At 69.7% G+C, this 82,267-nt stretch carries 77 protein-coding genes, 2 tRNA genes and 4 pseudogenes; 43 read left to right on the top strand and 40 right to left on the bottom strand.

Annotation, left to right across the window (positions count from 1 at the left end; translation table 11 throughout):
* Positions 1-205, top strand: a 205-nt coding sequence (locus tag ACFY9S_RS16905) for a hypothetical protein (protein ID WP_391128578.1), incomplete at its 5' end; no start/stop codon positions are given.
* Between the two features lie 6 nt (positions 206-211).
* Here the strand turns inward: ACFY9S_RS16905 and ACFY9S_RS16910 are convergent.
* Positions 212-1,780, bottom strand: coding sequence for a SagB family peptide dehydrogenase (locus ACFY9S_RS16910; protein WP_391128581.1), 1,569 nt, complete (start codon positions 1,778-1,780; stop codon positions 212-214).
* Positions 1,781-2,032: 252 nt separating this feature from the next.
* Between ACFY9S_RS16910 and ACFY9S_RS16915 the strand changes: the two genes are divergently transcribed.
* From ACFY9S_RS16915 to ACFY9S_RS16930, 4 genes are read left to right on the top strand one after another with little or no spacing between them, the layout of a single operon-like run.
* On the top strand, positions 2,033-3,520 hold the full coding sequence (locus ACFY9S_RS16915) for a multicopper oxidase domain-containing protein (protein ID WP_391128584.1): 1,488 nt from the start codon (positions 2,033-2,035) through the stop codon (positions 3,518-3,520).
* A 35-nt stretch (positions 3,521-3,555) separates the two neighbouring features.
* Complete coding sequence (locus tag ACFY9S_RS16920; protein WP_391128587.1) at positions 3,556-5,823, top strand: AMP-binding protein; 2,268 nt, start codon at positions 3,556-3,558, stop codon at positions 5,821-5,823.
* Positions 5,820-6,809 (top strand): 2-amino-3,7-dideoxy-D-threo-hept-6-ulosonate synthase, encoded by a 990-nt coding sequence (locus tag ACFY9S_RS16925; protein ID WP_391128589.1) that lies wholly within the window; start codon positions 5,820-5,822, stop codon positions 6,807-6,809. The genes ACFY9S_RS16920 and ACFY9S_RS16925 overlap by 4 nt, the downstream gene beginning before the upstream one ends.
* The gene (locus ACFY9S_RS16930) at positions 6,781-7,896 is read left to right on the top strand and encodes a 3-dehydroquinate synthase II family protein (protein ID WP_391128592.1); all 1,116 of its coding nucleotides are present in this window, start codon (positions 6,781-6,783) and stop codon (positions 7,894-7,896) included. Before ACFY9S_RS16925 ends, ACFY9S_RS16930 begins: the two co-directional genes overlap by 29 nt.
* A gap of 224 nt (positions 7,897-8,120) precedes the next feature.
* On the opposite strand, the gene ACFY9S_RS16935 is transcribed toward ACFY9S_RS16930, so the two are convergent.
* Together ACFY9S_RS16935 and ACFY9S_RS16940 are read right to left on the bottom strand one after the other, a co-directional pair.
* Positions 8,121-8,726: a LuxR C-terminal-related transcriptional regulator gene (locus tag ACFY9S_RS16935; RefSeq protein ID WP_391128595.1), complete on the bottom strand. Its 606-nt coding sequence runs from the start codon at positions 8,724-8,726 to the stop codon at positions 8,121-8,123.
* A gap of 62 nt (positions 8,727-8,788) precedes the next feature.
* The gene (locus ACFY9S_RS16940; protein WP_391128598.1) at positions 8,789-9,307 is read right to left on the bottom strand and encodes a hypothetical protein; all 519 of its coding nucleotides are present in this window, start codon (positions 9,305-9,307) and stop codon (positions 8,789-8,791) included.
* A 160-nt stretch (positions 9,308-9,467) separates the two neighbouring features.
* On the opposite strand from ACFY9S_RS16940, the gene ACFY9S_RS16945 reads away from it, so the two are divergent.
* Positions 9,468-10,454 (top strand): LuxR C-terminal-related transcriptional regulator, encoded by a 987-nt coding sequence (locus tag ACFY9S_RS16945; protein WP_391128600.1) that lies wholly within the window; start codon positions 9,468-9,470, stop codon positions 10,452-10,454.
* 19 nt (positions 10,455-10,473) lie between these two features.
* On the opposite strand, the gene ACFY9S_RS16950 is transcribed toward ACFY9S_RS16945, so the two are convergent.
* The 8 genes from ACFY9S_RS16950 to ACFY9S_RS16985 form a co-directional block, all read right to left on the bottom strand.
* Positions 10,474-10,818, bottom strand: coding sequence for a hypothetical protein (locus tag ACFY9S_RS16950; protein WP_391128603.1), 345 nt, complete (start codon positions 10,816-10,818; stop codon positions 10,474-10,476).
* A gap of 285 nt (positions 10,819-11,103) precedes the next feature.
* Positions 11,104-11,475, bottom strand: a complete 372-nt coding sequence (locus ACFY9S_RS16955; protein WP_391128606.1) for a hypothetical protein — start codon at positions 11,473-11,475, stop codon at positions 11,104-11,106.
* Between the two features lie 222 nt (positions 11,476-11,697).
* A complete protein-coding gene (locus ACFY9S_RS16960; RefSeq protein ID WP_391128609.1) occupies positions 11,698-12,216 on the bottom strand; it encodes a GNAT family N-acetyltransferase in 519 nt (172 codons plus the stop codon).
* Complete coding sequence (locus ACFY9S_RS16965; RefSeq protein WP_391128611.1) at positions 12,213-12,461, bottom strand: hypothetical protein; 249 nt, start codon at positions 12,459-12,461, stop codon at positions 12,213-12,215. The genes ACFY9S_RS16960 and ACFY9S_RS16965 overlap by 4 nt, the downstream gene beginning before the upstream one ends.
* A gap of 90 nt (positions 12,462-12,551) precedes the next feature.
* A complete protein-coding gene (locus ACFY9S_RS16970; protein ID WP_391128614.1) occupies positions 12,552-13,574 on the bottom strand; it encodes a substrate-binding domain-containing protein in 1,023 nt (340 codons plus the stop codon).
* Positions 13,575-13,653: 79 nt separating this feature from the next.
* Entirely contained in the window at positions 13,654-14,487 is an 834-nt protein-coding gene (locus ACFY9S_RS16975; RefSeq protein ID WP_391128617.1) for an ATP-binding cassette domain-containing protein, read from the bottom strand.
* Positions 14,484-15,497 carry an ABC transporter permease gene (locus ACFY9S_RS16980; RefSeq protein WP_391128620.1) on the bottom strand — a complete coding sequence of 338 codons (1,014 nt, stop codon included), beginning with the start codon at positions 15,495-15,497 and terminating at the stop codon, positions 14,484-14,486. Before ACFY9S_RS16980 ends, ACFY9S_RS16975 begins: the two co-directional genes overlap by 4 nt.
* A gap of 156 nt (positions 15,498-15,653) precedes the next feature.
* A complete protein-coding gene (locus ACFY9S_RS16985) occupies positions 15,654-16,670 on the bottom strand; it encodes a substrate-binding domain-containing protein (RefSeq protein ID WP_391128623.1) in 1,017 nt (338 codons plus the stop codon).
* 262 nt (positions 16,671-16,932) lie between these two features.
* Between ACFY9S_RS16985 and ACFY9S_RS16990 the strand changes: the two genes are divergently transcribed.
* Complete coding sequence (locus ACFY9S_RS16990; protein ID WP_391128626.1) at positions 16,933-17,925, top strand: PfkB family carbohydrate kinase; 993 nt, start codon at positions 16,933-16,935, stop codon at positions 17,923-17,925.
* A 308-nt stretch (positions 17,926-18,233) separates the two neighbouring features.
* Positions 18,234-18,527 carry an antibiotic biosynthesis monooxygenase gene (locus tag ACFY9S_RS16995; protein WP_391128629.1) on the top strand — a complete coding sequence of 98 codons (294 nt, stop codon included), beginning with the start codon at positions 18,234-18,236 and terminating at the stop codon, positions 18,525-18,527.
* Between the two features lie 193 nt (positions 18,528-18,720).
* On the opposite strand, the gene ACFY9S_RS17000 is transcribed toward ACFY9S_RS16995, so the two are convergent.
* Both ACFY9S_RS17000 and ACFY9S_RS17005 read right to left on the bottom strand, forming a co-directional pair.
* Positions 18,721-19,248 (bottom strand): hypothetical protein, encoded by a 528-nt coding sequence (locus ACFY9S_RS17000; protein ID WP_391128632.1) that lies wholly within the window; start codon positions 19,246-19,248, stop codon positions 18,721-18,723.
* Between the two features lie 108 nt (positions 19,249-19,356).
* Complete coding sequence (locus tag ACFY9S_RS17005) at positions 19,357-19,572, bottom strand: hypothetical protein (RefSeq protein WP_391128635.1); 216 nt, start codon at positions 19,570-19,572, stop codon at positions 19,357-19,359.
* 1,578 nt (positions 19,573-21,150) lie between these two features.
* On the opposite strand from ACFY9S_RS17005, the gene ACFY9S_RS17010 reads away from it, so the two are divergent.
* The 5 genes from ACFY9S_RS17010 (at position 21,151) to ACFY9S_RS17030 (ending at position 27,436) form a co-directional block, all read left to right on the top strand.
* On the top strand, positions 21,151-22,155 hold the full coding sequence (locus ACFY9S_RS17010) for a substrate-binding domain-containing protein (protein ID WP_391128638.1): 1,005 nt from the start codon (positions 21,151-21,153) through the stop codon (positions 22,153-22,155).
* A gap of 96 nt (positions 22,156-22,251) precedes the next feature.
* Complete coding sequence (locus ACFY9S_RS17015; RefSeq protein WP_391128640.1) at positions 22,252-23,790, top strand: ATP-binding cassette domain-containing protein; 1,539 nt, start codon at positions 22,252-22,254, stop codon at positions 23,788-23,790.
* On the top strand, positions 23,787-24,881 hold the full coding sequence (locus ACFY9S_RS17020) for an ABC transporter permease (protein ID WP_391128643.1): 1,095 nt from the start codon (positions 23,787-23,789) through the stop codon (positions 24,879-24,881). The genes ACFY9S_RS17015 and ACFY9S_RS17020 overlap by 4 nt, the downstream gene beginning before the upstream one ends.
* Positions 24,878-25,909: a galactofuranose ABC transporter, permease protein YjfF gene (gene yjfF / locus ACFY9S_RS17025; RefSeq protein ID WP_391128646.1), complete on the top strand. Its 1,032-nt coding sequence runs from the start codon at positions 24,878-24,880 to the stop codon at positions 25,907-25,909. Before ACFY9S_RS17020 ends, yjfF begins: the two co-directional genes overlap by 4 nt.
* A 96-nt stretch (positions 25,910-26,005) precedes the next feature.
* Positions 26,006-27,436 (top strand): AbfB domain-containing protein, encoded by a 1,431-nt coding sequence (locus tag ACFY9S_RS17030; RefSeq protein WP_391128649.1) that lies wholly within the window; start codon positions 26,006-26,008, stop codon positions 27,434-27,436.
* A gap of 139 nt (positions 27,437-27,575) precedes the next feature.
* Here ACFY9S_RS17030 and ACFY9S_RS17035 read toward each other — a convergent pair whose 3' ends face one another.
* Together ACFY9S_RS17035 and ACFY9S_RS17040 are read right to left on the bottom strand one after the other, a co-directional pair.
* On the bottom strand, positions 27,576-27,911 hold the full coding sequence (locus ACFY9S_RS17035; RefSeq protein ID WP_391128652.1) for a deoxyxylulose-5-phosphate synthase: 336 nt from the start codon (positions 27,909-27,911) through the stop codon (positions 27,576-27,578).
* A 64-nt stretch (positions 27,912-27,975) separates the two neighbouring features.
* Positions 27,976-28,944, bottom strand: a complete 969-nt coding sequence (locus ACFY9S_RS17040) for a helix-turn-helix domain-containing protein (RefSeq protein WP_391128655.1) — start codon at positions 28,942-28,944, stop codon at positions 27,976-27,978.
* Between the two features lie 77 nt (positions 28,945-29,021).
* Between ACFY9S_RS17040 and ACFY9S_RS17045 the strand changes: the two genes are divergently transcribed.
* Both ACFY9S_RS17045 and ACFY9S_RS17050 read left to right on the top strand, forming a co-directional pair.
* A complete protein-coding gene (locus tag ACFY9S_RS17045) occupies positions 29,022-30,908 on the top strand; it encodes an ATP-binding cassette domain-containing protein (protein ID WP_391128658.1) in 1,887 nt (628 codons plus the stop codon).
* Positions 30,905-32,620 carry an ATP-binding cassette domain-containing protein gene (locus tag ACFY9S_RS17050; RefSeq protein WP_391128661.1) on the top strand — a complete coding sequence of 572 codons (1,716 nt, stop codon included), beginning with the start codon at positions 30,905-30,907 and terminating at the stop codon, positions 32,618-32,620. The genes ACFY9S_RS17045 and ACFY9S_RS17050 overlap by 4 nt, the downstream gene beginning before the upstream one ends.
* 229 nt (positions 32,621-32,849) lie before the next feature.
* On the opposite strand, the pseudogene ACFY9S_RS17055 reads toward ACFY9S_RS17050, so the two are convergent.
* From ACFY9S_RS17055 to ACFY9S_RS17095, 9 genes and pseudogenes are all read right to left on the bottom strand, one after another.
* Positions 32,850-33,044, bottom strand: a pseudogene (locus ACFY9S_RS17055) (TetR family transcriptional regulator); the annotation flags it as partial.
* 61 nt (positions 33,045-33,105) lie between these two features.
* Complete coding sequence (locus ACFY9S_RS17060; RefSeq protein WP_391128664.1) at positions 33,106-33,642, bottom strand: hypothetical protein; 537 nt, start codon at positions 33,640-33,642, stop codon at positions 33,106-33,108.
* A gap of 243 nt (positions 33,643-33,885) precedes the next feature.
* Entirely contained in the window at positions 33,886-34,206 is a 321-nt protein-coding gene (locus ACFY9S_RS17065; RefSeq protein WP_391128667.1) for a hypothetical protein, read from the bottom strand.
* Between the two features lie 233 nt (positions 34,207-34,439).
* Positions 34,440-34,512 (bottom strand) — tRNA-Gly (locus ACFY9S_RS17070).
* Between the two features lie 87 nt (positions 34,513-34,599).
* Entirely contained in the window at positions 34,600-34,866 is a 267-nt protein-coding gene (locus tag ACFY9S_RS17075; RefSeq protein ID WP_391128670.1) for a hypothetical protein, read from the bottom strand.
* 95 nt (positions 34,867-34,961) lie between these two features.
* Positions 34,962-35,315 carry a hypothetical protein gene (locus ACFY9S_RS17080; RefSeq protein ID WP_391128673.1) on the bottom strand — a complete coding sequence of 118 codons (354 nt, stop codon included), beginning with the start codon at positions 35,313-35,315 and terminating at the stop codon, positions 34,962-34,964.
* An 89-nt stretch (positions 35,316-35,404) separates the two neighbouring features.
* Entirely contained in the window at positions 35,405-40,558 is a 5,154-nt protein-coding gene (locus ACFY9S_RS17085) for a DUF6531 domain-containing protein (RefSeq protein ID WP_391128824.1), read from the bottom strand.
* Positions 40,559-41,495: 937 nt separating this feature from the next.
* A complete protein-coding gene (locus ACFY9S_RS17090) occupies positions 41,496-41,939 on the bottom strand; it encodes a cytidine deaminase (RefSeq protein ID WP_391128676.1) in 444 nt (147 codons plus the stop codon).
* A gap of 391 nt (positions 41,940-42,330) precedes the next feature.
* A pseudogene (locus tag ACFY9S_RS17095) lies at positions 42,331-43,331 on the bottom strand (serine/threonine protein kinase); the annotation flags it as partial.
* Positions 43,332-43,550: 219 nt separating this feature from the next.
* Here ACFY9S_RS17095 and ACFY9S_RS17100 point away from each other — a divergent pair.
* The 5 genes from ACFY9S_RS17100 (at position 43,551) to ACFY9S_RS17120 (ending at position 48,012) form a co-directional block, all read left to right on the top strand.
* Positions 43,551-43,865 (top strand): hypothetical protein, encoded by a 315-nt coding sequence (locus ACFY9S_RS17100; RefSeq protein ID WP_391128679.1) that lies wholly within the window; start codon positions 43,551-43,553, stop codon positions 43,863-43,865.
* Between the two features lie 1,593 nt (positions 43,866-45,458).
* Entirely contained in the window at positions 45,459-45,812 is a 354-nt protein-coding gene (locus ACFY9S_RS17105; protein WP_391128682.1) for an STAS domain-containing protein, read from the top strand.
* Positions 45,813-45,907: 95 nt separating this feature from the next.
* Positions 45,908-46,480: a hypothetical protein gene (locus ACFY9S_RS17110; protein WP_391128684.1), complete on the top strand. Its 573-nt coding sequence runs from the start codon at positions 45,908-45,910 to the stop codon at positions 46,478-46,480.
* A gap of 91 nt (positions 46,481-46,571) precedes the next feature.
* Entirely contained in the window at positions 46,572-47,216 is a 645-nt protein-coding gene (locus ACFY9S_RS17115; RefSeq protein ID WP_391128687.1) for an ANTAR domain-containing protein, read from the top strand.
* Positions 47,217-47,295: 79 nt separating this feature from the next.
* Positions 47,296-48,012 (top strand): ANTAR domain-containing protein, encoded by a 717-nt coding sequence (locus ACFY9S_RS17120; protein ID WP_391128690.1) that lies wholly within the window; start codon positions 47,296-47,298, stop codon positions 48,010-48,012.
* A 248-nt stretch (positions 48,013-48,260) separates the two neighbouring features.
* On the opposite strand, the gene ACFY9S_RS17125 is transcribed toward ACFY9S_RS17120, so the two are convergent.
* The 4 genes from ACFY9S_RS17125 to ACFY9S_RS17140 form a co-directional block, all read right to left on the bottom strand.
* Positions 48,261-48,491 carry a sigma-70 domain-containing protein gene (locus ACFY9S_RS17125; RefSeq protein WP_391128827.1) on the bottom strand — a complete coding sequence of 77 codons (231 nt, stop codon included), beginning with the start codon at positions 48,489-48,491 and terminating at the stop codon, positions 48,261-48,263.
* 202 nt (positions 48,492-48,693) lie between these two features.
* Positions 48,694-49,053 carry an ANTAR domain-containing protein gene (locus tag ACFY9S_RS17130; protein WP_391128693.1) on the bottom strand — a complete coding sequence of 120 codons (360 nt, stop codon included), beginning with the start codon at positions 49,051-49,053 and terminating at the stop codon, positions 48,694-48,696.
* A gap of 40 nt (positions 49,054-49,093) precedes the next feature.
* Positions 49,094-49,450: a PRC-barrel domain-containing protein gene (locus ACFY9S_RS17135; protein WP_391128696.1), complete on the bottom strand. Its 357-nt coding sequence runs from the start codon at positions 49,448-49,450 to the stop codon at positions 49,094-49,096.
* 314 nt (positions 49,451-49,764) lie between these two features.
* Positions 49,765-50,043: a hypothetical protein gene (locus ACFY9S_RS17140; protein WP_391128698.1), complete on the bottom strand. Its 279-nt coding sequence runs from the start codon at positions 50,041-50,043 to the stop codon at positions 49,765-49,767.
* A gap of 534 nt (positions 50,044-50,577) precedes the next feature.
* Here ACFY9S_RS17140 and ACFY9S_RS17145 point away from each other — a divergent pair.
* A complete protein-coding gene (locus ACFY9S_RS17145) occupies positions 50,578-51,057 on the top strand; it encodes a tyrosine-type recombinase/integrase (RefSeq protein ID WP_391128701.1) in 480 nt (159 codons plus the stop codon).
* Between the two features lie 417 nt (positions 51,058-51,474).
* Here ACFY9S_RS17145 and ACFY9S_RS17150 read toward each other — a convergent pair.
* A pseudogene (locus ACFY9S_RS17150) lies at positions 51,475-51,645 on the bottom strand (IS5/IS1182 family transposase); the annotation flags it as partial.
* A gap of 594 nt (positions 51,646-52,239) precedes the next feature.
* Between ACFY9S_RS17150 and ACFY9S_RS17155 the strand changes: the two are divergent.
* Positions 52,240-52,734, top strand: a complete 495-nt coding sequence (locus tag ACFY9S_RS17155) for a lactococcin 972 family bacteriocin (RefSeq protein WP_358286646.1) — start codon at positions 52,240-52,242, stop codon at positions 52,732-52,734.
* Between the two features lie 1,889 nt (positions 52,735-54,623).
* Here ACFY9S_RS17155 and ACFY9S_RS17160 read toward each other — a convergent pair.
* From ACFY9S_RS17160 to ACFY9S_RS17175, 4 genes are all read right to left on the bottom strand, one after another.
* Positions 54,624-55,241, bottom strand: a complete 618-nt coding sequence (locus tag ACFY9S_RS17160) for a hypothetical protein (protein WP_391128705.1) — start codon at positions 55,239-55,241, stop codon at positions 54,624-54,626.
* Between the two features lie 92 nt (positions 55,242-55,333).
* Positions 55,334-55,714 carry a hypothetical protein gene (locus ACFY9S_RS17165; protein ID WP_391128830.1) on the bottom strand — a complete coding sequence of 127 codons (381 nt, stop codon included), beginning with the start codon at positions 55,712-55,714 and terminating at the stop codon, positions 55,334-55,336.
* A complete protein-coding gene (locus ACFY9S_RS17170; protein ID WP_391128708.1) occupies positions 55,714-56,139 on the bottom strand; it encodes an ATP-binding protein in 426 nt (141 codons plus the stop codon). The genes ACFY9S_RS17165 and ACFY9S_RS17170 overlap by 1 nt, the downstream gene beginning before the upstream one ends.
* A 46-nt stretch (positions 56,140-56,185) precedes the next feature.
* Positions 56,186-56,593 carry an NUDIX hydrolase gene (locus ACFY9S_RS17175; RefSeq protein ID WP_062931480.1) on the bottom strand — a complete coding sequence of 136 codons (408 nt, stop codon included), beginning with the start codon at positions 56,591-56,593 and terminating at the stop codon, positions 56,186-56,188.
* A gap of 107 nt (positions 56,594-56,700) precedes the next feature.
* On the opposite strand from ACFY9S_RS17175, the gene ACFY9S_RS17180 reads away from it, so the two are divergent.
* The 11 genes from ACFY9S_RS17180 (at position 56,701) to ACFY9S_RS17230 (ending at position 63,788) form a co-directional block, all read left to right on the top strand.
* Entirely contained in the window at positions 56,701-57,489 is a 789-nt protein-coding gene (locus ACFY9S_RS17180) for a GntR family transcriptional regulator (RefSeq protein WP_020274970.1), read from the top strand.
* A gap of 165 nt (positions 57,490-57,654) precedes the next feature.
* Positions 57,655-58,011 carry a hypothetical protein gene (locus tag ACFY9S_RS17185; RefSeq protein ID WP_391128711.1) on the top strand — a complete coding sequence of 119 codons (357 nt, stop codon included), beginning with the start codon at positions 57,655-57,657 and terminating at the stop codon, positions 58,009-58,011.
* Positions 58,011-59,387: an FtsK/SpoIIIE domain-containing protein gene (locus ACFY9S_RS17190; RefSeq protein ID WP_391128714.1), complete on the top strand. Its 1,377-nt coding sequence runs from the start codon at positions 58,011-58,013 to the stop codon at positions 59,385-59,387. Before ACFY9S_RS17185 ends, ACFY9S_RS17190 begins: the two co-directional genes overlap by 1 nt.
* Before the next feature lie 88 nt (positions 59,388-59,475).
* Positions 59,476-60,138, top strand: a complete 663-nt coding sequence (locus ACFY9S_RS17195) for a DUF2637 domain-containing protein (RefSeq protein ID WP_391128717.1) — start codon at positions 59,476-59,478, stop codon at positions 60,136-60,138.
* A gap of 16 nt (positions 60,139-60,154) precedes the next feature.
* Positions 60,155-60,340, top strand: coding sequence for a hypothetical protein (locus ACFY9S_RS17200; protein ID WP_391128720.1), 186 nt, complete (start codon positions 60,155-60,157; stop codon positions 60,338-60,340).
* Positions 60,341-60,342: 2 nt separating this feature from the next.
* Positions 60,343-60,534 (top strand): mobile element transfer protein, encoded by a 192-nt coding sequence (locus tag ACFY9S_RS17205; RefSeq protein ID WP_102910782.1) that lies wholly within the window; start codon positions 60,343-60,345, stop codon positions 60,532-60,534.
* 16 nt (positions 60,535-60,550) lie between these two features.
* Positions 60,551-60,745: a hypothetical protein gene (locus tag ACFY9S_RS17210; RefSeq protein ID WP_053670608.1), complete on the top strand. Its 195-nt coding sequence runs from the start codon at positions 60,551-60,553 to the stop codon at positions 60,743-60,745.
* A gap of 25 nt (positions 60,746-60,770) precedes the next feature.
* Entirely contained in the window at positions 60,771-61,016 is a 246-nt protein-coding gene (locus ACFY9S_RS17215; protein ID WP_062927390.1) for a hypothetical protein, read from the top strand.
* 144 nt (positions 61,017-61,160) lie between these two features.
* Complete coding sequence (locus ACFY9S_RS17220; RefSeq protein ID WP_391128834.1) at positions 61,161-62,462, top strand: replication initiator; 1,302 nt, start codon at positions 61,161-61,163, stop codon at positions 62,460-62,462.
* Positions 62,455-62,637, top strand: coding sequence for a helix-turn-helix domain-containing protein (locus tag ACFY9S_RS17225; protein ID WP_391128725.1), 183 nt, complete (start codon positions 62,455-62,457; stop codon positions 62,635-62,637). The genes ACFY9S_RS17220 and ACFY9S_RS17225 overlap by 8 nt, the downstream gene beginning before the upstream one ends.
* Complete coding sequence (locus ACFY9S_RS17230) at positions 62,637-63,788, top strand: tyrosine-type recombinase/integrase (protein ID WP_391128728.1); 1,152 nt, start codon at positions 62,637-62,639, stop codon at positions 63,786-63,788. The genes ACFY9S_RS17225 and ACFY9S_RS17230 overlap by 1 nt, the downstream gene beginning before the upstream one ends.
* A 68-nt stretch (positions 63,789-63,856) precedes the next feature.
* Here ACFY9S_RS17230 and ACFY9S_RS17235 read toward each other — a convergent pair.
* The 3 genes from ACFY9S_RS17235 to ACFY9S_RS17245 form a co-directional block, all read right to left on the bottom strand.
* Positions 63,857-63,932, bottom strand: a tRNA-Arg gene (locus ACFY9S_RS17235).
* 219 nt (positions 63,933-64,151) lie between these two features.
* Positions 64,152-65,969, bottom strand: a complete 1,818-nt coding sequence (locus tag ACFY9S_RS17240; RefSeq protein WP_391128731.1) for an IclR family transcriptional regulator C-terminal domain-containing protein — start codon at positions 65,967-65,969, stop codon at positions 64,152-64,154.
* A 230-nt stretch (positions 65,970-66,199) separates the two neighbouring features.
* On the bottom strand, positions 66,200-67,447 hold the full coding sequence (locus ACFY9S_RS17245; RefSeq protein WP_391128734.1) for a M6 family metalloprotease domain-containing protein: 1,248 nt from the start codon (positions 67,445-67,447) through the stop codon (positions 66,200-66,202).
* A 372-nt stretch (positions 67,448-67,819) separates the two neighbouring features.
* Here ACFY9S_RS17245 and ACFY9S_RS17250 point away from each other — a divergent pair, with 372 nt between their 5' ends.
* Together ACFY9S_RS17250 and ACFY9S_RS17255 are read left to right on the top strand one after the other, a co-directional pair.
* Positions 67,820-68,464, top strand: a complete 645-nt coding sequence (locus ACFY9S_RS17250; RefSeq protein WP_391128737.1) for a TetR family transcriptional regulator — start codon at positions 67,820-67,822, stop codon at positions 68,462-68,464.
* Positions 68,465-68,705: 241 nt separating this feature from the next.
* Complete coding sequence (locus ACFY9S_RS17255; RefSeq protein ID WP_391128740.1) at positions 68,706-70,247, top strand: DHA2 family efflux MFS transporter permease subunit; 1,542 nt, start codon at positions 68,706-68,708, stop codon at positions 70,245-70,247.
* Positions 70,248-70,339: 92 nt separating this feature from the next.
* On the opposite strand, the gene ACFY9S_RS17260 is transcribed toward ACFY9S_RS17255, so the two are convergent.
* Positions 70,340-70,867, bottom strand: a complete 528-nt coding sequence (locus tag ACFY9S_RS17260; RefSeq protein WP_391128743.1) for a MarR family transcriptional regulator — start codon at positions 70,865-70,867, stop codon at positions 70,340-70,342.
* An 89-nt stretch (positions 70,868-70,956) separates the two neighbouring features.
* On the opposite strand from ACFY9S_RS17260, the gene ACFY9S_RS17265 reads away from it, so the two are divergent.
* The gene (locus ACFY9S_RS17265) at positions 70,957-71,742 is read left to right on the top strand and encodes a dioxygenase (RefSeq protein WP_391128746.1); all 786 of its coding nucleotides are present in this window, start codon (positions 70,957-70,959) and stop codon (positions 71,740-71,742) included.
* A 160-nt stretch (positions 71,743-71,902) separates the two neighbouring features.
* Here the strand turns inward: ACFY9S_RS17265 and ACFY9S_RS17270 are convergent, their stop codons facing one another.
* Positions 71,903-72,421 (bottom strand): GNAT family N-acetyltransferase, encoded by a 519-nt coding sequence (locus ACFY9S_RS17270; protein ID WP_391128749.1) that lies wholly within the window; start codon positions 72,419-72,421, stop codon positions 71,903-71,905.
* Between the two features lie 195 nt (positions 72,422-72,616).
* Between ACFY9S_RS17270 and ACFY9S_RS17275 the strand changes: the two genes are divergently transcribed.
* Positions 72,617-73,615 (top strand): RNA polymerase sigma factor RpoD/SigA, encoded by a 999-nt coding sequence (locus ACFY9S_RS17275; RefSeq protein WP_102911381.1) that lies wholly within the window; start codon positions 72,617-72,619, stop codon positions 73,613-73,615.
* Between the two features lie 435 nt (positions 73,616-74,050).
* On the top strand, positions 74,051-74,806 hold the full coding sequence (locus ACFY9S_RS17280; protein ID WP_391128753.1) for a TetR family transcriptional regulator: 756 nt from the start codon (positions 74,051-74,053) through the stop codon (positions 74,804-74,806).
* Between the two features lie 164 nt (positions 74,807-74,970).
* Here the strand turns inward: ACFY9S_RS17280 and ACFY9S_RS17285 are convergent, their stop codons facing one another.
* Positions 74,971-75,954: a WYL domain-containing protein gene (locus tag ACFY9S_RS17285; RefSeq protein ID WP_391128756.1), complete on the bottom strand. Its 984-nt coding sequence runs from the start codon at positions 75,952-75,954 to the stop codon at positions 74,971-74,973.
* Positions 75,955-76,016: 62 nt separating this feature from the next.
* Between ACFY9S_RS17285 and ACFY9S_RS17290 the strand changes: the two genes are divergently transcribed.
* From ACFY9S_RS17290 to ACFY9S_RS17310, 5 genes are all read left to right on the top strand, one after another.
* On the top strand, positions 76,017-77,534 hold the full coding sequence (locus ACFY9S_RS17290) for a DHA2 family efflux MFS transporter permease subunit (RefSeq protein ID WP_391128760.1): 1,518 nt from the start codon (positions 76,017-76,019) through the stop codon (positions 77,532-77,534).
* A 235-nt stretch (positions 77,535-77,769) separates the two neighbouring features.
* Entirely contained in the window at positions 77,770-78,531 is a 762-nt protein-coding gene (locus ACFY9S_RS17295; RefSeq protein WP_102911384.1) for a DeoR/GlpR family DNA-binding transcription regulator, read from the top strand.
* Positions 78,528-79,475: a 1-phosphofructokinase gene (gene pfkB / locus ACFY9S_RS17300; protein ID WP_391128763.1), complete on the top strand. Its 948-nt coding sequence runs from the start codon at positions 78,528-78,530 to the stop codon at positions 79,473-79,475. The genes ACFY9S_RS17295 and pfkB overlap by 4 nt, the downstream gene beginning before the upstream one ends.
* A 154-nt stretch (positions 79,476-79,629) precedes the next feature.
* Positions 79,630-81,675 carry a fructose-specific PTS transporter subunit EIIC gene (locus tag ACFY9S_RS17305; protein WP_391128766.1) on the top strand — a complete coding sequence of 682 codons (2,046 nt, stop codon included), beginning with the start codon at positions 79,630-79,632 and terminating at the stop codon, positions 81,673-81,675.
* Positions 81,676-81,792: 117 nt separating this feature from the next.
* Positions 81,793-81,951, top strand: coding sequence for a hypothetical protein (locus tag ACFY9S_RS17310; protein ID WP_391128769.1), 159 nt, complete (start codon positions 81,793-81,795; stop codon positions 81,949-81,951).
* Positions 81,952-82,051: 100 nt separating this feature from the next.
* On the opposite strand, the pseudogene ACFY9S_RS17315 reads toward ACFY9S_RS17310, so the two are convergent.
* A pseudogene (locus tag ACFY9S_RS17315) lies at positions 82,052-82,267 on the bottom strand (IS701 family transposase); the annotation flags it as partial.

Below are 82,267 nucleotides of genomic sequence, written 5' to 3' on the forward strand. Positions count from 1 at the left end.
CGAACGCCTTGTCCGCGTCCTGGTTCTTGATGTCCTTGGCGGTCATGTCGCATTCCTTTCGTCGAGGCCGGGTATTTCCGTCGCCGGAAATTCCGGCCATGCATTCCTGGTCGCCTTCCGGGATTCTTTTTCCTTCCCGTCCGGCTCTGACATCAATATTGCTCGGGCCGTCATCCCGGCGCCAGGGTTCGCGGTCGCCGGCTGACATTTATCACGGGGCGAGTGACTTTTCGCCGCCGCCCGGCTTTCCGGGGCCGTCGAGCGGAATTGCCCAGTCGGGGCTGTTCACCATGTGCCATTCCTCGCCCGGGTCGGCGGGCGGTGCCGTGCCGCCGGCCGGCGTACCCAGCAGGAAGTCGCCCACCGAGGACTCCCGGAGGTAGTCCAGGCCCAGCACCCTCGCCGACAGGTCGGCGTCGCCGTTGCCCAGCCCGCAGGGCGCCAGGCCCATCGCCGTGGCCACCAGGTACATGGTCTGGTAGAGCACCCCGGTGTGCCGCAGCGTCGTCGCGTAGGCCATCGCCCGGTACTTCCACGCCATGCGCTGGAACCGCGAGGTCACGGTGAACAGCACGTCGGGATGGACGTCGAAGCCCACCGAGCGGGACGCCACCCCCAGCAGCGCCCGCCGGGCCTCCTCCTCGGAGCTGACGAGGACCAGGCGGTGCGCATAGGAGTCGTAGTGGTAGATGCCCGGCTCCAGCCCCTCGCAGCGCACCACCGTGACGTACAGCTCCAGTTCGTACAGGGAGCCGCCGCTCGGGTACGGCCGCGAGACGACCTCGTCCTCGCCGGGGGAGCCCGGGCCCGGGGTGCGGTGCACGCGCACGCGCTGCACCCGGTACAGGAACTCGCCCAGCTCACGTGCCGTCAACGCCCGTTCCCCGAAGGTGCGGTGGGAGCGGCGGGACTCGATCGCTGAGGTCAGTGACGGGTCGGCGGCGTCGAGGTCGGCGCGCCGCGGGCGGTGCAGCTCGGTCACCGGGCCGGGCGGTACGGGCTTCACGGCGGGCTCCGGGCCGATCTCGCCCCGGTACGGGTAGACGGCACCGAAGGCACCGTCGTAGCGCCCCGAGCGGACACGCGAGTGGAACAGCAGGTCGTGGAAGTCCCACTGCCGCAGCACCGGTTCGGTGTCGGAGGCGAACGTGCCGTCCGGGCCCGCGACCTCGGCGAAACCGAGACCGACGAGGTGGGACAGCACGTCGAGGGTCTCCGTCTCGCTCAGCCCGGTGACCTCCCCGGCGCCGCCCGCCCGCCCCGGCTGCCCCAGAGCCGCGGCGAGTTCGCGCGCGGCCCGGTCGGCCAGCACCGCACGGAACTTCACCAGCGGTGACTCCAGGACCAGCACGCCGTCACGGCTACGGCAGAACGCGAACCGGGAGAGTCGGACACGGTCGCCGGCGCCCACGTCCGCGACCCGGTGCGCGGCGTCCCGCGCGGTCGGCTCCAGCCGGACCAACTCCCGCCGCAGCGGGGGCTCGTCGTGCGTCAGCACGCTGTACGCCAGCAGCTGCCCGGCCCGCTCCAGCAAGGCGTCGGCCCGCTTCCGCCCGGCGGCGTCGAGGCCCTCGTACAACTCCTCGCGCGGCAGCGGGCCCTCGGCCAGCCGGAGGAGGACCGTACGCAGCGGGCCGCGCACCGGGCGCAGGGCGAGAGAGGTGACGGGACCCCGCAGCAGCGCCGTGTCCGTGCCGTCGTCGAACGTCACCCGCACGCCGCCGCGCAGCGCCCGGACGGCGGACTCGGGGGGTTTCTCGGTGATCGCTCTCGTGGTCACGGGATTCATGGGGCCTCCGGTACGGACTCGCTGGTACGGAACCTGTCGAAATCCACTGTGCGGCCCGCTACACCCGCTCCTCCCGAACCGGCCGCACCGAATGACAGTCACCATTCCCGCTCGTGACCGAGGTCATGGAATGCGTGACAGATGACAGGGGCGGACGGCATTCCCTCGGACATTCGGCGCCCGAAGCGCATGCTCGGAACACGAATTCACCCTCCACCACCACCGACAGCGAAGGAAAACCTCGTGTTCAGTCGTCGACATGCGATACGTCTCGGTCTCACCACCGGCGCCGTCGGCGCGGTCGGCGCGGCGGGCGGGGTCTTCCGGACGCTCACCGCCGCGGGGCAGGGCGCGGCGGCCGGGAAGGCCGCCCCGGCGGGCACGGCGGCCACCCCCGTCGAACCCTTCTCACTGCCCCTGACGATCCCACCGGTCCTCGCCCCGTACCGCCGCACCAAGACCGCCGACCACTACCGGATCACGATGCGCCGCACCGGCGTGGAGATCCTGCCGGGCACCCGCACCGACGCCCTGACGTACAACGGCTCGTTCACGGGCCCCACCATCCGCGCCCGCACCGGCCGGACCACCGTCGTCCAGCAGATCAACGCACTGGACATGCCGACCTCGGTGCACCTGCACGGCGGCAACAACCCGGTGGCGCACGACGGCGGGATGATGGACACCATCGCGCCGGGCCGCAGACGGACCTACGTGTACGAGAACAGGCAGCCCGGCGCCACCCTGTGGACGCACGACCACGCGCACCACATGGAGTCCGAGCACGTCTACCGGGGCCTGTCCGGCCTCTACCTGCTGCGCGACCCCGCAGAGGACCGGCTGGGCCTGCCGTCCGGGAAGTACGACATCCCGCTGGTCCTGCGCGACGCGCACTTCGACGACAACGCCCAGCTGGTCTACACGATGGACGACGCGGAGAACCGCACGACCATCCTGGTCAACGGCCGCCCCTGGCCCCGTCTGAAGGTCGCGGCCCGCAAGTACCGCTTCCGGCTGGTCAACTCCTGCAACCTGCGCATTTTCATTCTCGCGCTGTCCGACGGGTCCGCCACCCAGCACCCCGTGCAGCAGATCGGCACCGACGGCGGCCTGCTCGCCGCCCCCGCCGAGACACCCGTGCTGGTCCTGTCCCCGGGCGAACGCATCGACTTCGTCGTCGACTTCTCGAAGTACGCGCCCGGCACCGAGCTCACCCTCGCCAACATGCTCGGGCCGGGCCCGACCGAACTCGTCGGCCAGGTCATGCGCTTCGACGTCGGCGAACGCACCGCCGACACCAGCAGGGTCCCCGGCACCCTCGCCGTGCTGCCGGCCCTGGCGAAACCGACCGTGGAACGCAGCTTCGACCTCTCCATGGACGAGCCCGGCTCCGGCGGCCACCAGGCCTACATCAACGGCAGGACCTTCGACCCCGCTCGCATCGACACACACATCGAGTGGGGCAGCACCGAGGTGTGGACGGTCACCAACAAGAGCGCCACCGTCCCGCACAACTTCCATACCCATCTGGTGCAGTTCCGCATTCTCGAACGGGACGGGCAGCCGCCGTATCCCGCGGAGACCGGATGGAAGGACACCGTGCTGCTCTTTCCCGGCCAGACCGCGAAACTCCAGCTCACCTTCGATTCACACCGCGGTGTTTATCCGTACCACTGTCACATGATCGACCACAGCGCCATGGGAATGATGGCGCAAATGAAGATCTCCTGACTCCGTATCGACTTCTTCTTCTGGAAAGGAGGACCATGGACACCGAGGCAACAACGCGGCCTTATGCCCGCCGCGTTCTCGCGGCACTGGGCCGCGATCCGACCCGGATCGTCCTGCACCGGCCGGACATCACGGTGACGGCGGGCGAGTTGCGCGCGTCCGTCCTGGGCAGCGCGGCGCTCCTGCACTCCCACGGCGTCCGCCCCGGCACCACCGTCGCCATTCTGACCGGCCCCAACCACCCGCTGATGCTCAGCGCCCGCTGGGCCGTCCATCTCCTCGGCGCCACCTCCGTCTACGTCCGCTCGATGAACCCGCGCACGGACACCGAGACGTTCTCGGTCGCCACCCAGACCGGGCTGCTGCGTGACCTCGGGGTGGCGCTGCTGCTCGTGGACGACACGGACGAGGAGAGCGCGGCCCGCGGCCGATGGCTGGCGCGGCGGCGGCCCGGCCTGACCGTGCGGGCGATCCCGCGCACGGCGGAGGGGCACGACACCGTGCCGCCGGCCCCGCCGCCGCAACCCGGCGACCTGGCCGTCGTCGACTTCACCAGCGGCAGCACCGGCCGCCCCAAGATGGTCGCCCAGCGCTACGGCACCCGCGAGCACCTCGTCGGCCGGCTGGCCTCCGGACTCGACCCCCGGGGCCCGGCGACCCTGCTGTCCGTCACGCCGGTCAGCCACACGACGGCACCCATGGCCGACGCCGTGCTGTGCGGAGGCGGCACGGTCGTCCTGCACGACGAGTTCGACGCGGGCGCGACCCTGACGGCCATCGCCGAACTGGGCGTGACCGACGTCTACCTGGCCGTGCCCCACCTGTACCGCCTGCTCGACCATCCCCTGGTCACGTCGTACGACCTGTCGTCGCTGCGCCGCATCACCTACAGCGGCACCCCGGCCGCCCCCGAGCGGGTCCGGCAGGCGGTCCGCGTCTTCGGCGACGTACTGATCCAGGTGTACGGCACCACCGAAGCAGGCGGCATCAGCAGCCTCACCCCGCTCGACCACCGCGAGCCCGAACTGCTGGGCTCGGCCGGCCGGCCCTTCCCCTGGGTACGCGTCGAGATCCGGGCAGCCGACTCGGGCACCCCGCTGGGCCGCGGCCGGACCGGCGAGATCTGGGTCGACTCGCCGACGGTGTCCGCCGGTTACCTCGACGACGCGGAGCTCACCGGGACGACCTACCGGGACGGCTGGCTGCGCACCGGCGACCTGGGGCACTGGGACCGCTACGGCTACCTCCGCCTGGACGGCCGGGTCGGCGACGTCATCAAGCACGGCGGCCTCAAGCTCGACCCCGCCGCCATCGAGGCGGCCCTGCTGCGGCACCCGCAGGTGCGGCAGGCGGCGGTGTTCGGCGTCCGCGACGAGGACCTGGTGGAGCAGGTCCACGCCGCCGTCGAACTCCACTCGGGCGCCGGCCACACCTCGTGCGACCTGCGCGGCTACGTCGCCGCGACCCTCACCCCGGAACACGCCCCGGTCAGCGTCTCGGTCTGGCCCGAACTGCCGCTGACACCGTCCGGCAAGCCGGACCGGGCCAGACTACGAGAGGCCACCGCCCCGGTACGGACCCGCCCAGCGGGAAACACCCCGCCGACGAGGACCACCAACTCCGCGACGGGGCCGGTGTCCAGTACGCGGCCGGTGTCCGCGACGGGGCCGGTGTCTGGCACGGCGACGCCGTCTGGCACGGGGCGGGTGTCTGCGACTGGGTCGGTGTCCGGCACGGGGCCGGTGTCTGCGACGGGGCCGGTGCCCGCGACGGAGCCCATCCCCCCGGCGGGAGGCCGCCCGGCGGGACACCCTCCGGCCGAAGACCCGCCGCCGCCGGGCCCGGCAGGCGGCCCCGCACGGCAGCCCGCGTCAGGCGGCCCCGCACGGCAGCCCGCGTCAGGCGGCCCCGCACGGCAGTCCGCGTCAGGCGGCCCCGCACGGCAGTCCGCGTCAGGCAGCCGCGCACGGCAGCCCGCGTCAGGCAGCCGCGCACCGCAGCCCGCGGAGCGACGCGGCACCGGTCCGCCCGACCCCGGCGGTACCGCCGGACCAGACGCCCGCCGGGCCACCGACCGGCGTACCACCGAAGGCCCGCCGCCGGGCCCGGCAGGCGGCTCCGCACGACAGCCCGCGGCAGGCGGCCCCGCACCGCAGCGCGCGGCAGGCGCCCCCGCACCGCCACCCGCGGAGCGACGCGGCACCGGTCCGCCCGACCCCGGCGGCACCGCCGGACCAGACGCCCGCCGGGCCACCGACCGGCGTACGCGTACCGATCCGCGCAACAGAAAGGGCATCCCATGACCGCATTCGGCCACTTCGCCAGGTCACTGAGGCTGCGGCGGCTCTACCGTCACAGCACCGCCGGCCTGATGATCACCCCTCTCGACCACTCGATCAGCGACGGTCCCGTCGCACCCAAGGGCACCAGCCTCGACCACCTCGCCGGGCAGCTCGCCGCCGGCGGCGCGGACGCGGTCGTCGTGCACAAGGGCAGCGTCCGCCACATCAGCCCGGAGCGGTTCGCAGCGATGTCGCTGATCATCCATCTCAACGCGTCCACCAGCCAGGCGCTCGACCCCGACGCGAAGTACGTGGTGACACAGGTCGAGGAGGCCCTCCGGCTCGGCGCGGACGCGGTGAGCGTCCACGTCAACGTCGGCTCCGACGACGAGCGGCAGCAGATCGGCGACCTCGGACGGATCGCCGACGCCTGCGACCGGTGGAACCTGCCGCTGCTCGCCATGGTGTACCCGCGTGGCCCCCGGGTCACCGACCCGCGCGACCCGGACCTGGTGGCGCACGCCGTCACCGTCGCCTCCGACCTGGGCGCCGACCTGGTCAAGACCGTCTTCCTCGGCTCGACCGCGGAGATGCTCGACCTGACCGCCGCCTGCCCGGTGCCCGTACTCGTCGCGGGCGGCCCCGCGATGCCCACCGAGGAGGACGTCCTGGCCTACGTCCGGGACGCCCTGGCCGGCGGCGCAGGCGGGGTGGCGATGGGCCGCAACATCTTCCAGGCCGCCGACCCGCGGCAGCTCGCCGCCAAGGTCGCCCGGCTGATCCACCACTTCCCGGAGCAGCACTTCGCCCCGCTCGCCTTCCCGGCCGACGCACACCGGACCGAGCGGCTGACCCCCGATCACCTGGACGCCCCGGCCCACCCCGGCGCGCCCGGCTCCCCGTTCGACGGCGAAACCCGCACCGCCCGCGACACCCACCACCTCTCCGACCTTTCACACCCGACAGGAGGTCCGCATCATGACGGACGTAAAACTGTGCTGGCTTGACATCCGCCGCGCCGGCACCGCCATCCAGGCCGTTCTCGAAGAGGCCCTGCACCAGCGCATCGACGGCATCGTCGCCGCCGACCCGGCCGCCTTCGCCGGCCTGCCGCCCACCGTCCGCAAGGTCCTGCTCTTCGAGGACGGCCTCGACGCCGTCCCCGCCGACCTCGGCGCGGCCGACCTGGTGGTCGTCCCGGGCCCCCGCGAGGCCCGGACCGCTCTCCAGGAGGCCCACCCGGACGTCGAGTTCGGCCGCTACGTGGAGATCGTCGATGCCGACACGCTGGAGGACGCCTGCCTCGCGGCCCGCCTGGAGCCGTGGAGCGTGCTGGACTTCCGCGACCCCACCAAGATCCCGCTGGAGATCGTGATCGCCGCCGCCACCGGCGCCCCCGGCTCCATCATCACCACCGCCTCCAACACCGAGGAGGCCGAGATCATCTACGGCGTCCTGGAACTGGGCTCGGACGGCGTCCTGATGCGGGCCAACACCGTCGGCGACGCCACGGCCCTGCGGACCGCCGCCAGCGCCCGGGGCGGCGAGATCGACCTGGTCGAACTCACCGTCACCCGGACCACGCACATCGGCATGGGGGAGCGGGCCTGTGTCGACACCACGACCCACTTCCGCAAGGACGAGGGCATCCTCGTCGGCTCGCACTCCAAGGGCATGGTGCTGTGCGTCAGCGAGACCCACCCGCTGCCGTACATGCCGACCCGTCCGTTCCGGGTCAACGCCGGTGCCCTGCACTCGTACACCGTCTCGCAGGCCGGCCGCACCCACTACCTGAGCGAACTCCACGCCGGTAGCAAGGTGCTGGCCGTCGACGTCAAGGGCCGCACCCGGCCCGTCAGCGTCGGCCGCGTCAAGATCGAGACCCGTCCGCTGATCTCCATCGACGCGGTCGCCCCGAGCGGTCAGACGGTCAACCTGATCCTCCAGGACGACTGGCACGTGCGCGTCCTCGGCCCGAACGCCGCGGTCCTCAACTCCACGGAGCTGAAGGAGGGCGACACCATCCTCGGGCACCTGCCCACCGCCGACCGCCATGTCGGCTACCCCATCGACGAGTTCTGCCTGGAGAAGTGAGCCCGGCACCGCACCGCACACCCGTCGCCGTAGCGACCGCACGAGCCTGAGCAGCGACCGCACGGCCCCGACGCCCCGCCCCGGCACCCTCTGTGCCGGGGCCGGCGCACGTCCCGCACCGCCCACACTGCCTGCACCGCGCGTACTGCCAGCACCGCCAGCACCGCATACACCGCCAGCACTGTCGGCACCCCCAGCACGGCCCCGCACCACCCGTACCGCCCTCACAGCAGCCCGTGTTCCCCGGCGATCCGCGCCGCGTCGAACCGGTTGCGCCCGCCGAGCTTCTTGATCGCGGCGGACGTCAGATTCCGTACCGTGCCCGCCGCCAGGTACAGCTCGCCCGCGATCTCCTTCACCGTCGCCCCACCGGCCGTCAGCCGCAGCACGTCCATCTCCCTGATGCTCAGCGACAGTTCACCGACGGCGACCGGCCGCAGCAGCGACGGGTCGACGGTCAGGCAGCCACCCGCGACGCCCATCAGCGTCGTGACCAGCTGAGGCAGCCGGGCGTTCTTCGGCACCACACCCAGGGCGCCGGCCGCCACGGCCCGGTCAACCACCGACGACGTCGCCGCCCCGACCATCAGCGCCACCCCGCACCGGGGATGCCGGCTGCGCACGTCGGTCGCGACGCGCAGCGCCCTCCCGCCCATCGTGGACTCGCCGAGCAGCAGCACCGTCGGCCGGTGCCGCTCCACGGCCGGCTGGACGGAGTCGTACGACGTGGCCAGGCCGACGACCTCCAGCCCGTCGACGCCGTTGAGCGTCTCGGCGAAGGCCTCCAGCACGAGTTGGTGATCACCAGCGAGGACTATGCGTATCGACATGCTCGACCCCCGTACGGCAGGACTAAGGCAAAGACTCGGGAAAACATGACAGGCGCCGGCCGTCACCCGGAGGGGGTGCGCCACCGCTCGTGCCGTCGCACCAGCCGCTCCACCACCGCCTGGGCCGCCTCTTCCAGGCTGAAGCCCGCGCGGCTCACGTCGACCTCGATGTGCTCGGCGCCGGCCGGCAGAGAGGCCGCGACCACACCCGACAGGACGCGGAAAGCCTGGACCGGCCCCTCGCCTCCGCTTGCGGACGGCACGACCACGACACTGGCGGTGACCGGACCGAGGTCGGCGGCGATCTGACCGGTCAGCGCGCGAAAGGTCTCGGGCCGTTCCACATCGGCCTGATACGGCAGCGCGACCAACCCGATTCCGGCCAGTTCCTTGCACAGGAACGCGGCGTTGGTGGCGGCGTCGTCACCACGCCCCGGATGCCCGGCACCGACCACGGCGACCGCGGCGCCCAGGGCGCACAGCTGACTCGTGACCCGCCGACCGACGCCGGTGGTGGCGTCGACGACGAGGACGACACAGCCGTGCAACGGCGGTAGTACATGTGCGACTGTGTGCGACACCGGAACTCCTGAGCGGGTAACGTGGCCAATATGTGAACGATCTACGGGGGTTCTTCGCACACCCGGCGACACTCCCCTGTGCCGCGCCGCCGTTCGCGAGCCGGCGCGGCGGTCCGGTCCAGACATGTGGTTCACATGTGGTTCAAGGGGGAGACGCCACATGGACGACGTATCGCCGCTCGACCAGCAGACCCTCGCGGTGTACCGCGCGATCCTGTTCCACAAGCAACATGATCCGGACAAGCTCGCCGAGCTCCTCGACATCGGCCGCGACGACGTACACATGGCACTCACACGCCTGTCGGACCTGTCGCTGCTCGCTCCCTCGGGAGACTCACCCGGCACGCTGCGCGCGGTGAACCCCTCGCTCGGACTGAAGGTCCTGCTCCAGCGGGAACAGGACGAACTGGCCTGGCGGCAACAGCGCATCGAACAGAACCGGGCCGCTCTCGCCGCGCTCGCCGCCGAGTACACGGCCTCGGCCGGGTCCGGCTCGGACGGCACCGAGCAGCTCGACAACGTGGACGAGATCCGCATCCGGCTGGAGGCCCTCGCCGAGTCGTGCCAGCAGGAGTCCCTCGTCTTCCACCCCGTGGGCGGCCTGACCAAGGAGGCCATCGAGGCGTCCCGTCCGCTGAACGAGCGGGCGCTCGCCCGGGGCGTCCGGTTCCGCTCGATCTACCTCGACAGCGCCGTCAACGACCGGGTGACCAGAACCCACGCGCAGTGGATGGCGGAGCACAACAGCGAGATCCGCACCTCGCCGACCCTGCCGATGCGCCTGCTCATCATCGACACGACCGCGGCCATCGTGGCCAACCTGCCCGGCCAGACGGGCCCCGCGGCCCTGATGTTCCACAGCCGGCCGGTGGTGCTCGCCATGCGGGCCCTGTTCGAGGCGTACTGGGAACACGCGACGCCGTTCCATCAGCAGTCCTCACCCGACGAGAAGCCGCAGGGCCTCACCCCGCAGGAGCGCAAACTCCTGCAACTCCTCGCCACCGGCCTCACCGACGAGGCGGTGGCCCGGGCCCTCGGCATCGGGGTCCGCACCGAACGCCGCATCATGGCCGAGCTGATGGAGCGCCTGGGCGCCTCCAGCCGCTTCGAGGCGGGGGTCCAGGCGGCCCGCCGCCAGTGGATCTGACGGCCGGTCACCGACGGGATCACCGCTCGCCCACCGGACCGGGCTGCCAGGTGAAGTCGTCGGGGCCCTCGGCCGGCGACCCCTGCCGGCCGAAGTCGTCCCCGCTGTGCAGCGGACCCGGCGTCCAGGTGAAGTCGTCGCCGCCCAGCGGCAGCGGGGTCCAGGTGAAGTCGTCGGGCGTGCCCGGCAGGTGCGGCAGTACGACGTCGACCGGGATCTCGCCCTGCGCGGCGACGGCCGAGCCGGCGCCCTGCGACCCGGCCTGCTGCCCGGCGGCCTGAGCGGGCGCCGCCCAGGCGAGGGTGGCGAGCACGGCCGAGCCGAGGACGACGGCGGCGGAACAACGCTTGGTGATGCGGATCATTTCTGGTCTCCGTTTCCCTGCGTGAGTCAGGACCTTCGCGACGCTGCGCATGGAGCCAGTGGTGCTTCAGCTCCCCCGGACCGTTCCGCGTTCCCCGCGCTTCCCGGCCGCTGAGAAGAGACAACCACCCCGCCGGTCCCCCTGTCCGCATCCGGCCACGCCAGGAAGCTGCCTGGCAGGGAGTTGCACACCGGGAGCCGCGGAACATGTCGCTGTCGTCGGCGGCCCGGTCCCGCATCGCAGCACGTTGAACGGAGCGGTCCGTCGGCGCCGTAGCCGTGGCGGCTACTCCAAGTGGTCGCGCACGACATCGAGGAACGCCCTCCGGCTGGGGCGAATGCAGGCCCAGACCTTCTCGTCCTGCGGGGCTTCCGGGTCGTCGGGACCCTTTCTGATCACGTCCTGGACGTCGTACGCCAGACGACGTGCCGCCTCGTTCACCTCGGACGCGCACAGCATGTGGATCGTCTTCTGCGCCACCCACATCCTGTCGATGGACTGTTTGGCCCGTGCCTCCCACTGCTCGTCGGCGAGACCGTGGTGGTAGCGGTCCACGGCGACCCGTTCGGCCTCCTGGACCGCGGACAGGAAGTCGACGAGATGGTCGACGCGTTCGTTGCGACGTGCCTCGGCGCGTTCACGAGAGCTCCGCCGCACTTCGGCCCGCTTCGACGCGCGACCCAACGAGTACTGGGCCAAGGTCGATACGAGGCCGCCGAGCACAACGCCGACGAACGGCAGGAACGTTGTCGAGGTCGCACCTCACCGTGGCACTCGCACGGCCGCTGTCATGGTTCTTCCGGACATGTCACGCGCAGCGCCTTCGCATGGTGTAGCGCCCGTGACTTGGTCACTCGGCACGACCTGAACGCCGTCGAGTCATCGGCCGACGATCCGGTGCCACCGGATCTCACCGTCCTGCCATGCGTCCGTGGGTGTGAGCCCGGCGGCGGTGGCGACGGCGGCGGATGCCCGATGCGCGGGGTGGATGTGGGCGACGACGGCGTGCACCGGCTGCCGGCCGAGCCAGTCGACGAGCCCTCGGGCCGCTTCGGTGGCGATGCCCCTCCCCTGCCACGGCGCCCCCACCACCCAGGCGACCTCGGCGACGGCTCCGTGGCCGGAGGGGCTGACCGTCGCCTGGACGGTGCCCGTCAGGCAGGCCTCGTCCCGCAGACGGATCACCCAGTTCAGCCAGGAGACGGCCGGATCGGGAGAGCCCGCGCTGATGCGCCGGTAGCGCGAGCGCAGGGCCTGCGGGGTGTCCGGAGTACCGCCGATGAAGGTGTGCAGGGCGGGATCGGACAGCACGGCGGCCATCTCCTCGGCGTGCTCGATCCGCAGCGGCAGCAGGTCCAGGCGCCTGGTGCCGATGGCCTGGGCCGCGAGGGGGCTCATGCCGCGACCGCCTCGGGGCGTTCGACGAACCGGCCGGGTTCGAACCGGCCTCCGGCGGGGACGAGGGCGACGAGGCGGGGCGCGTTCACGGCCCGCCGTCGTCGCGGGACGGACCCGTCGGCCAACTCCGCTGCTACTGCGCCTGGTTCGGCCTCCAGCGAGGCGACCGGCATCCGTCGTGCGCCCTCCCGGACGATCTCATCGAGCAGCGAACCGCCGCCTGGCGTGGTGCTGTCGTCGTCCACCGCAAGCACGGGCGTGCCTTCCCGGCCGACGTGGCCACGTCGGCCCCTTCGCGACTGTCACTGCCCCGGAGACGGCGGCCGGCAATCCGCCTACGGCTTGGGCGCGGGTTGTTCCCCCGAGCCGCGGACGATCAGGCGGGTGGGAACGGTGATGGTGCGTGCCCTGGAGCGGTCGCCGTCGAGCCGGGCCAGGGAGGTGGCCGCGGCCCTGCGGCCGACTTCCTCGGGGTCCTGGGCGACGACCGTCAGGGCCGGTTCCAGGGCTTCGGCGAGGGACACGTCGTCGAAGGCCACGACGGCCACCTCCTTGCGTTTGCTGCGGGCGAGTTCGGCGACGATGCCGAGCGCCATGATGTTGTTCCCGGCGAACAGGGCCGTGGGGGGATCGGCCAGGTCGAGCAGCCGGGAGGTCGCGGCCTCGGCCCCCCGCTGGTCGTGCGCACTGGCGACCAGCGAGCGGTCGTAGGGGAGGTCGGCCTCCTGCAGGGCCGCCCGGTATCCGGCGAGGCGCTCACGACGGGTGTACAGCTTGACCGGCAGGTCGCCGACGAAGCCGATGCGGCGGTGCCCGTGGGCGATGAGGTGGGCCACGCCCTCGTGCGCCCCGGCGCGGTTGGAGCTGACGATGCTGTCCGTGGACAGGCCGACGCCCGGCCGGTCGAGGAAGAGGATGGGCAGCCCCGCCGTACGGTGCGACTTGAGGTCGGAGTGGTCGGCGCCGACGGACGGTACGACGATCAGGATGCTGACGCGCCGGGCGAGGAACTGGGCCGTCAGGGCGCGCTCACGCTCCGGGTCGTCGGCGGACGAGCCCATGAGCAGGGTCAGTCCGCGGTCCCGGACCGTTTCCTCGATGCCGCGGGCCACCGCTCCGAAGAAGGGGTTGGCCAGGTCGGGGACGACCAGCCCTATGGTCGTGTCCGGCCCGCCGACGCGGATGTTGCGGGCCATGAGGTTCGGCTGGAAGCCCAACTTGGCCACCGCGGTGAGTACGTGTTCCCGCGTCCGCGCCGAGACGGGCCCGTCCTCGTTGAGGACTCGGGAGACCGTCTTGGCGCTGACGCCTACTTCTTTGGCGACATCGGCCAGGGTGGGGCGGCGGCTCGCTGCCATGGAGGAAACCGTCTCCTGAGTGCTCCCGGGTTCCGGGCCGCGGCCTCGGCCGGAACATGCGAGAGCGGGGTTTGCGCTGTCAGGTGGCCTGTACTCCGGCGGCCTTCGCGGCCTCGGAATCCGCTACGACAGTATCTCCAGCCTCGTCGACGGTGAGCGCGCCGGTCATGATGGCGACGACCTCCGCCATGGAGTAGTCGGACGGCTTGATCACGGCGGCGCGCCGGCCCAGCCGGTGGACGTGGATCCGGTCGGCGATCTCGAAGACGTGCGGCATGTTGTGGCTGATCAGGACGACCGGCATGCCCTTGTCGCGGACTCGGCGGATGAGGTCGAGGACCTGGCCGGACTCCTTGACGCCGAGGGCGGCGGTGGGTTCGTCCATGACGACGACGCTGCGGGCCCAGGCGACGGCGCGGGCGACCGCGACGGCCTGCCGCTGTCCGCCGGAGAGCGTCTCGACCGACTGGGTCAGTGAGCGCAAACCGATCTTCAGGTCGGCCATGTGCTCGGCGGCCTCCTGACGCATGCGCTTCTTGTCGAGCATGCGGAAGGCGCTGCCGAGGATGCCCGGGCGGCGCAGCTCGCGGCCGAGGAACATGTTCGAGGCGATGTCCATGGAGGCCGCCACGGCGAGGTCCTGGTAGACCGTCTCGATGCCGTGGGCGCGTGCGCTCTGCGGGCCGGAGAACTGGATCGGCTTGCCGGCCAGGCGTATCTCGCCCTCGTCCGGCACCACCGCGCCCGTGAGGGCCTTGATGAGGCTGGTCTTGCCGGCGCCGTTGTCGCCGATGACGGCGAGGACCTCGCCGGGCAGCAGGTCGAAGTCGGCGCCGTCGATGGCGGTGACCTGGCCGTAGCGCTTGACCAGACCGCGCGCCTGCAGAACGGGGGTCTCGGTGGTGGTGGTCATCGGGCCTTCCTCCGGGAGATCTGGTCGACGGTCACCGCGAGGATCACCAGGACACCGGTGATCAGGGTCTGGTAGATCGACGCGACGCCCATCAGCTGCAGCCCGTTGCGGAACACACCGACGATCAGGACGCCGATGAACGTGCCCAGGACCGACCCGCGTCCGCCGAAGAGGCTGGTGCCGCCGAGCACCACGGCGGTGATGCTGTCGAGGTTGTCGGTCTGCCCGGCCTGCGGGTCACCGACTCCCGTGCGGGAGATGAGCAGCAGTGCGGCGATGCCGTAGAGGACGCCGGCCGCGGTGTAGACGCCGATGGTCAGCCGGGAGGTGCGGATGCCGTTCAGCCGTGCCGCTTCCGGGCTGTTGCCCAGGGCGTAGACGTGCCGGCCCCAGCCGGTGCTGCTCAGCGCGTAGGCGAGGAGGAGGAACAGGCCGATGGTGACCAGCGAGCCGTACGTGATGTCGGTATTGCCGAGCGGGAAGGTCTGCCCGAGGGCCGTCAGCGGGCCGGGCAGGTTGGTGACCGTCTGCTCCTCGGAGTAGATGTGGGTCAGCGCGAACGCCACGTTGAGCATGCCCAGGGTGACGATGAACGGCGGCAGCGGGATCTTCTGCACCAGCGCCCCGTTGAGCAGACCGAAGCCGCCGCAGACCGCCAGGCCCAGCGCGATGGCGGCGAGCGGCGGCAGGGAGCCCTCGGCGGCCATCTTGGCGATCACGATGCTGCCGAACGCCATCACGGCACCGCAGGACAGGTCGATGCCCGCGGTGAGGATGATCAGGGTCTGGCCGATGGCGAGGGTGCCGACCACCATGACCTGCTGCACGATGAGCGAGAAGTTCCCGCCCGTGAGGAACTGGTCGGTCGAGACGGAGAAGAAGACACAGGCGAGAAGCAGGGCGACCAGCGGGCCCGTGGTCGGTTGCGTGAGCAGTCTGCGGACCGTGGTCGGCGCTTTCAGCTCCGCGTACGGCTTTGACGTGGAGGGTGGCGTGGACGTGGCAGTCATGCGAGGTCCTTGTCGGAAGGCAGAAGTCCTTGTCCGGCCTTGTCGGGCGGCAGGAGGACGAGGGGGCGGCCCGTCCCGGGCCGGAGCGGTGGGTCCGGCCGCCCCGCTTCAGGGGTGTCGAACGACGGCAGCCGCGAGGCGGCCGGGGGCGGCGGCTCAGCCCCAGCAGTTCTCCAGGCCGTAGGCGGTGTCCTTGGAAGCGACCCCGTCCTGCGCCTTGTCGGTGACCAGGGTGACGCCGGTGTCGGTGTAACCCGACACCTTCTTGCCGTCCTTCGCGTACGTCACGACGGCCTTGACGCCCTCGGCGGCCATCTTCAGCGGGTACTGCTGCGAAGTCGCGGCGATCTTGCCGTCCTTGACGGCCCGGGTGCCGGTGCAGCCGCCGTCGACGGAGACGATCAGGACGTCCTTCTCCCGGCCCTTGGCCTTCAGCGCCGTGTACGCGCCCAGCGCGGCGGGCTCGTTGATGGTGTAGACGACGTTGATGCCCGGTTCCTTCTGGAGGCAGTTCTCCATCGCGGTCTGGCCCTTGGACTGGTCGCCGCCGGTGTCCTGAGCACAGGCGACGTCCTTGTCGGTGACGCCGAAGCCCTTCAGGAAGCCGTTGTGCCGCTGAACGCCGACGGAGACGCCCGGCGCGAGGTCGAGGGCGGCTATCTTCGCGGTCTTGCCCTTCATCGCGGCCTTGGCGTACTCGCCGATCAGCTCGCCGGCCTTGAGGTTGTCCGTGGCGAAGAGGGCGTCCACCGCGCTCTGCGGCTCGGTCGGGGTGTCCAGGGCGATGACCAGCACACCCTTGGCCTTGGCCTTCTCGATCGCGGGCACGATCGCCTTGGAGTCGCTGGGGGTGATCAGGATGCCCTTCACGCCGGAGGCGACCATGTTCTCGATGGCGGTGACCTGACCGGCGTTGTCACCGTCGAACTTGCCGGCCGCCGTCATGAGCTTGACGCCCTCGGCCTTCGCGGTCTTCTCCGCGCCCTCCTTCATCTTGACGAAGAAGGGGTTGGTGTCGGTCTTGGTGATGAGGCCGACCTTGACCTCGCCCGAGCCGGTGCTGCCCGATCCCGATCCGGATCCGGATCCACAGGCGGTCAGGGCGAGCGCTGCGACACCCGTGCACGCGGCGGCTCTGAGCAAGGAGGAGGGCAGACGAGAGGTGCGTGACATGAACGACTCCTGCGGGATGTCGGGCGGGTGGTCGACAGCGGGGCCTGCCGTCCTGCGATGTCAACGTTGACCGATGTCATCGTTGACACTGCTTGGCGAGGATGATGGACTCCGTTCCCCGGCAACGTCAATGCCTTGCACTCGTCACAAATCGGCAACGCCCCTCGGTGGCCGCCCCGCTCCGAAGTCCTTCGTCGGCATGCCCGGGTCATGCCCGATCGCGATCCTTTCCGCTCCGCGCGTTCCCAGAGAAGAGCAGCCCATGAACCCGCGCCAGATCACCGTCCTCGGAGAATGCGTCGCCGACGCGTTCACCGAACCCGCACGCGCCCGGAACGAACTCGCTCTGCGCGTGCTCCCGGGCGGCGGACCCGCCAACACGGCGGTCTCCCTGGCCAGGCTCGGCACTCCGGCCCGCTTCCTCGCCCGGCTGTCCGGCGACGTGTTCGGCCGCCTCTTCCGGGCCCACCTCGCGGAATCCGGCGTGGACCTCTCGTGCGCCGTCGAGGCCCCCGAGCCCAGCACGCTCGCCGTGGCCGAACTGGACGCCCGGGGTCAGGCCGCGTTCTCCTTCCACGCCCAGGCCACCGCCGACTGGCAGTGGACCGGCGCGGAACTGGCCGGGGTCGACCTGGCCGGCACCGCCTGTGTGCACACCGGGTCGCTGGCCCTGGTCAAGGAACCCGGGGCGGCGGTGGTGGAGGAGTTCCTGGCGGCGGCCGCCCCCGGGGCCACGATCAGCATCGACCCCAACGTCCGCCCGCTCCTGGTACGGCCCGAGGTCTACCGCGCCCGGCTTGCGCACTGGTGCGGCCTCGCGGACGTCCTGCGGCTGAGCGAGGACGACCTGGAGCTCCTCCTGCCCGGGACACCGCCCGAGCAGGCGTGCGACACCTGGCATGCGGCGGGGGCGCGGCTCGTCGTGATCACGCGCGGCGCCGACGGCGCCCTGGCCTCACTCGACGGGCAGCGGGTCCAGGTGCCCGCGGTGGCGACACCGGTCGTCGACACGGTCGGCGCGGGGGACTCCTTCACCGCAGGCCTGCTGCACCACCTCGGCACCCAGGGACTCCTCGGCGGCAGGCTGACGGACCTGCGTCTCGCCGATGTCGAGGCGGCCTGCCTGTTCGCCGTGAAGGTCGCCGCCCTGACCTGCTCGGTGGCCGGACCCAACCCGCCCTGGCAGGACCGGCTGTCGCCACTGCCGCTCACGACGGACGCGTCCGCCGTCCGGCACCTCGACTCCACCCGCTGATCCGACGGGACCTGCTGGAGTCCAGGGAGCCTGCTGAACGCCACGGGACTGCTGAATCCCACGGAAGCCTGCTGATCCGCCGGAACCCGCTGGATCTCACGGGACCCCGTGATCCGCCGGAGTCGGCTGAAGCCCGCTGAACCCCGTGGTCCACCGGAGCCTGCTGAACGCCACGGAACCCCGTGGTCCGCCGGAGACGGCTGAATCTGACCGGAACCCGCTGACCCGCCCGGAAACCCCCGCTCATCCCACGAGAACTCGCTCATCCCACCAGAATCCGATCACCCGACCGACAAGGACGGAAGACCATGACGAAGACCCTGCTCGCCGAATTCACCGCCCGCGAGGGAGCGGAGGACGAGGTCACCCGCCTGATCCGGGACTACGCCCTGAAGGTGCGCGAAGAGGAAGGCAACCTGGCCTTCGACGTCTACACCAAAACGGCTGCCCCTCGCGCCTACTGGATCTTCGAGGTCTACCGGGACGAGGACGCCTTCCAGGCCCATCTGAAGGCCCCGTACGGCGCCCCGTTCAACGCGGCCCTCATGCCGCTGATCGAGGAGGACGCCTCCGTCCTGACATTCCTCGAGCCCCTGGCCTGAAGCGCGTTCGGCACCAGGCCGGTCGTGCACGACCTCCGCCCGGAAGAGCCGCCGGGCCGGCGGGAGACGGCGATCATCCCGGGTTCGGTCATGCTGGTCGTCTCCCACGTACCGCCTGCCGTGGACGATCCGGTCGCCCCGTCCGTCACCTGCCGGCGAGGATCATCCCCCTGAGCGCCGGCTGAAATGGCGCCTACAGTCGGTCCCCCACGCCGGCCGGTTCCGGAGGATGCCGTCCGCCACCGTCCTTGCTGTCCTGCTCGCAGGTTCGTCTGTCGTAGGCCTGGTCATTGGGGATCAACAGCACTCCGGCAACCCGCTCAGGGTGCTCGACGGCGAGCCACTCGTCGCCCGTGCGGTCACCGCCCGGCCCGAACGCCTCGGACGAATGGACCGTCCGACACCCCAACGCCACGCGCTCCTCATCGACCGCGCAGGCGTCCACCGCGGGGCCGGATGTGTCGTCAGCGCCGTCGAAGCGGTAGTGGAAGTAGACCCGGTCACCTTCGGCGGGCAGCTGCGGGTGGGGCTCAAGCCGCCAGTCGACGACCTCGGCGGTGACGCCGAGAGACCGCCCGGACGTGTCCTCGACCCGCACCCTGACACCCGCCTCACCGCGCTCCGCCGTCGTGTCGGTGCAGGCCCACAGGGACGAGCAACCGGACAGGGCGAGAGCCACCAGAGCCGACGGCACAGCGGCGAGTACTCGTGCGGGAACCAACTCAGGTGACCTCCAGTCGGGGTGGAGCCGGCACACGCCCACCCCGCGGCACCATTACGCCGGCCGCGCCGCCGGGAGATGACCTGACAGTGATAACCACCAGGACCCTCAGCGACGGTAGGGATCGCGCGTGGTCGGCATGTAGCCGTTCCCCATCCCCCTTCCGTAGGTCACTCGATCGTTCTGCGCCTGTATCCGCCGTGTTTGCTCGATGAGGAGTCCGTCGGCGTTTTCTGTCCTGCTGTTCTGCCGTCGCAGGAGCACGAAGATCAAAGCCAGCGCTGTCATCAGGAACAGGCCGAACAGTATGCCCAGCTCGATCACCAGAGTCCCCCTATGTGTCATGTGTGCGCATGGGTGCGCTGCCGGTGCGGGTCCGGTCAGGTCGTGATCGACCCGATGACTGCGCAGGTGCATCCTTCCCCCCAGGCCCGGCCATCACGCAACGTGACCCGGAGTCGGCCGAATGATCGACGGAGCGGCTCCGGCCGCAGCTGCTTCGGGCGAGTGATCAGGTACCCCGCCCGGGAAGTCGTCCGCTTCGGGTGTCTCCGCCGGTTGTCGGTGGTGGCCGGTGCGGCCCGTCGGAACGGTCGGCTGGCGCATGGCCCCATCGTGCCGGGAGGCGCGGCACATGGTCCACCCACGCCATGTCTGCCGTCGCGACGAGCGACTGGCCGGCCACGGTCGCGGGGGTCACACCGGTGAACGCCACGATGTCCCGGTGCAGATGCGACTGGTCGGCGTAGCCGCAGTCGGCCGCGACCCCGGCCGCCTCCTGGCCCCCGGCCGGGCGGGTGGCGGCCCGGCCTGCGCCCGATGCCCAGCTCCTCAGGTGCGCACCGTGCGATGAGGGGGCGCCGCCCCAAGCCGAGTCGTGCCGTGGTCCGGCCGCGAGGCGTCCGGGGTTCGCGATCCCGTCCCGTGGGCGGTAGCGGGCAGGGACGGGTCGCACGGATCGCGGCGCTGCCGGACCTGTCGCCGTCATGACGGTGCCCTCGTTTCGTGGCTCCGACCCGGACAGCGCGCAAGGAGGAATCGTTAGCGGGGTCGATCGTCCGGGATGTCGTACGGAGTTCGATACTTCGTTCAGCGATCGAAAGTATGGGCATGTCTGCCGAGCGTCAATATCTCTGCCGAAAGAAGGCACTCTCGCGCCGGGTGGCAGGCGGGCAGTCCGCTTCGCCCGCTGCCCCGCGTTACCCAAACGTGATGGCCTGCTTCTCGCGCAACCTCTTGACCAGGGGGGATGGTGAGCGCTCATATGACCTCCTCATCACTGACACACTTGAGGGAGGTACGGTCGTGGCATATCCGGCGCGCAGCAATACCTCCCTGGCAGGTTGCGGCCAACGATTAGACCGCGCTTCTCCTTGCGAAAACCGGGCGAAGTGAGCGCCCGTACTCCCTGCGACGCCGCCGGGTCCGGGTTCTCGCCCCGGAGCCGGAGTTCTCGGCACCTCTGCTGAGCGGGGTCTGCCAGGGCCTCTTCGCAGTGGCGGAGTGAAGCCGCGCCCTGCTCCTGGAGCCGTCGAGGAGTGGAACGAGGGAGCGGCCCGACCGGAACACCTCCGGTCGTCATCGAGCCCGGACCCATCGCCCGCGTCGGCCGGGCGGCATCAGTGTCACGACCACTTCGCCGACCCCCACCCTGATCCCGCCCTGCCCGCCGATCCGATCCTCCGGTGCCGAGCACCTCGCCGGCTCCCCGCCCTCTGTATCCGGTTGTTCCCAGCCGCACTCCACCCCGGCCACCCTCTGACGGCACGCGCCACGCATGTTCAATATTTCGAACGTTGGTCGGCCCGCAGAACGGCATTACTTCCCCGGTTTCCGACGGAACGTCAGAAGCCGCAGTGACCGAGTCCCATCCCCGGGCCGGCTCAACGAAGGAGATCAAGCATGCTCAGCAGAAGGAACTTCCTCACCGCGGCGGTCGGTGTCGCGGCTGCGACCGGACTCACGGCCTGCGCCAAGGAGGACGGCGCCTCTGCCGCTGCCGCCGGCAGCGGCAGCAAGGCGATCACCCTCGGCTTCTCCCAGGTCGGCTCGGAGAGCGGCTGGCGCACCGCCAACAGCGACTCGGTGAAGTCGGCGGCGAAGGAGGCGGGTTACACCCTCAAGTTCTCCGACGCCCAGCAGAAGCAGGAGAACCAGATCTCCGCGATCCGCAACTACATCGCGCAGAAGGTCGACGTCATCGCCTTCTCGCCGGTGGTCGTCACGGGCTGGGACGCGGTGCTCAAGGAGGCCAAGGCCGCGAAGATCCCGGTGGTCCTCACCGACCGCTCCGTCGAGACCTCCGACGACTCCCTGTACGTGACCCTGGTGGGCTCCGACTTCACGGACGAGGGCCGCCGCGCCGCCAAGATCCTGGAGAAGGTCCTGGAGAAGGCGGGCCACAAGGGCGCCGTGAAGATCGCACAGTTGGAGGGCACCACCGGCGCCGCCCCCGCGATCGAGCGCGCCAAGGGCTTCAAGGAGGTCATGGACGCCGACCACGCGGACGACTGGAAGATCGTCGTCAGCCAGACCGGTGACTTCACCCGCGCCGGCGGCAAACAGGTCATGGCGGCCTTCCTGCAGTCCAACCCGGACATCGACGTGCTCTTCGCGCACAACGACGACATGGGCATCGGCGCCATCCAGGCCATCGAGGCGGCCGGCAAGAAGCCCGGCAAGGACATCCTGATCGTCACGGTCGACGGCGTGAAGGACGGCTTCGTCGCCATGTCCGAGGGCAAGATCAACGCCATCGTCGAGTGCAACCCGCTGCTCGGCCCCCAGCTGATGGAGGTCGTGAAGAAGGTCAAGGACGGCGAGACGGTCGAGCGCTGGATCAAGACCAAGGAGAGCGACTTCATGCAGGACCAGGCCAAGGACGCGCTCCCCACCCGCAAGTACTGACCGACCGTCCCCACCGGCGGGGAGCCTCCGGCCGGCCGGCATCCCCCGGCCGGGAGGCTCCCCGCGGACCTGGACCCATTCATGAGGAGCGCTGCCATGGCAGAGCCGCGGCCCGTCCTGGAGATGACGGGCATAGTCAAGGAATTTCCGGGGGTCAGGGCTCTGTCGGGCGTCGACTTCCGGCTCTTCCCGGGTGAGATCCACGCCCTGATGGGCGAGAACGGCGCCGGAAAATCCACCCTCATCAAGGTGCTGACGGGCGTCTACTCCCTGGACGGCGGCACCATCAGCCTCGACGGCGAGTCCGTGCGGTTCGGCGGCCCGCTGCAGGCGCAGCAGGCCGGCATCAGCACGGTCTACCAGGAGGTCAACCTCTGCCCCAACCTGTCGGTGGCGGAGAACATCTTCATCGGACGCGAACCCACCCGCGCCGGCCGCATCCAGTGGAAGCGGCTGCGCAAGGAGGCGGCGGAACTGGTCGACCGGCTCGGACTCGACATCGACGTCGCCGCGCCGCTGTCCTCGTACCCGCTGGCCGTGCAGCAACTGGTCGCGATCGTACGGTCGGTGGGCACCGGGGACCGCGACGCCGCGGGATCCGGCACCAAGGTGCTGGTCCTCGACGAGCCGACCTCCAGCCTCGACCGCGACGAGGTCCTCGAACTGTTCCGCCTGATGCGGCAGTTGAGGGACGAGGGCGTCGCGATCCTGTTCGTGTCGCACTTCCTCGACCAGATCTACGAGGTCTGCGACCGGATGACCGTCCTGCGCAACGGCACCCTGGTCGGCGAGCACCTGGTCCGCGACCTCGACCAGGTCGGGCTGATCGAGCTGATGATCGGCAAGGCCCTGGACCAGCTCGACGAACTGGCCGAGCACCAGATGCACACCGACGTCGGCGAGACCCTGGTCAAGGCCGAGGGACTCGGCCGTACCGGCGGGATCGCCCCCTTCGACCTGCAGATCAACAAGGGCGAGGTGCTCGGACTCGCCGGCCTGCTGGGATCGGGCCGCACCGAACTCGCCCGGCTGCTGTTCGGAGCCGACCAGCCCGACAGCGGCAAGGTGACCATCGGCGGCAAGCAGGTCTCCATGAGCGCCCCGAACGACGCCATCGCGGCCGGTGTGGCGTTCTGCTCGGAGAACCGCAAGAGCGAGGGCCTGGTCCCCGACCTGACGGTGCGCGAGAACATCATCCTCGCCCTCCAGGCGTCCCGCGGCTGGACCCGGCCCATCCCGGCCTCCCAGCGCGACGAACTCGTCGCCAAGTACATCAGGGCGCTGGACATCCGCCCCGCCGACCCGGAAGCCCGCGTGGGCCGGCTCAGCGGCGGCAACCAGCAGAAGGTACTGCTCGCCCGCTGGCTGATCACCCAGCCGAAGCTGCTGATCCTGGACGAGCCGACGCGCGGCATCGACATCGGCGCCAAGACGGAGATCCAGAAACTGGTGGTGTCCCTCTCCGAGGACGGCATGTCGGTGCTGTACATCGCGGCCGAACTGGAGGAGGTGCTCCGGCTCAGCCACACCATCGGAGTGCTGCGCGACCGCCGGCTCGTGGCACGGCTGACCAACGGGCCCGAGATCACCACCAGCAGGATCCTCGAGACCATCGCGAGCGGAGAACACCAGTGACCACCACCTCCCGCTGGCGAGCACTGACGCATCACCACCTGTTCTGGCCGGTCGCCGTGCTGATCGCCCTGCTGCTCGTCAACGTCCCCTTCACGCCCGGCTTCTTCTCGGTCGACATGACGGACGGCCACCTCTACGGCAGCCTCGTCTCCATCGTGCTGTTCGGCTCACCGCTGATCCTGGTCGCGGTCGGCATGACCCTGGTCATCGCCACCGGCGGCATCGACCTCTCCGTCGGTGCCGTGGTCGCCATCACCGGAGCCCTGACCTGTTCGTACATCAGCGACCAGACCGACCAGAACACCCTGTCCGCGGTGTTCCTGGCGATGGGCATCGGGCTGGTGGCCGCGGTCGTCTGCGGTCTGTGGAACGGCTTCCTGGTGGCCAGGATGGGAATCCAGCCCATCATCGCGACCCTCATCATCATGGTCGCGGGCCGAGGTGTCGCCCAGCTGATCACCGACGGCCAGATCATCACCGTCAACAGCGAGCCGTACAAGCTGATCGGCGGCGGCTACTGGCTGACCCTGCCCTTCTCCATCTTCGTGGTGGCGGCGGTGGTGGCCGTCACCGTGGCGCTGACCCGCCGCACGGCGCTCGGCCTGCTGGTCGAATCGGTCGGCGGCAACGCCGAGGCCAGCCGCCTGGTCGGCATCAGATCCACCCGCATCAAGATCATGGTCTACATGTTCTGCGCCCTGTGCGCGGGCATCGCGGGCCTGATGATCAGCTCCAACACCTCGGCCGCCGACGGCAACAACGCCGGTCTGTGGATCGAACTCGACGCGATCCTCGCCGTGGTGATCGGCGGCACCTCGCTGCTCGGCGGCCGGTTCTCCATCGGCGGCACGGTCGTCGGCGCCCTCGTCATCCAGACCCTGACCACCACGATCTACACCATCGGCGTGCCGACCCAGACCAACCTGGTCTTCAAGGCCGCCGTCGTCATCGTCGTCTGCCTGCTGCAGTCCCCGAAGTTCCGGGCCAAGGTCTTCGGCGCGAAGGGCCCCAAGGGCCCGCGCCGGGACGCCGCCCCGGTGGAGCCCGCTCCGGCGGCCGACGCCGCCCCGAAGATGGAGGTGTCGCGATGAGCGCGACCGCCCAGACCCCCAAGGCGGCTCCGCGCGGCAGCACCGCCTCCCGCGCCCGCGCCACGCGCCTGCTCGGCGACCGGCGCCTGCCCGTCCTCGTCACGGCCGCCCTGTTCATCGCCATGTACGTCGGTGGCCTCAGCCGGTACCAGAACTACGGTTTCGGCGAACCCCAGGTGTTCCTCAACCTGTTCATCGACAACGGCTATCTGCTGGTCGCCGCCATCGGTGCCACCTTCGTCATCATGTCGGGCGGCATCGACCTGTCCGTGGGCTCGATGATCGGCTTCACCACCATGTTCACGGCGTGGCTGGTGGAGCGCCAGGGACTGCCGCTGCTCCTGGTCGTGCCCCTCGCACTGGCCGTCGGCGCCTTCGGCGGTTTCCTGATGGGCTACGTCATCCACAACTTCGAGATCCAGCCCTTCATCGTCACCCTCGCCGGGCTCTTCCTCTTCCGCGGGCTGTGCCTCGTCATCAGCAAGGAGTCCATCTCCATCAACGACGCCTCGGTGGGCACCCTGGCCCAGACGCGGGTGTCCCTGGGCGTGGGGGACCTGTCGATCGGCGCCGTCGTGGCCCTGGTCGTCCTCGCCGTCGCCGCCTACGTGCTCCACTACACCCGCTTCGGACGCCGGGTGTACGCCGTCGGCGGCAACGAGCAGTCGGCCCTGCTCATGGGCCTTCCGCTGGGCGGCACGAAGATCGCCGTGTACACGGTGAGCGGCTTCTGCTCGGCCCTGGCGGGCCTGCTGTTCATGCTCTACATCCAGTCGGGCGACCCGCTGCACGCCGTCGGCATGGAGCTCGACGCCATCGCCGCCGTGGTCATCGGCGGCACCCTGCTGACCGGCGGTTCCGGCTATGTGCTGGGCACGCTCTTCGGTGTCCTGGTGCTGGGTCTGATCAAGAGCGTGATCACGTTCGAGGGGACGCTCAGCTCCTGGTGGACGAAGATCGCCACCGGTGTGCTGCTGTGCGCCTTCATCCTGATCCAGCGGACCATGACGTCACGCCGGAAGACCTGACGGGCACGGCTGAGAGCCGCGACGGCGGCAAGCGATCGGGCGCGCTCGGCGCGGCCGACCACAGGGCAACGGAAAGTCGACAGACAGGACATCCACATGCGCGCGCTTCTCTCCAGGCTGTCGGCGATAGCGCTCGCCGCCTGCCTCCTCTTCACAGGCCAGGCCCTGACCACACCTGACCGGGCCGCCGCCGCCGACCCGGGCTACCTGATGACGCACTTCATCGGGGAGGGGTCGACCGGTCAGCAGATCTACTTCTCACACAGCACGGACGGCCTGAACTGGAGCGACCTCAACGGCGGCGGGATGACCCTGCGCTCCACGGTGGGAACCCGCGGGGTGCGCGACCCCGCACTGGTCAGAGCCCCCGGCGGTGACAAGTACTGGATCATCGCGACCGACCTGTGCATCGGCTGCGGGCAGTCATGGGACGACTCCGTGAACAACGGAAGTCGCAACCTCGTGGTGTGGGAGTCCACGGACCTGGCCACCTGGTCGCAGCCGCGGCTGCTCAACGTCGCCGGCACGATCCCCGACGGGCGCAACGCCTGGGCACCGGAAGCGATCTGGAACCCTGAGACCAACGACTACGTCCTGTACTGGGCGACGAACGCGACCCGGAACGGCGTGCTCAAGCACCGCATCTACTCCGCCCGCACCACCGACTTCCGCACCATCACCACGCCGCAGCTCTACATCGACCGCCCCGGCACCCAGAACATCATCGACACCCAGATCGTCGAGGTCCCTTCCGGCGTGGGCGACTACCGCTACGTACGGGCCTCCGGCGACGGCCAGATCACTCTCGAAGGCAGCAACTCGATCCTCGGTACGTGGACCAACCTCGGCAACCTCTCCGGCATCGGCCTGACCGGCTCCCAGGTCGAAGGCCCGATGTGGATGAAGTTCAGGGACCGCAACGAGTGGACCCTCTACCTCGACCAGTACGCGGCCGGAAAGGGATACATGCCGGTCACGACGACCAACCCCTCGGCCCCCAGCACCTACCGGCTCCCGGCATCGGGAAGCTACAACCTGGGCGGAACGAAGAAGCGCCACGGCTCGATCCTCCCCCTCACGGCCGCCGAGGAGAGCCGCGTACTAACCCGCTGGGCCGACACCCCGGCCAAGCGGCTCCAGTCGTTCAACTTCCAGGACCGCTACGTGCGGCACGCCAACTTCGACGTACGCATCGACCAGAACATCACCAACGCGGACGCCCAGTTCCGGCTGCGGCCCGGCCTGGCGGGCTCGGGCACCGTTTCCTTCGAGTCGGTCAACTTCCCCGGCCATTTCCTGCGGCACGCCGGCTACGACTTCCAACTGGCCCACAACGACGGCACCACCCGGTTCGCCGCGGACGCCACCTTCCGCCAGGTCGCCGGTCTCGCGGACCCGACATGGTCGTCCTTCCAGTCGTACAGCCACCCCGACCGGTACGTCCGCCACTACGCCTACGGACTCCGCCTCGACCCGATCACGACCACGACGGCCCGCAGCGACGCCACGTTCCGCGTGACGAACTGACCCACACCCGACGGGTGATCCCATGACGTGACGCGCCCCGCATCTGCGCGAGGCCCCTCGGCCATGGCGGGGCCGCAGACGGTTGCGCCTGCGGCCCCGCCCGGGTGCCTTGCAGTCGCTACGGCAACGGGAACCACCCCTAAGGCAGGTCGCGGCGGACCAACGCCTGAGCGAACGGTTCTCCGCTGGCCCGGGCGTAGGCCATCCGCTCGCGCACCTCGCTGAGGGTGCGTGGGCGGTAGCCGGGCCCGCCGCAACAGCTTTTGTGGAACCGCACACCGGCGTGCAGCAGCACGGAGAGGGTGCGCCAGGCGGCGGTGTCCCGCCTCTTGGGTGCCGCGAAGGCGGAGCCGACGTGGATCAGTGGTTCGGCGCAGCGTGGACAGACCCGGTCGTGGTCGTAGTAGCCGGGGTAGGGCTGCTTGTACGACGCCCGGCAGGGCAGGCAGACGTACGAGGTCTTTCCGTGGGCCATGGCGGCAAGGGTAGAGCCGCGGCAGGGTCGGGCTCGACAGATTTCCGGCAGGCTGCACAGCTCTTCAGCGGCTATGCCCGGGAACTCGTCCGCTTCGGGTGTCTCCGCCGGTTGTCGGTGGTGGCCGGTGCGGCCCGTCGGAACGGTCGGCCGGGGCATGGCCCCATCGTGCCGGGAGGCGCGGCACACGGTCCACCCACGCCATGTCTGCCGTCGCGACGAGCGACTGACCGGCCACGGTCGCGGGGGTCACACCGGTGAACGCCACGATGTCCCGGTGCAGATGCGACTGGTCGGCGTAGCCGCAGTCGGCCGCGACCCCGGCCGCCTCCTGGCCCCCGGCCAGGCGGGTGGCGGCCCGGTCGTAGCGGACGAGCTTCACGGCGCGCTTGGGCGGCAGACCGAGCTGCGCGTGGAAGCGGGACCACAGGCGCTTGCGGCTCCAGCCCAGCTCGTCGGCCAGCCCCTCGACCCGCACCCGGCCGTGCCCGGCGACGATACGGTCCCAGGCCCAGGCCAGCTCCGGCTCGATGGCGGGCCCCGAGGCGGCCGGCCGGGCGAGGTCCGTCTCGACGAGCGCGAAGCGTTCCTCCCACGAGGCGGCCTCGGACAGCTGCTCGCGCAGCCGGGCTGCCCGCCGCTGCCCCCACAGGTCGTCCAGGGCCACCACGGAGCTCTCCAGCTCAGCAGGGCCCACGCCCAGCACGGCGCGCGCGATGGCCGGGGACAGGCGCACCTGCACCCACTCGACGTTCGCCGCCCGCACCCGCGCCGCCCCGCCGACGCCGAACCCGAGACCGGTGACCAGGCTGCCGCGGTGCTGCCGCCCCGTCGACTCGCCGATGCCGAGCGCCGCCTCACCACAGGCCAGCGCCAGCGTCAGCACCGGGTGCGGGTCGAGCCGGTGGTCGACGGGAGCCGGGCCGCGGTCGCGGAATCCCGCCAGGACGACGCCGGGTACGCGGCCGGGCCGGGCCGGACGCGTGACCTGCCACACAGGGTCAAGGACGCGCTTTCGCACGGCAGTTGACATGCCTTCATGCTACGGCGCCCGCCCGGACGGAACATTTCTCCAATCCCGCGGGCCGCAACCGCGGCGAAGGTGAGCGCATGACCTCCACCGGAACCACCGCGCCGCAACCACCGGGCGTGGCCCGTCTGTTGCGCCCGTACGCGGGCGGCTTCGCCGTCGTCGTCGTCCTGCAGGTCATCGGCGCCGTCGCCGGTCTGGCGCCGCTGCTCGCGGTCGTCGAGCTCGGCCGTACGCTGCTGGCGCCGGGGCCGGCCGACGACGGTCACGCGCGCGACGTCGTGATCGCGGGCGCGGCGGGGCTGCTCGTACGGCTGCTGTTCACGGCCGTCTCTTCCGGCGTCGGACACCTCCTCGACACCCGGGTGCAGCTGTCGCTGCGCCGGCAACTCGCCGCGCAGCTGGGGCGGGTGCCGATCGGCCGGCTGGCGCGGCGGCGCAACGGAGAGCTGGCGAAGCTGGTGGGTGAGGACGTCAGCGCCGTGCACCCGCTCATCGCCCACACGCCGGGCGAGCTGGTCTCCGCCTTCGTGGTACCGCTGATCTCGCTCGGCTACCTCCTCACCGTGGACTGGCGGCTGACGCTGATCACACTGATCCCCGTGCTGCTGGCGGTCGCGCTGGTGCCGCTGATGATGACCCCCACGCGGCTGCGCGAGCAGGAGGAGTTCGACGCCGCGATGGGGCGGATCTCGGCGTCGGTGGTCGAGTTCGTGCAGGGCATCGCGGTGGTGAAGGCGTTCGGCGGGTCGGAGCGGGCACACAGCGCGTTCCGTACCGCGGTGGGTGACTTCACCCGGAGCTTCTACCGGATGGTGCGCGGTCTTTCCGGGGTCGCCGCCGGGATGCAGGTGGCGCTGTCGCCCCCGTTCGTGCTGCTGGCGGTGCTGGTCGGCGGCGCGTACCGGATCACCGAGGGCGGGCTCGCCCCGGCGGACCTGCTGCCTTTCCTGCTTCTCGGCCTCGGGCTGACCGCGCCCGTGGCCGCGCTCGGGCACGGCTTCGACGACCTGCAGGCCGCGCGGCGCGCGGTCGGCCGCATCCGGGACGTACTCGCCGAGCCGTCGCTGCCCGAGCCCGTACGGCCGGTGGCGCCCGAGGGAAACCGGGTGGAGCTGCGGGACGTCCGCTTCGGGTACGAGGATGCCGCGGCCGGGTACGAGGGTGCCGCGGCCGGGCGTGAGGTGCTGCGCGGTATCGACCTGGTGCTGGAGCCGGGGACGACCACGGCCGTGGTCGGGCCGTCCGGCAGCGGCAAGTCCACACTGGTGCAGCTGCTGCCGCGGTTCTACGACCCGACGCACGGCTCGGTGCTCCTCGGCGGCGTCGACCTGCGTGAGATGGGCAGCCAGGAGCTGTACCGGCGGGTGTCCTTCGTCTTCCAGGACGTCCGGCTGCTGCGCGCCTCGGTCGCGGACAACATCGCCCTCGCCGTCCCGCACGCCGACCGCGACGCCGTGGTCCGCGCCGCCCGCCGGGCGAGCATCCACGACCGCGTTCTCGAACTGCCCCGCGGCTACGACTCGGTGATCGGCGAGGACGCCCGCCTCTCCGGCGGCGAGGCGCAGCGTCTCTCGATCGCCCGCGCCCTGCTCGCGGACGCCCCCGTCCTGGTCCTCGACGAGGCCACCGCCTTCGCCGACCCGCAGACCGAGCAGGCGGTGCGCGAGGCACTGGCGCAGACCCGTCAGAAGCGGACGACGCTGGTCATCGCCCACCGCCTGGAGACGATCGCCGACGCCGACACCGTCGTGATGCTGCGCGACGGCGAGATCGTGGAGCGGGGCACGACCACGGAACTCCTCGCGCGGAACGGCGCGTTCGCCGAATTCTGGAACATCCACGCCGGTGCGGTGGGAGTCGGTGCGGTGAGAGCCGGTGCCGTGGAAGCCGGTGCCGCGAGAACCGGTCCCATGAAAGCCGGCGCCGTGGAAACCGGTGCCATGGAAGGGGAAGAGGCCCGATGATCAGCACACTGCTGCGGGTGCTCGGCCACGAGTACGCCGGGCCGGTGCGCCGCACCGTCGCCCTGATGACGGCGACCGCCCTCGTCGAGGGAGTGTCGTACGCGCTGCTGGTGCCCGTGCTGCGCGCGCTCTTCGGCAGCACACCCGAGGACGCCCGGCCCTGGCTGGCCGCCTTCGGCGCGGCGGTCGCGGTCTACGCGGTGCTGCGGTACGTCAGCGACCGCTCCGGTTTCCGCGTGGGCACGACGATGCTGCACGGCATGTACGAGCGCCTCGGCGAACACCTCGCCCGGCTGCCCATCGGCTGGTATCGACCCGCCCGCACCGGCGAAGTGTCCGTGCTCGCGAGCCAGGGCGTGTTGCAGGCGATGAGCGTGATCGCGCACCTGCTGGCCCCGTTCATCTCCGCCTTGGTGACGCCACTGACGATCGTCGCCGTGATGCTCGCCTTCAGCTGGCAGCTGGGACTCGCCGCCCTGGCCGCCGCGCCCTTGGTGGCCGCGGTCCAACTCCGCACGGCCCGCGCCACGACGGCGGCCGACACGGAGCGCGTGGAACGCGAGCGCGCGGCCACCGGCCGCGTCATCGAGTACCTCCAGGCCCAGCCGGTGCTGCGCGCGGGCGGCCGTACCGGCGAGCGATTCGGTCTGCTGGACGACTCCCTGAAGGAACTGCGCCGCGCCTCGCGTCGCTCCACCCTTGCGGCGCTGCCGGGTGTGCTGGGCCTCGCGGTCACCGTGCAGGCGGTGTTCACCGTGCTGCTCGCCCTCGGTGCGTACCTCGCCCTCGGCGGGGACATCGGCGCGGCCGAGGTGCTCGCGGTCCTGGTGCTCGCCGCCCGCTGCGCCGACCCGCTGCTGTCCCTCGCCGAGATGGGCGGTGGCATCCGCGCCGCCCGCGCCCAACTCACCCGCCTCGACGACGTCCTCACCACCCAGCCGCTCCCGGAACCCCGCGCACCGCGCGAACCGTCCCGCCACGACATCGAGTTCGACGCGGTCACCTTCCGCCACGGCGATCGCGTGGTCGCCGACGGGCTGACCCTGTCGGTACCCGAGGGCGGGCGGCTCGCCGTCGTCGGCCCGTCGGGCGCCGGCAAGACGACGCTGCTACAGCTGCTCGCCCGCTTCCACGACGTCTACGCGGGCGCGGTGCGGATCGGTGGCGTGGACGTACGGGAGATGGACACCGCGGCGCTGATGGCGCGGATCGCCATCGTCTTCCAGGACGTCTACCTCTTCGACGGCACGATCGAGGAGAACGTGCGCCTAGGCCGCCCGGACGCCACCGAAGCCGAGGTACGGGCCGCGGCCGCCGCGGCACGTCTCGACGAGGTGATCGAACGGTTGCCCGGCGGCTGGTCGACGGCCGTGGGCGAGGGCGGTGGGCTGCTGTCGGGCGGGGAGCGGCAGCGCGTCTCCATCGCCCGCGCGCTGCTCAAGGACGCGCCGATCGTGCTGCTCGACGAGGTCACGTCGGCCCTGGACCCGGTGAACGAGGCGGCCGTGCACGCCGGCATCGAGGAGCTGATGGCGGGCCGGACCGTAGTGCTGGTGGCGCACCGCATGGGGACCGTGCGCCGGGCCGACCGCGTCGCGTTCCTGGACGCCGGACGGGTGGTCGAACAGGGCAGTCACGAGGAGTTGCTGCGTCGCGCCGGCCGGTACGCCGCGTACTGGGACCTGTCCCGGGCCGGGACGGCGGGGGACTGAGACCGCCGTGCGGGGTTGCCGCAGCTGGAGGAAGCGAACTCGGAGAACACCGAAAGGGACAGGCGTCGACGCCCACCCATGAATGTGCTCAGCCGGCCAGGGCCTCTCCGGTCAGCAGGACGGTGAGCACGCACGGTTTCGCCGCTCGAGTCCGGGTCCGGGCCCTCGGTGGGTAAGCCGTTGTACGCGCTACCGGGCGCCGGCACGGCACGGCACGTACCGAGTCATGTCAGGCTCTGGGGAGCCGCTGCCCATGGAGACTGTCAGGTGCAATCGGCAGGCTGCGCAGTGTCAGCGCACTCGGCGGGGGCAGCGGTTCGTTGGCCGGGTCGGTGCGGAACGACTGGAGCAGACAGGCCACCAGGCGCCGGGACGCGGCACCATCATCCGGTAGGGCGGCCACCAGACCGCAGTGTGCCGACAACCACTCGCTCACCAGACGGTCGCCGCTCTCCAGGACAGCCGACAGCGGGGGTCGCGTCGCCTCAGAGGCTCTTGGCGCCCGTCTCGTAGTCCTTTGCCTGAGTGGGTGTCAGCAGGTTCGATACGCGGATGAGGATGCCGCCGGCGATGTAGTGATACTCGGTCGCGCCGGGCATGGACTTGGCGATCGTCTCGATGTACTTCGCCCGAGCCCTTGCCTCCTCGGCGGTCTTGAACACCTCGACGCTGCCGCCCCGCTCAACTGCGTCCTCGCCCAGGCCCTCGACGTCCGCGGAGGAGACACGACTGTCGGAGAAGGCGGCCTTGCTGGTGTAGCCGCCCGGCCGCCCGAGCAGGTGGTTCGGGTCGCTGGCCTCGGTGTAGTCCCGGACGAGCTTCAATCCCGGGATGAAATTCTTCAGCCCTGCTACAGCTTGCTTCGCCGTCAGAGCGTCCGACTTCTCCGCCGAGGCCGCAGCCTCGGAGTTAGCGCCCTTCGACGATGCGCTCGACGCGTTGTCGCTGGAGCCAGTGGAGCTACAGCCGGAGACCAGCGCTCCGGCAAGCGCTAGCCCGACTACGGTGGTGCGAATGTGCATGATCCCCCCAAGGGTGTGCAGGTGGGGCACATTACATCGCCGTGCCACCTCCCGGGGCGGGGTGCTCTCGTCGTCTTGTGCAGGAGCAAGGTCCTGCCGGGATGGCACACGTCTGACACCGTCAAGTGCCACCCCGCACCGCTGGGCCTCGTCCCTGGGAGTCACCGTTGACTGACTTGAGTGGCTTCTTTCCCGTCTGAACATGAGCTTGTCCGACAAGCTGTCGAGCAGCATCGGCGACCCCTACTGCGTCGCGTCGCAGCTCTCGCAGCGGCTCACAGCCGCCCGCTCGGTGTTGCCCTGGGTAGCGCGGAGCGGGCTGGAGGGAGCGAGACGACGCCATGCTCCGGGTGAAGGGGTGAGCACCCAGCCGTAGCGGGGTGGCTGGATGTCGGCCGGGACGATGTGCGTGCAGCCCGGAAGGTGGGCCTTGCCGCTGGGGTGGATGATGATCGAGGCTGCCGGCCAACCGTCCCAGTCGCTGGTCGTGGGTGTGCTGCCGTGAGGTTCGCGCGGAGCGCAGTCGGCGCAGTTGTTCATTTCATGGCGTTCGCAGTACTGCATCGTCCTCACCCCGTCAGGTCTCGAGCCGTTGCTCGGTGTGCTCGAGCCACCCTCGGTACCAGTGCGTGAAGTCATGCCCGGTCGCCTCGATTCCTCGGTCCATCGGCCTCAGATCCTTCCAGATGGCACCTCGGTGCGGGCCCGTCATCACCATCAGCTACGCGTAGCCGCATCCCGAAACGGCTGAGGGCCAGCCGGGGAGGAAACCCCTCCTGAGCTGGCCCTTCTGTCTGTGCCCCCGGCAGGATTCGAACCTGCGACACCCGCGGCAGGAGTGCCACAAGACTCCTGCCGAGTCGTGTCGGCCCGTGTCGCGTGGGGCTCACGCGGATCTGTGAGGGAAGACTTCCTCTGTTTCCCAACGCCGCCCCAGAGGAAAGCTTGAGAGACCTGTCAAAAGAGGTCGAGCTTGGCGGACTCGACGGCTCCCAGCATGCGGCACTTGCCGGTCTCTCCGTCGACGCACACGTAGCCCGTGCCGATGGCCATGTCCCGGAGGTCTCCGCTCCGTAGGTAGGCGACTGACTGACAATCGAAGTAGAACATGCTTCCGACCTGAGCGCGCTCTCCTTCGACGAGCGCGAAGGGCATGCCCTCGCGGCTCACTTCCTCATCCAGAAACCTCTGGGTCAATCTGGTCGCCTCTTCGATGTCCAGCATCAGTCCGACTCCTCCTCCGTTGGGCGACCTGGAACCGCCTCAAACGGGGGTAGCGATCGCCGACAGCCAGACATACGGCGGGCCGCTTACGCACGTCACGCTTCGACGACCAGCTCCCGCTGCGGGTCATAGGTCATAAGTCCCCGGCTCTTCGCCATGGTGATGAGGGTGTCGGAGACTTCACTCTTCCTGAACCAGGCGATGTTGACAAGTACGCACTCTCCGTTGAAATAAACGGAAGAAGTCCAGGGGGATTGATCTGCTTCCTCCTCCGTGGTGTCCTCCGTCAGATCCTGATAAGCCTTCTGAACATCCCGGTAGAATTCGGCAACCCGCGGACTCTCCGCAGCCACCCCGGACTCACCATCCGTCATCGCGTCGTATTTCCGATATGCCGCCGCTGCGTCAAGGGAACCGCTCTCGTACCAGAATGCGAGGTCGTAGCTCATGACCGTCCTTTCGATACGGCGTGGGAGCCCGTTGCTCAGGCGCCCACGCCGCTCACTCGACTCGAACTTACCCGTCCGGAATCGACCGGTTACTCGTCCAGGTGCTCTCGGGACTTCATGCTACCGGGCGGAATCCATGAGTCGAATACGCCTTCCAGTACGAGGCCGCCCTTCGTGGTGACCGTGTTTCCAGGAAGATTCAGCCAGTCGTCGAACTTCTTCTGGTCCGGATTTCGCTTGGCTGAGCCGCCCTTGGTCTCGATCCCGTACCAGTGGCCGTTTATGTTGACCAGGCCATCGAATTTCCGGACCTTGAATCCGGGTGCCTTGACCGAGACTTCTCTGGCGATGACCGTCGCACCGTCCAGCATAAGGTTTTCCCAGGTCGTCATTTCGTCGTTCGAGCCGTCGCGCCCCTCTTCGCCGTCACGCTTGGCGTACTTGCCTTTGGCATCTCGGGGGGCGACCCCTCCCGAGTAGAGGATCGACTCCTCGGCCTCGTACGCCTGTCGCCGCCACCCCGTGAGTCCGCCGACCCCGGTCACCGCGAGCTGCTGCGCAAGCTCGTCCGCAGCATCCGAGTAAAGGTCCGCCAGCGCGTCACAGCCCTGTTGCCGCAGCAGGTACTCGGCCCGGTAGAGCCGGTAGGCGGGTCGGACGGGGAGGTACTTGTCGACGAAGGCCCCAGCACCGCCGTTCTGGCCGGTGACGGCGTCATACGCGTCGCCGGCGAACTCGAACGGGGCCTTCAGCCCTTGGAGGAAGCCGTCACCGAAGATCTTGAGCCCCTCGCCGAGGCTGTCGACGCGCTCGTTGGGGTCCTCGGGTGTCAGGCCGCTGGGGTCGGTGAGGAGAGTGGGTTGGTTGTCGGCGTACGCGTACGTCGAGACGTATGGGGTGGTGAGGCTTCTTGTGGCCGGGTCGGGTCGGTCGAAGCGGCCGGTGGTGGTGTTGTACTGGCGGGCGTGCAGGTCGAGGTTGCCTGTGGTGGTCTCGTAGCGGGCGCCCGTGTAGGACGGAGTGCTGGCGGGAGCGCCGCTGGTGACCGTGTTCAGGGTGCGGGCGCCGTACGGGTCGTAGGCCCAGCGCTGGTGGAGCGTGCCGGTGCTGCCGGTGACGTCGACCGGAGAGCCTTGGGTGTCGTGGTGGTAGTAGAAAAGAGCGCCTGAGCCGGTCTCGGTGGCGGTGGGCTGGCCGAGCGGGTCGTAGCGGTAGGACTGCTTGATGGCCCAGGCGCTGTCGTACTCGGTGGCGAGGGTCGGTAGCGGGCCGTTGGGGTCCCACTGCGTGCGGCTGGTGACCGTGCCGTCCTTGCTGGTGGTGACCTGGTTGCCGCTGGCGTCGTGGTCGTAGGTGTAGGTGCTGCCGGCGACGGTTGCGGCCGAGATCTGTCCGGTCAGGTCGTAGGTGTAGGTGTCGGCGCCCGCCTTGGTCTGGTTGCCCTCGCCGTCGTAGTCGTAGGCGGTGGTCGCGGTGCCGGTGGTGGTGGACGTGAGCTGGTCGGCCGCGTCGTAGGTGTAGTTGGTGTTCGTGGTGCCGAGGGTGGAGGTCAGGCGGTTGCCGACCTTGTCGTAGGTGTAGGCCGTGGTGCGGCTGGTTGCGCAGCCGGTGATCCAGGGCTGCGGGGCGCAGCCGGAGGTGAGGCGGCCTGCGGTGTCGTAGGTGAGGCCCCAGCCGCCGGTGCCGACACTGGCCCGGGTGACGTCGACGTGGGTGGGCAGCCCGGCGGCGGAGAGGGTGAGCGCCGTCTTGGTGACGGTGGTCCCGGCCTTGGAGGACGTGACGGCGGTGAGCCGGCCCGCGCGGTCGTAGGCGCGGTCCTCGGTCTCGGTGTTGGGCAGCGCGGACCGGGTCAGGCGGTCGGCGGCGTCCCAGGTGTAGTTGGTGGTGGTTCCGTCGGCGGTCATGGACGACGTGCGGCCGTCGTTGTCGTAGGAGTAGGTGATGGTGTTGCCGTCGGAGTACTTGCGGGTGAGCATCTGGCCGGCGGCGTCGTAGGTGTAGGAGAAGCCGCGGGTCTTGGTGAGGTTGCCCACCGCGTCGTAGTCGAAGTCCTCGGAGATCTTCGCGTTGGCGCGTGCCGTCATGCGCCCGGCGGCGTTGTAGCCGAAGCTCACGTCCGGCGTCGAGTCCGAGTAGTCGACCTTGGTGGGCAGCCCGCGGGTGTCGAAGGCGTAGCTGGTGGAGCCGCGCGGGGTGGTCTTCTTGGTGAGGTTGCCCTCGGCGTCGTACGCGTAGGAGGTCACGCGGTCCAGCGGGTCGGTGACCTTCGTCAGGTGGCGGGCCGCGTCGTAGCTGTAGGCGGTCGCGTGGTGGTTGGCGTCGGTGCGCTTGGTGACGTTGCCGGCCGCGTCGTACTCGTAGGCCGTCTTTCCGCCGTCCGGGGCGGTGACCGTGGTGAGCTGGTCGAGTTTGTCGTAGCCGTAGGTGGTGGCGCGCTTGTCCGCGTCGGTGCGCTTGGTGACGTTGCCCGCCGCGTCGTACTCGGTCCTGGTCACCCCTTCGAGCGGGTCGGTGACGGTGATGAGGTTGCCGGCCGCGTCGTAGCTGTTGGTGGTGGTGTACTGGGCCGGGTCGGCGCCGGTTGCGTTGCCGCGGGGGTCGACGGTGGTGGCCTGGCGGCCGTCGCCGTCGTAGGTCCAGGTCTCCTTGTTGCCCAACGGGGAGGTGCGGCTGAGGAGATTGCCGTCGGCGTCGTAGGCGTGGGTGGTGGTCTTGCCCAGCTGGTTGGTGGTGCTGGCCAGCCGGTTGTTCTTGTCGTACACCGAGGAGACGCTCTTGCCGAGGGCGTCGGTGACCTTGGTGACGTTGTCGACCGCGTCGTAGGTGTAGGCGGTCGTCTTGCCCAGCGGCTCGGTGACCTTGAGGGGCCGGTTCACGGCGTCGTACTCGGTGCTGACAGCAGCGCCGCTGGGGTCGGTGACCTTCGTGCGGTTTCCTGCGGCGTCGTAGGTGTAGCTCGTGGTGTAGGCGGCCGGATCGGCGCCGGTGACGTTGCCTCGGGCGGAGACTGTGCTCAGCAGCCGGCCGAGCTTGTCGTAGGCGTAGGTCGTCTTGTTGCCCAGCGGGTCGGTCTCGGAGGTGAGACGGCCGCCGGAATCGTAACCACGGGTGACGGACTTGCCCGCCGCGTCGGTGGTCTTCGTCAGGTTCCCGGCGTCGTCGTACTCGTAGCGGGTGGTGTTGCCGGCCGGGTCCTTGGCCGAGGTCAGCTGTTCGGCGCCGTTGTAGCCGTAGCTGGTGGTGCGGCCCAGGGGGTCGGTGGCCGTGCTGAGCAGGCCGCGGCCGTCGTAGGTGTACTTCGTGGTGTAGGCGGCCGGGTCGGCGCCGGAGATGTTGCCGCGGGGGTCGGTCTTGGAGGTGATGCGGCCGGCGTCGTCGTAGGTGAAGGTGGTCTTCTCACCGAGTGAGGTGGTGACCGAGGTGCGGTTGCCTTTCGCGTCGTACCCGTACGTCGTGGTCTTGCCGCGCGGTGTCGTCACGGTCGCCAGGGCACCGAGTGCGGTGTACGTGTACGTCGTCCTGCCGCTGAGCGGATCGGTGCTGGAGGTCAGCTGGTTGGACGTGTTGTAGGTGTACGTCGTCTTGTTGCCGCGGCCGTCCGTGTGGCTGAGGATGTTGCCGGCGCTGTCGTACGTCCAGCTCTCCTTGTAGCCGAGGGACTTGGGCGCGCTGCGGGTGAGCATGCGTCCGGCGCCGTCGTACGTCATCGACGTGGTGTTGCCGCGCTGATCGGTGATCTCGACCGGGCGCAGGTAGCGGTCGTAGGTGTAGGAGACCTTCTTGCCGTACGGGTCGATGCTCTCCATCAGCACGTTGCCGGCGTAGATGTCGGTCCACACTCCGCCGTCCGGGGCTGTCATGTGGGACTCTTCGCCGCCGCTGTCCCAGGTGAAGGACGTGGTCTTGCCCTTCTGGTCCGTCTGGGACTTGATTCTGCCGTTGGCTTCGTAGGTGTTGGAGACCTTGCCGCCCGCCGGGTCGGTGAGGGAGGAGAGCCGCTTGTCGGCGTTGTAGCCGTAGGTGGAGACCTTGCCCGCTGGATCGGTGACGGAGGTCAGCAGACCATCCGTGTAGGCGTAGGAGACCGACGTGGCATCGGGGAGGCTGACCTTGGTGACCTGGCCGCCGGCGTTCATGGTGAAGCCGGTGATGCGGCCGGCGGCGTCCTTGACGGAGGACAGCTTGCCGGACGTGTACGTCAGCGCCAGGCCCTGGCCGCCGCCGTCGACGACCGACGTCAGCTGACCGGTGCTGCTGAAGGTGCGCTTGGTGTGATCAGGAGTGGTGACGGTGTAGGTGCTGCCGCCCTTGACCAGCTTCGCGGCCGAACCCGCCGGCGCGGTGTACGTGCCGTCGCTCTTCTGCGTGAAGACGAACTTCGCCCCGTCGTCGGCCTGATAGGTGACCTTGCCGGAGGCGACCGTCAGTTTCACGTCGAAGGGCGTGGCCCAGCCGCGACCCAGCAGATTGGTCGTCGTGGAGTCGGAGCGATACGTGCGCTCCAGGGTCACCTGCTTGCCGACGCCAACCAGTTGGGCATCGGTGAGCTGCTCGAAGAACATGCCGGTGGCCGTGTTGACCGGGTCGGCGCGGTGAGCCTGCGCGTAGCAGGAGCAGATGCCGGCCTGGGCGCCCGGGATGTCCGGGGTGTAAAACGCCTCGATCAGCGGAGAGGTGGTGCCCTTCGGACTGTAAGTACCGTCCGAACCCATGAGGTAGACGTGGGCGTAGTACTTCTTGCCGTCCTCGAGGTGTCCGCCCAGCGCGCTCGAACTCCACCAGAAGCATTCGTCAGCACGGTCAGGGTATGGGTTGGGCGCCCACCAGCCGTAGCACCAGGCTCCGCTGTCCAGGTGCCCCTTTCCCTCCGGATCGTAGGTGGCCTTGTCGATCTCCTCGGCCTTGACGACCGTCCCCGCCTCGTTCCGGAGAAGCAGCAACAGCCTTGAATAGGACGAACCGGTGCCGGAGAAGAACTTCACGTGCCCGCCGATCGAGAGGGTCCCCGGCCACACCCCGGACGAGCCCGACACCCACGCCGGATCAGCAGTCGCCGCCACCGCGAGCGGCTGGCGCGTCGGGCTCCCCCCGGCGAGGAGGCGGCGCTCGACAGCGCTTTTGTCGGGCCGAGGGTGGGGCTTGCCCACCGGCTTCCTGGCGGGTGAGTCCCGGTAGCCCCGCATGGACGACAACTCGTCCCGGGACTGCTTCACCTGCTTGCGCCGCTCCGTCAACGTCATGGCCTTGGGCGGCTTCGGCAGGTCAGCCGCCGTCCGGGCCTTGAGCTGTTGAACGGCGGCCAGGGTGGAAGCAGGTTGCTCGGGCAGAGCCCAAGCCGGTACGACGCCGGCGGTGGCCATCAAGGCCAGAACCAGCAGGGCTATGACTGATCTTCGTGATCTCTTCCGCACTGTGCATCCCTTGCGTGACGGCTGTGAACGAAGTGCAGGGATGATCCTTGATCAGGAGGCGTGGGAAATAACCTGCAGTTTGCAGCTATGGCTGGATTCGGAGCCCTGGCTCCGACCGATCCGGTGCAGAGTCACTGGCTGGATTGGCGTCCGGTACGGACTCTCTTCCAAATATGGCTGGAACATGCCAAACCAGGTTGCTTTTCGCATGTGAACGCGAAGTTGAGCGACAGTGTCTGCACGATGGATGCCGGGGAGGGTCGTACGGTGCGGATCGGTACAGCCGTCACCGGCGGGGTCGGCGACGGCCGACTCTGCCCGAGGCCCTCATCGCCACGCCTTGTAGAGGCGTCCTGGTCGGGAGAGGTCAGAGTCTGGCGACTCATCCGCTCACGCAAACGGCCCCGGACGGGCCGTCCGGGGCCGAATAGAAAGCCTTCGTGGGGGAGAAACCCCAGGCCGGCGGCTTAACATGTTGTGCCCCGGCAGGATTCGAACCTGCGACACCCGCTTTAAGGAGTTCGATCCGCTCCCGCTCCAACTGCTGTCGGCACCTGGTGCGACGGCCGGACAGAGACGCTGGTGTACGTCCCTGTCCGGCGTCGTTGATGCCAGCTATGGATGTCACGGACCTTCCGATCCGTAGCTCTATGCATATCGGTCACGAGCAGCCGTACTGGCCTTGCTGCGGCCTTACAAGTGGGTTACCAGACGACGGAGCTTGATGCGGTTGCTGTACTTCGCTGCCATACAGCTGCGGCCGTTGTCACTCGGAGTGCTGGGCTTGGGAAGGCCACTGCCCGTCGGCGAACTGCGGCCCCCAGTAATAGGGGTTCACTTCCGCGAGGGAGCGCGCCTCCCAACGGGTCGGGTCGTCCTTCCGCGGGACGGCGACTTCGACGGACGGTCCCCACAGCGCGAGCCGTTCCTGACAGATGCCGCAGGGCGGCAAGATCAGTATTCTGCCGCGTTCCATGTCACGGCAGACGCAGACGGAGGCAGTGACGGTTCGGTTTTGGGTGTATGCCTGGATGAACGCCCCGGTCTCCTGGCAGAGCACGACCGAGCCGTGCATGTTGTCAAGGCCGACGCTGGTCAGGATGCCTCCGTCGGCGAGCCGCACAGCGGCTGCCCCGCCAGGTTCGTCCGCAGGCCAGCGTCGGTTCATGAGTTCCATGGCCGCGTCTACCAGCGTCTGGTCGAGTTTCATGCGCCGGAGTTTGTCACGGAGCCCTGTCTGCGGCATGTCCAATTTTGCCTTCCTCTCTCGACGGCAGGGCCGCACGAGGAGCCGAGTCCCTGGGGCCTGACTTCCTTGCGCAGCGATCCGCTCTACGCGGCCTTCGTGCTCGCCTGAGATGGGCCTTCGTCGGGGTGAGAGCATCGGCCTCCGGTGGTCGGATCTCGACCTTGAACAAGCCCACGACAAGTGGGAATCCGGCGCGGTGGACTCGTCGCCAGAGGATCGGAACACGGTCGGCGGCACCACTGGCCTGGCGGCCACACCGGTGAGCGCTGAAACACCCGGCGACGTGACCGTCGCGAAACCCTCGGCCGCAGAGCAGCATGGTTGTGGTGATGCTGCTTCTGGAGGAAGCGGGTCAGGAAGCCGGACCGTCGAGGTCGAGGCGGATCACGGCGAGCGCCTCGGCGATCTCGACGGTCTCTCGTCCTCCGGGCCGAACACCATGCACATGTCCTGGTGGAGTGGTTCGAGGACCTGCCGCGCCTCGGCGGTCCGGCCCTGGGCGAGCAGCAGCATCCCGATGTTGTGCCGCAGCTCCACGGCTTCCTCGCTCACGTCGCTGTCGACGGCCCGCACGACGTTCAGCACGCCCTGGAGCGCGGCCAGCGCGTCGGTGACCTGGCCGAGTTCGGCGCGGCAGCGGGCCGCCTGGGCGCGGCAGGCGCGGGCCTGCTCGCCGGTGGGCCCGGCGATACGGGCGTAGGAGTCGGCGAGGGCGTCGGACTCGGGCAGGGCGGCCCGGTAGTCACCGCCGAGGAGGCGGATCGCCGCCCGCTGGCGGCGCAGCGCCAGGACCTGCCTGCTCTCGGAGCCGAGGGCGACGGCGGCGGGCTCGATGACCTCGCCGAGCACCTCTGCGGCCTGCGCGAACCGCTCCTCCTCCAGCAGGGCGTCGGAATGCGCGTACGCCTCCTTGATGTCCTCGCGCAGCCGGGCGGGGGCGGGCACCGGCTGGACCCCCGGGAGGACGGCCGTCGGCGTCGGACCACCGGGCACCGGGGCGTGGCCGTGGCCGCGGGCGCGGGGTGCGAAGGGGTGACGGAACACGCCCGTCGGGTCGGGCGCTCCGGCCGGCCCGGTGTCCGCCGTGCCGGGCTCTTGGCCCTGCGGCGGGAGGAACGGCAGCAGCCGCGCGTACACCTCCTGTGTGTCGGCGGGCCGCGCCTCGGGCGCCTTGCGCAGCAGGTGCAGGACCAGCTCCTCCAGCGCCTCGGGGACGTCGGGCCGCAGCTGTCTGAGCGGGGTGGGGGCGGCATTGACGTGCTGGTACATCAGCAGGTACTCGCTCTCCGCCTCGAACACGAGCCGCCCGCTGAGGAGTTCGTGCAGCACACAGCCGAGCGCGTACAGGTCGGTCTACCCCTCCTGAGCTGGCCCTTCTGGCTGTGCCCCCGGCAGGATTCGAACCTGCGACACCCGCTTTAGGAGTTCGATCCCTCCTCGGCATTGCCGAGGCACCACCCGGCCACGCCAGCCGTGCAGGACCGCCTAGGAGTATTGGCGTCCGGGGTCGTTGATGTCACCTGTGGATGTCAGAGCGGTGCAACCACACGCGCTCGCTGGCACGATGATCCTGTGGTTGACCTGGAGCGCATCAAAGCGGAGAGCGTGGCGTACTTCCGATCTCTTGACGAGAGAGCCACCTTGCGGCACCACTTCCGCCACGGCGACGCGGAGGGCGGCTTGTGGTACATCGAAGCCGTACCCGATCGCGGCGAGTTGGTCGCCATCAAGCAAGCCGAGCTGACCCCGACCGGCCGACTCCACCGGTACAGCTGGGAGCACCTGGAGGACGAGCACGGCTTCCTGACGGACCATGCGATCGACCCGGAAGAGGACCCGCTGGAAGCCATCCCGGCCGAAGAGTTCCGGCAGGTGTGGGCTCAGTGACAGGGGTGGACAACCACTTTAGGAGAGAGGCTGGGGCTTCCGGCTGGTGACCAGCGACTTCGTGGGTTGAGCTAGCGGGCACGGATGCCCCCCGCTCGTCACCACTGTTGACCGTGGCTGACCCCTACATCCGGCACGACTGTGGCACGCGAACTCTTCGTCCCGAAGCAACTTGGGTGGGGGCTGATCCTTGGGCGGCTCCACCCTTCGCCCTGTGCTGATGGTCCGTAGGCGTCCGCGCGCGTCCGCCGCTGTTCGTCAGCGTAGTCACGCAGTCAGACACTCACGGGCGGTCCGGCGTAGTTCCGGGCCGGCTTGGCATCAGGGGTGCGGCTGCCGCCATGAGTGCCCGACGAAGAGCGCGCCGACCGTGTGTCCGTTCCAGGCCGCTTTCATCGATGGCCTTCTGAAGAACGGCCTCACTCACTTTGCAGGCACGCTGCACACTCGCTCCTTGAGCCTTGGTATCAGGGCTCCAGTCACGTACCGGCCCGTTCTCACGAACGTGCTCAACGAGCCTCAGCCGAGCTGCGTACACGCTGAGCTGCAATGCGACCAAGCCCCGGGGAAGCTCGATGTCGACCATGCGCGAAGGGTACGTGCCGGACTCTCAGCTTGGGAAGCTGCGATCCGTGAGGGCTGATTCCTGCCCTGACCTGGGGAAACAGTGATGGTTGAGCCCTCTCGAGCTCGGGATCTTTTCCCGTGGATCCCCGCTGTTCCCCGCCTCATCTGGTGCGCTTGTGGTGCGCGCCTGCTGCGCAGTCGTGAGCTTCAGCCCCGAGTGGCTGAGCGTCGCGACCACCTGTGCCACTGGCCCGTGAACATGTCCCTCGGCCTTGACGCCGCGCCCGGCGCTCGGGCGTCCGCTGTTACCCGGTCGGGCATGGCTCCCATGGAGCGGGTGAATCCGCCGCCCAGTGCGTTGATACCGGGGACTTCCCGCGCGGCGATCCCGGCCATTTTCTCCACCACCCCGTCCGCCATCGTCGCTTTGCCGCGGGGTTCCGACGCAGCCGACAGCACCGTGCCCAGGCGAGCGCGGGGCTCATCCGGACCGTGCTCCTGCAGAGTTGAACTGTTCGGCTCCGTCATGCGAGCCCCCTCCTCAGGCGGTGTGAGGAGTGCCGAGCTCGGACGGCTGTCGGCCGCCGTGATTCACGTCCGAGTACCGCCCAGTGCCTCGGATATGCGCGCACCATGCTCTTGCACCGTCTACACCCTGGGATCGGGCGGCTTCGAACCGTCCACCAAACGACGCGAGGACTAGGCTGCTGCGTAGACGTCCCAGACCCCGGCGGCATGCTGTTGCTGAACGCAGATCGCTGCAGGGTGCGGACTCTTCGTCTGTCACCCGGCGCATCCCTGGAGGGAACCGGGTGGGTCCACTGTCCTGCTGCACAGGCTGTCGAACCGGCCGTTGGTCTGCCTCCGCCGAAAGTACGCCCCTGCCGGGAGCGCGCTCAGGGACCGGAACTCCGGCACCTCCGCGCCCGCTGCCGGATGGTCTTCCGAACCGAGGCGTCATGCCGCTGCCACAACTCACCGTCAACCGCCATGACCGAAGTACACGGGCCCTGATCACCCTGTCCGGTGAGATCGACCTCCGCGCCGTTGGTGCGCGTGTCCCTGGAGCGGTGCCTGCGGGACGGTATCCGCGCCATCGACGTCGACCTCACCCCCGTCACCTTCTGCGACTGCAGCGGACTCAACGCATTCCTCCGCGCTGCGCAAGAGACCACCGTGGTCGGCGGGACCCTGCGACTGCACCATCCGCCGACGACGCTGGTTCGGATTCTCGACCTCACCGACTGCGGGTTCCTGCTCGTCGGCCTTCCGCTCGACCACCTGCCACCTCCTCTCGGCGACACCCCGGCCCCGCCCCTTCCGGCCCCGCCGCACCCGTCTGCCCCGCCTGCGCCTGTTCTCCCGGGCGATGTGCGATGACGGCCGAACCCGGGCGGGGACAGCCACGGAAGCCGGGGGACGGCGAGCCCTCAGCCATGGCTCCGGTGCGGTTACGTCGGCTGAACCATTGGCTGGTGGAGGACCTGTGTGAGGATCTGGCGGATCTGTATGTGGAATCCCGCGTAACGGCGCCGGGTGATGCGTACCGCCGTCCCAGCCGCCAGAACTTCATGGACCGTCTCACCACGGACATGCGCCGGCCGGGATTCGCCATGGTGATCGCCGAGATGGACAGAGTGATGGGACGCGCTTTCGGATTCCCGGTACCCGGCGACGGCTCCTGGTGGGTCGGCTTCGACGGAACATTGCCACGCAGCATCGATCAACTCACGCTATCCGGCAGGGCCTTCGCGTTCGGTAACATCTTTGTTCGGTCGCACCCCCAGGACCGGGACCTCGCCCTTCGTTCGCAGGAACGGCTGCTGACCGAACACCAGGCGTCACTCGGCGCCACCTTGGTGGACCAGGCCGATCGGGTAACCCTCGCTGCGCTCCGCTCCCGGGGATGGCCGGACATCGGAGTGTTCCGCAGACCGGCCGGTCCCACCACGTTCCGCGTGCTGGTGCTTCCCGTTGGGGAACGCACCGCGGCGAGGTTGGAGGACCTTGTCACAATGCCCGGAGGCGGTGGCCCGGGTGGGCCCTGACAGCCGGTCGGCCCGCATACAGATGTTGGTGGCGGAGCAGGCGGCCCGACGAGGTGCCCGGGTCGGGGTGGTGGACGTGTGCACCGCTGCCGTGGCCGAGCTGCCGGTCAGCGGGGCCGGGCTGTCGGCGATGTCCCGGGCCGGGCCGAGCCACCCGCTGTGCAGCACCGACGACATCAGCGAGCAACTGGAAGAGCTCCAGCTCACGCTGAGCGAGGGGCCCTGTGTGGATGCCTTCCTGCACGGCTCGGCCGTCCTGACACCCGATCTGCTCACCCGTGACCTGCAGGACCGTTGGATGGTGTTCGCCGAGGCGGCCCTGGAAGCCGGGGCGCGCGCGGTGTTCGCGCTCCCTCTGCAGATGGGGGCGATCAGCCCGGGAGTTCTGGACCTGTACGCCCGCGTTCCGGTCCGGTTGAACGCAGAGGAACTGGCAGACGCGTTGGCGTTCGCGGATCTCGCGACTCTGGTGCTGCTCGACGCGCGAATCGACGAGACGGGCGGGTCGCGCAGCACCCCCGCCGAGGACCTGGGCGCGTACCGGGCGGAGATCGACCAAGCCAGCGGCATCCTGACCGTCCAGCTTGGCGTCGGCATCGAAGAAGCCTTCGTCCGGCTTCGTGCCCACGCCTTCGCGCAGGGGCGCCGACTCGCCGACGTGGCCGCGGACGTGGTGGCCCGTCGGCTCCGCTTCTCCCCTGACACGGAACCGGACCAGGCAGGTGACGAAACCTGACGCGTTGGTGCCGACCGAGAAACGTGCCGTACTTCCCGCCGCTTCAGGCAGGGACTAGTCTCAATCGAGGGTGCCCACGATGGATCAACAGCTTCTGGCCAAGACCTTCGTCGAGCTGGCCGACAACCTGGTCGCCGACTTCGACCTCATCGACTTCCTGCGCCTGCTGACCGACCGCTGCGTCGGCATGCTCGACGCGAGCGCCGCCGGGGTACTGCTCGCCGACCGGGACGGCAAACTCCGCGTCATGGCCGCATCCGACGAACAGGTGCGCCTGCTGGAGCTCTTCCAGCTCCAGAGCGACCAAGGCCCATGCCTCGATTGCTTCCGCACCGGCGCACCGGTGATCATCCACGACCTGACCCGGGAGGTCGATCGCTGGCCGCGCTTCGTCACGATGGCCCACCGCAGCGGATTCGGGGCCGTCCAAGCCCTGCCCATGCGCCTGCGGGACGAGACCGTGGGCGCCCTGAACCTTTTCCGCGCCGCGCCTGGCCCCTTCGATCCGGCCGCCACACTCGTCGCCCAGGCCCTGGCCGACGTCGCCACCATCAGCCTGCTGCAACAACGCACCACTCAGCGCAGCACAGTGCTCAACGAACAACTGCAGACGGCGCTGAACAGCCGGGTGCTGATCGAACAGGCCAAGGGGAAACTCGCCGAACGCCAGGGCATCGACATGGAGCAGGCGTTCACCGCACTGCGCGGCTACGCCCGCGCCCACAACCGGCGCCTGGCCGATGTGGCCCGAGCCCTCATCGACGACTCCGAACCCCTTGCCGACCTGGGGTCCTGAGCCACGCCCTGGCGGAGGCCCGCTACTGCTCTGCGCCGTCCTCGATCAGACGGTGGGTTGGAAGGCCGCCTGCCGGTTCTGGCAACCGCTGGGCACTGCCGGCTTTTCCGCTGAGCGCCGACCCCGGTCCCCGGCAGTCCGGTGCCGCCCGTGCACCCGGGATGTCGTCACAGTGTCCGCCTCGGAGAGGATTCACCGTTCGCGTGCGGGCAGCGCCAGCGGCGGGCGAAGCGCCTCACGGTTGACGATCAGGTCGCACCCGGGCTCCAGGCCACCGAGCATCGGCCAGTGGATGGCTGTGCTCGGAGCGGCCGCGTACCGGCGTCCAGGGACACTGCGGTGAAACTCTCCCGCGCCCCCTCGCCCAGCCGTACCTCCGACTCGGTGAGACCGGCGTGCGCGGCGATCTCGTGGACGGAGGGTTCGCGACCGCAGAGCGAAGCGCACTCGTTCCCGGCGGAGCGGGCCCGGCCGCACAGCTTCTGTACGCGTCAAGGCACATGCACGCCCCATCTGAAGCACACCCGGCGGGTTCCCGGGCTGTCCGCCTTCAACAGGGCCGCGAGGTTGGAGGTCCACGAGGCGGGCTGCACGGCAGAGGCGTTCGACGGCCGTCCTGGACGAAGACACCGGAGAGTTGAACTCGCAGCTTCCGGTGCCGTCCGCTGGACGCGTGCGCCGTCATCTCCGGTCCTCCGCATGGAGGCGACTCAGTGCTCGGCGCAGTTCCCGTTGTATCGGTTCCGGGAGCGTCCGGTCCTTCGTCGTGGCAACCAGAGCCTCAGCCACGTCGCGGAGCTTGACGTTGCAGTGCTGCGACACGTCCACCAGGAGGTCCCAGGCCCGGTCGCTGGCACACGGCGCCAGGGCCATCACCATGCCGCGCGCCTGGTCGATCACCGCACGGCTCGCCAACGCTCGCGCCAACTGCTCGTTCTCGGCGCGTAGTTCGACGACTTCGGCGAGCAGAACCGCGTCCTCCTCCGAAGGCACAGTTCTCAATAACCGCTGTTCTTCACGGGGCGGGGTCACCTGGTGCATGGTCCGTACCTCACAGGGCAGTCATCCCGTCCATAGGTGATCAGCGACGCGCCAGTTGCCGTTCTCCGGCTGCACCGGGCTTGTAGGCCAGTCCGTAGTGCTTGAAGATCGCTTCCTCCTGCTCGGCGGGCAGGACGTCGTCGGTGCCGATCGAAGGAGCCTGCTTCACCAGCGCTCTGACGTAGCCGACCTTGAGGTAGTCCGGCCCGGCGATCGCGTCCTCAAGTGGGACGAAGACCAGACGGTGCCGGGTTGGCAGTCCGGTCCGTACCGTGGCCATGGTCGGCTCGTCGGTGGTGGTGTCCACATAGACCGCCTCCAGGACACCGATCTTGTGCGACTCGGTGTCGACGACATCGCGGTTGCGCCATTCCCGGACGTCGGCTGCGTGAATCATGACCTCTCCCTACCTGGACGATCCGCCCGGTTGCCGTGAGTCGCACTCCTGGTTTTCACCGTGAAACCGCCGCAGCGTACGACGCAGCGCCGCTCCATCCGCTCCCGGAGCGGCTCGCCCTCCCAGACGGTGACCAGGGCCGCGGCCACCTCTGGAGGTCTGGCGTCGCACTGCCGTGAGACATCCACCAGCAGCTTCCTGGCCGCCCCACGGCTGCGGGGGTCAGCACCATCACCATGCCGCGGGCCTGGTCGATGACGTCCTGCCTGGCTGGAGCCGTCCCGGAACCCGTGGCTGTCGGTCCACTTCCCGGGTCACCTGCGGTGTTCGTGGTCCCGACGGTCCTCGCGCCGCCAGCGTGCCCGGTTCTGACGGCTGTAGCGGCGGTCCCAGCGTTCCCGACGGTCCCGGAGCTCCTGGTAGTCCCGGTAGTCCCCGAGATCGGAACCCTCGTTACGGCTCCGGCCTCCTCCGCGATCGCGGCCGTGGCGGGTGACGCCGTAGACGAGCACCGCTCCGACCACCCACCAGATGGGATTGAGGAAGCCGAAGCCGAACAGGGCCACGATGAGGATGAGGAGCAGGACGAACACGGCGGGCCTCCCCGGGAGCGGAACACAGCATCGAAACCGGGGACTGGGGCCTCACCCCACAGCGTAGTCCTACCCAAGGGGTGCGGATACCGTGCGACGTCAGCGCGCCCTGCCCGGCATGGATGGCTACTTGACGCCTGTTCGGGAACTGCTGCAAGCGCTAGCGTGCGACATGCCGCCCCTGCCCCCGGCAGCGTCGCACCGCCAACGCGCTCCCCAGCGAGCGCACCCTGCGCATCAGTGTTGGTACCTGCCGCGTCACGAGCGAGGCCGTGCCCGCACGCGCCCATCGGCACGCGATACCGGCGCGCCCGATGCGCCCCGAGCGGGCACCGATCTGCTGCCCGCCGCGCACGCAGCCCACAACAGGCGGTGCACATGTACGCGCTGATCGTTCCCGCTTCAGCCCTCCTTCGTCCTGCTCGCCACCGTGCTGGGCCTGTCCTGGTGGGAGGACCGCATCTGCCGACGCCGCCGGCCAGGCCGGTTGAAGCCCTCGTCGAGGCTCCGTTCACCTCAGCGGCCCCTGCCACCGTGCGCCGTGCTCAGGCCGAGCTACAGGACGGCCGACTCTTCGACAAGGCACCGAAGTCCGCCGCAGGGGTGCGCTCCGTCTCCTTCCCGGCCGAACTGCTCGATGCGGTCACGCACCACCTGGAGCACTTCGCCGCTCCTGGTCGTGAGGGTCACGTCTTCGTCGGGCCGCAGGGTGGGCAGTTGCGTCGCAGCAACTTCCGCGACGACTGGGTCAAGGCCCGGAAGGCAGCTGGCGTCACGGCCGAACTGCACTTTCACGACCTACGGCACACGGGCAACACGCTCGCCTCCACGGCCGGAGCCAGCACCCGGGAGCTGATGACGGGGATGGGGCACAGTAGCTCCCGAGCCGCGCTGATCTATCAGCACATGACCAGTGACCGGGACAGGGCCATCGCGGACCGCCTTGGGGCCATGATCCGGGGCGGCGGGGGAGTGGCTTCAGGTTCCCCTGGAGAGGACCCCGAGCGGACGTAGTGGCACGCGTGTGGCACGGCGCCTGAAACGGCTAAGGGCCAGCCTGGGAGGAAACCCCTCCTGAGCTGGCCCTTCTCGCTGTGCCCCCGGCAGGATTCGAACCTGCGACACCCGCTTTAGGAGTTCGAGCTCGGCTCCGGGCGACCTGGCGGAAACCTGTACGCGTGCTGAGCGCTCGGTTCTCCTGGGATCGGCCTAGTTCGCCAGCGTCCGACGACGTTGATGTCAGCTGGTGATGTCAGGGCGTGTCGGCGTCCGCTCCAGCGCACTTGACCCCCCTGTGCATGGCGGTAGATGTTTCCGCCGGTCGGAGGACACACGGCGCACGAGCCACCGTTTCTGTGAGCTGCCGTTGTGTTGGTGCGCATAGCGTGTGGTCCCAAGTGGCCCCAACGGATCCGGCATCAATGAGCCTCTTCAGCGTTGCCGCTCCAGGGTGAGAATGGCTTTGGCGATTGACGTCATGCGGTAGGGGCTGCAGCGGGACCTGCGGAAGATCCGCCAGGACTTCAGGCAGGCCACGCCGCGCTCCATTTCCACACTCCTGGCCCGCCTCATCGCCTGCGGAAAGAACGTCAGCCAAGGTCCCTTTGCCAGCGCCCCAGACTTCCTCGTCCGCATCCTCGACACGGCCGACCCTGGCCACCGCCACCTGGTGTACGGCGTCTCGGCCACGCTGGAGACGCTGGTCTCCGTCCTGCACGCAGACACGGACCCCCACGGTGCTACCCACCTCGACGACACCGAGGCCCTCGAACTCGCCACGGTCCTCGCCATCCGTCTCGCGGCTCTGCCCGGCTCACTCGTCATGAGGAGCGCAGCTCAGGAGCCCCGGACTCCGTCAACGGCTGTCGGCTGCGAGCGGGAGACCTCAACCCCGTCACGGCCGGAGACGATGTCGACGCCTACTGCATCGACATCGACTCCCGTGACCCCATCTCACGAGGAGCACTACGTCGGGAAAATCCGGTACGGGTCGCGAGGCTCGGACCCGTACCGTAGGCCCACAAAAGTCCAGTTCAAGGACGGCGAACTGGCCACACCCTGCCGAATGCTGTACTGCAGCCCTTTAACGGACAGCCCATTTTCGGACAGTCCTTATCGAGGCTATTGACTGCCACCCACCCCCTGACCCAAGATCATTACTGAAACTCCCACTGGGGGAGTTAGGGGAGGAATACCGTGAGGATATCCGGCAGATCGATCGTTCTTGGCTTTGCGAGCGTGGCACTCGCAGCATTTAGCTTCGCTACGCCGGCGGCCGCAGACGCCTCTCAGGCCGCCACCGTTACGGCGAACGGCACTGTCGTCGCCGCGGATGGTTCCAAGATCGGCCAGGTCACCTTCCATAAGCGTGGTGACGGGACAAAGCCGCCCGCAGAACTGGGTAACCCCTCAAAATGGGGTGCGATGGTGATCAACACAGGCAATTCTCCTGCTGCGGCGCAGGGCTGCATCGGTGCCAGTGGCGGAAATTGGTGCTACGGCTACAACCTGACCACCGACGGTAAATACTGCTACTCGAACTACTACCACGGCACTAAATTTCACCATTCCACGGTCAAGATTGGCTCACAGGAGGGGAGCGGTTACGCGGCCCCTGGCAAAACCTCCTATGCCAACCGGACAGGGGGCGGTGCCTACACCTGCCAAAGCTTCTACAGTATTGATGAGTAGATTCTGATCCCCGCATGACGCGGTGACCCTTTCGGTAAGTGAGGTAAGTCGGTGCGCCACTCGGGTCTGTTCCTTCGCCTGCGCAGTATCCGAGTGACGCCACCTCCTACTTTGAGTTACTCACGGAACAAGGAAGAAGAAATCGCACACTTTCCGCGCACTCGTGTTGCGCCGCTCACAGTGCCCCTCGGGGTCGGTTTTCTACTTGGACTAGCGGGTCCCCTTACCGAAAAATGGGGCAATCCCGTTTGCGCCTCTCTAAACGTTGTTTTTTCCGATGGATGGTCCTGGGTCTGTTATGCATTCTTGGTAGGCTATTTCAGCCGATCCAAAATCGAGTCAGCGTTGCTGTCCTCTTTCGGGCTGGCTATCGGCGTGGTCACATACTATGTATTCAAGGACCTGAGCCCCACCATCCCGGCCGGACTGCAATCTGGCGCCACCGGCGAGGTAAATTACTCCAGTATACTTGTATGGGGAATAGCAGCTTTCGTCCTTGGAGCACCCGTCGGGCTCTTGGGCAACCTGGCGCGAATTCCAAGTGTTGGCGGTCTCCCATTCCGACTGATTGTTCCGCTCGTAGCACTTGTCGAGACCTCCATGCAGCTGGCTGCAGAGGCGGATGGGCAACGTGCGGTCCTAGGAATTACTTGGAATGTGATTCGGTTTATCGCGGGCGCTGTTGCTTTGGCTCTAGTAATTCACACCATCCGGAGTCGGTGGCACTCTCGGCGTACTCGTTCCGTGGAGTCGGATGAGCACCGCGCCAGAAGGGACATTTCGCCCTTGTGACCTTCTGAAGTCCAGCCTCCATTCGTCAGCTGGGACCGTCGGTCATTTGATGGCACTGGTCCGCAAGGGATCGCGACGGATCGTTATCGACGGCACGGCCTACCGGTGGCGGCTGCGGGGCAGGCCTACGTACGTCCAGGGGCTGGTCGCCGTGCACCTTTGTAGCCGAGTATGCGGTCCCCCGGGCGTGACGCTCGCGGTCACCACCGACCAGTCGCATCCGAGTACCTGAATGGGGCGCAGGCTGAGAAGGGTTTTCTGTGGAGAGTCACTCGCTCGGCAACGTCTGCCGAGCGGGAACCAACAGACGCGTCCCGTCGTCCTCACAGCATGCACGGTTGTGGCATGAATTTCAGCTGACGACAGTCCTTGTGGCGGGTGCGCCATGAATACGTCATGGAATTTTCCGCGACACGAGCGTGCCACCGGACCGCTAAGAACGTGACAGTATGGCGGTATGGATGGCGGTATTGCAGCGGTACTTGGAGCGCTTGTCGGGGTTTCCGGAACAGTGGGTTCCGCTTGGCTTGGTTACCAGGCCTCTCGCGCTCAAGTGAAGGATCAGACGTAGGTCGGCGTAGCGACTTTGGCCGGGAGCTGCTTTGGCGCGAGTGATCATGGCCCCGTAAGCTTCCGGCGCGTCGGGCAGTCTGTGGACCTGCCCGCTAAAGCACGACGTTGGGGCCATGATCTTCGAGGCTCGCGCCAAAGTGGCTGGCTAAAGTCGCGGAGCCGACCGCCCCAGCCACGATGTACCCCTTCTCTCACGTCAGGCCGCTGATTGCTGTGCGCGCGGCACGGGCGCCGGCCGGGCTGGAGCGGGGCGGAGACTGGAGCGCAGGCCCGGCCGGGGGCCGGGCCGCGCGCTGGGAGCGGAGCGAGCCGCCTTGAACCAGTAGAGAAAGTTGTAACTCAGTCTGTGGCGCGGGGGTGTCCGGTCCCGGTAGATGCTTGACACTTCGGTCCCAGCTGATGGTTGACAGTGGCCGTGTTCGGCTTTTCTGTGCGCGTCGTTGCGGTGCGTGTGGGGAGGCCGCGATTCTGGCTGGCAGTGCTGGCAGTGCTGGCAGTGCTGGCAGTGAGGTCGAGGTGATCACTCACTGCGGTCGGTACAAGAGCACTGGGTCAGCCCATCCGCCGAGACGGCGGGATAGCCCGAAGCGTCGAGCTAGCCACCAGCGTCGCTTGACGTGGTCAGGCCTGACCGCAGACCACTGAGGACCGGAGAGGTCTTCTACACCCCACCACGTCTTGACGGCCTTGTTCCCGTGCAGCTTCAGGAGCGGCCAACGCGGAAGGTGCAAGCCGACGAAGAACATTGAGACGTCATCGCCGCACTTGGTGGTGTAGAAGTAGCGCTCAACGTCTGTGTAGCTGGTTCCTAAGCCACGGTCCAACCCCATGGTTCCGCCGAGCCACGTCAGGGCCAGCTTGCCGCCGACGGGGATTGACGGGACCAGTACCGGATTGAACCAAACCTCGCCATTGAGACCCCGTTTGAGAGCGGTCTTTTCGGCCTGAGCAACGACGATGTTGGTTGCTGGGCCCGTTCCTACGTTGACGAGCCACCACTTCGGTTCGCCGGTGCCGCCCTGCCCGCTGTCCCACATGAACTGCAAGACGGGCATGTGGGAGCGCCGACTGGACGTATAGGCGACAGCCAAGGAGCCCACTGAGACGAGGATTGCAAGAACTGAGATAAGGATGGTCAGCATCGCCCCTCCTGTGCGCGCGACAAGCGCGGATCCTCCATACCCGCTACTGCGTGGCCGAACGCATCTCAGCCGAAGAGGTGGCAGGCTGGCGGCTACAGAGAGGTGCCGGGCTTGAAGTCGTAGGCGCACGCTGGGAGTTCGATCACTTGGCGATGGGCCATCGGCACGAAGACCACTGGCCGGATCGTCCATGTGATGCGGGTGCTGGCGTGGGTCAGAGAGACCGTGCAGGGTTCCATGCGTAAGAGGGCTCGTCGCGTGTCGATGCGACCGTCGTAGAGCCATTCCCAGGCCTCGTCGGAGGCGTCCGGGTCCAGCGCCGGTGAGATGGTGCGCAGGGCGACCGCTACCCATCTGTCAGCCTGCGGTGCTGAGTAGGCGTCGAAGGATGCCCGAAGTGCCGGCCACCCTGTCTCGTCGTTGACGTCCTGCGTCCAGCACTCGCACCAGAAGCCCCGCTGAGGCTTGTCCATCAGCACGGGTGTCCTCCCGGCTGGGTGTCCGTGAAGAGTTCCGCGGTGACGGTGTAGCCGCTGTGGCTGCCGTGGACGACGACCCGGTGTGCGATGACTCTGACCATGCCCAGGCCGCGGCCGTGTACCGCGTCCTGGCTCGGCTGCTCGACCTTCGGGGCCGTGCCTGTCCCTCCCTGGTCGGTGACCGACAGGGCGACCACCTTGGGGGAGACCGCGAGGGCCAGGTGAAAGCTGCCGAGTCCGCCGCTCGCGGTGTGGAGGATCGCGTTCGCGCTCAGCTCGCTCACGATCAGTTCGGCGTCGTCGGCCAGGGGAGATCCGCGCAGGATGTCCCGTGTCCAGCGGCGGGCCCGGCTCACCTCTTCCGGAAAACCTGGGCAAGTGAGTCCCCAGACCCGGGCGGTGCTCGTATACTCGTGCATACAAGTTCCTTCGTGCTGGTAGGCCGCCATGTGCAGCGGGTTCGGGCTAGACGAGTTTCACGCCGTCGTGGGCGCGGATGGCCGGCGGGGATACCGCGTCGAGTGCGTCCAGGACGCGGATCGCGTATGCCTCGTCGGCGAGTTCGATGACTTCTTCGCGGGTGGCCCAGCGCAGTGCGCGGGTCTCGTCCCCGGTGGTGGGCGTGCCGTCGGCGGCCTCACAGCGGAAGACCATGGAGACGATCAAGCCCTTCATGTTCTTGTAGATGCCGGTCAGGGTCGCGGGAAGCGCGATCTTGATGCCGGTCTCTTCGAGAACTTCGCGCTGGAGGGCCTCGGGGATGGTTTCCTCGCGTTCGAGGATTCCGCCCGGGGGTTCCCAGTGGCCGTTGTCGCGGCGCTTGATCAAGAGGGCGCGGTCCTGGTCGTCGACGATGACTCCGGCGACGCTCACGGAGTGCGGACGGTCGGTGCTCACGTTCCTCTGCCCTCTCGGATGGCTAGGCTCTCCACCGTAGCAACAAAGCTCGCCCACTCGTCTAGATACCTAAAGGAGTACACGTGCCCTCTCTTTCCTCCGGCCTCCTCGGCGATCTCGACCCCACGAGCGATCGTGCGGTCTTCCGGCAGATCGCCGACCAGCTGCGCGAGGCCATCGACCGTGGGCGATTCAAGGAGGGCGAAAAGCTGCCCTCCGAGGCCGAACTAGTCGAGCATTACGGGGTTTCCCGTATGACGGTTCGAAACTCCTTCTCCGTCCTCCAGGGCGAGGGCCTGGTGCACGCCGAGCACGGCAAGGGCGTCTTCGTGCGACCACGACCGCCCGTGCGACGGCTCGCCTCCGACCGCTTCGCCCGACGCCACCGCGAGCAGGGGAAGTCCGCGTTCATCGTGGAGGCCGACGCCGCCGGCAGTCACCCGCAGGTGGACAGCCTGGAGGTCAAGGAAGAGAAGGCCAGCCAGGACGTCTCCACCCGGCTTGGGTCCGTGCGGCGGGTGCTGGCCCGGCGTCGCCGGTATCTGCTGGACGGGCGGCCGGTGGAGTTCGCCACCTCGTATCTGCCGCTCGACATCGCGCGTGGTACACCGATCGCCGAGCCGAACCCCGGGCCCGGCGGCATCTACGCCCGGCTTGAGGAGCTGGGCCACCGCCTCGACCACTTCGAGGAAGAGATCCGTGCCCGGATGCCCTCACCGGATGAGGTGCGCACGCTGCGGCTGGCCTCCGGCGTGCCGGTCATTCACCTGATCCGCACAGCGTTCGACCAGGAAGGGCGGGCCGTGGAGGTCTGCGACACGGTCATGGCGGCCGACGCATACGTCCTGTCGTACCAGCTCCCGGCGACGTGAGCGCCTAATCGGCGGTGGTGCGCGGGGGCGCTTCTCCGAACTCGTACACCCCAACAGGCTTACTCGTATAGACGAGTGGGCAAGTTGTGTGGCAAGGTGGTTGTCGTTCCCGGAGATCGGGCTCGAACGCCGCATCTTGTATAGACGAGTAGATGGGAAGAAGTCTTGCGCACCATCCGTGTAGAGACCTCGGCCGCGACGATCCTGCTGACCGAGGCGCCCGAGCCCAAGGTCCGCGACCGGCAGACGGGCGAGATCGCCAAGGACGCCACCAGCGGCGAGGCCCTGATGACGCTCGGCGTCGTCTACCTGGAGGACGGCGAGTCGTCGCTGATCAAGGTCACCGTTCCGGAGAGCGGAGTGTCCGAGGGGCTGAACCTCGGGGCTCCGGTCTCGCTGCCGGGGCTGGTGGCCCGGCCGTGGGAGAGCGTCTTCAACGGCCAGCAGCGCCACGGCATCGCCTACCGCGCTGCCGCCGTGACACCGGCCGCGTTCTCGGCCGCCACCGGGGCCGCTGCCTGATGACCGACCTGACGACACTCCTGGAGGTGGGTGGTCCTGCTGCCGCACTCGGCGGCGGGGCCGCCTACGCCCGGGCCAAGCATCCCGGGGTGTACTGGTCCACGGTCGGCCTGCCGATATCCACCGCCCGGCTCCTCAGCTCCTACGGCTCGGTCATGGAAGCCTGCGGCCTGACCGTAGCTCCGTCCCGGCTGCGGATGCTGGCGGTCAAGGCCACCACCCGCCGTGAGGTCCGGCCCGTGCCGCCGCGTCGGGGCATCATCCGGCCTACCTCGACCGGGTTGCGGCTCCGTCTGCGGCTCGCTCCGGGGCAGGAACCAGCCGACGTCGCCGCCTCGGCCGAACGGCTGCGGCACGCCTGGGGCGTTCATGCGGTGTACGTGACCACGGTCAAGCCCGGTGTGGTTGAGCTGCGGTTGGTCGGCTTCGATGTGCTGCGGCGGGTGCGGATGCCGCGCAAGGTGGACGCCGGGTTCCTTCAGGTGCCGGTGGCCCTGCGAGAGGACGCCATGCCGTTCATACGCGACTACCGGGCCGTGCCCCACCAACTCACCCTCGGCGCCACGCTGTCGGGCAAGTCCATGTACCTGCGGCACCTGATCGCCGGGCTCGCCCCTCAGCCGGTCGCCCTGGTCGGGATCGACTGCAAGCGCGGTGTGGAGCTGGCACCGTTCGTCTCCCGGCTCTCCGCGCTGGCGACCGATCCGGAGCAGGCCGCCGAGCTGCTGCCCGTACTCGTGAAGGAAATGGAGGACCGCTACGACCTGATCAAGGCCCGGCAAGGCATCGCCCCGAACACTCCGGCCGAGGAAATCACCTCGGACGTCTGGGGACTGCCCGAGTCCGAACGCCCGGTCCCGATCGTGCTGTTCGTGGACGAGGTGGCTGAACTCTTCCTCGTCGCCACGAGGAAGGACGAGGAACGCCGGGACGAGATGGTCACTCAGCTCATTCGCCTCGCACAGCTCGGCCGCGCGGCCGGCATCTACTTGGAGGTATGCGGCCAGCGTTTCGGTGCCGAGTTGGGCAAGGGCGCGACCATGCTGCGGGCCCAGTTGACCGGTCGCGTCTGCCACCGGGTGAACGACGAAGCCTCCGCGAAGATGGCGCTCGGCGACATCGCCCCCGAAGCGGTCACGGCCGCCTGCGCCATTGCCCCCGAACGGCCCGGCCTCGCCGTGGCCGGTGACACCTCCGGTGGCTGGTCGCGCATCCGCACGCCGTACCTGTCCCTCGGCGACGCTGCCGAGACCTGCCGCGAGTCGGCCCACCTGGTCCCCGACCTGCCCGCGCTCAAGCCCTTCCGGCCCGACGTGCCCGTACGGCCCGTCGAGGCACCGGGACCGGCTGTGCGGCCCCGGCCCGTGACCGACTGACCCGCGTCCCCACTCAACCCCGGTCGGCGTGACCGCCTCATGCCACGTCCCTACCCCTCCCATGCCCGAACCCGGAAGGAGCCGCAGCATGCGCGCCCACCTGGCCCGCGTCGATGCGGTGCTCGTTCAGGCGGTCATCGCCGCCGCGCTGTCCTTCGCCCACCTGCACGATGTCGCCTCGGCGGCCGGACAAGACGGGTGGAAAGCGTGGGCCTACCCGATCAGCGTTGACCTGCTGCTCGTCGCCGCCTGGCGCCGACTGCGCTCCGGAGAAGCGAAAGCGGCCGGGTGGTGCTGGTTCCTGATCGCACTCGCCGCGTCCCTGGGCGCGAACATCGCCACCGCCGGCCTACTCGACCTGGATCACGTACCGGCCTGGCTGCGCATCCTCGTGGCGGGCTGGCCCGCGGTCGCCTTCCTCGGCGGAACCCTCCTGGTCCACTCGCCGCCGACAGCACACGACGAGACCACTGACGCCGTAGACCAACTGGAACCCGACGACAGCGAGGACCAGGAGAACGTGCCCGATCCCACGCCAGACCCCCCGACGCCACCGGCGGCCGACCCGGCACCGGCCCCACCGTTGGCCCCTCCGCCGGTCGCTGTCCCGGCCGCCCTGGTCGAGCACGCCCGCAAAGTCGCCGCCGACCACCACACCCGCACCGGAACAGCCATCGACACCCCGACCCTGCGCGCCCGCCTCGGTGTCCCGCCGCCCATGGCCGAAGCCATCGCCGCCCAACTCACCTGACCAGCAAAGGGAGACCATGCCGCTCTTCTGCTTCAACACGGCCGCCGACTACCTCTCAGCGGCCCGCGAGATGGCCGTCAGCGGCCGATCGGCGCTCGCCCGGCTCCTCGCCGAGGAAGCCGCCGACCGCACGCCGGATCCGGAGGAAGCCGCCCGGATCCTGCGCGACTTCCCCCACCCCAGCCCGCGACAGGAGGACTGACCATGCCCGCACCGAAGCGCTTCCGCCACGTCAGCCGCATCGGCCCCGTCCAGGTCGGCACGTCCTACGACGGTCGCGGCCGGGAGAAGCACACCGCCGCCTGCACCGCCCCGCGCTGCGGCTTCTCCGCCGACTACGACAGCCGCGCCGCCGCCGAGCTGGCCGCCCGCACCCACCGCTGCCCCGTGCGCTGAAAGGATTCCCGCCCCCGTGACCGTCAGCCTGCCGCTTGTCGTCGTCCTCGGCTTCTTCGCCTGGGGAGCAGTCAGGTTCCTCGGCGTCCGCGTCTGGATCGTCGTCCTGATCGCCCTCTTCGGCTTCTGGCTCTCCCGCACCTTCCTCGCCCCCGCCATCGAGTCCGGCACGCGCTCCGGCGTGACCGTCATAAACGGCTCACACACCTAGACGAGTAGATAAGGAGACCTGGCCCGTGTTCCTCCCGAAGTACCCCGACAGCCCGACCCCGCCGCCCGCGCACACCCACACCCCGACCGAGCCGCCGCCCGTACGGCGTTCGCTCCCGTCGGTCTCCATCGATCAGAAGACCGTCGTGGCCCTGGTCGTCGGCGGGGTCGTCCTCACCGCGCTCTTGGCGGCCGTCGCCGTCACGGCCATTTCCGTAGCCGTGGCCGCCGTCGTCCTGCGCTCCATGCTCCGCGATCACCACCGCCGCTGAACCGAGCTGGCCTCCGGGGCGGCGGCACACGACCAAGCATCTCGCCGCCCCGGCGCCTGCTCCTCCCGACCGACCGAGCCAGTCAAAAGGGGAATCGCCATCTTCACCCGCACCACTCCGGCCCCACTTCCGGAACTCGCGAACCTGGCCGCGCAGGGCACGCTGCCGGGTATCCTCCGCCAACTCTCCGGACTCGGCGGCTGCACCCACCCGATCCGCCTCGACGGCCACCGCACCGAGTACGACGTCGACACCCGCACCGGTGAGATCGGCGACGTCCTCCACCGCCTCGACTCGACCAGCCTCCCGGCCGGACAGCTCCTCGTCCGCTGCAACAACCGCCGCACGACCCGTTGCGCCGCGTGCGCCGAGGTCTACCGCCGCGACACCTTCCACCTGATCACCTCCGGCCTGCGGGGCGGCAAGGGCACCCCCGAACACGTCGCCACGCACCCTCGTGTGTTCGCCACCTTCACCGCGCCGAGCTTCGGCCCGGTCCACAACCGCCCCTCCAGCGGTCGCCCCTGCCGCTGCGGCACCCACCACGACCAGGACGACGACGAACTCGGCTCCCCGCTCGCCCCGGACACCTACGACTACGAAGCCGCCATCCTCTGGAACGCCCACGCCGGTCCGCTCTGGCGGCGCTTCTCCACCTACCTGCGCCGAGAGGTCGCCAAGCGCGCCGGCCTGTCCCAGCGGCGCTTCCGCGAGCACGCCCGCGTGAGCTTCGCCAAGGTCGCCGAATACCAGAAGCGCGGCGCAGTCCACTTCCACGCCGTCATCCGCATCGACGGCCCAGGAGGTGGCGACACCCCACCCCCTACCTGGGCAACCGCCGAACTACTCACGGACGCCATCCGCACTGCCGCCGCCAAGGTCCGCGTGGACGGCCCGACCATTGACGGCCGCCCTCACACCTTCACCTTCGGCCGCCAACTCGACGTCCGCACCATCCGCTCGGCCGACTTCAACAACGGCCAGGAGCTCACCGAACGAGCCGTCGCCGCCTACATCGCCAAGTACGCCACCAAGGGCGCCAAAACCGCGACAGGAGCTCTCGACCGGCCACTCAAGTTCGCCGCCGAACTCGCCCAGCTCGACATCAGCGACCACGCCCGCCGCCTGATCCGCACCGCATGGTTCCTCGGCGCCCGCAAGGACCTCGAACACCTCCGCCTGCGCGCCTGGGCCCACATGCTCGGCTTCCGCGGCCACTTCTCCACCAAATCCCGCCGCTACTCCACCACCCTCGGCGCCCTCCGCGACGCCCGCGCCGAATGGCGCCGTGCGCAAGCCACACCTGCCAACGGCCCCGAGCCCGACACGACCTACGTGCTCTCGCACTGGGTCTTCGCCGGAACCGGCCTCTCGGACGCCGAAGCCTGGCTTGCCGCATCCCTCGAACCCGCCCCCGGAACGGAAGGAGAGCCCACCCATGCATGACGACGAACTGCTGACGGTGCCTGACGTGATGGAGCGGCTGAAGCTCGGCCGCTCCACCGTCTACGACCTCATCCGCTCCCGTCGTCTGCCCTCGATCACCATCGGCCGGTGCCGTCGGATCCCCGCGCGGGCTGTCCGCGCGTACATCACCCACGAACTGGAGGCGGCCGCCTGATGGCCCAGCAACGCAAGCGGAACCCCAACGGCGCCGGCACCATCACCAAGCGCAAGGACGGCCGCTTCCAGTGCGCGGTCTACGTCCTCCAGCCGGACGGCACCCGCGCCCGTAAGTTCGCCTACGGCCAGACCTGGGCCGAGTGCGACGCCAAGCGTCGTGAGCTGCTCGACAAGGTCGACCAGGGCGTGCCCGTGCCCACCAAGTCGGCCAAGCTCTCGGACTGGCTCCCGTACTGGCTGGACAACGTCATCAAGCCCCGGCGGAAACTCAGCACGTTCGACAAGTACGAGGCACACGTCCGGCTCTACCTGGTGCCCCTGCTCGGTGCCAAGCGGCTGGAATCCCTCGGCGTCGCCGACGTCCGCCGGTTCCTCGTCCGCCTGGAGAAGGAGACGACCGCCGCAACGGCCAAGGAGTCGCACCGAGTTCTGCGCTCGGCTCTGTCTTCCGCCTGTCGCGAGGAACTCATCACGCGCAACGTCGCCAAGCTCGTCGAGCCGCCCCGCACGGACAAGCCCGAGCTGCACCCCTGGACCCTCGACGAGACGCTCGACTTCCTCGCTGCCTCCCGCAAGGACCCGCTCTACGCGGCCTTCGTGCTCGCCATCGCCATGGGGCTCCGCCGGGGAGAGATCGTGGGCCTGCGCTGGTCGGACCTCGACCTCGACAACCGCGTCCTCTACGTCCGCCACCAGGTCCAGCGCCGCCGTGGCGTTCTGTACGACGACGACCCCAAGAGCCGTCGTCGCCGCGCAGTCCCTCTGCCCGCCCTCTGCATCGCGCCCCTGCGCTGGCACCGCCTACGGCAGGCGGACGCTCGCGCCAAGGCGGGGGAGAAGTGGCCGGAGTCGGACTACGTCTTCGCCACCCGAACCGGCCGCCCCGTGGAGCCGCGCAACCTGTACCGCTCCTTCACCCGCGTCGCCGAGTCCGCCGACCTCCGCGTGATCCGGCTGCACGACGCTCGCCACGGGACGGCCACCCTGCTCACGGCGGCCGGAGTCGCGCCCCGCGTCGTGATGGAGATCCTCGGTCACTCCCAGATCAGCATCACCATGGACGTCTATACACACGTCGTCCAGGACACGCAGCGCGAAGCCATGAGCCACATGGACCGGCTGCTCAGGAGACGCCCCATCCGCGAGTGACCGCCCGCGTTGATGTCAGAAGTAGATGTCAAAGGCCCCGGACCATGATCGGTCCGGGGCCTTTTGGCTGGTGCCCCCGGCAGGATTCGAACCTGCGACACCCGCTTTAGGAGAGCGGTGCTCTATCCCCTGAGCTACGAAGGCAGTGGCAGCGGACGCAAGCAGCGACATGCCTGTGGTCTGGGAGGACCACAGGCGTCAGCGTACCGGATGCGGGTCGGGCGGGTGTGGGGGTCATGTCGGGATCCGGGGCCGGTAGGTGGCATGGGGGCACGTCAGGGACCAGGCGGGCAGGTGGTATGGAGGAACGTCAGGCCTCCGCTGCCGGGCCCGTCAGAGCCGTGAGTCGGGCCGGTGGGGCATTCACGACGTCGGAACGCGTGTGAAGCGCGCTGCCGTATGGAAGTCCGTCTGGATGCGCGTCGCCGTCGCTGTCAGTTCCGGGAGGAGGTCCGTCACGCACTCCCTGGGGGTGCGGCGGCTGGCGTGCAGCGCTGTGTTCAGGGCCGCCACCACCCGGCCCGACCGGTCGCGGATCGGGACCGCGATCGAGCGGAGGCCCTCTTCCAGCTCCTCGTCCACCAGGGCGTAGCCCTGCGAGCGGACCGAGGCCAGGACCCCTTCATCACCAGGGTTCGGGTTCGTGCCGGCGGCCGCGTCCGCCAGCAGGACCCGGCCCAGTGCCGTCGGGTACGCCGGCAGGCGCGTGCCCACCGTGATGTTCACGCTCATCACCCGGGCCGTGGTCACCCGGGCCGTGTACTGGATCTCCTCACCGGAGTCCGACAGCACCGCCAGCGACGTCGACTCGTGGATGCGGGACGTCAGGTCCGCCAGGTGGGGCTGGGCGATCTCGGGGAGAGAAGTGCGGGACAGGGGCGGGAAGCCGAGGGAGAGGACCCGGGGGGTCAGTGTGAAGGTGCGGCCGGCCGGAGCCACCAGGCCCAGGTGTTCGTAGGTGATCAGGGCCCGGCGGGCCGTCGCCCGGGCCAGGCCCGTCGCCCGGGCCACCTCCGTCAGGGTCAGCTCCTGCCTGCCCTCGCCGAAGGCCGTGAGGACGGTCAGTCCCCGGGCCAGGGATTCGATGAACCCGCGCCCCAGCTGCTGCTTGGACGCGCCCGTCCAGAGCGCCAGGTCCGAGGGGGGCGGGCCGGGCTCGGGGGGCGGGGTGTGGCGGAGTTCGCGTTCCATCGCCTCGACCGTGGAGCGCAGCCTCGGGAGGAGGGTCGTCCGCAGGTGGTGCGCGGTGTGGCGGCTCGTGTGGCTGACCACGCTCGCCACACTCGCGATCCGGCCGTCCACATTCGCGATCCGGCCGTCCGCTCCCGGGATGCGGCCGTCCGCACTCGTGATCCGGCCGTCCGCTCTCGGGGCGCGGACCGGCACCGAGATCGCCACCAGTCCCGGCTCGATCAACTGGTCGTCCAGGGACCAGCCGTTGGCGGACGCCTCTTCCGTGCGGCGGGCGAAGGTGTCGTCGTCCCGCGCGCCCGGTTCCTGCGTCCGTGGTGGTACGGCCGTGAACGACAGGTCCCTCGGGTCCGCCACCCTGCGGTCCCGCCAGCGCTGCCAGTCCGCGGCCGTCCACTCCGCCGCGAACAGCGGGCCCGGAGCGGTGCGTTCGGCCGGGAGCAGGTCGCCGATGCGGAAGCTGAGGGACATCGCGCGACGGCGGGTCGCCTGGTGGATGAAGCGGATGCCGTCCTGGTCGGCGACCGCGAGGGAGACCGACTCGTCCAGTTCGTCTGCCAGGGCGTCCGCGTGCGGGGAGAGCAGAGCGGGGAGGCGCAGGGCCGACAGGTAGGCGTTGCCCAGTTCCATCAGGCGGGGGGACAGGTGGACGTCCCGGCCGTCGAAGCGGACGTAGCCCATGCGGGCGAGGGTGGCCGTGATGCGGTCGACCGTGGAGCGGGCGAGGCCGGTTGCGCGTTCCAGACCGCTCAGGCTCAGCGTGCCGTTCGCCTCCGTCAGTTCCCGCAGCACCGCGATGCCGCGGATGAGGGGAGCGACCGCCTCGGCGGGGACGCTCCCACCGGTGAGGGCAGCAGTCCTGGCGGTGGTGGCGGTGGTGGCGGTGGTGGCGGTGGTGGCGGTAGTGGTCCCCTCCGCCGGCGGCCCCTTCTCGTCGGCCGTCGGGGCGGACCCCTCCGGAGTCGTCTCGGGCATGGGCTTCGCTGGCATCGGTTCTCCGGTACGGCGGTCGCTACGGCCGCGACGACCGCGACGGTCGCGGCAGGCCCACCGTAATGCGGAGACGGTGGTCCGGGGTCCGCGGTCCGGATCCGTAGCCGGGCCTGAGGCCGGGGTCCGAGGGCCGGGAGCTGGGCGTGAACCTGGCGCCCGCCCCTGTACGTCGGCCACGCTTCCTGCCCCCTCGTCACCCACCCGCCCCTGTACGTCGCGCGTGCTTCCTACCCCCTCGTCACCCGCACCCGGTACCCCCCGCCCGCACCGGCCCCCGCCGCTCCCGCCCCCACCCCCGTCACCTCGATCGTGATCCCCCTCCCCACGTCACGGAACGTCTCCCCGGGCGTGAACGGCGCGTCCGACAGTTCCGCGTGGACGTTCGGCGCGCGGGTGCAGCCGCCGCTGTCGCGGCGGGAGTCGACGACGGTGACCGGGCCCATGCCCGTGTCCACCTCCGCGTCGACCTGGTAGATCAGGACGCCCGGGCGGCACACCGCCTCGTCGTTGCCGGCGCGGGTGCGCAGTTCGACGGCGTAGCCGGTTCTGCCGTCCAGGGGGACGAAGACCAGCTTGGAGCCGCCGGTGAGGGCCAGGGGCGTCAGGGTGTACTCCGTGGTGCCGGGGGACGCCGCGCAGTGGACCTGGGCGGCGTCGAGCCAGCCCAGCTTCCATTTGTGCCAGCCGAGGAAGTCGTTGTTGGCCCCCCAGTCCTCGCTCATGATGTCCCAGTGGCCGACCGCGCCCCCGCCCTCCGCGGTGTACAGGTCGGGCAGGCCGAAGACATGGCCGTTCTCGTGAGGGAGGACGCGGTAGCCGGTGCGGCCGTAGGAGCCGGAGCCGTCGTCCTGGCGGGAGTAGACGAAGGAAGCGTTGGCCACGGGTATGCCGTCGGCCCTGGGTGCCTCCGGGTTGCCCGCGAAGGTGACGGACAGGACCGTGTCCAGGGCGGAGGGGCCGGCGTTCGGAGTGACCAGGACGTTCAGCAGGTCGTACGCGCGGAAGTCCACCTTCGGGTCGGCCGTGGCGACCAGGTCCTCGACCAGGGCGCGGTAGCCGGGCTCGAACGGAGCCCCCCGCTCTATACCGTAATCGCGGAACGACTTCGGCATCCGCAGCCATCCCGGGACCGGGGTCTCGGGGCGGTAGTCGAGGCGGCCGTAGGAGCTGGTGCGGAACCAGTCCCGGGTCTGCGGGAAGAACTCGTGGAAGCGGTCCAGGGCCTTGCCCTCGCCGGGGGCGTCGGAGAAGTCGATCATGAGGGTGAGGGCGCGGACGGTGCCGGTGGAGCGGGTGTAGCCGGCGGAGGTGGGGATGCCCTCGGACATCTGGACCTCGCGGGCGCCGCGGATCATGCAGGGGCCGTGTGCGGAGGTGTGGGACAGGGTGATGGGCCCTGCTCCCGCCGTGCCGGCGCCCGGGGCGAGTCGGCCCGTGCCCGCCGAGGTGCTGACCGTGAAGGTCAGGGCGGTCACGCAGGCCAGGGCGGCCAGACGGCGCCTGGGTATCCGGTGGCCGGTCGCGCAGCCCGGCCCCGTGCCGTCCGTACGGGGGCGCCGGGGCCGCGGCTGCCTGCAAGGGACCTGCAAGGGACCTCCCGCGCGACGGCAGCCGCCGGTCTCCGGCTGCACCCTTGCGATCACCCTGCGTCGCGGGGTGGGGGGACGCGCGCTGGAAGAGACCGATCGTGGGTTTCCCGTCGGTAAGGGACGAAGGTGCTTGTGAGGCAGGTCACAAACAATTTCCGCTGGAGCGGGAAATACCGGGGACCCACTCCCCGTTTAGCCATGTGTCCGACCGAAACGGGGATGCAGTCCCCGGATCGCCTCACTCACCAGGAGTATGCCGTGCAGACCGCAACCCCCGAAGCGCGCAAGGCGCCCCGGCCCCGCGCCGACGCCCTGCGCAACCGGGAGCGGATCGTCACCGCCGCCCGGGAGATGTTCGTCGAGCACGGCCCCGAGGTGCCGCTCGACGAGATCGCCCGCCGGGCCGGCGTCGGCAACGCCACGGTGTACCGCAACTTCCCGGACCGTGATGCGCTCGTCCGCGAGGTCGTCTGCTCCGTCATGAACCGTACGGCCGCGGCCGCGGAGGCCGCGCTCACCGAGACCGGCGACGCGTTCGAGGCGCTGGAGCGCTTCGTGCACGCCGCCGCCGACGAGCGGATCAGCGCGCTGTGCCCGATGGTCTCCAGCACGTTCGACAAGCACCACCCGGATCTGGAGGCCGCGCGTGAACGGGTCGAACGGCTGGTCGCCGAGGTCATGGACCGAGCCAGGGAGGCCGGGCAGCTCCGGTCCGACGTGGACGTCGGAGACGTCATGATCACCGTCGCCCAGCTCAGCCGGCCCCCGGCCGGCACGGACTGTTTCCGGGCCGACCGCTTCGTCCACCGCCATCTTCAGCTGTTCCTGGACGGGCTGCGGGCTCCCGCCCGCTCCGTCCTCCCGGGCACGGCCGTGACCCTGGAAGACCTGCGCCGGCCCTGACCCGTCCGTCCAGTCCGATGCGTCCAGTCCGATGCCTCAGTCCATGCCTCCCGTCCGATGCCCCAGTCCATGCCTCCAGTCCGATGCCTCGTCCGATCGCTTCCGTTCGATCACTCCGTCCGATGAGTTTCAGGCCGCCCCACCGGTCTGAACCCTGAACGACAGTCCCAGCGGCCGTCCCCACACGAGCCGTGCCTTTCGTCACCCTTTTCCGTCACGAAGTCCCGAAGTGGGTATCCCCATGTCTGAAACAGCCTCGAAGAGCCTCGGCGCACCGGCCGGAGAGCCGGACGCCGGCCGCTGGAAAGCGCTCGTCTTCATCGCGCTCGCCCAGCTGATGGTCGTCCTGGACGCCACCATCGTGAACATCGCCCTGCCCTCCGCCCAGCAGGACCTGGGCATCTCCGACGGCAACCGGCAGTGGGTCGTCACGGCCTACGCGCTCGCCTTCGGCGGTCTGCTCTTGTTCGGCGGCCGGATAGCGGACCTGTGGGGCCGCAAGAAGGCCTTCGTCGTCGGTCTGGGCGGTTTCGCCGCGGCCTCCGCGCTCGGCGGCGCGGCCACCAACGAGGCGATGATGTTCGGCGCCCGCGCCCTCCAGGGCGTCTTCGGAGCCCTGCTCGCGCCCGCCGCGCTCTCCCTGCTGGCCGTGATGTTCACGGACGCCAAGGAGCGTGCCAAGGCGTTCGGCATCTACGGCGCGATCGCCGGTGGTGGCGGTGCGGTCGGTCTGATCCTCGGCGGTTTCCTCACCGAGTACCTGGACTGGCGCTGGACGTTCTTCGTGAACATCCCGTTCGCCGTCGTCGCCGCGGCCGGTGCGTACTTCGTCATCCGTGAGCCGGAGGGCGGCCGCAACCGCTCGCCGCTCGACCTTCCCGGTGTGGTCCTGTCCACCCTCGGCCTGGTCGCCCTGGTCTACGGCTTCACCCGCGCCGAGTCCGACGGCTGGAGCGACTCCGTCACCGTCGGCATGTTCGTCGCCTCGGCCGTGCTGCTCGCGACCTTCGTGCTCGTCGAGTCCAAGGTCAAGGCCCCGCTGCTGCCGCTGCGGGTGATCACCGAGCGCAACCGCGGCGGGATCTACCTCTCCCTCGGTCTCGCGATCATCGCGATGTTCGGCCTGTTCCTCTTCCTCACCTACTACCTGCAGATCGTGAAGGGCTACTCGCCGGTCAAGACCGGGTTCGCGTTCCTGCCGATGATCGTGGGCATGATCACCGGTTCCACCCAGATCGGCACCCGCCTGATGACCCGGGTCGCGCCGCGCCTGCTGATGGGCCCGGGCTTCCTGGTCGCCGCGCTGGGCATGCTGCTGCTGACCCAGCTGGAGATCGGCTCCTCGTACGCCGCTCTGCTGCTGCCGGCGATGCTGCTGCTCGGTCTCGGCATGGGTACGGCGTTCATGCCGGCCATGTCGCTGGCCACCCAGGGCGTCGAGCCGCGGGACTCCGGTGTCGCCTCCGCGATGGTCAACACCTCGCAGCAGGTGGGCGGCGCGATCGGTACGGCCCTGCTGAACACCATCGCCGCCTCGGCGACGACGGCGTACGTCGCCGACCACATCGCCGGCGCGACCAGCCGGTCCCAGCAGCAGCTGGTCCAGCTGGAGGCCATGGTGCAGGGCTACACCAGTGCCATCTGGTTCGCCGTCGGCATCCTCGTGGTGGCCGCCGCGATCGCCCTGACCTTCGTCAACGCCGGCCGCCCGGGCGGTACGACGGCGGCGTCCTCCGATGAGGGCGCGGCGGACGAGGTGCAGATTCCGGTCGTCGCCCACTGACGCCCGCGCACCGCACCCCTTCGGGCCATCCGTAGGCGCGGGGAAGGGGACGCCTCGCACCGACGGAATCCAGGACCTGCCCGGTTCCCGCGTCAGCGGAGCCAGGGCAGGTCCGCACCCGCTTCGGCCGGCTGAAGTCCCTCGGCGACGATCCGCATGATCTCGCCGAGGGACTTCTGCTGTTGTGGGGTCAGCCGGTCGAAGACCGCCTGGCGTACGGCCTCCACATGGCCCGGCGCGGTCTGCCGCAGCACGTCGTATCCCTCGTCCGTGAGGACGGCGAACTGGCCCCGCTTGTCGTCGGGGCAGTCCTCCCGGTGCACCCAGCCGTTCTTCTCCAGACGCGCGATGGCGTGCGAGAGCCGGGACCGGGTGATCTTCGCCAGCATCGCGAGCTCGGTCATCCGCAGCCGTCGCCGCGGCGCCTCTGCCAGCTTGACCAGAAGGCCGTAGTAGACGTGCGGCATGCCCGCGTCGCGCTGCAGCTGACGGTCGAGATGGTCGTCGAGGAGGGTGACGCCCTCCATGAAGGAACGCCAGACGTGCTGCTCCTCGTCGGTGAGCCAGCGCGGTTCCTGGGGCGCCTGGGCTGAGCCCGGTGTCGATGCGGGTGCCTTCATGCGTTCCACTTTACGCGGCTCCTCCTTGAACTTTAAACAAATGGTCCGTACAGTTTTGTAGGGAACCACGTTTTGGAAGGAGCCGCAGCATGTCCGCCGTCACCCAGGAGCGCATGCCCGCTCTGTACCTCAGCCATGGCGCCCCGCCCCTGGCGGACGACCCTGTCTGGCCCGGTGAACTGGCCGCCTGGTCCGCCGGACTGCCGCGCCCCAAGGCCGTCCTGATCGTCTCCGCCCACTGGGAGGAGGCCCCGCTAGCCCTCGGCGCCACCGAGACCGTCCCGCTCGTCTACGACTTCTGGGGCTTCCCGGAGCACTACTACCGGGTGAAGTACGACGCCCCCGGCGCACCGGAGCTCGCAGAGTCCGTACGCAAGCTGCTGCGCGCCCCCGGCATCCCTGTCCAGGACGTCCCCGACCGCGGTCTCGACCACGGCGCGTACGTCCCGCTGGTCGAGATGTACCCGGAGGCCGACCTCCCGGTCCTCCAGGTGTCCATGCCGACGCTCGACCCGGTACGGCTCATGGAGATCGGCCGCAAGCTCGCCCCCCTGCGGGACGAGGGCGTGCTCATCGTCGGCTCCGGCTTCTTCACCCACAACCTGGCCGCACTGCGGCAGGGCGGCACCCCCGCCTGGTCGGCCGAGTTCGACGACTGGGGCCGACGGGCGCTGGAGGCACGTGATGTGGACGCCCTGCTCGACTTCACCCGCAAGTCCCCCGCCGGGCAGCTGGCCCACCCGCGCACCGAGCACTTCGCCCCGCTCTTCGTGACGATGGGCGCGGCCGACGCGGCCGGTGAGCTGGACGCGCAGAAGTCGGTGATCGACGGGTTCTGGATGGGCCTGGCGAAGCGGTCGGTGCAGTTCGGCTGAAACGGGCCCGGTGGGCGTGCCCGCGAGGGTGTTCCTGCGAACGGGCCCAGGTGGGCCTGCCCGAGGGCGCTGCCCGGCAGGACCTCGCTCCTGCGAACGGACCCCGGCAGGACCTCGCTCCTGCGAACGGACCCCGGCGAGCCTGCCCGCGAGGGTGCTCCTACAGCGGCTTCTCGTACCAGGCCACGTCCCAGTACCGGCCGAACTTGCGGCCCACCTCCCGGTACGTCCCGACGTGCCGGAAGCCGAAGCGCTCGTGCAGCCGGGCCGACGCCTCGTTCGGCAGCGCGATGCCCGCGTAGGCGCGGTGCAGATCCTCGCCCGACAGCGCCTCGAAGAGGGCCGTGTAGAGGAGCGTGCCGACGCCGCGCCGGCCGGCGCCCGGGGCCACGTACGCGGTCGTCTCCACCGAGGTGGCATAGGCGGGCTTCATTCGGAAAGGGCTGGATGTGGCGTAGCCCAGGATCTCCCGTGTGTCGGGCTCCGTGGCAACCATGAGGCGGTGCGGCCCGTCTTCAGGGTGGGAGAGCAGCCAAGGGCGGCGCTCCTCCGGAGTGAAGATCGCGGTATCGAATGTGATCGGCGTCTCATGTACATAGTGGTTGTAGAGGGCGGTGAGGGCTTCGAGGTCACCCTCGACCCCCGGCCTGACCTGCACCTCTGTACGTTCCGACCGCACCGCGCCTCCCCGTGTGGGCCAGACAGGGTACTGCATGATCAGAAAAATCGGGGGCCGGGTTGGGAATTCTGTCCTGATTCCAGTCGTTGTTTCCATCGGATGCAGGGCACCCGAGGAGAGTCCGGAGAGTCCCGGAAGACGGAGTCCAGCGTCCGAAGGACCACCCGCTGACCTCACCATCGCAAGGGAGCTCGCATGGCAACCCGTGCCGTCGCCCGTCGTCAGTCCGCCACCGGCGAGACGGCCGACGCGGCAAGCAGTGTTCGCACCCATGGCGGCGAGATCGCCGACCGCGACCTGGTCGGCATGTACCTCGACGAGATCGCGCGCACACCGCTGCTCGACGCCGCCAAGGAGGTCGAGCTGTCGCAGATCATCGAAGCGGGTGTGTTCGCACAGCAGATCCTCGACGGCCAGGAGGAGAACAAGGCCGGGGCCTCACCCGAGGAACTGCAGGCCCTGGTCGACGCGAGCGAGCGGGCCAAGGACGTCTTCATCCGCTCCAACCTGCGCCTGGTCGTCGCGGTCGCCCGCCGCTACCCCCGCAGCGGGCTGCCGCTGCTGGACCTGATCCAGGAGGGCAACGCCGGCCTGGTGCGCGCGGTCGAGAAGTTCGACTACCGCAAGGGCTTCAAGTTCTCCACGTACGCCACGTGGTGGATCCGCCAGGCCATCACCCGGTCGATAGCCGACCAGTCCCGTACGATCCGCCTGCCCGTCCACCTCGTGGAGGAGCTCGGCCGGATCCGCCGTGTGCAGCGCGAGTTCAACCGCGAGCACGGCCGGGACCCGGAGCCCGCGGAGATCGCGGCCGAGCTCGGCTCGAACCCGGAGCGCGTCACCGACGTCCTGGACTGGGCCCGTGACCCGGTCTCGCTGAACATGTCCGTGGACGACGAGGGCGAGACCCAGTTCGGCGACCTCCTGGAGGACACCTCGGCGGTGTCGCCCGAGCAGTCGGTCCTCACCCTGCTGCGCAGCGAGGAGCTCGACGACCTGATCGGCCGGCTCGACCAGCGCACGGCCTCCATCATCAAGATGCGCTACGGCATCGAGGACGGCCGGGAGCGCACGCTGACCGAGGTCGGCAAGGAGCACGGCCTGACCCGTGAGCGCATCCGCCAGATCGAGAAGCACGCGCTGCTTGAGCTGAAGAAGCTGGCCCGCAGCACCGGGTTCGACGCGGCGGCGTGACGCCTCGGTCCGCGCGGCGGGGCAACACCCCTTCGCCGGGCGGCCGGACCGGTGAACACGGTGTGCGTCCGGGCGTACGACCCGTCCCCACGGCCAGTTGGTGACGGACCGTGTGCGCCCGGAGGGCACCGCGTACGCCGGGTGGCGAAAGACCGCGCAAACATGGCGATGTAACGCCGCTTCAACCCGCGGACTCAGGGAACAAGACTTCTGGGTCCACCAGTTCGACCCGGGGTCACACCCCCTGACCCCCGAAAGCCACGTCCCGTCGCACTCCCCCCGGCGCCGGGACATTCCCCGAGGCCGGGCTTCGGCGTCCTTCCCCCCGGACGTCGGAGCCCGGCTCTCTTGCTGGGGGGCGGGGCACCCCGTACCTGAACCACGGGGTGGCCCGCCAGATGGCAGATTGTGTCACATGGGCATAGCCTGCCGGGCGTGAGCAGCACCACCCCGACCCCGCCTTCGCCCTCGCTGACCGAGCGGCGGAAGGCCGAGACGCGTATGGAGATCGCCCGGGCGGCGGCCGGTCTCTTCGTGCGGCACGGCCTGCGTGCCACTCGCGCGGAGGACATCGCCCAGGCCGCGGGCATCGCCCCGCGCACCTTCTACCGGTACTTCGCCACCAAGGAGGAGGCCGTCGCCCCGCTCTACGCGGCCGGCTCCCAGCGCTGGGTGGAGGCGGTGCGCGCCGCCCCCGCCGACGCCGGGGTCCTCCGGGCCCTGGAGCATGGGGTGCGCCACACCCTCACCCCGGGCGTCGGCGTCTCGGCGTCGTCCTGGGAGTGGGTCCGCACGCTCCTGCGCCTGGCAGAGGCGACCCCGTCCCTGCGCAGGGTGTGGGCGGAGGTGTGCCAGGCGTCCGAGCGGCTGCTGGGGGAGGTGCTGGCGCAACGGGTGACACGTGCAGGCGGGCCAGGGGTGCCCGCAGTGGCTGGTGTGCCCGCAGTGGCCGGGGCGCCCGGCCGAGACACCGACGCCCAGAGTGAGGGCGGCGACAACGTTGCCGCCACCGGCGAACCACCCGCGATCACCCCTGAGCTGCGCTTCGCCGCCGCCGTGGCGAGCGCCGCCGTCCGTGCCGCGCTGGAGGCTTGGGCCGCGGGCGACGAGCCCGTCGAGGGTCCGGGCGGGCCGGCGGAGCTCGCCCTGCGCAATTTCAGGGCCTTGCGGGACTTCCCGTGGGGGCCGTGAGGCGAGGGTCCGGGCGGGCCGGCGGAGGTCGCCCTGCGTATTCTCAGGGCCTTGCGGGACTTCCCGTGGGGGCCGTGAGGCGAGGGTCCGGGCGGGCCGGCGGAGGTCGCCCTGCGTATTCTCAGGGCCTTGCGGGACTTCCGTGGGGGCCGTGACGCGACGGCTCACACTCCGCCCGCGTCCCGCCCGCCGGCCGCCCTGCTCAACCGCGCCCCCAACTCCCTGACCGCGGCGACGAGTTCTGCAGGCTCGTGCACCACGAAGTCGCACTCCAGCATCGCCAGCCGGAACGCCACCCACTGCACCGCGTCCCCGGCGGACCCCCGCAGCCGGCAGCTGCCGTCGTCCAACGGCTCGGGCGTGCCCAGCCAGTGGGGTACCCGGGTGGCGACGAAGTCGGCCGGTGCGGCGAACGTGACCTCGAAGTCGTAGGACTGCTGCTGCCGTTGCATCGAGCGCCGCAGGTACTCGGCCGCGCTCCCCGTCGGCAGTTCGCGCGGTGCGAACCGGGCCCCGGTGGCGAACGGCTCGCTGACCCGGTCGACGCGGAAGGTGCGCCAGTCGTCCCGGTCGATGTCGTACGCGACGAGGTACCAGCGGCGTCCCGTCGACACCAGCCGGTACGGCTCCGTCAGGCGCCGCGATTCGGTGCCGTCAGCGGCCCGGTAGGCGAACCGCAGCCGCTCGTGGCCGGCCACCGTCGAGGCCATGACGGTCAGCGTCTCGGGCGCGATGCTCGGACCGTCCCCGCTGGTCAGTGGTGTGGTCGCGGCCTGGAGGGTGGTCACGCGGTGGCGCAGCCGGCCCGGCAGGACCTGCTCCAGCTTGGCCAGCGCCCGCACCGAGGCCTCGTCCAGGCCCTCCACCGCGTGTCCCGCCCCGGCGCGCAGCCCGACCGCGATGGCCACGGCCTCCTCGTCGTCGAGCACGAGCGGCGGCATGGCCTTGCCGGCGACCAGACGGTAGCCGCCGTCGGCGCCCATGGTCGCCTGCACGGGGTAGCCCAGTTCGCGCAGCCGGTCGATGTCCCGCCGGACGGTGCGGCGGGAGACCCCGAGTCGCTCGGAGAGCTCGCCGCCGGGCCATTCGCGGGGCGTCTGGAGGAGGGACAGGAGCGTCAGCAGCCGGGCCGGAGTGTCCGTCGTCATACCGAAGAGGATGCCGCACCAGTAGGACACGTCCTGACCTACTGGGGGTCTAACTTCGCACCATGAACTCCACCGACACCACCCTCGGCACGGCGGGCGGCGGGACCGACCGCCGGCGCTGGTTCGCCCTCGCGATCGTGATGACCGCGGCCTTCATGGACCTCGTCGACGTGACGATCGTCAACATCGCCATCCCCTCGATCCAGCGGGAGGCGGGCGCGTCCTTCAGCCAGATCCAGTGGATCACCGCCGGTTACGCCCTCGCCTTCGCCGCCGGGCTGATCACCGGCGGGCGGCTCGGTGACATCCACGGCCGCAAGCGGGTCTTCCTCGTCGGCATCGGCGGGTTCACGGTCGCCTCCGCGCTCTGCGGTCTCGCGGTGAACCCGGAGATGCTGGTCGCCTCGCGGTTCCTGCAGGGCGGCATGGCGGCACTGATGGTGCCGCAGGTGCTGTCGATCGTGCACGCGACCTTCCCGGCGCACGAGCGGGGCAAGGTGTTCGGGCTGTTCGGCGCGGTCGTCGGTCTCGGGGCCGTGTCCGGTCCGCTGCTGGGCGCGCTGCTGACCGAGTGGAACCTGTTCGGCTGGGAGTGGCGGTCGATCTTCCTGATCAACCTGCCGGTGGGTGTCGCCGGCCTGATCCTCGGCAGCCGCTTCATCAGCGAGTCCAAGGCGCCACGCGCCCTGAAGCTGGACCTGGTGGGTGTCGCGCTCGTGACGCTGGGCCTGCTGATGCTGCTCTACCCGCTCATTCGCGGCCGTGAGCTGGGCTGGCCGGTGTGGGGGTACGTCTCGATGGCCGGGTCGCTCGTCGTCCTCGCGGTGCTGGTGGTGTACGAGAGGCGCAAGACCGCGCGGGACGGTTCCCCGCTGGTCGAGCTGTCGCTGTTCAAGGTCAAGAGCTTCGCGGCCGGGATCGCCGTGCAGACCGTCTTCGGTGTGGCGCTCGGCGTGTTCTTCCTGGTGTGGACGCTGTACATGCAGTTCGGGCTGGGCTGGAGCCCGCTGAAGGCCGGGCTGACCGGAGTGCCGTTCTCGATCGCCGTGTCGGTGGCGGCAGGGATGTCGGTGCAGAAGCTGGTCCCGCGCTTCGGGCGCAAGGTGCTCCAGGCGGGCGCGCTGGTGATGGCGGCCGGAGTGCTGCTCTACATGTGGGAGGCCGGGCACTACGGTCTCGCCATAGCGCCCTGGCAGATGGCCCTCCCGCTCGTCGTGATGGGCGTGGGCATGGGGCTGATCGTCGCTCCGCTGACCGACGCGATCCTCTCGGAGGTGCCGCGCGAGCACGCCGGTTCGGCGTCGGGGCTGCTCAACACCGTGCAGCAGATGGGGAACGCGCTGGGGCTCGGCCTGGTGTCGGTGGTGTTCTTCGGCACGATCTCCGAGCACCTGCGGCCGGAGCAGACCGGACCGGCCTACGCGGACGCCTTCCAGAACGCGCTCGGCTGGGTCGCCGCGGTGATGGGCGTCATCTTCCTGCTGATGTTCGCGTTGCCGAAGCGCCCCGCGCAGCACGTGGAGGGCGAACAGGTGCCGGTGGGGGAGAAGGAACCTGCTCGCGGCCCCGCGTTGGTCTGACCGCGGGAAACGGGCCCGGCACCTCGGTGCCGGGCCCGTTCGCGTTCCCGTTCGCGTTCCCGCCCACGGTGCTGCCCCCGAGTCCGCCCACGGTGCTGCTCCAGATGTCCACCCGCAATGCTGCTCCCGTTTCTGCTCATGCCCGATTGGGTCCGAACCTGTTTACTTTGCGGAAAACTCGGCGTAGCCTCCCGCTGAAACCACACGTTCGGGCATGAGGCGGAGGCGAACGGACATGTACGCACCGGAGCGGCAGCAGGAGATCCTCCGGCTCGCCCGTGACGGCGGCCGAGTGGATGTCGTGTCGCTGGCCGAGGAGTTCCAGGTGACCGCGGAGACGATCCGCCGGGACCTGAAGGCCCTCGACCGCGCGGGTCTCGTCCGCCGGGTGCACGGCGGGGCCATCCCGGCCGGGCGCCTCGACTTCGAGCCGGACCTCGCCGAGCGCGAGACGACCGCCGCCGACGAGAAGGACGGCATCGCCAAGGCGGCCCTCGCGGAACTGCCCGGTGCGGGCACGGTCATCCTCGACGCCGGGACGACGGTGGCCCGGATGGCCGCCGCCCTCCCGCTGGAGGCCTCCCTCACCGTCGTCACGCACAGCCTCCCCATCGCCGCCCGCCTCGCCGACCACCCCGGCATCCAGCTCCACCTCATCGGAGGGCGCGTACGGCACCGTACGCGCGCCGCCGTGGACGCCTGGGCGCTCAGGGCGTACGGCGAGATCCGCGCTGACGTGCTGTTCGTGGCCGCCAACGGCTTCTCCGCCGAACACGGTCTGACCACCCCCGACCTCGCCGAGGCCGCGGTCAAGCGCGCGGCCGTGGCCGCCGCCCGCCGTGTGGTGCTGCTCGCCGACTCCTCCAAGCACGGCCAGGAGCACTTCGCCCGCTTCGGCGACCTGAGCGATGTGGACCTGCTGATCACCGACAGCGGGCTGAGCCCCGAAGACGCCGTCGCGATCGAGCGCGGCGGCACGGAAGTAGTGCGCGCATGATCCTCACCGTCACCCCCAATCCGTCCCTGGACCGCACCTACGAGGTGCCGTCCCTCGACCGCGGCGAGGTCATCCGCGCCACCGGAGAGCGGATGGACCCGGGCGGCAAGGGCGTGAACGTCTCGCGCGCCGTCGCCGCGGCGGGGCAGCGCACGGTGGCGGTCCTGCCCCTGGGCGGCGCCCCGGGCGCCCTCGTCGCCGACCTGCTCGACCAGCAGGGCATCGAGGTCGCGCCCGTCCCGGTCGCCGGAGCCACCCGCTCCAACATCGCCCTCGCCGAGTCCGACGGCGTCCTGACGAAGATCAACGCGCCCGGCCCCGAACTCTCCGGCGCCGAGCGGGAACTGCTCCTGGAGACCGTGCGCCGGCAGTCCCGCGACGCCTCCTGGATCGCCTGCTGCGGCAGCCTGCCGCGCGGACTCGCCCCCTCCTGGTACGCCGAGCTGGTCGCCCGTGCCCACGCCGCCGGTGCGCGGATCGCCCTGGACACCTCCGGGCCCGCGTTGCTCGCCGCCCTGCGTGAGCGGCCGGACGTGGTCAAGCCCAACGCCGAGGAGCTCGCGGAAGCCGTCGGTCGCCCCCTGAGCACGGTCGGCGACGCCGTCAAGGCCGCCGAGGAACTGCGCGAGATGGGCGCCCGGGCCGTCCTCGCGAGCCTCGGCGCCGACGGGCAGCTGCTCGTCTCCCACGAGGGCGCCTGGTTCGGCAGCGCCCGGGTGGCCGCGGTCCGCAGCAACGTGGGCGCCGGCGACTCCTCCCTCGCCGGCTTCCTGATCGCCGGCGGCAACGGCCCCGAGGCCCTCGCCTCCGCGGTCGCCCACGGCGCGGCGGCCGTCCAGCTCCCCGGCAGCGTCATGCCGACACCGAGCGACCTGGACCCGGCGGCGGTGACGGTCACGGCCGAGGTCCCGGCGGACCGCGTGCTGAAGGAGCCGGTGTCATGACCTACGACGAGCAGCGCGGACCGAGGCACGAGCGGCGGGCCCCCTCCCCGTTACCCGCGGGCCCCGCGGCCACCCCCGTCACCCCCCACCGCACCCCCGTTCCCCTCCCCGCCCACCCCTCCCACCGGGCGATACGCGTGCTAAGGAGCCCGCGATGAGCGACATGATCACGGCGGACCTGGTCGATCTCGACCTGCCCGCCGACACCAAGGAAGCGGCGGCGCGAGCCCTCGCCGAGCGCATGGTGGCCCTGGGCCGGGTGACCGACCTGGACGGCTTCCTCGCCGACGTGGCCGCCCGCGAGGCCCAGATGCCGACCGGCCTCGACGGCGGCATCGGCATCCCGCACTGCCGCAGCGAGCACGTCACCGAGCCGACGCTCGCCTTCGGCCGCAGCGCCGCCGGCATCGACTTCGGCGCCGCGGACGGCCCCGCCGACCTGATCTTCCTGATCGCCGCGCCGGCCGGTGCGGACGACGCCCATCTGACGATCCTGTCGTCGCTGGCCCGACAGCTGATGAACAGCGAGTTCACCGACGCCCTGCGCGCGGTGGGCGACGCGCCGGCCGCGGCGGCCCTGATCCGCGGCGACGAGCCGGACGCACCCGCACCCGCGGGTTCCGCAGACACCGTGGCGTCGGCGGGAGCGGCCTCTCCCGCCGCCGCCACGGTCACCGACGACACCGCCCCCGCGCAGGAGCGGCCGTTCCGCATCGTCGCCGTCACGTCCTGCCCCACCGGCATCGCCCACACCTACATGGCGGCCGAGTCCCTGGAGAACGCCGGCCGCGAGGCAGGCGTGGAACTCGCCGTCGAACCCCAGGGCTCGGCCGGTTTCACCCGGCTCGACCCGCAGGTCATCGCGGCGGCAGACGCCGTGATCTTCGCCCATGACGTGCCCGTACGGGAGAAGGAGCGGTTCGCCGGCAAGGCCACCGTCGACGTCGGTGTGAAGGCGGGCATCAACCGCCCCGCCGAACTCATCGCCGAGGTCCGCGAGAAGGCCGCGCGCGGCGAGGTCACCTCCGGTTCCGCCCCGTCCTCCCCGGTGGACCGCTCCGGCGACTCCAGCGAGGGCTACGGCACCAAGCTGCGCAAGTGGCTGATGTCCGGCGTCAGTTACATGGTGCCGTTCGTCGCCGCGGGCGGTCTGCTGATCGCCCTCGGGTTCGCGATCGGCGGCTACAAGGTCGACAAGGCCCCGTCGGTGATGGACCACTTCATGTGGATGCAGACCGACAGCTGGGCGGCCCTGTTCTTCCAGATCGGCGGTGTCGCCTTCGGCTTCCTCGTCCCGGTCCTGGCCGGCTACATCGCCTACGGCATGGCCGACCGGCCCGGCATCGTCCCCGGCTTCGTCGGCGGCATGATCGCGTTCAACATCAACGCCGGCTTCCTCGGCGGCCTGGCGGCCGGTCTGATCGCCGGCGGCGTGGTGATGGCGATCCAGAAGGTGAACGTCCCGGCGGCGCTGCGCGGCATCATGCCCGTGGTGGTGATCCCGCTGATCTCCTCGGCGGTCGTCGGGTTCCTCATGTTCGTCGTCATCGGCAAGCCCATCGCCGAGGCCCGGAAGGGCATGACCGACTGGCTGAACGGTCTGTCCGGCAGCAACGCGATCCTGCTCGGCACCCTCCTCGGCCTGATGATGTGCTGCGACCTCGGCGGCCCCGTCAACAAGGTCGCCTACACCTTCGCCACGGCCGGTATCGCGGTGGCCAGCCCCAGCGACTCGGCGATGAAGATCATGGCTGCGGTGATGGCGGCAGGCATGGTCCCGCCGCTGGCCATGGCTCTGGCCACGACCGTGCGCGGCAAGCTCTTCACCCAGACCGAACGCGAGAACGGCAAGGCCGCCTGGGTGCTCGGCGCCTCCTTCATCTCAGAAGGCGCGATCCCGTTCGCCGCTGCCGACCCGCTGCGCGTCATCCCGGCCTCCATGGCCGGCGGCGCGGTCACCGGCGCCTTGTCGATGGCCTTCGGCGCCACTCTGCGCGCCCCGCACGGCGGCATCTTCGTGGTCCCGCTGATCGGCAACGCGTTCCTCTACCTGATCGCCATCGCCGCCGGCGTCTGCGTCACGACGGCCCTGGTGATCGTCCTCAAGGGCCTGCGCAAGCCGGTCGAGGGTGCCGCAGCGGCCTCCGGCGAGGGCGGCGCGGCCCGGGCGGCGGAGACGAAGCAGCCCGTCGCGGCGTGAAGCGACTGAAGGTTCGCCCCTTTCGAGGCGTGTGAACCGTTCATGCCGCCTGCGAGATAGATCACGAAAATCACGGCCCGGGACAATGGTCCCGGGCCGTGGTGTCTACTGGAGCGCATGCCCGAGCACCTCTCCCGATGGCCCGAAGGCCACTCGCTCCCCGCCCTCCCGCAACAGCGGCAGACGGGCCCCCGGTCGGAGTCCGTGGAACTGACCACCGAGGAGAGAGCCGCCTTCGCCGATCTGGTGCGCCAACTCGGCGACAGAGACGTCTAGTAGGACTCCGTTAGGTTGCTCTGGCTCTTGAGTTTGGGCTGGTGGTGGATGCTCTGGGCAGGGGGGCGGTGGCAGGTGGCGCAGGTGCCGGTCCAGCAGTTCAGCAGGTCTTGGATGGTGTCGAGGATCTGGTAGAGGGTGAGTTCGCTGTATCGGCTTTTGGGGCCAGGCGCTGTTCGGTGAGGAATGCGTGGGCGGCGGTGACCAGGGTGACGTGGTGGTGCCAGCCGGTCCAGGAGCGGCCCTCGAAGTGGTCCAGGCCGAGGCCGTGTTTGAGTTCGCGGTAGTCGTGCTCGATGCGCCAGCGGATCTTGGC

This window comes from Streptomyces sp. NPDC012474 (assembly GCF_042955185.1).
GTDB classification, from domain to species: Bacteria; Actinomycetota; Actinomycetes; order Streptomycetales; family Streptomycetaceae; genus Streptomyces; species Streptomyces cahuitamycinicus.

Excerpts from the sequence above, each read along its gene's own strand:
- ACFY9S_RS16920 (WP_391128587.1), top strand. The coding sequence starts at position 3,556 with ATGGACACCGAGGCAACAACGCGGCCTTATGCCCGCCGCGTTCTCGCG.
- ACFY9S_RS16925 (WP_391128589.1), top strand. The coding sequence starts at position 5,820 with ATGACCGCATTCGGCCACTTCGCCAGGTCACTGAGGCTGCGGCGGCTC.
- ACFY9S_RS16930 (WP_391128592.1), top strand. The coding sequence starts at position 6,781 with ATGACGGACGTAAAACTGTGCTGGCTTGACATCCGCCGCGCCGGCACC.
- ACFY9S_RS16935 (WP_391128595.1), bottom strand. The coding sequence starts at position 8,726 with ATGTCGATACGCATAGTCCTCGCTGGTGATCACCAACTCGTGCTGGAG.
- ACFY9S_RS16945 (WP_391128600.1), top strand. The coding sequence starts at position 9,468 with ATGGACGACGTATCGCCGCTCGACCAGCAGACCCTCGCGGTGTACCGC.
- ACFY9S_RS16950 (WP_391128603.1), bottom strand. The coding sequence starts at position 10,818 with ATGATCCGCATCACCAAGCGTTGTTCCGCCGCCGTCGTCCTCGGCTCG.
- ACFY9S_RS16960 (WP_391128609.1), bottom strand. The coding sequence starts at position 12,216 with ATGAGCCCCCTCGCGGCCCAGGCCATCGGCACCAGGCGCCTGGACCTG.
- ACFY9S_RS16970 (WP_391128614.1), bottom strand. The coding sequence starts at position 13,574 with ATGGCAGCGAGCCGCCGCCCCACCCTGGCCGATGTCGCCAAAGAAGTA.
- ACFY9S_RS16975 (WP_391128617.1), bottom strand. The coding sequence starts at position 14,487 with ATGACCACCACCACCGAGACCCCCGTTCTGCAGGCGCGCGGTCTGGTC.
- ACFY9S_RS16980 (WP_391128620.1), bottom strand. The coding sequence starts at position 15,497 with ATGACTGCCACGTCCACGCCACCCTCCACGTCAAAGCCGTACGCGGAG.
- ACFY9S_RS16985 (WP_391128623.1), bottom strand. The coding sequence starts at position 16,670 with ATGTCACGCACCTCTCGTCTGCCCTCCTCCTTGCTCAGAGCCGCCGCG.
- ACFY9S_RS16990 (WP_391128626.1), top strand. The coding sequence starts at position 16,933 with ATGAACCCGCGCCAGATCACCGTCCTCGGAGAATGCGTCGCCGACGCG.
- ACFY9S_RS16995 (WP_391128629.1), top strand. The coding sequence starts at position 18,234 with ATGACGAAGACCCTGCTCGCCGAATTCACCGCCCGCGAGGGAGCGGAG.
- ACFY9S_RS17010 (WP_391128638.1), top strand. The coding sequence starts at position 21,151 with ATGCTCAGCAGAAGGAACTTCCTCACCGCGGCGGTCGGTGTCGCGGCT.
- ACFY9S_RS17015 (WP_391128640.1), top strand. The coding sequence starts at position 22,252 with ATGGCAGAGCCGCGGCCCGTCCTGGAGATGACGGGCATAGTCAAGGAA.
- yjfF (WP_391128646.1), top strand. The coding sequence starts at position 24,878 with ATGAGCGCGACCGCCCAGACCCCCAAGGCGGCTCCGCGCGGCAGCACC.
- ACFY9S_RS17030 (WP_391128649.1), top strand. The coding sequence starts at position 26,006 with ATGCGCGCGCTTCTCTCCAGGCTGTCGGCGATAGCGCTCGCCGCCTGC.
- ACFY9S_RS17035 (WP_391128652.1), bottom strand. The coding sequence starts at position 27,911 with ATGGCCCACGGAAAGACCTCGTACGTCTGCCTGCCCTGCCGGGCGTCG.
- ACFY9S_RS17040 (WP_391128655.1), bottom strand. The coding sequence starts at position 28,944 with ATGTCAACTGCCGTGCGAAAGCGCGTCCTTGACCCTGTGTGGCAGGTC.
- ACFY9S_RS17045 (WP_391128658.1), top strand. The coding sequence starts at position 29,022 with ATGACCTCCACCGGAACCACCGCGCCGCAACCACCGGGCGTGGCCCGT.
- ACFY9S_RS17050 (WP_391128661.1), top strand. The coding sequence starts at position 30,905 with ATGATCAGCACACTGCTGCGGGTGCTCGGCCACGAGTACGCCGGGCCG.
- ACFY9S_RS17060 (WP_391128664.1), bottom strand. The coding sequence starts at position 33,642 with ATGCACATTCGCACCACCGTAGTCGGGCTAGCGCTTGCCGGAGCGCTG.
- ACFY9S_RS17065 (WP_391128667.1), bottom strand. The coding sequence starts at position 34,206 with ATGCAGTACTGCGAACGCCATGAAATGAACAACTGCGCCGACTGCGCT.
- ACFY9S_RS17075 (WP_391128670.1), bottom strand. The coding sequence starts at position 34,866 with ATGCTGGACATCGAAGAGGCGACCAGATTGACCCAGAGGTTTCTGGAT.
- ACFY9S_RS17080 (WP_391128673.1), bottom strand. The coding sequence starts at position 35,315 with ATGAGCTACGACCTCGCATTCTGGTACGAGAGCGGTTCCCTTGACGCA.
- ACFY9S_RS17085 (WP_391128824.1), bottom strand. The coding sequence starts at position 40,558 with ATGACGTTGACGGAGCGGCGCAAGCAGGTGAAGCAGTCCCGGGACGAG.
- ACFY9S_RS17090 (WP_391128676.1), bottom strand. The coding sequence starts at position 41,939 with ATGAAACTCGACCAGACGCTGGTAGACGCGGCCATGGAACTCATGAAC.
- ACFY9S_RS17120 (WP_391128690.1), top strand. The coding sequence starts at position 47,296 with ATGGATCAACAGCTTCTGGCCAAGACCTTCGTCGAGCTGGCCGACAAC.
- ACFY9S_RS17130 (WP_391128693.1), bottom strand. The coding sequence starts at position 49,053 with ATGCACCAGGTGACCCCGCCCCGTGAAGAACAGCGGTTATTGAGAACT.
- ACFY9S_RS17135 (WP_391128696.1), bottom strand. The coding sequence starts at position 49,450 with ATGATTCACGCAGCCGACGTCCGGGAATGGCGCAACCGCGATGTCGTC.
- ACFY9S_RS17160 (WP_391128705.1), bottom strand. The coding sequence starts at position 55,241 with ATGCTGACCATCCTTATCTCAGTTCTTGCAATCCTCGTCTCAGTGGGC.
- ACFY9S_RS17165 (WP_391128830.1), bottom strand. The coding sequence starts at position 55,714 with ATGGACAAGCCTCAGCGGGGCTTCTGGTGCGAGTGCTGGACGCAGGAC.
- ACFY9S_RS17170 (WP_391128708.1), bottom strand. The coding sequence starts at position 56,139 with ATGCACGAGTATACGAGCACCGCCCGGGTCTGGGGACTCACTTGCCCA.
- ACFY9S_RS17190 (WP_391128714.1), top strand. The coding sequence starts at position 58,011 with ATGACCGACCTGACGACACTCCTGGAGGTGGGTGGTCCTGCTGCCGCA.
- ACFY9S_RS17195 (WP_391128717.1), top strand. The coding sequence starts at position 59,476 with ATGCGCGCCCACCTGGCCCGCGTCGATGCGGTGCTCGTTCAGGCGGTC.
- ACFY9S_RS17200 (WP_391128720.1), top strand. The coding sequence starts at position 60,155 with ATGCCGCTCTTCTGCTTCAACACGGCCGCCGACTACCTCTCAGCGGCC.
- ACFY9S_RS17205 (WP_102910782.1), top strand. The coding sequence starts at position 60,343 with ATGCCCGCACCGAAGCGCTTCCGCCACGTCAGCCGCATCGGCCCCGTC.
- ACFY9S_RS17225 (WP_391128725.1), top strand. The coding sequence starts at position 62,455 with ATGCATGACGACGAACTGCTGACGGTGCCTGACGTGATGGAGCGGCTG.
- ACFY9S_RS17230 (WP_391128728.1), top strand. The coding sequence starts at position 62,637 with ATGGCCCAGCAACGCAAGCGGAACCCCAACGGCGCCGGCACCATCACC.
- ACFY9S_RS17240 (WP_391128731.1), bottom strand. The coding sequence starts at position 65,969 with ATGCCAGCGAAGCCCATGCCCGAGACGACTCCGGAGGGGTCCGCCCCG.
- ACFY9S_RS17255 (WP_391128740.1), top strand. The coding sequence starts at position 68,706 with ATGTCTGAAACAGCCTCGAAGAGCCTCGGCGCACCGGCCGGAGAGCCG.
- ACFY9S_RS17260 (WP_391128743.1), bottom strand. The coding sequence starts at position 70,867 with ATGAAGGCACCCGCATCGACACCGGGCTCAGCCCAGGCGCCCCAGGAA.
- ACFY9S_RS17265 (WP_391128746.1), top strand. The coding sequence starts at position 70,957 with ATGTCCGCCGTCACCCAGGAGCGCATGCCCGCTCTGTACCTCAGCCAT.
- ACFY9S_RS17275 (WP_102911381.1), top strand. The coding sequence starts at position 72,617 with ATGGCAACCCGTGCCGTCGCCCGTCGTCAGTCCGCCACCGGCGAGACG.
- ACFY9S_RS17285 (WP_391128756.1), bottom strand. The coding sequence starts at position 75,954 with ATGACGACGGACACTCCGGCCCGGCTGCTGACGCTCCTGTCCCTCCTC.
- ACFY9S_RS17290 (WP_391128760.1), top strand. The coding sequence starts at position 76,017 with ATGAACTCCACCGACACCACCCTCGGCACGGCGGGCGGCGGGACCGAC.
- ACFY9S_RS17295 (WP_102911384.1), top strand. The coding sequence starts at position 77,770 with ATGTACGCACCGGAGCGGCAGCAGGAGATCCTCCGGCTCGCCCGTGAC.
- pfkB (WP_391128763.1), top strand. The coding sequence starts at position 78,528 with ATGATCCTCACCGTCACCCCCAATCCGTCCCTGGACCGCACCTACGAG.
- ACFY9S_RS17305 (WP_391128766.1), top strand. The coding sequence starts at position 79,630 with ATGAGCGACATGATCACGGCGGACCTGGTCGATCTCGACCTGCCCGCC.
- ACFY9S_RS17310 (WP_391128769.1), top strand. The coding sequence starts at position 81,793 with ATGCCCGAGCACCTCTCCCGATGGCCCGAAGGCCACTCGCTCCCCGCC.